Source organism: Caldimonas mangrovi, assembly GCF_023721835.1.
Lineage (GTDB): Bacteria > Pseudomonadota > Gammaproteobacteria > Burkholderiales > Burkholderiaceae_C > Caldimonas > Caldimonas mangrovi.
Genome location: NZ_JAMKFE010000020.1, coordinates 1 through 93,364 on the forward strand (window position 1 = coordinate 1; position 93,364 = coordinate 93,364).

90 protein-coding genes are annotated in these 93,364 nt (G+C 66.9%); 59 read left to right on the forward strand and 31 right to left on the reverse strand.

Annotated elements, in window-relative coordinates; translation table 11 throughout:
* Positions 1-200: 200 nt before the first annotated feature.
* The 24 genes from M8A51_RS23450 to M8A51_RS23565 all read left to right on the forward strand — a co-directional run bounded on the left by M8A51_RS23450 (position 201) and on the right by M8A51_RS23565 (position 19,792).
* Positions 201-779, forward strand: coding sequence for a hypothetical protein (locus tag M8A51_RS23450; protein ID WP_251780979.1), 579 nt, complete (start codon positions 201-203; stop codon positions 777-779).
* A 203-nt stretch (positions 780-982) separates the two neighbouring features.
* Positions 983-1,201, forward strand: coding sequence for a hypothetical protein (locus M8A51_RS23455; RefSeq protein WP_251780980.1), 219 nt, complete (start codon positions 983-985; stop codon positions 1,199-1,201).
* On the forward strand, positions 1,198-1,428 hold the full coding sequence (locus tag M8A51_RS23460; RefSeq protein WP_251780981.1) for a hypothetical protein: 231 nt from the start codon (positions 1,198-1,200) through the stop codon (positions 1,426-1,428). The genes M8A51_RS23455 and M8A51_RS23460 overlap by 4 nt, the downstream gene beginning before the upstream one ends.
* On the forward strand, positions 1,425-1,733 hold the full coding sequence (locus tag M8A51_RS23465; RefSeq protein ID WP_251780982.1) for a hypothetical protein: 309 nt from the start codon (positions 1,425-1,427) through the stop codon (positions 1,731-1,733). Before M8A51_RS23460 ends, M8A51_RS23465 begins: the two co-directional genes overlap by 4 nt.
* On the forward strand, positions 1,730-1,945 hold the full coding sequence (locus M8A51_RS23470) for a hypothetical protein (RefSeq protein WP_251780983.1): 216 nt from the start codon (positions 1,730-1,732) through the stop codon (positions 1,943-1,945). The genes M8A51_RS23465 and M8A51_RS23470 overlap by 4 nt, the downstream gene beginning before the upstream one ends.
* A gap of 2 nt (positions 1,946-1,947) precedes the next feature.
* On the forward strand, positions 1,948-2,418 hold the full coding sequence (locus tag M8A51_RS23475) for a hypothetical protein (RefSeq protein ID WP_251780984.1): 471 nt from the start codon (positions 1,948-1,950) through the stop codon (positions 2,416-2,418).
* 2 nt (positions 2,419-2,420) lie between these two features.
* Positions 2,421-2,918, forward strand: coding sequence for a hypothetical protein (locus M8A51_RS23480; RefSeq protein WP_251780985.1), 498 nt, complete (start codon positions 2,421-2,423; stop codon positions 2,916-2,918).
* Positions 2,918-3,376 (forward strand): terminase small subunit-like protein, encoded by a 459-nt coding sequence (locus tag M8A51_RS23485; RefSeq protein ID WP_251780986.1) that lies wholly within the window; start codon positions 2,918-2,920, stop codon positions 3,374-3,376. Before M8A51_RS23480 ends, M8A51_RS23485 begins: the two co-directional genes overlap by 1 nt.
* Positions 3,357-4,826, forward strand: coding sequence for a hypothetical protein (locus M8A51_RS23490; RefSeq protein ID WP_251780988.1), 1,470 nt, complete (start codon positions 3,357-3,359; stop codon positions 4,824-4,826). The genes M8A51_RS23485 and M8A51_RS23490 overlap by 20 nt, the downstream gene beginning before the upstream one ends.
* Positions 4,827-4,862: 36 nt before the next feature.
* Positions 4,863-5,312: a hypothetical protein gene (locus tag M8A51_RS23495; RefSeq protein ID WP_251780989.1), complete on the forward strand. Its 450-nt coding sequence runs from the start codon at positions 4,863-4,865 to the stop codon at positions 5,310-5,312.
* A 3-nt stretch (positions 5,313-5,315) separates the two neighbouring features.
* On the forward strand, positions 5,316-5,579 hold the full coding sequence (locus M8A51_RS23500; protein ID WP_251780990.1) for a hypothetical protein: 264 nt from the start codon (positions 5,316-5,318) through the stop codon (positions 5,577-5,579).
* Entirely contained in the window at positions 5,579-7,318 is a 1,740-nt protein-coding gene (locus tag M8A51_RS23505; RefSeq protein WP_251780991.1) for a portal protein, read from the forward strand. The genes M8A51_RS23500 and M8A51_RS23505 overlap by 1 nt, the downstream gene beginning before the upstream one ends.
* Positions 7,318-7,632 carry a Bbp19 family protein gene (locus M8A51_RS23510; protein ID WP_251780992.1) on the forward strand — a complete coding sequence of 105 codons (315 nt, stop codon included), beginning with the start codon at positions 7,318-7,320 and terminating at the stop codon, positions 7,630-7,632. The genes M8A51_RS23505 and M8A51_RS23510 overlap by 1 nt, the downstream gene beginning before the upstream one ends.
* A 100-nt stretch (positions 7,633-7,732) precedes the next feature.
* A complete protein-coding gene (locus tag M8A51_RS23515) occupies positions 7,733-8,401 on the forward strand; it encodes a hypothetical protein (protein WP_251780993.1) in 669 nt (222 codons plus the stop codon).
* 35 nt (positions 8,402-8,436) lie between these two features.
* Positions 8,437-9,468, forward strand: a complete 1,032-nt coding sequence (locus tag M8A51_RS23520) for a major capsid protein (RefSeq protein WP_251780995.1) — start codon at positions 8,437-8,439, stop codon at positions 9,466-9,468.
* 19 nt (positions 9,469-9,487) lie between these two features.
* Entirely contained in the window at positions 9,488-9,913 is a 426-nt protein-coding gene (locus M8A51_RS23525) for a Bbp16 family capsid cement protein (RefSeq protein ID WP_251780996.1), read from the forward strand.
* 34 nt (positions 9,914-9,947) lie between these two features.
* Positions 9,948-10,163: a hypothetical protein gene (locus M8A51_RS23530; protein ID WP_251780997.1), complete on the forward strand. Its 216-nt coding sequence runs from the start codon at positions 9,948-9,950 to the stop codon at positions 10,161-10,163.
* Positions 10,164-10,222: 59 nt separating this feature from the next.
* The gene (locus M8A51_RS23535) at positions 10,223-10,531 is read left to right on the forward strand and encodes a hypothetical protein (RefSeq protein ID WP_251780998.1); all 309 of its coding nucleotides are present in this window, start codon (positions 10,223-10,225) and stop codon (positions 10,529-10,531) included.
* 74 nt (positions 10,532-10,605) lie between these two features.
* On the forward strand, positions 10,606-12,282 hold the full coding sequence (locus M8A51_RS23540) for a hypothetical protein (protein WP_251781000.1): 1,677 nt from the start codon (positions 10,606-10,608) through the stop codon (positions 12,280-12,282).
* Positions 12,283-12,348: 66 nt separating this feature from the next.
* Complete coding sequence (locus tag M8A51_RS23545; RefSeq protein WP_251781001.1) at positions 12,349-12,918, forward strand: hypothetical protein; 570 nt, start codon at positions 12,349-12,351, stop codon at positions 12,916-12,918.
* Positions 12,918-15,347: a hypothetical protein gene (locus M8A51_RS23550; protein ID WP_251781003.1), complete on the forward strand. Its 2,430-nt coding sequence runs from the start codon at positions 12,918-12,920 to the stop codon at positions 15,345-15,347. Before M8A51_RS23545 ends, M8A51_RS23550 begins: the two co-directional genes overlap by 1 nt.
* A gap of 1 nt (position 15,348) precedes the next feature.
* Positions 15,349-15,810 (forward strand): hypothetical protein, encoded by a 462-nt coding sequence (locus tag M8A51_RS23555; protein ID WP_251781005.1) that lies wholly within the window; start codon positions 15,349-15,351, stop codon positions 15,808-15,810.
* A 3-nt stretch (positions 15,811-15,813) separates the two neighbouring features.
* Positions 15,814-17,844: a hypothetical protein gene (locus M8A51_RS23560; RefSeq protein ID WP_251781006.1), complete on the forward strand. Its 2,031-nt coding sequence runs from the start codon at positions 15,814-15,816 to the stop codon at positions 17,842-17,844.
* Positions 17,834-19,792: an ADP-ribosyltransferase-containing protein gene (locus M8A51_RS23565; protein WP_251781007.1), complete on the forward strand. Its 1,959-nt coding sequence runs from the start codon at positions 17,834-17,836 to the stop codon at positions 19,790-19,792. The genes M8A51_RS23560 and M8A51_RS23565 overlap by 11 nt, the downstream gene beginning before the upstream one ends.
* Here M8A51_RS23565 and M8A51_RS23570 read toward each other — a convergent pair.
* Positions 19,776-19,967: a hypothetical protein gene (locus M8A51_RS23570; RefSeq protein ID WP_251781008.1), complete on the reverse strand. Its 192-nt coding sequence runs from the start codon at positions 19,965-19,967 to the stop codon at positions 19,776-19,778. The genes M8A51_RS23565 and M8A51_RS23570 overlap by 17 nt on opposite strands.
* Positions 19,968-19,969: 2 nt before the next feature.
* Here M8A51_RS23570 and M8A51_RS23575 point away from each other — a divergent pair, with 2 nt between their 5' ends.
* The 9 genes from M8A51_RS23575 to M8A51_RS23610 all read left to right on the forward strand — a co-directional run bounded on the left by M8A51_RS23575 (position 19,970) and on the right by M8A51_RS23610 (position 27,865).
* The gene (locus tag M8A51_RS23575) at positions 19,970-22,444 is read left to right on the forward strand and encodes a hypothetical protein (protein WP_251781009.1); all 2,475 of its coding nucleotides are present in this window, start codon (positions 19,970-19,972) and stop codon (positions 22,442-22,444) included.
* 47 nt (positions 22,445-22,491) lie between these two features.
* Entirely contained in the window at positions 22,492-24,780 is a 2,289-nt protein-coding gene (locus tag M8A51_RS23580) for an exo-alpha-sialidase (protein ID WP_251781010.1), read from the forward strand.
* Positions 24,781-24,840: 60 nt separating this feature from the next.
* On the forward strand, positions 24,841-25,077 hold the full coding sequence (locus tag M8A51_RS23585; protein WP_251781011.1) for a holin: 237 nt from the start codon (positions 24,841-24,843) through the stop codon (positions 25,075-25,077).
* 58 nt (positions 25,078-25,135) lie between these two features.
* On the forward strand, positions 25,136-25,531 hold the full coding sequence (locus M8A51_RS23590; protein ID WP_368408592.1) for a lysozyme: 396 nt from the start codon (positions 25,136-25,138) through the stop codon (positions 25,529-25,531).
* Positions 25,524-25,700, forward strand: coding sequence for a hypothetical protein (locus M8A51_RS23595; RefSeq protein WP_251781013.1), 177 nt, complete (start codon positions 25,524-25,526; stop codon positions 25,698-25,700). Before M8A51_RS23590 ends, M8A51_RS23595 begins: the two co-directional genes overlap by 8 nt.
* Entirely contained in the window at positions 25,700-26,056 is a 357-nt protein-coding gene (locus M8A51_RS23600; protein WP_251781014.1) for a hypothetical protein, read from the forward strand. Before M8A51_RS23595 ends, M8A51_RS23600 begins: the two co-directional genes overlap by 1 nt.
* A 93-nt stretch (positions 26,057-26,149) precedes the next feature.
* Complete coding sequence (locus M8A51_RS23605; protein WP_251781016.1) at positions 26,150-26,344, forward strand: hypothetical protein; 195 nt, start codon at positions 26,150-26,152, stop codon at positions 26,342-26,344.
* A complete protein-coding gene (locus tag M8A51_RS26635) occupies positions 26,337-26,765 on the forward strand; it encodes a GNAT family N-acetyltransferase (RefSeq protein ID WP_368408593.1) in 429 nt (142 codons plus the stop codon). The genes M8A51_RS23605 and M8A51_RS26635 overlap by 8 nt, the downstream gene beginning before the upstream one ends.
* A gap of 53 nt (positions 26,766-26,818) precedes the next feature.
* A complete protein-coding gene (locus M8A51_RS23610) occupies positions 26,819-27,865 on the forward strand; it encodes a helix-turn-helix domain-containing protein (RefSeq protein ID WP_251781017.1) in 1,047 nt (348 codons plus the stop codon).
* 74 nt (positions 27,866-27,939) lie between these two features.
* On the opposite strand, the gene M8A51_RS23615 is transcribed toward M8A51_RS23610, so the two are convergent.
* From M8A51_RS23615 to M8A51_RS23630, 4 genes are all read right to left on the reverse strand, one after another.
* Positions 27,940-28,305, reverse strand: a complete 366-nt coding sequence (locus M8A51_RS23615; RefSeq protein WP_251781019.1) for a phage protein NinX family protein — start codon at positions 28,303-28,305, stop codon at positions 27,940-27,942.
* Between the two features lie 150 nt (positions 28,306-28,455).
* Positions 28,456-32,727: a translocation/assembly module TamB domain-containing protein gene (locus M8A51_RS23620; RefSeq protein ID WP_251781020.1), complete on the reverse strand. Its 4,272-nt coding sequence runs from the start codon at positions 32,725-32,727 to the stop codon at positions 28,456-28,458.
* Positions 32,727-34,649, reverse strand: coding sequence for an autotransporter assembly complex protein TamA (locus tag M8A51_RS23625; protein ID WP_251781021.1), 1,923 nt, complete (start codon positions 34,647-34,649; stop codon positions 32,727-32,729). The genes M8A51_RS23620 and M8A51_RS23625 overlap by 1 nt, the downstream gene beginning before the upstream one ends.
* The gene (locus M8A51_RS23630; protein ID WP_251781022.1) at positions 34,646-35,830 is read right to left on the reverse strand and encodes a vWA domain-containing protein; all 1,185 of its coding nucleotides are present in this window, start codon (positions 35,828-35,830) and stop codon (positions 34,646-34,648) included. The genes M8A51_RS23625 and M8A51_RS23630 overlap by 4 nt, the downstream gene beginning before the upstream one ends.
* 191 nt (positions 35,831-36,021) lie before the next feature.
* Here M8A51_RS23630 and M8A51_RS23635 point away from each other — a divergent pair, with 191 nt between their 5' ends.
* Positions 36,022-36,522: a hypothetical protein gene (locus M8A51_RS23635; RefSeq protein WP_251781023.1), complete on the forward strand. Its 501-nt coding sequence runs from the start codon at positions 36,022-36,024 to the stop codon at positions 36,520-36,522.
* Between the two features lie 14 nt (positions 36,523-36,536).
* On the opposite strand, the gene M8A51_RS23640 is transcribed toward M8A51_RS23635, so the two are convergent.
* Both M8A51_RS23640 and M8A51_RS23645 read right to left on the reverse strand, forming a co-directional pair.
* Positions 36,537-37,124, reverse strand: a complete 588-nt coding sequence (locus M8A51_RS23640; protein ID WP_251781025.1) for a GNAT family N-acetyltransferase — start codon at positions 37,122-37,124, stop codon at positions 36,537-36,539.
* Entirely contained in the window at positions 37,121-37,963 is an 843-nt protein-coding gene (locus M8A51_RS23645) for an AAA family ATPase (protein ID WP_251781026.1), read from the reverse strand. The genes M8A51_RS23640 and M8A51_RS23645 overlap by 4 nt, the downstream gene beginning before the upstream one ends.
* A 103-nt stretch (positions 37,964-38,066) precedes the next feature.
* Here M8A51_RS23645 and M8A51_RS23650 point away from each other — a divergent pair, with 103 nt between their 5' ends.
* A complete protein-coding gene (locus tag M8A51_RS23650) occupies positions 38,067-38,720 on the forward strand; it encodes a c-type cytochrome (protein ID WP_251781027.1) in 654 nt (217 codons plus the stop codon).
* An 82-nt stretch (positions 38,721-38,802) separates the two neighbouring features.
* Here the strand turns inward: M8A51_RS23650 and cueR are convergent, their stop codons facing one another.
* Genes cueR through M8A51_RS23665 form a run of 3 tightly spaced genes read right to left on the reverse strand, consistent with a single transcriptional unit; the run spans position 38,803 to position 42,126 of the window.
* Entirely contained in the window at positions 38,803-39,237 is a 435-nt protein-coding gene (gene cueR, locus M8A51_RS23655) for a Cu(I)-responsive transcriptional regulator (RefSeq protein WP_251781028.1), read from the reverse strand.
* Positions 39,234-41,636, reverse strand: a complete 2,403-nt coding sequence (locus M8A51_RS23660; protein WP_251781029.1) for a heavy metal translocating P-type ATPase — start codon at positions 41,634-41,636, stop codon at positions 39,234-39,236. Before M8A51_RS23660 ends, cueR begins: the two co-directional genes overlap by 4 nt.
* A gap of 58 nt (positions 41,637-41,694) precedes the next feature.
* Positions 41,695-42,126 carry a DUF1841 family protein gene (locus M8A51_RS23665; protein ID WP_251781030.1) on the reverse strand — a complete coding sequence of 144 codons (432 nt, stop codon included), beginning with the start codon at positions 42,124-42,126 and terminating at the stop codon, positions 41,695-41,697.
* Positions 42,127-42,165: 39 nt separating this feature from the next.
* Here M8A51_RS23665 and M8A51_RS23670 point away from each other — a divergent pair, with 39 nt between their 5' ends.
* The gene (locus tag M8A51_RS23670; protein ID WP_251781031.1) at positions 42,166-42,744 is read left to right on the forward strand and encodes a malonic semialdehyde reductase; all 579 of its coding nucleotides are present in this window, start codon (positions 42,166-42,168) and stop codon (positions 42,742-42,744) included.
* Positions 42,737-43,501: a sulfite exporter TauE/SafE family protein gene (locus tag M8A51_RS23675; protein ID WP_251781032.1), complete on the forward strand. Its 765-nt coding sequence runs from the start codon at positions 42,737-42,739 to the stop codon at positions 43,499-43,501. The genes M8A51_RS23670 and M8A51_RS23675 overlap by 8 nt, the downstream gene beginning before the upstream one ends.
* Before the next feature lie 650 nt (positions 43,502-44,151).
* Here the strand turns inward: M8A51_RS23675 and kefC are convergent.
* Positions 44,152-45,963 carry a glutathione-regulated potassium-efflux system protein KefC gene (gene kefC, locus M8A51_RS23680; RefSeq protein ID WP_251781033.1) on the reverse strand — a complete coding sequence of 604 codons (1,812 nt, stop codon included), beginning with the start codon at positions 45,961-45,963 and terminating at the stop codon, positions 44,152-44,154.
* Between the two features lie 26 nt (positions 45,964-45,989).
* Entirely contained in the window at positions 45,990-46,595 is a 606-nt protein-coding gene (gene kefF, locus M8A51_RS23685; RefSeq protein ID WP_251781034.1) for a glutathione-regulated potassium-efflux system oxidoreductase KefF, read from the reverse strand.
* A 122-nt stretch (positions 46,596-46,717) separates the two neighbouring features.
* On the opposite strand from kefF, the gene M8A51_RS23690 reads away from it, so the two are divergent.
* The 6 genes from M8A51_RS23690 to M8A51_RS23715 all read left to right on the forward strand — a co-directional run bounded on the left by M8A51_RS23690 (position 46,718) and on the right by M8A51_RS23715 (position 54,000).
* Entirely contained in the window at positions 46,718-47,338 is a 621-nt protein-coding gene (locus tag M8A51_RS23690; RefSeq protein ID WP_251781035.1) for a ParA family protein, read from the forward strand.
* A gap of 26 nt (positions 47,339-47,364) precedes the next feature.
* Positions 47,365-47,820, forward strand: coding sequence for a MaoC family dehydratase (locus tag M8A51_RS23695; RefSeq protein ID WP_251781037.1), 456 nt, complete (start codon positions 47,365-47,367; stop codon positions 47,818-47,820).
* A 116-nt stretch (positions 47,821-47,936) separates the two neighbouring features.
* Positions 47,937-48,671 (forward strand): response regulator, encoded by a 735-nt coding sequence (locus tag M8A51_RS23700; protein ID WP_251781038.1) that lies wholly within the window; start codon positions 47,937-47,939, stop codon positions 48,669-48,671.
* A 28-nt stretch (positions 48,672-48,699) separates the two neighbouring features.
* Positions 48,700-50,235 carry a B12-binding domain-containing radical SAM protein gene (locus tag M8A51_RS23705; RefSeq protein WP_251781039.1) on the forward strand — a complete coding sequence of 512 codons (1,536 nt, stop codon included), beginning with the start codon at positions 48,700-48,702 and terminating at the stop codon, positions 50,233-50,235.
* 1 nt (position 50,236) lies between these two features.
* Positions 50,237-52,060, forward strand: a complete 1,824-nt coding sequence (locus M8A51_RS23710; RefSeq protein WP_251781041.1) for an ATP-binding protein — start codon at positions 50,237-50,239, stop codon at positions 52,058-52,060.
* The gene (locus M8A51_RS23715) at positions 52,060-54,000 is read left to right on the forward strand and encodes a lipase family protein (RefSeq protein ID WP_251781043.1); all 1,941 of its coding nucleotides are present in this window, start codon (positions 52,060-52,062) and stop codon (positions 53,998-54,000) included. The genes M8A51_RS23710 and M8A51_RS23715 overlap by 1 nt, the downstream gene beginning before the upstream one ends.
* 3 nt (positions 54,001-54,003) lie before the next feature.
* On the opposite strand, the gene panC is transcribed toward M8A51_RS23715, so the two are convergent.
* The 4 genes from panC to M8A51_RS23735 all read right to left on the reverse strand — a co-directional run bounded on the left by panC (position 54,004) and on the right by M8A51_RS23735 (position 56,908).
* Positions 54,004-54,846, reverse strand: coding sequence for a pantoate--beta-alanine ligase (gene panC, locus M8A51_RS23720; RefSeq protein WP_251781045.1), 843 nt, complete (start codon positions 54,844-54,846; stop codon positions 54,004-54,006).
* A 10-nt stretch (positions 54,847-54,856) separates the two neighbouring features.
* Entirely contained in the window at positions 54,857-55,696 is an 840-nt protein-coding gene (gene panB, locus M8A51_RS23725) for a 3-methyl-2-oxobutanoate hydroxymethyltransferase (RefSeq protein ID WP_251781047.1), read from the reverse strand.
* 99 nt (positions 55,697-55,795) lie between these two features.
* Positions 55,796-56,638 carry a segregation and condensation protein A gene (locus M8A51_RS23730; RefSeq protein ID WP_251781106.1) on the reverse strand — a complete coding sequence of 281 codons (843 nt, stop codon included), beginning with the start codon at positions 56,636-56,638 and terminating at the stop codon, positions 55,796-55,798.
* Positions 56,639-56,698: 60 nt separating this feature from the next.
* Positions 56,699-56,908, reverse strand: a complete 210-nt coding sequence (locus M8A51_RS23735) for a DUF3460 family protein (protein ID WP_251781049.1) — start codon at positions 56,906-56,908, stop codon at positions 56,699-56,701.
* 164 nt (positions 56,909-57,072) lie between these two features.
* On the opposite strand from M8A51_RS23735, the gene M8A51_RS23740 reads away from it, so the two are divergent.
* The 3 genes from M8A51_RS23740 to M8A51_RS23750 are packed head-to-tail and all read left to right on the forward strand — an operon-like array spanning position 57,073 to position 59,038.
* Positions 57,073-57,849 (forward strand): acetoacetate decarboxylase family protein, encoded by a 777-nt coding sequence (locus M8A51_RS23740; protein WP_251781050.1) that lies wholly within the window; start codon positions 57,073-57,075, stop codon positions 57,847-57,849.
* The gene (locus tag M8A51_RS23745; protein ID WP_251781052.1) at positions 57,846-58,256 is read left to right on the forward strand and encodes a DUF2000 domain-containing protein; all 411 of its coding nucleotides are present in this window, start codon (positions 57,846-57,848) and stop codon (positions 58,254-58,256) included. The genes M8A51_RS23740 and M8A51_RS23745 overlap by 4 nt, the downstream gene beginning before the upstream one ends.
* Positions 58,253-59,038 (forward strand): AraC family transcriptional regulator, encoded by a 786-nt coding sequence (locus M8A51_RS23750; protein WP_251781054.1) that lies wholly within the window; start codon positions 58,253-58,255, stop codon positions 59,036-59,038. The genes M8A51_RS23745 and M8A51_RS23750 overlap by 4 nt, the downstream gene beginning before the upstream one ends.
* Before the next feature lie 15 nt (positions 59,039-59,053).
* Here the strand turns inward: M8A51_RS23750 and M8A51_RS23755 are convergent, their stop codons facing one another.
* Entirely contained in the window at positions 59,054-59,719 is a 666-nt protein-coding gene (locus tag M8A51_RS23755) for a hypothetical protein (RefSeq protein ID WP_251781057.1), read from the reverse strand.
* Positions 59,720-59,854: 135 nt separating this feature from the next.
* On the opposite strand from M8A51_RS23755, the gene M8A51_RS23760 reads away from it, so the two are divergent.
* Positions 59,855-61,306: a CYTH and CHAD domain-containing protein gene (locus M8A51_RS23760; RefSeq protein ID WP_251781058.1), complete on the forward strand. Its 1,452-nt coding sequence runs from the start codon at positions 59,855-59,857 to the stop codon at positions 61,304-61,306.
* A gap of 10 nt (positions 61,307-61,316) precedes the next feature.
* Here M8A51_RS23760 and M8A51_RS23765 read toward each other — a convergent pair whose 3' ends face one another.
* On the reverse strand, positions 61,317-63,038 hold the full coding sequence (locus tag M8A51_RS23765) for a SulP family inorganic anion transporter (RefSeq protein WP_251781060.1): 1,722 nt from the start codon (positions 63,036-63,038) through the stop codon (positions 61,317-61,319).
* Positions 63,039-63,197: 159 nt separating this feature from the next.
* Between M8A51_RS23765 and M8A51_RS23770 the strand changes: the two genes are divergently transcribed.
* Together M8A51_RS23770 and M8A51_RS23775 are read left to right on the forward strand one after the other, a co-directional pair.
* Positions 63,198-64,493, forward strand: coding sequence for a glycerate kinase type-2 family protein (locus tag M8A51_RS23770; protein WP_251781062.1), 1,296 nt, complete (start codon positions 63,198-63,200; stop codon positions 64,491-64,493).
* Between the two features lie 117 nt (positions 64,494-64,610).
* Positions 64,611-66,857 carry an ATP-binding protein gene (locus M8A51_RS23775; RefSeq protein ID WP_251781063.1) on the forward strand — a complete coding sequence of 749 codons (2,247 nt, stop codon included), beginning with the start codon at positions 64,611-64,613 and terminating at the stop codon, positions 66,855-66,857.
* Here M8A51_RS23775 and M8A51_RS23780 read toward each other — a convergent pair.
* On the reverse strand, positions 66,838-67,404 hold the full coding sequence (locus M8A51_RS23780; RefSeq protein ID WP_251781065.1) for a hemerythrin domain-containing protein: 567 nt from the start codon (positions 67,402-67,404) through the stop codon (positions 66,838-66,840). The genes M8A51_RS23775 and M8A51_RS23780 overlap by 20 nt on opposite strands.
* A 395-nt stretch (positions 67,405-67,799) precedes the next feature.
* Here M8A51_RS23780 and M8A51_RS23785 point away from each other — a divergent pair, with 395 nt between their 5' ends.
* A complete protein-coding gene (locus M8A51_RS23785) occupies positions 67,800-68,795 on the forward strand; it encodes a Bug family tripartite tricarboxylate transporter substrate binding protein (RefSeq protein ID WP_251781066.1) in 996 nt (331 codons plus the stop codon).
* A gap of 51 nt (positions 68,796-68,846) precedes the next feature.
* Here the strand turns inward: M8A51_RS23785 and M8A51_RS23790 are convergent, their stop codons facing one another.
* The 9 genes from M8A51_RS23790 to xdhA form a co-directional block, all read right to left on the reverse strand.
* Entirely contained in the window at positions 68,847-70,076 is a 1,230-nt protein-coding gene (locus M8A51_RS23790; protein WP_251781068.1) for a hybrid sensor histidine kinase/response regulator, read from the reverse strand.
* A 7-nt stretch (positions 70,077-70,083) separates the two neighbouring features.
* The gene (locus tag M8A51_RS23795; RefSeq protein WP_251781070.1) at positions 70,084-70,710 is read right to left on the reverse strand and encodes a chemotaxis protein CheB; all 627 of its coding nucleotides are present in this window, start codon (positions 70,708-70,710) and stop codon (positions 70,084-70,086) included.
* Positions 70,711-70,717: 7 nt separating this feature from the next.
* Positions 70,718-71,542, reverse strand: a complete 825-nt coding sequence (locus M8A51_RS23800; protein ID WP_251781072.1) for a CheR family methyltransferase — start codon at positions 71,540-71,542, stop codon at positions 70,718-70,720.
* Positions 71,543-71,548: 6 nt separating this feature from the next.
* A complete protein-coding gene (locus tag M8A51_RS23805) occupies positions 71,549-74,659 on the reverse strand; it encodes a response regulator (RefSeq protein ID WP_251781074.1) in 3,111 nt (1,036 codons plus the stop codon).
* Between the two features lie 199 nt (positions 74,660-74,858).
* Positions 74,859-75,767 (reverse strand): lytic transglycosylase domain-containing protein, encoded by a 909-nt coding sequence (locus M8A51_RS23810; RefSeq protein ID WP_251781076.1) that lies wholly within the window; start codon positions 75,765-75,767, stop codon positions 74,859-74,861.
* A 10-nt stretch (positions 75,768-75,777) separates the two neighbouring features.
* Complete coding sequence (locus M8A51_RS23815) at positions 75,778-76,413, reverse strand: DsbA family oxidoreductase (RefSeq protein WP_251781077.1); 636 nt, start codon at positions 76,411-76,413, stop codon at positions 75,778-75,780.
* A 54-nt stretch (positions 76,414-76,467) separates the two neighbouring features.
* Entirely contained in the window at positions 76,468-77,271 is an 804-nt protein-coding gene (xdhC, locus tag M8A51_RS23820) for a xanthine dehydrogenase accessory protein XdhC (RefSeq protein ID WP_251781079.1), read from the reverse strand.
* Positions 77,268-79,583 (reverse strand): xanthine dehydrogenase molybdopterin binding subunit, encoded by a 2,316-nt coding sequence (gene xdhB, locus M8A51_RS23825; RefSeq protein WP_251781081.1) that lies wholly within the window; start codon positions 79,581-79,583, stop codon positions 77,268-77,270. The genes xdhC and xdhB overlap by 4 nt, the downstream gene beginning before the upstream one ends.
* On the reverse strand, positions 79,580-81,061 hold the full coding sequence (xdhA, locus tag M8A51_RS23830) for a xanthine dehydrogenase small subunit (protein ID WP_251781083.1): 1,482 nt from the start codon (positions 81,059-81,061) through the stop codon (positions 79,580-79,582). The genes xdhB and xdhA overlap by 4 nt, the downstream gene beginning before the upstream one ends.
* Positions 81,062-81,157: 96 nt before the next feature.
* Between xdhA and M8A51_RS23835 the strand changes: the two genes are divergently transcribed.
* From M8A51_RS23835 to M8A51_RS23875, 9 genes are all read left to right on the forward strand, one after another.
* Positions 81,158-82,126 (forward strand): LysR family transcriptional regulator, encoded by a 969-nt coding sequence (locus tag M8A51_RS23835; RefSeq protein WP_251781085.1) that lies wholly within the window; start codon positions 81,158-81,160, stop codon positions 82,124-82,126.
* Entirely contained in the window at positions 82,123-83,430 is a 1,308-nt protein-coding gene (gene guaD, locus M8A51_RS23840) for a guanine deaminase (protein WP_251781086.1), read from the forward strand. The genes M8A51_RS23835 and guaD overlap by 4 nt, the downstream gene beginning before the upstream one ends.
* Before the next feature lie 8 nt (positions 83,431-83,438).
* Complete coding sequence (locus M8A51_RS23845) at positions 83,439-84,980, forward strand: ABC transporter ATP-binding protein (protein ID WP_251781088.1); 1,542 nt, start codon at positions 83,439-83,441, stop codon at positions 84,978-84,980.
* Complete coding sequence (locus M8A51_RS23850) at positions 84,967-86,061, forward strand: ABC transporter permease (RefSeq protein ID WP_251781090.1); 1,095 nt, start codon at positions 84,967-84,969, stop codon at positions 86,059-86,061. The genes M8A51_RS23845 and M8A51_RS23850 overlap by 14 nt, the downstream gene beginning before the upstream one ends.
* Before the next feature lie 2 nt (positions 86,062-86,063).
* On the forward strand, positions 86,064-86,984 hold the full coding sequence (locus M8A51_RS23855) for an ABC transporter permease (RefSeq protein ID WP_251781092.1): 921 nt from the start codon (positions 86,064-86,066) through the stop codon (positions 86,982-86,984).
* A 48-nt stretch (positions 86,985-87,032) separates the two neighbouring features.
* Positions 87,033-88,187: a BMP family ABC transporter substrate-binding protein gene (locus M8A51_RS23860; RefSeq protein ID WP_251781093.1), complete on the forward strand. Its 1,155-nt coding sequence runs from the start codon at positions 87,033-87,035 to the stop codon at positions 88,185-88,187.
* A gap of 71 nt (positions 88,188-88,258) precedes the next feature.
* On the forward strand, positions 88,259-89,218 hold the full coding sequence (locus M8A51_RS23865) for an aromatic ring-hydroxylating oxygenase subunit alpha (protein ID WP_251781095.1): 960 nt from the start codon (positions 88,259-88,261) through the stop codon (positions 89,216-89,218).
* A 2-nt stretch (positions 89,219-89,220) separates the two neighbouring features.
* Entirely contained in the window at positions 89,221-90,261 is a 1,041-nt protein-coding gene (locus M8A51_RS23870; RefSeq protein WP_251781097.1) for an adenosine deaminase, read from the forward strand.
* Positions 90,262-90,329: 68 nt separating this feature from the next.
* The gene (locus tag M8A51_RS23875) at positions 90,330-91,415 is read left to right on the forward strand and encodes a BMP family ABC transporter substrate-binding protein (RefSeq protein ID WP_251781099.1); all 1,086 of its coding nucleotides are present in this window, start codon (positions 90,330-90,332) and stop codon (positions 91,413-91,415) included.
* A 19-nt stretch (positions 91,416-91,434) separates the two neighbouring features.
* Here M8A51_RS23875 and M8A51_RS23880 read toward each other — a convergent pair whose 3' ends face one another.
* The 3 genes from M8A51_RS23880 to M8A51_RS23890 form a co-directional block, all read right to left on the reverse strand.
* Positions 91,435-92,040 (reverse strand): DUF938 domain-containing protein, encoded by a 606-nt coding sequence (locus M8A51_RS23880; RefSeq protein WP_251781101.1) that lies wholly within the window; start codon positions 92,038-92,040, stop codon positions 91,435-91,437.
* A gap of 99 nt (positions 92,041-92,139) precedes the next feature.
* Entirely contained in the window at positions 92,140-92,610 is a 471-nt protein-coding gene (locus M8A51_RS23885; protein WP_251781103.1) for a hypothetical protein, read from the reverse strand.
* Positions 92,610-92,834: a hypothetical protein gene (locus M8A51_RS23890; protein WP_251781104.1), complete on the reverse strand. Its 225-nt coding sequence runs from the start codon at positions 92,832-92,834 to the stop codon at positions 92,610-92,612. The genes M8A51_RS23885 and M8A51_RS23890 overlap by 1 nt, the downstream gene beginning before the upstream one ends.
* Positions 92,835-93,364: the final 530 nt, after the last annotated feature.

Consider the following 93,364-nt stretch of genomic DNA (forward strand, 5'->3'; position numbering starts at 1 on the left):
TCAAGGATCTAAGCTCGGACGAGAACTTGGCGGAGTTCAAGAGTGCCTTTTGGAAGTATGACCTTCCCGTCGAGTACATCGATCCAACGGACGTTGGCCTCATTGAAGATGTCTTTGATCGTCTTAAAGCCGAACGCCTGCTGCGATAGGTGGGGCGGCAAGGACGGCGCGGTTTTGACACGTGACTCAAAGGTGAAGTGATGGACGAAAAGCAGATGCTGCTGATGGCGGCGAGACGTGAGCGCCACGGGATGAACAAGTCGCCGGAGCACCGCGCATGGGTTCACATGAAGCAGCGGTGCACGAATCCGAAGAAGCGCGAGTACCCGCACTACGGCGGCCGGGGGATAAAGGTCTGCGATGAGTGGATGCACTCGTTCTTGGCGTTCTTCAACCACATCGGCCCAAGACCGAGCGACCGGCATTCCTTGGACCGGATAGATGTCAACGGGAACTATGAGCCCGGCAATGTTCGGTGGGCCACGCAGCAGGAGCAGGTTGAGAACACGACGGTTGCGAGGCATATCACCATCAACGGCCGGACACAAACCCTGTCCGCATGGGCGCGTGAGATGGGGCTGACTGCTGGGCAGGTCTGCCAGCGTGAGCGTTCTGGATGGTCTATCGAGGAGGCAATCCTGACTCCAAGCGTGCCAGGGCAGAAGCGACACATGCGCGTCAAGCGAGACTACTCGGGAAGGTCGCGTGACTGGCATGGGCGATACCAGCCGGAAAGCGTCCGCGCAGCCGCAGCCATAGGGGAGCAGAGCAATGGGTGAGTGGCAACCAATCGAGACGGCGCCGAAGGATGGCCGGGAGATGTTCGTGGTGCGCGCATTCAATGTGCAATTTGGCGGCGTGTCCTACACCTCTGATCCGTGGTGTGTTTGGCGGCACCGTGATGGCAGGCTCGCCCGCTGGCCGCACGAGTTGTTCCAGCCCACCCACTGGATGCCTCTCCCGCCCCCACCTGGAGAAGCCAATGGCTGAGACCTCAACCATCGGGATCAACCCAATGCACAAGCGCCCGGAGTCGGGGCGACGGATCGTTGTTGCCCTCAAAGACGGTCGGCAGATCGAGTGCAGGACGTGCATGGTTGTTTCGGCGCGCGGGTCCGGCATCGTGATCTATCACAAGCGCAATGCGCTGGACGAAAGCAAGGCCGTCGGCTGGTGGCCGGTGCGAAGGGGCCCCCAATGAGTGACATCAAGCTGCCGGAGTTGCCGAAGCGGTTCGACGCCATATGCGCCCTCAACGAGTGCGGCGATATTGAGGAGGTGCAGGTCTACACCGCCGAGCAAATGCAGGAGTACGCCAAGCAGGCCGCAGAGATGGAGCGGGAGCGTTTTGGCGAGGAGGCCGCCAAGATGGCGGAGGTATGGGACTGGAGCTTGGCGCAATCGATCCGGGCAAGGAGCCGTTCATGACCGATGAGCAAATCAAGCGGATGGCTGAAGCGGCAGGGTTCCATGTTGCCGGTGGCCTGATTATGTCGCCGTACGTTTTCGGGCACGACCACACGAAGGAGCTCCGCCGCTTCGCAGAACTCGCCCGCCAGGATGAGTGCAAGCGACTCGCAGAAGCATGTGGATTGTCAGCCGACGACATGACACAGATCCGGCACACCCTTGATGAGGGCGGCGAACTCGTCTACCGACAAACGCTGGCCATCGAGGGGCTGATGCATGAGCTTGCAGCGCAGCTTCGCCGCGCAAGAGGTAGCGACAAGTGAGCGACTTCATCGTGTGCGAAGAGATCAACGGCCGCCTGTACGTGCCCGTTGAACACCAAACAATCTCCAGCCTCATCCAGAAGCTGGAGCAGCGAGACCAGCAAATCGCCCGTCTAGAGGCGTTCATGAAAAGACTCCTAGACAGAGAAGATCTCCGCTGGGCAGTCTCAGACGAGGTAGCGAGGGGTGTTCGTGATGCTCTCAAGAGGTAGTGATGAAGAAGTTCTTCGTTCTCGCGGCCCTGCTATCGGTCGGTGCGCAGGCCCAAACGCTGGGGGTGCACCTGGTGAGTCACCACAACCCGGCAGCCGAGTTCAACAACGTCAATCCTGGGCTGTACTACCGCAGCGCTGACGGCTGGACTGGAGGCATCTACCGGAACAGTGAAAGCCGGTGGACGATTTACGGCGGCTACACGCTGCAGGCCGACCTGAGCGGCTGGAAACCGGCTCTCACCATCGGCGGCATGTACGGCTACCGCGAGGGCGACTGCCGTAGCGTCAAGCCGATGGCATGGGCCGGGCAGTCTCAACCTGAGAAATGCCGCACCCGGGTGCTGCCGATGCTGCTCCCAAGCCTTGGGACGCCGGATGTCGCCGGCTGGCGGCTGCGGCTGGCCTACATGCCGCGCATCAAAGATCGAGGCGCCGAAGTCTTACACCTGATGGTTGAGAAGGACCTGTGATCATGAAGCGCATCGACTTTCGCTCCCGGATACCAGCCCACAAGGTCGAGCAGTATCCGAAGATGGCAGACCACACCGTAGCGGTGTGGCTTGAAGTCGCCACCTCAAGCCTTGAGCGCGAGCCGAGTACCTGTGCCGGCGTGGCCGACAGGATTTCCATACAAACAAAGCTTGCCCGTCGTGTTTTGTACAACATGGAACGCGACGGATATGTGCGCGTAACAGCCAGCGGCAACAAGCGCAAGACAGGTCCGAAAGCATTTTTCTGGGTGACGACCGGCTGCAAGGTTCCCCCAGGGTGCGACGGAGCAGTCAAGAGCCTGACTGACGCTGAGCTGTTCGGCTTTAAGCGGCGCGAACCAGAGTTCAGAGACTACGAGCCGATGCCAGCGACCAAAGCTGTGGTCTGCCGTCCAGGTCAAGAGGACTGGAAAGAGCGCCCAAGCAGGCAAGGTGACTGGCTGGTCTATCGGGACGGACGACGGGAGAAGGTGGCGTAATGGCGCGCTCGAAGTACACGGAAGAGATGGCGGCCTTGATCTGCGAAGAGATCGCCAGCGGGAAGTCGCTGCGCGAGATCTGCAAGCAGGATGGGATGCCTGACAAGGTGACTGTCCTTCGGTGGTTGGATGCACACGAGTCATTCCGCACCCAATACGCCCGCGCGCGCGAAGCCCAGGCCGAAACGATCTTCGAGGAAATCTTGGAGATCGCCGACGACGCTCGGAACGACTGGATGGAGCAGCACGCCGACGACGCCCAAACGGCCGGTTGGAAGTTCAACGGCGAGAACGTCCAAAGATCGCGGCTCAGGGTCGATGCCCGCAAGTGGTTCCTTGGGAAGGTTGCCCCAAAGAAGTACGGCGACAAGCTGGATGTGGAGCACAGCGGCAAGCTGACCCTGGGCGATCTGGTGGCCGGCTCCATGAAACAGGACGATGAGCAGCCAAGTAGCTGAGGCGGCCGGCTCGAAGCTCAGGGCCTGGCGAGAGAACCCGGCGCAATTCGCGCACGAGTGCTTCGGGTTCAACCCCGACCCGTGGCAGCTAGACGTACTCCAGGCATTCCCGCATAACCAGCGGTTGGCGATGAAGGCGTGCAAGGGGCCGGGCAAAACCGGCCTGCTGTCAATCCTGATCTGGAACTTCCTCGCCACCCGCCCGCATCCTAAAGTCGCGTGTACGTCCATCACTGCCGACAACCTGGCGGATGGCCTGTGGACCGAGCTTGCGAAGTGGCGCAACAACTCGCCGTTCGTCAAGCAGGCGTTCGAGTGGACGAAGACGCGCATCTTCGCCAGGGATCACCCGGAAACGTGGTGGGCTTCGGCTCGGACCTGGAGCAAGGGTGCCGATTCCAATCAGCAGGCGGACACGCTGGCGGGCCTGCACGCTGACTACCTGCTGTTCGTGCTGGATGAGGTGGGGGGGATTCCTGACGCCGTGATGGCGGCGGCTGAAGCTGGCCTATCTACCGGCATCGAGACCAAGATCGTGATGGCCGGCAACCCGACACACCTTGAGGGGCCGCTGTACCGGGCATCAACGAACGAGCGCCACCTGTGGCACCTCACGGAGATCACCGGAGACCCGGACGACCCGAAGCGTTCGCCGCGCATCTCTGTGCAGTGGGCGCGTGAACAGATCGAGAAGTACGGCCGGGATAACCCATGGGTGCTGGTCAACGTCTTCGGCCGCTTCCCGCCCTCCAGCCTGAATGCGCTTCTCGGCCCAGACGAGGTGAGCGAGGCCATGCGCCGGCACCTCAGGGAGGATCAATACAGCTTCGCGGCCAAGTTGCTCGGGGTTGACGTGGCTCGGTTCGGGGACGACAGGAACGTGGTGTTCCCGCGCCAGGGTATGGCGGCATTTCGCCCCAAGATCCTGCGCAACGTGAGGACGAACGAGCTCGCCGATGTGGTGGCGCTTGCCTCGCAAACCTGGGGCGCGCATGGCATCTTCGTTGACGGCACGGGCGGCTATGGGGCCGGTGTGGTGGATTCGCTGCTGCTCAAGGGGCATGCCCCTATCGAGGTGAGCTTTGCCGGCAAGGCTATGAATCCGCGCTACTTCAACAAGCGCGCGGAGATGTATTTCGAGGCGGCTGAGTGGGTGAAGCGCGGCGGGGCGCTCCCGAACATCCCGGAGTTGCAGCGCGAGCTGTGCGCCATCACCTACACGTTCCAAGGCGACAAGCTCAGGGTGGAGGAGAAAGAGCACATCAAGGAGCGGCTGGGCTACTCGCCTGACTTGGCTGATGGGTTTGTCCTGACCTTCGCCGCCCCCATTGCTCCACCACCGCCCGGGCCCCCGGGACTGGTCCGCACAAACCGTGCCGCGACCGAGTACGACCCCATCCACCGGCAGGAAGAGGCCAACGCGGCGACGGAATACAACCCGTTCGCGTAGGTTTTCCATAGGCTCGCCGCAAACCGCGGAGCCTGCATGCCCACTGTCTACGCCACGGAAGATGTTCGTGACCTCTGGTCCGATCTGTGGCCGCTCGTAAAGGAGCACTACCAGCGCGTGGCGCACTACGAAGACATCCCGCTCAATCCCTCGGTGGAGCAATACAACGCTCTGCAAGAGGTAGGGATGCTCCGGTGCTACACGGCGCGGGAAGACGGAGAGTTGATCGGCTATGCGGTGTTCTTCGTGAGGCCGCACATCCACTACGCCGGCAGCCTGATGGCCGCTCAGGACGTGCTGTTTCACAAGCGTGGCGCATTGGGCCTTCGCGGTTTGGTCAGGTATGCAGACCAGCAACTGCGCTCGGAGGGCGTTCAAGTCGTGTCGCACCACATCAAGGCGGCGCATGACTTCGGCGCCATCTTGGAGCGGCAGGGGTACGAGCTGATGGACCTGATCTACGTGAAGCGGCTGGACAAGGAGTAGGTGATGGGGTTCTCTGCTGCGGCGCTGCTTGTTGCTGGTGTGGCCGGTACGGCGGTTGCCATGTCTCAAAAGCCGAAGATGAACATCCCGAAGCAGACCGCTCCGGACACGATGTCCAACCAGGAGATCGATCAGGCCAGCAAGGTCGCACGTGACCGTCAAAAGCAGCAGGCCATGGCGGCGAGTGGGCGCAGCGACACGCTGCTGACAGGGCCACAAGGTGTGGCGGCCACGCCCACGACCGGCAAGACCCTCCTGGGGCAGTGATGGTCGCATCGATTCAATACCAGCCCGGAACGCCTCTGTCCAAGCGGCAGAACCTGGAGCTTCTTTGGTCGCAGCTCAAGAACGAGCGCTCTACGTGGGAATCGCATTGGCGCGACCTAGCCGACTACATCCTGCCGCGCCGCATCCGGCTGCACACGACTGATCGGAACAAGGGCGACAAACGCAACCAGCGAATCATCGACAGCACGGCCACGTTTGCAGCGCGTTCGCTTCGATCTGGCCTGATGGCTGGCGTCACCAGCCCTGCCAGGCCGTGGAAGCAACTCACCACGCCCGACCCGACCTTGGCAGAGTTTGGCCCGGTCAAGACGTGGCTGGCCGACGTGAACCGGCTGATGGACACGCTGTTTCTCAAGTCCAACCTGTACAACGCGCTTCCGATCCTTTACGGGGACTTGGGCGTGTTTGGCACTGGCGCAATGGCCGCTTTGGAGGATGACCGCGACACCATGCGGTTCTACACCTTCCCGATTGGCTCCTACGCGGTGAGTTCCAATGAGCGACAGGTGATCGATACCTTCGTTCGAGAGGTTCCGATGACCGTGCGGCAGATCGTGCAGAAGTTCGGCCGGGTCAAGGAGAAGTCCGGTTCGGCAGACTGGTCCAACATCTCCCAGACGGTGCGCAACCTGTGGGACAACCGAAACCTTGAGGCGGTCGTCGACGTGATGCACGCCGTCTACCCGAACCAGGATTTCGACGATTCGATGGTCGATCCGAAGTTCAAGCGGTTCTCCTCGTGCTACTACGAACTTGGCTCGACTGAGAACAGGTTCCTGCGCGAATCCGGCTTCGACCAGTTCCCCATCCTCTGCCCGCGCTGGGACGTAATGAGCGAGGACATCTACGGCACCTCCCCGGCAATGGACGTGCTGGGCGACGTCAAGGCGCTGCAGCTTCTTCAGAAGCGCAAGAGCCAGGCCGTTGAGAAGATGGTGAACCCGCCGATGACTGGGCCGTCAAGCCTGCGGAACCAGAAGGCCAGCCTATTGCCGGGCGACATCACCTACGTAGACGTGCGTGAAGGACAGCAGGGTTTCCGCCCGGTACACGAGGTGCGCATGTCCATCGCCGAAGTGCTGGAGGACATCCAGGAGCACCAGGAGCGGATTCGCCGGGCGTTCTTCGAAGACCTGTTCCTGATGCTCACGCTGTCGGATCGCCGGGACATCACGGCAACCGAGATCGCGGAGCGCAAGGAAGAGAAGCTGCTAATGCTCGGCCCCGTGCTGGAGCGCCTGAACGATGAACTGCTGGACCCCTTGGTGGATCGGGCCTTCAACGTCATGGCTGGGATTCCGGGGATGCTGCCTGAGGCGCCCGAGGAGCTACAGGGCGTGGATCTCCGTGTCGAGTATGTCTCGATCATGGCCCAGGCTCAGAAGCTGGTGAGCACGTCAGGCATCCAGCGAACGATGACCTTCGTCGCCGAGCTGGCCGCAGCCTCTCAGAACCAAAGCATTTGGGACAAGGTGGACGTGGACCAGGCCATCGACGAGTTCGGGGACGCGGTGTCCGCTCCGGTGCGAATCATTCGTTCTGATGAGGATGTGGCCGCGATCCGTGAGCAACGCCAGCAGCGTGAGCAGATGGCGCAGAACGTGGCGCTGATGGAGCAGGCTGCATCCGGCATGCAGAAGCTGTCGCAGGCAAACACGGACGGCGACAACGCGCTGACCAATCTTGCAAACGCCATGGCTGGCGGGGGTGTGTCCTGATGGGCAAGCAAAAGAACGCGGCCGACGAATCCCAGGTTGCCGAAGCCGCCGGGTCTGAGCGGCGCGGCAGGGATCGAGAGCTGAACGACCTGCGCACTGTTATGTCCACCCCTGAAGGCCGGCGCTTCATCTGGCGCTGGCTTGGGATGTGCGGTCTATTCGCTCCGTCGTTTGAGACGAACGCGCGCATCTACTTCAATGAGGGGCGGCGAGACATTGGGTTGCGCCTCGTGGCAGAGATCACCGAGGCTGACGAGGCCCTGTATCTGCAAATGCAGCTCGAATCCTTCGAGAACGCCAAGCGCGGCGACTGATCAACAGCGCCCAAACACAAGCGGCCCCATGCGGGCCGTTTTGTTTTCCCCATAGGTTTTCCACAGCATCGCCAGGCATCTAGATACCGGAAGGAATCCGATGCCTGAAGACACGCTGATCACCGCGGCAGACACAACCGAAGCGGTATCGGGTGCGCAGGCTGGATCGCAAGAAGGCGACGCAGCAGTCACGACTGAAGCGAAGCCCGAAGGCGAGAAGGCTGCGGCAACCGATGCCGCTGCGACCCAGGGCCAAGAGGGCCAGAAGCAAGACGACGCATCGAAGCAAGGCGACAAGCCCGCTGCTCCGGAGAAGTACGAGCTGAAGGCCCCCGAGGGTTTTGACGCCTCCCGACTTGAGCAGATCACCTCCTTCGCAAAGGAGCTTGGTTTGACCAACGAGGCGGCTCAGAAGCTCCTGGACCGTGAAGCCAAAAGCGACACGGATCGTCATGAGGCGGCGCAACAGCAATTGCAGCAGCTACGGACCCGCTGGGTCGACGACGTGAAGGCTGACAAGGAACTTGGTGGCGAGCACTTCGATGTGACCGTCAAGCAAGCCCAGAAGGCCATCACGAAGTACGGCACGGACGAGTTCAAGAAAGCGCTGAACGAAAGCGGATACGGCAACCACCCGGAAGTCGTCCGTGTGTTCGCGCGCATCGGAAAGGCGATGGCTGAAGACAAGTTCGAGACCAACGGCAGCGATGCCAGCGGGAAGAAGTCTGTTGAAGACCTCTTCTACAGCGAGTCCACGAGCAAGTCCTGAAGTCGTCAATCAGCTACTGCAATTAGGAGTCTCAAATGGCAACTCTCTCCAGCAACGTGCTGACTCTGGCCGATTGGGCCAAGCGGCTTGATCCGGACGGCAAGGTTCCGCAAATCGTGGAAATGCTGTCGCAAACGAACGAAGTCCTCACGGACATGCTGTTTATGGAAGGCAACCTGCCGACCGGCCACCGCACCACGGTGCGCACTGGTCTGCCGACTGTTGCGTGGCGACTGCTGAACAACGGCGTCCAACCGAGCAAGTCCACCACCGCCCAGATCGACGAGGCCTGCGGCATGTTGGAGGCTTACAGCGAAGTGGACAAGGACCTCGCTGAACTGAACGGCAACGTCTCGGCGTTCCGTCTGTCGGAGGGCCAGGCGTTCATCGAAGCCATGAACCAGGAAATGGCGTCCACGCTGTTCTACGGCGCGTCCACTGCTCCTGAGGAGTTCGTCGGTCTGGCGACTCGCTACTCGGATGTCGGCTCCGGCGCCCCCGCGAACTCGGTGAACATCATCGACGGCGGCGGTACTGGCTCCGACAACACCTCGATTTGGCTGATCGTGTGGGGCGGGCAGACGGTTCACGGCATCTTCCCGAAGGGCTCGAAGGCTGGCCTCCAGCATGAAGACCTCGGCCTGGTGACGGTGGAAACCGCCAACGGCATCGGTGGCGCTCGCATGCGTGCCTACCGCGACCACTGGCAGTGGAAGACCGGCGTGGCCCTGCGTGACTGGCGCTATGCGGTTCGCATCTGCAACGTCGACGTGTCGAACCTGACCGGTGAGTCGAGCGCTGCGAACTTGATCAAGCTCATGATCAAGGCCATCCACCGCATCCACAAGCTGGGCATGGGCCGCGCCGCGTTCTACATGAACCGCACCGTCGCTCAGATGCTGGACATCCAGCGCTTCAACGTCATGACCGGTGGCGGTGGTGGCTCGACGCTGAACGGCGGTTCGATTCAGTACAGCCAGATCGACGGCGTGTGGACCCCGAGCTTCCGCGGCATCCCGATCCGCACCTGCGACGCGCTTCTGGAAACCGAAGCCCGCGTGGTCTGAACCTGAAAGGAGAACTGACATGTTCATCGATTCCCTCCTGTTGTTCTCCGATGCCCAGGCGCTGACCGCGACCGCGGCGTCGACGAACGTAATCGACCTGTCCGTCGACCGTGACATTGGCGTGGGTGAGCCCATGTCGGTGGTTGCGGTGCTGGACGTGGCCGCAGACGGCACGACTGGTGATGAGACCTACTCGGTTGCTATCCAGACGGACGACGCAGACTCGTTCGGCTCGGCGACGACCCTGGGCACGTTCACCATCACCCGCGGCACGGCTGCGGGGACGCTGTTCGAGTTCCCTCTGCCTGACACCAATGAGCGGTATTTGCGCCTGAACTACACGCTCGGCGGCACGACCCCCACCGTAACGGTGACGGCGTTCCTGCAGCCGAAGTCGATGGTTCAGCAGTCGCGCTACTACGCGCGTGGCTACACCGTTTCCTGATCGGGGCTGACCTATGCAAGTCGTTGCGATTCGCATGGGCTACTACGGCAAGAGGCGCATCCGCGAGGGCGAGAAGTTCAGCGCTCCCGAGGATGCCGTGCCGTCCTGGGCTCAGCCAGTGAAGGTCTACGAGGCCGAGCAGGCAGCCAAGGAAGCGGCGAAGCCGAAGAAGCCACAGCGCGGACAGTCGTTGAAAGAGGCGGCCGAGGAAACCCGGCCTCTCCCAACCGGCGACCGCGAGGTCATCTGATTTTCGGGGCCATGACTTGGGGCGGGGTGATTCCCGCCCCTTTTTTCTAGGAGCCGCAAATGGCTGGCATTGATTACGACCACGGGATGCAGGTCACGGACCACGTGGACATTGAGGGGCGTGCAGCGGCTACGCTGGCCGTCTCCGCTGCCGCAGCTCAGACGAGCACGCTCGACGAAGGCGTGTATGACATTTGGTGCGACGTCGACGTCTATGTCAAGGTTGGCGCTACAGCCAATGATGTGACGACCGCGACCGGATACCTCATTCGCGCAGATAGCACTGTTGCAGTTCTGGTGCGTCGTGGCTCCCGCATTGGAGCCATCGCGGGAGGCGCTGGCACGCTCAGCTATCACGTGGTGCGGTAATGAGAGGGCGAGCGCGTCACGGCAGTTTCGGGGTTGCGCTGCCATCCAGCGGTGCGGCAATTGAGGACGGCAAGTTGTGGCAGAAGGCCCGAGAAGCGGCGCTGCGACCAGTTCTTGCGACCCTCAACGCCGACTGCCATACGGTGGACGTGTCTCTCGGCCGTGCGGCAGTGCAGGCGGCGTGTGATGCTGCCGCCAGTGCTGGTAAGCCGCTGAAGCTGCTGCCGGGGTCGACTGGGTATCTGGACATCGGCAGCACGCAGTGGAGCCCAAAGGCTGCAGCTTCGGCAGTTCCTCTGACGCTGTTCTCTGATGGGAATGTGGAAATTCGAGGCACCGGGAACATCCTGCTGTCGGTAAGCCTGAGTCTGTACAACCTTAAGTTCAAGAACCGCACGCCCAGTGGTTCGCCGCCGACTTGCCTAGTTCTGCCGACCGTGAGCGGTCAGAAAGACATCACGGTCTTTGGTTGCGACATCAACACGCCTGGGGCCGCTGGCATCTACTGTGGTGGTGCCAACACCCCCCCGAACACGATGGGGCGCTGGAACTACTTCGAGGACTGCCTGTATGCAGCGCTGACGTTCAACCTGCACAACTCGGAGTTCTCGGACAACCGTTCTGTCATGGCGATTGGCGGCGGCGGTCGGCACTTCTTCAGGAACGGCGGGTATCGGTTCAAGTACCTGCGCAACTACTGCGAAGGTGGCGTGACTGGTATTACGGGCATGTTCAATCACGCCGTGTCTGGTTATGTGGCCGTGCCGTCGATGCAAAGCTTCATCGACGATGTGATCGACGGGAACGTGATCAAGCTGTGCTCCGAGGAGTACATCGGGTACGACGTGCAAACCAACACGTCGGCGTATCACCCAGGCTTGACCATGACGACGGTCACGGGGGTGGAGGGTACAGGCGCCAATGCCCCGACGCTTCTCTGCACGTGGGATGGGGTGACAAGCATCAGCCGGTTCCAGCCAGCCCCGTACCGGTTCGCCTATGTGGTTGGGCCAGCGGGGCACCCACACCTCGGCAAGTACGCCCAGATCTGGAGTCTGGCGAACGTGTCTGGTGTGATCAAGATGGGCCTACGTGGCCTTGATATCGGGCTTCATGCTCTAAAGCCGAGCACTGGGAGTGCGGCTGGCAGGCGTGCCGGCGATCAGCGAATGGGTGAGCTGTCGCAGGAAGATTTGGCGACGATGACCGGCGCAATCGTGATGGTCACGGACCTGGCGATTTCCCCGCGGATCACAAACAACGTTCTGATCTCCAAGGGCTTCGCAAGCCGGAACACGACGGTGATCAGCCTATGGGGCAACACGGTCGGCTTCACGATCTCCGGGAACCGAAACATCGACCTCGGCACCGAGCCGGGGAACATCAGCTATCACGGGATTCGGATCACCACAGTGTCGGGGGTGAACGCCAAGCCCAAGGCGCCTGACACCAGCGACTGCAATTGGGGCAACACCCAGATTGCAGGGAAGGACCTGCTGCAGTTCCCGAACGCTCATGGCGAGGTGTTCAACAACGACCTTGGCGGCCTGAAGATGCGCTGCAACAACATCACGTATGCGGGAGCCGGGGACAACATCCTCGCGCAGTACCCGGTGAGGATATTCAACAACCTGAACGTTCAAGGCCCAGGCGAGATCGTCTCCCCTTGGATCGGGGCCGGTGGGGTTGTCCATGTGTCGGGCGCCAAGTGCTACGACGACAGCGCGGCCTACGTCTACGCGAACACATAGGTTTTCCACAGCATGGCGGCTACTTGAAGGGGTTCCGCTGTGGCAAGCGATGTCCAAATCTGTAACATGGCGCTGGGCCATATTGGCATTGCGCGCTCCATTGCCAACCGCACAAGCGAGCGCAGCGAAGAGGCCATCCAGTGCAACCGGTTCTACGAGCAGGCCAGGGATGAAGTCCTGACGGCATTCCCGTGGCCCTTTGCCACGGAGTACGCAGAACTGGGTCTGGTCGAGGAGACCCCGAACAACGATTGGACGTACGCCTACCGATACCCGTCCGATTGCGTGTTCGCGCGTCGCCTGGTCACCGTGGCCGGCCGGCGCGATGGTAATCCGCCACCGTTCAAGGTCGGGCAGGACTCCCAAGGAAAGCTGATCTACACCGACGAAGCCGACGCGGTTCTCGAATACACGGTTGCCGTGACGGACGAGGGGCGGTTCGATGCCCTGTTCTCGAAGGCGCTTTCGTTCCTGCTGGGGCACTACATCGCCATGCCGCTGTCGCGTGTGAGCGGGGAGCGCGAGCGGTGCTACCAGTATTTTCAGGAGGCGATCAGCCAATCGAAAGCCACTTCGCTCAACGAAGGCCAGCAGACCGAGCCGCTTGAGTCCGAGTTCGTGAGGGCACGCGAGTAATGGCGTCCATCGCTCAGCGCTCATTCGCTGCAGGAGAGATCGCGCCCGCGGTCTACGGCAGAGCCGATGTCAGCAAGTACCAGAATGGGCTTCGGACCTGTCGGAACTTCTACGTCATGCGCCACGGTGGCGTGACCAATCGCCCCGGAACGCGGTTCATCTGCGAGGTGAAGGATTCGACCAAGCGGGTGCGGCTGCTGAAGTTCGTTTTCAACTCGGAGCAGTCCTACGTCCTTGAGTTTGGCGAGGGCTACATCCGCTTTATCCAGAACGCGGCGCAGCTTGAAGTGTCCGGCGTTGCGAACTGGAGCAACGTGACCGCGTACACGGTTGCGGACCTAGTGACCCAGGGCGGCGTTTTCTACTACTGCATTCAGGCGCATACCAACCAGGTGCCGCCCAACGCCACCTACTGGTATCCGCTGACGGGCACCATCTACGAGATTCCCTCCCCGTACCAGGAGGAGGACTTAGAGGGGTTGCAGTTCGTCCAGTCGGCGGACGTGATGACGATCGTTCACCCGAACCACTCACCGCGCGATCTGCGGCGGCAGGGGGCGTTAGAGTGGACGCTTGTTGCAAAGACGTTCGTTCCTGGCATTGATGCGCCAGTCAACCTCAACGCAACCACCGGGGCCGGGTCGGTCAACGTCTCCTACAAGGTGACTGCAGTTGCGGAGGAGACCTACGAAGAGAGTTTGCCGTCTGGTGAGTTGGTTGTTCTTGGGGGCGACTACCCTATCCAGCTCGATTGGGATGCCGTTTCTGGCGCGGTCGAATACAACATCTACCGCGACAATGACGACGGCGTGTTTGGATTCATCGGTATCTCACCGACGAATGCATTCACGGACGACAACATCGCCCGGGACACCAGCCAGACGCCCCCCGTAGCCAGGAACCCATTCAGCGGAACTGGAAATTACCCGTCCGCCGTCAACTACTACCAGCAGCGCCTGACCTTCGGCAACTCCGACAACCGACCGGAAACGGTGTGGATGTCCAAGAGCGGGGCATACAATAACTTCTCGATTTCGAGCCCGCTGCAAGAGGACGACTCGGTTACGTTCACGCTCGCCGGCAGGCAGGTGAACGAGATTCGCCACATCCTCGACATTGGAAGCATGGTCATCCTCACCAGCGGCGGGGAGTGGGTTGTTCGTGGCGACGGTGATGGGGTTGTCTCTCCCATCGCCATCAACGCCCGGCAGCAGGGCTACAGCGGGTCTGCAGAGGTTGCTCCGGTCCTGATCGGGAACAGCGCTCTGTTTGTGCAGGCTCGTGGGTCCATCGTGCGTGATCTTCGCTTCGAGCTGGAAAGCGACGCCTACGTCGGGAAGGACCTCACCGTTTTCTCGGCGCACATGTTCGACGGCTACCAGATCACCCGCTGGGACTTTCAGCAGGTTCCCCATTCCATCGTGTGGGCGGTTCGAGACGACGGAACTCTGCTCGGTTTGACTTACATGCGCGATCAGGACGTATGGGGCTGGCACCGGCACGACACGGATGGAGCCTTCGAGGATGTCGTTTGCATCCCGGAATCGAATGACGACGCCGTGTATACCGTGGTCAACCGGACCATTGGCGGCGTGACGCAGCGCTATATCGAACGATTCGCTGACCGTCGAATTGTTGACCTGCCTACTGATGCGTGGTTCGTCGATTCTGGCTTGAGCTATGACGGGCTGAACGCGGGGGCTACGACCATCACGCTATCGGGTGGGACGGATTGGGTATACACCGAGACCTTGACGGCGACCGCTAGTGCAACCCTATTTGCCCCCACCGACGTGGGCAACGAGATTGTTTTCGACCTGGGCGGGGAAAACCTGCGCTGCGAGATCACGGCGTACAGCACGAATCAGATCGTCTCTGTCCGCCCGAACAGGACGGTTCCTGTTGCCTTTCGTGGCGCGGCTACCGCAGATTGGGCTATGGCCGTCGACACGGTTGCCGGGCTTGATCATCTCGAAGGCAAGTCGGTTGGCATCCTGGCTGACGGGTACGTGGTGGCAAACGGGGTTGACGCACCGCTGTTCACTGTTGCCTCCGGGTCAGTCACGCTCCCCCGGCCATACGCTCAGATCATTGTTGGGCTACCCATCGAGTCGGATTTCGAGACGCTAGACCTTGATCCGCTCGGCGACTCGCTCCTAAGGGACAAGAGGAAGCTGATTCGCTCGGTCACTCTGGTAGTCGAATCGTCGCGCGGCATCTTCGCCGGGCCAGATGAAGACAACCTGCGCGAGTACAAGCAGCGCACGGATGACGAGGGTTACGACTCTCCAACTGAGCCGGTGACGGGGAACATCGAAATCAACATGAGCGGCACATGGAACGACAACGGCCGGGTATTCGTGCGCCAGCGTGACCCTTTGCCACTGACGATCCTTTCCGCAATCCCGGAAGGGCAGATCGGGGGCTGACATGGCATTCACGGCAGGAATGATGATGGTTGCTGGCGGGGCGATGAACGCAACATCGCAATACCAGGCCGGCAAGGCGCAAAGCCAGATCGCCGGATACAACGCGCGCGTCGCCGAGTCGCAGGCCGTCGATGCACTGGAGCGTGGCGAGCTTGAGGAATCGAGGCAACGCAGTTCTACCCGACAACTCATCGGCTCTCAGCGTGCCCGCCTCGCGGCGCAAGGGATTGAGATCGATTCCGGGTCGGCCTTGGACGTTCAGGAGGACACAGCCGCCCTTGGTGAGATGGACGCGCTGATGATCCGCAACAACGCCGCCCGTGAGGCCTGGGGCTACCGGACACAAGCGGTTGACGCCAGGAACCAGGGTGCCATCGCTAGATCCCAGGGCACCAGCCAAGCCATCGGGACGATTCTCGGCACTGCGGGGAACGTCTACCGCGGCGGCTATTTCAAGGGGTAATCGATGCCGCGTGTACCAACCTACGGCCAGCCCCAAGTTCAACAGCGTGCCATTCCGGGCGTTAGGCTCAATGCCGCGCCTTCCGGGAGGAACGGCATTGGCGAAGGGCTGCAGCAGCTTGGCGCTGATGTTGGAGCAGTCGCCAATGCCGAGCGTCAGGAGCGAGAACGCAAGGCCGCAGAACTTGCCGCGAAGGAGCGTCGCCGGGCTGATCAGGTGGCAGTGCTTTCTGCTGAACGCGAGTTGTCGGACTTCCAGCTCCAGCAGGAAACGCAGATCGGCAACACCAAGGGCAAGGACGCGGCTGGTCTACCTGACACTGTGGTTCCTGGGCTCGATTCCAAGATCCAGGAAATCGAGAGCCGCCTGTCAAACGATGATCAGAAATTCGCCTTTGCGAACATGGCAGCGAACCGGCGCGAGTCCCTGAATCGCTACCTGACCCGACATGTCGGCGAGCAGATCAGGAACTATGACAAGCAGGAGACGGACGCCTTCATCGCCAACGCAAGGGACGAGGCTGGCATCCACTACAAAGATCCCCAGAGGATCAAGGATGCCGTTATCCGCCAGCGTGGCGCGATCACCGACTTCGCCCGCGCACATGGGATGGGTGACGAGTTCATCCAGCAGGCTGTTTCGGATGCAGTCAGTAAGACCCACAAGACCGTGCTGGATCGCTACTTCGCCAACGGCGAGAGCGACGCTGCTGAAAAGTATTTCAAGACCAGCCGCGGAGAGATGCAGGCTGACGAGGCTACGAGGGTAGAACTGACGCTCGAAGGCCTACGAGTCGCCAAGGCACAAAAGGCGGAAGCTGAAGCAAGGCGGGCGGCAGCAGAGGCTGAGCGACGCATGCGCAACGCTCAAGCCCAGTTCGAGGCGGCGAACTCGATCATCTCCCAGGGAAAAACCCTGTCGCCTCAGTACGTTCAGCAGGTGGCAAACCAGGTTGCCGGAACCCCTTTCGCGGCAGCGTTCCAAGAGACGTTGCGGCAAGGCCCGGAGAACGCGGCTTTCGGTTCGCAACCAATCGCCGCTCAGGACGAGATCATCAACCGTCTCAAGGCGCAGTCGAACGCTCAGGGGACCGACCCGGCGCGAGAAAAGCAGATCAAGCAACTAGAGCAGATCCGCGACGCGGCAAAGCGCGACTATGAGGATGATCCGATGTCCGCCGCGGTGGAGCGTGGTGTTCTCCCGGATCTGGCGCAAGTGAACGTCGCAAGCCCTCAGGCGCTGGCCGGGACGATACAGGGGCGCGTCATGCAGGCGCAGTTGGTCCAGCAGCAGACCGGCAAGCCCGTATCTCCGTTGCTCAGGCAAGAGGCCGAGGCGCTTTCGCAGCAACTCTCTACGCTCCCGGTGAAGCAGAAGACGGAGGCCGTTGCTTTGCTGTCTCGCTCCATGCCCGGGCCGATGGCCGTTGCTCTTGCGCAGCAGATCGACGCCAAGGACAAATCGCTCGCCTTGGCTTTGACGATGGGCACTGCACAGACTTCTCAAGGGCGATTCACGTCCGAGTTGATCCTGTCCGGCGCCCAAGCCATCAAGGACAAGGCCGTGAAGGTGGAGCAGGGCGCAGAAGCTGGGTGGAAGGCGCAGATCGCCAAGGAGATCGGCGAGGCGTACACGAACCAGAAGGTGCGAGATAACGCCATCGAGGCGTCCTACTTCATCACGGCCGGGCTTGCAGCCGAGGGTGAAGTCGACCCGCGCCGAGCGGTGCGCCTTGCAACCGGTGGGATTGCCGAGTTCAACGGCTCGAAGATCCCTCTTCCGTACGGCGTGACTCAAGATCAGTTCGAGGACTCAGTACGTGCGGTGACTCCTGCGAACGTGATGAACGCGCAGGAGAAGGTCTACGTGAACGGCCAGGTGGTGACTATGGACGCTTTCATCAAGGCGATTCCGGATTCGCAACTTATCGACGCCGGGCAGGGCCGGTATGCAGTTCGGGCCGGTGGCGGTGTTGTCACGAACGACCAGGGGCGCGCTGTCGTGATCAAGATCGGGGCGCCGAATGCTCAATGAGATCGACCAGGAGGGGACCGACTTCGCTCTGCAGCAGGTTGCGAACTCTCCCCGTCGCGCCCCTCCGCCCGCCAAGTTCAGCGTGTGGGGGACGGCTTCCGCCGTTCCGCGTGGCGCCGCCGCCGCGACCAACGAATCCCTAGCCTTCGGCGCGGATGTCGTCGGTGCGCTGGGCACGTTCAACCTTGGGACCAATGTCCCCGAGGGCGCTTCGGTGCTGGCCGATGCCGCTGGTGGATTCGGCGCTCCCGAGGATGTCCGCCGCCAGGCTCAGCGCGAAATCCTTTCCGGCGAGGCTGCCAGTTCGGCAGTAGGCGACACGCTCCGGGACTATGGCCGCTGGTATCGCCCAGACCCGGTGACGGCAAGCACAGCGGAGAAAATGGTTTTCGACTTCTCCCGCTTCGCAACCAAGGCGGTCGGATATTCAGTCCTTGGCGGCCCGATGGCCGGCGCTGCGATGACTGGTGCGGACGAGGGCATCGCCGCATCGGACGAACTGCGCAGGGAGGGGGTCGACGCTGCTACCCGGGTGGCCGTGGGCGCCGTGACCGCCGCTACTGCAGCGGCCGGTGTTGCGCTTCCTGTGGCAGGCAAGACGGTAGCGGGGACGGTCGGCCTCACTGCGCTAGGCGGACCAATCTCGTTCGTCGGCCAGCAAGCCGCAACCAAGACCATTCTGAACAACGCCGGCTATGAAGATCTGGCGATGCAGTACGACCCGCTAGACCCGGTTGGGCTGTTTGTCTCGACGCTGGTCCCGGCTGGCTTCGGTGCGTTTGCGCTCCGCGGGGCCGCGCGCCGAGCGCGAGCAGCTCAGCCTGTTGCGGAGGCCGCTCCGATAGCCCCGGACGCCGCCCCCCAGCAAACCCAGGTTTCGCAGGCTGTATCGGAAGCCTTCCCCCGCGAGGCAGTGGATGCCGCTCGTGTCCGGCTCGCAATGGAGGAGCAGCAGTCCAAGAGTTTGGTAGACCCCACTGATACCCGCGGTGTTGCTGAAGAAGCCCGGGCGCTGGACAAGGCATCGGAGCAGCTGGCCCGCGGTGAGCGCGTGAATGTGACAGATGTCGCGCCAAAGTTTGACGTGCCCGTCACGGAATCTCCTGCCTTCCGTAACTGGTTCAGCGAATCCAAGGTTGTCGATGATGTCGGGCAGCCCTTGGTCGTCTATCACGGCACGAGGAAAGATATCCAGCAGTTCAGCCGGGAGGGCGAGTCGGTCTTTGACTACGGAGGAGCCCCAGACAGTGGGGGCATCTTCTTCACCAGCAGGCCAGCAGATGCCGAGTACTACGCCGGTCGGCAGTCTGGTGCAAATATTGTCCCCGCCTACCTGAGCATCGAGAACCCGAAACGCATCCCGGTGATGCGCTCACTGGAGGACCAGGCGAAGGCTTTGGAGCAGGCAAAGGCCGATGGGTACGACGGCGCCATCATCGGCGATGACGAATTCGTCGTCTTCAGTCCGGAGCAAATCAAGTCAGCCATCGGCAACTCCGGCCGATTCGACCCGACCTCCGGCAGCCTGACCGATCCACTGGCGGAGTTCGCCGGCCAGATCATGCGCGCCGTCGATGCAGTCAGGGAGGAGGCCAAGAGCGCTGGCCTTCTTCGTCAACCGCGCCCCGAACCGGTCAAGACGACGGAGCCAGAGGGCGACGCGGCAGTCACGGCGTCCACGAAGCCGGGTGAGACGACGGAAGCCGCGCCGAGCGGGACCGAAGCCGCGTCACCAGAAGCGGCAGCAGCTGAAACCAGCATGGCTGGTGCGCGCCTAGCAGAGATACAGCGCGACTTCCCTGACCTCGAAGTCATGATGGACGGGATGGAGAAGCCGATGCGGCTATCCCACTTCCTCCAGCAGGTGAAGGCCCAGGCCGACGAGGAACTAGCCGAAGCGCCTCTGTACGAGGTGGCAGTGCAGTGCGCCCTTACAAACGGGACGTGAGCCAGACAAAGAGGCCCAGCCCGCCGCCGACCACGACAAAGCCAATCATGATCTTCGCCCACTGCCACCAGCCGTATAAGGCCCCGCGCCAGTCTCCGGAGCCGCCCCAAACCATGAGCGGGATGATGAGTGACAGGCCGAAGATGATCCCGGCCGTTTTGAGAAAGGTCAGCACCCATGCATCCTAAGTGCCGGGCCGCCGTCAATCAAGCGGCTGGGAAAACCCTTACCGACGCGCAGATCCAAAAAATCGACGACCGGATGTCGGAGACGATGCGGCGGCTTGCGCGTGAAGATCCGAAGGCGTGGATGGCGACGCCCCCGGATCAGCGCATGGTCCAGGCCGCGCTGAAGGTGCAGGGGGACATTCAGGCCGAGGCGGCTAGGAAGGTCGATAACGCCCAGCGCCAAGCCTTGAAGACGGCAGAACTGGAAACCAGGCTGCAGAGCTACACCAAGCGCCAGGGCGGGAATCGTGCGAAGGCGCTGACGGAGGACATGAACCTCACGAACTCCTACATCGACGGCATCAAGCGCGACGCCTCGCGGCAGTTGATGGACCTAATCGAGGCGGCCAAGTCCATGCAAGACACGTCGCTCGGCCGGAAGGGGTTGATGGCCCTGTTCGACGCTCAGAACCCGAAGATGTCGCAGGACCTGGCGATGGAGGTATTCGCCCAAGGCAAAGGAGCAACTGGCAACAAGCTCGCGCAGGACGGTGCGAAGGCCTGGCTCGAAGTCATCGAAGGTCTGCGCCAGCGGTTCAATTCTGCCGGTGGTGATGTCCGCCAACTGGATTACGGCTATCTCCCTCAGGCGCACGACCAAGGACGCGTTAGGGCAACCGGGCAAGAGGCATGGGCCGGGCGGGTTCTGCCGCTGTTGGACCGCTCTCGATACCTGCGCGAGGACGGTTCCAGGATGACCGACGCGGAGGTATTGGATTTCCTCCGGGCATCGTGGGAGACCATTGCAACTGACGGGATGAACAAGACCGCGCCCGGTCAGTTCAAGGGTGTGGGGGCCAGGGCTAATGCCGGCAGCCAGTCTCGCGAAATCCACTTCAAGAACGGAGCGTCCTATCTGGAGTACCAGAAGCAATTCGGCATGGGGTCCATGTATGACGCCATGATCGGCCACATCGGCGGGATGTCGCGGAACATCGGACTTGTGGAGAGGTACGGGCCGAACCCAGAGAGCCAGATGCGGCTGCAGTTCGATCTAGCCGAGCGGGCTGACGGTGAGAAGAAGCGTGTATTCGGCAATCGGCCTGAGGCCTACTGGCGCGTGCTCAATGGGGCGTCTGGCATGGCCGAGTCAGCCAGGATTGCACAAGTCGCGCAGGACGTTCGGAACATCGAGGTGTTTGGCAAGCTGCAAGGCGCGGTCCTTTCCAGCCTGACCGATCTCCCTACGTACTTCGTCACCGCGGGATACAACAAGCTGGGCTATTGGGAATCGCTCAAGAGCATTGGCAAGGCGATGACCCCCGACACGCGCGAGTTCCTGAACATGCACGGCATGATTGCCGAGTCCATGATTTCGGACCTCAATCGCTGGTCTGGAGAGAACATCCGGCAAAACTGGTCTGGCCGTGTGGCGAACAGCACCATGAAGCTGTCGCTCATGAACGCTTGGACGGACACGCTTCGCAGGGCGTTCAGCCTGACCATGATGAATGGGGTGGCGAAGCTGTCTCGTGTTGAGTGGGGCAGGCTGTCCGAATACGACCGCTGGCGCATGGAGAACAAGGGGCTGACTGAGCAGGACTGGAACGTCATCCGCGCAGCACAGCTCGACAGGCACCGCGGCGCCGACATGCTGACCCCTGACGCGATCTACGCAACTGGAGATGCGCGAGCCGGGGAGATCGTTGCCAAGTACATCGGGCTTATTACGGACGAGTCAGAAGTCGCCATCCTGAACCCGGATCTCGCAACGCGCGCGATCACCTCTGGCGGGGCCGCATCGAAGGGCACGGTGATGGGCGAAACGGCTCGCGCTGTCGCTCAGTTCAAGAGCTTCCCGATTGCAATGATCTCGCGCCACTGGCGCCGCATGCTGGAAACGCCTCAGGGTTTGGAGGGTGCGCCAGTTCTTGCCAATCGTGCGGCGTACAGCGTCACGATGATGGTGACCCTGACAGCCCTTGGTGCGATGGCGTTCCAGACGAAGCAGATCGTCAGCGGCAAGGACCCCGTGGACATGACGCAATCGTCTTTCTGGGCGCGCGCTCTCGCTCAAGGTGGCGGGCTGGGCTTCTTCGGCGACTTGATCCTTGAGGACACTACCGATGCCATGAGTCGGACAGACCCGCTGTTTCGCTTGCTTGGGCCGTCGTTCGGAAGTCTTGCAGAGGTGTACTCGCTGACTAAGGGCAACATCGACGAAATGGTTGCCGGCGAAGACACGAACGCTGGCGCCGAGGCGATCCGATTCGCGCGCGGACACCTTCCTCTGATCAACCTCTGGTATGCGAAGCAGGCTGTTAACGGCATGGGGCTTCACGCGCTTCAGGAGGCTGCGAGCCCCGGCTATCTGGCGCGGATCAAGAACAAAGCCCGCAAGGATTGGGGCCAAGAGTACTGGTGGCAGCCTGGCGACTCTCTCCCTGACAGAGCCCCTGACTTCGGGGCTGCGCTGGGCGACTGAAAAACAGGTTTTCCACAGACTCCCGAGGCAGCCTTTAGGAGGTTGCCTTGACCGTTTCCAGCACCAACGACCGCAACGACTACATTGGTACGGGGGCGGTTGACACCTATTCCTATACCTTCCGGATCTTCTCCGCGACCGACCTCCGGGTCACGATCCGCGACACGGAGGGGACGGAGTCCACCCTTGCCTATCCAGACGACTACAGCGTCACAGGAGTAGGGGACGCAGGGGGCGGCAGCATCACTCTGGCTGCAGGCGATCTGACTGACGACTACAGCCTGAGCATTCGCCGGGTTCTTCCGCTCCTCCAGTCGACCGACATCCGGAACCAGGGCGCCTTCTTCCCTGAGATCCACGAGGACCAGTTCGATCGGTCGATCATGATCGACCAACAACAGCAGGACGAGATTGATCGTTCGCTGAAGGCCCCTGAGACCGATCCGGGTGAGTTGTCACTGCCCGGTGCTTCGGATCGGGCAAACAAGTTCCTGGCCTTCGATGATGAAGGGGCACCGTTCGCGGCCGACACCGTGGGCACTGGCGTGCCTGTCAGCGCCTTCGCCCTAACCCTCCTCGACGACACCACCGCAGCAGAAGCTAGGACGACGCTGGGCATTCCCGCGCAACTCGACAGAAAAGCCGCGCGGGTCATCCACAACGGCTGGGCCTACGACTACTCCACTGGCACCACCATCGTCTACGACGGCTCGACTGGCGACGGCCTGCATCGTCACTTCGGCCAGATCGCCGAGGGGCTGGACGGGCGGTTGCACCTTGTTTATGGGCGCAACAGTGTCCACGGGCTGACTGCCGGCGCTACGTCCGTACACCGCTACTCGGACGACGGTGGCGCGACGTGGAGCGCGGAGGGTGTCGTTATCCCGTCCGATGCGGGCGCCGACCAGCGCAGCCTGTCCATGTGCGTTACGCCAACCGGGCGGGTCGTCGTGATCTACGCCAAGGCGCTCGCCCCCTCTGCGGCCCCGACCGTTTTCCGCATGCGGTACTCCGACGACAACGGGGCAACGTGGACGCAAGGCGCAGATATTGTCTCGATCAACTACGCCTATGCACGTACATACGGGCGCATCAAGCTCATCCCCGGCGACAGCACCTGCACATATCGACTCGCGTTCACCCCGTACTACCAAAACTCGGCGACCCCCACCTACAAGGTGCCCGTGTGGTTGTCTGAGGACGATGGCCTAACGTGGGCAGAAGGACCGCAGATTGTGGATAGCGCAGCCGGGTACAACGAAACCGAGTTGGTTGCTGTCAACGCCAAAACATGGTTTGCAGTGTCTCGCAGCGGCAGCGGACTCTACCTATGGAAATCTACGGACGGCGGCGGCGCCTGGACGGGTGTCGGCGTGGTGCAACTGACGAGCACTGACCAGTATGTTGCCCCGACGCTCGACAAGTTCTGTTATCGCGGGCGCTGGTATCTCCTGCTGATGTATTGCAATCGCAACGATGACACCATGGTTGCACGCGTGATCGCGGTGTCGGATGCGCTTTCGTCAGCCGCCATGTTCAGCGGAGCGATGGTTACGGCTTCGGACATGGTGAACGCATCGGGATATCAATGCCCCATCGTTAAGCCAGACGGGACCGTATACATCGACGGCGGCACCGCCTTCATCGAGTTCAAGGAGTACGTCGGGTTCCCCTACACACAGGTTCGCTTTGTTCGCGCAAACATCTTCGAGTTGTGCGAATCAGCTGCTCGCAGCGTAACGGTCAGCAGCGGGGCTATCACTGTCTCGGCCTCGGACTTCGAGATGCGTCTTTCGCTCGACACTGAGGGTGCGGCCTCGACAGACGACCTAGACACAATAGACAGTGGGTTCGAGGGGCAGGTGTTGGTGCTCAGTAGTGGCACCTCGTCCCGCGATGTGATCCTGAAAAACGGCACAGGGAACCTCGACCTCGTTAGCGAGTTCCGTCTTAACACGACATCAAGCCGAATCGTGTTGCGCCGCGTGAATTCTCGCTGGCTGGAAGTCACTCGGTCCAACGACCACACCGATTCGTCCATCGTCATCGCATCCGACGCGATCACGGTCCCGTCATCGCGGGAGGTTCGGTATTTCATAGTCGATACAGAGGCGGCGGCGGCAACCGACAGCCTCATCACCATCAATGGTGGGTTTGACGGACAAGTAATCGTCCTCATGAGTGCCACCTCATCGCGCGACCCGACGATCGCGGAAGGCGGAAATATCAGTCTCGACGCTGCCGGCAGCTTCACGCTGTCGAACGTGGCCGACACGATCACCCTGCTTAAGCGTGGCTCGACTTGGTACGAGATTGCCCGCTCGGACAACGCCTGAGGCTGACATGAGCGACATCGATCCTCAAGAGTTCGGCCGCCTCACGGCCAAGGAGCAGTAATGGCAACCGAGCAAATCGAGGCGGCCATTGCCGCGGCTGGCAGTGGTGCGACGAAGGCGGGGGCGGGGACAACTGTGGTGGCGTGGTACTTCTCGAACGAGTTCCTTGGCGTCATGGGTCTGCTGATCGCGCTGGCGGGGATGGTCGTGAACGCGTACTACAAGCGCAAGGCGGACAGGCGCCACGAGGCCGAGCACCAAGAGCGCATGCGGCAGATGCGGGGCGAGGATGAGTAGGGCCCAGCTTGCCGCCAAGATAGGGGCGGCTGCGGCGGCCCTGCTTGTGCCGGTGGTCATGTACTACGAGGGCACGTTCCTCCGTGGCTATGTTGACCCTGTGGGCGTCGTCACGGCGTGCACGGGGCACACAGAAACCGCTCAGCTTCGCCCCTACACCAAGGCCGAGTGCGAGCACCTTCTGTACACCGATCTTCTCAAGCACGCCGACGATCTTCGGTGCGTGACGGTCCCACTCAAGGACCACGAGAAAGCGGCGTTCATCAGCTTCTCGTTCAACGTTGGGCGCAAGGCGTTCTGCGGGTCAACACTCGTTCGCAAGGTCAACGCGGGCGGGCTCCCCGGGGCCTGTGCAGAACTGTCCAGATGGACGTATGCGGGCGGGCGTCAGTTGCCCGGCCTGGTTAAGCGTCGCGCGGCGGAGCGTGCTTTGTGTGAGGGCCGTCATGGATAAGCGCTACGCATCACGCAAGTTCGTGCTCTCGGCTGCGGCGCTGCTCGGCGCCATCGGCCTGCGCTGCTTCGACCTTCTCGACGGCGGCCAGACGGTGCAACTGATCACGGCCGCTCTCGGCGCCTACATGCTGGGCAACGTCGGCGACACCTGGGCAGAGCGGAAATGATGAACCTGTACGTCATTGCAGGGGCCGCTGCGCTAGCCGTTGCCTACTCCGGGGCGCTTGTCTATGGCGGCCGGCAGTGGGGCCTCGACTCGTGCGAAGCGGCCAAGGCCCGCGAGGAACGTCTTGTGAAGGAGGCAACTGATGCCGCAAGCAAAGCAGCCGCCGAGGCAATCGCCGGCATCGAGATCAAACACACGACCATCAAGCAGACCTTGGAGAAGGAGGTGCGCGTGGTGCCTGACTACAGCCGCTGTCGCCATTCTCCAAATGGGCTGCGCTCACTTAACGACGCCCTCACGAACGGGGCCAAGCCCCCTGGTGATCGCGTCGTGCCCCGAGCTGACGCCCCTAAGTGATGACACGTTCGGAGCAACAGCCTTGAAGCTCGCGGAAGTCGCCAAGCAGTATTACCAGTGCCGCGAGGCGGCGCTTTCTCAGTAGGAGCCGACATGCGATCCCTCATCACAGCAGTTCTATTGATGGGGGGCGCGGTCAGTGCGCAGGCCCCTCCGCTGGTGTTCATGCCGTTGTGTGAAGACGGCCAGGTGGTCGGGCTGCAGATCGCCGTTGTCGGGGAAATCCCGGTCGGGACGGTTGGTGCCGTGCGGTGGGGTCCGAAGTTTTGCGAGGGAAAGGATGCCTGAGATTCGCCAAGTCAACGCCATCGCCCCGAAAACGGCAGCGCTACTTCATTGGCTTCAGCTCGAAATCCTGCCCGCGGACGAGCCTGCGCCGACATCTCTCGGTTGGTGGTGGGTCGCATCGGAAGGCGGCAACCCGGTGGGCTTTGCCGGGCTGTGGCCGTCGTCAAGGTGGAGCGATGCTGGCTATCTATCCCGCTCTGGCGTCTTGCCTTCGGCTCGGGGCCGTGGGCTTCAGAAGCGCCTGATCCGTGTGAGGGAGAAGAAAGCACGTGAGCTTGGTTGGCGCTGGCTCATCACAGACACCTACCGCAATCCGCCATCGGCGAACAGCCTGATTGCGTGCGGGTTTCGCATGTTCCATCCCTCGAAGCCTTGGGCCGCAGATGGCGCGTGCTACTGGCGCAAACAGATTTCGGAGTAGCGCATGAATACAGCCCCCGCTCAGTATCTGCCGAATACAAGCTTGGAGAAGTAATGGCGACGCCGACCTACTGGTTAGATCCCAAGCTGAAGGAGTACGCCACCGAGCGGCAATCGGAGTTGATCGACGCCGTGAACGAGCACCGCTCCATGCGCGCCGCTGCCAAGGTTCTCGGCATAGATCAGGCGTGCGTTGCAAGGCAGGTCGCATCAGTCAAGCGGAAGGCTGGGCTGTGTGGGTATGCGGCGGTCGAGCAGGTGGAAGACTCGCCGATTACGACTACCAAAACCATCATGGTGCTCCCTGACGCCCAGGCCAAGCCCGGCGTGGACTTCTCCTACCTCCGACGCATCGGCCTGTACATGGTCGAGAAGAAGCCAGACATCGTGGTGTGCATCGGGGACTTTGCCGACATGCCGTCGCTGTCGTCCTATGACAAGGGCAAAAAGGCATTCGAGGGGCGCCGGTACAAACGGGACGTAGAGGCGGCGCAGTTCGCCATGCAAGCGTTCCTCGGGCCGATGTGGGAGCACAACAAGACAGCGAAGGTCAAGTACACCCCCCGGATGGTCCTGACCCTCGGAAACCACGAGGAACGGATCAATCGGGCGATCAACGACGATGCCAAGCTAGACGGCGTGCTGTCCATCAAGGACTTGGCTTACGAGGAATACGGCTGGGAGGTCGTGCCGTTCCTTGAGGTCATCGTGATCGAGGGCATCGCCTTCTCTCACTACTTCACCACCGGGGTAATGGGCCGGCCGGCTGGAACCGCTCAGGCGCAGCTCAGGAAGGCCGGCATGTCCTGCATCGCCGGGCACCAGCAGGGCAAGCAGATTGCCTACTCAACCAGGGCGGACGGATCGACCGTGACCAGCATCATCGCAGGGTCCTGCTACGAGCATTTAGAGGATTTTTTGGGCGCCCAGGGAAACAAGCACTGGCGCGGGTTCCTCATGTGCCACGAGGTCAAGGACGGCGCTTTCGATGAAATGTGGGTCTCGCTGGGCTACATCAACCAGCGCTACTCGGCCGTCAAGGTTGACCCGCCGATCTACTCGATACCCACAGCGGACGAAATCGCGGCCGGCCGGTGCTGACGTTCACATCCATTCGCCGTTCACGAATCCCGAACATCATAAAAACTTGAACAACCCGGCCTGTCTGTTAAAGGTTATTTCTCCTCAGGCACTTCATCGCCGAACTTGTGCGCCACAAACGCACGCATGGCCGCGATCAGGGGTGTCGGGCCTGTTTCGGACCGCGGGCATTCGGGATCGCCATAAGACGCAATCCATGCCATGTCATCGCCGCGAAAGCGCTCCACGGCGTTCAGCTCCCGCTCGATGATCGGGCCGCCGTGCGCCCAACTGCGCGACGGACTGAAGACGCTATACGGGCTTTCTGGATGAGTTCGGCACTCACCATGAACGATTGCGGGGCCGTACCGGAGTCCTGGCAGCACCTCATCGCCGGAAGGCGCCAACGCCTTCGCCACCCAGTAATCCAGCTCCGCGCCGGACAGATCGGCCACCTTCATCACTCCTCCTTTGAGCGCTCAGGCTCGGTCGCGTCGATACGGGATTGATACGATGGCCTGGGATTACCTAGCAAATCCTCCCATTGAACTACGGGGAGAGCGAAAGCGCGCATTGTAGACGGGGGCGCAGCGGCTGCCGGGCCCGCCGGCTCAGTTCCAGCGGAACATCCACACCAGGTCGAGCGCCGAATCCTGCCCGGCCTGAGCGCGCAAGGTGAAGCGCTGCGCAATGCGGTAGATCACCTGCCACGAGCCGGCCGCCGCGCTCAGGCCGCGCTCGTAGCCGACGTAGATGCGGTCGGAGATCTGCTTGCCGATCGTCACCACGGTGTCGGGCACCGCGCCTTCGGTCTGGCGCACCGACAGCTCGTCCAGCGGCAGCATCTCCATGATGTTGCCGCCGCCTTCGCCGCTGCCGTCGCCGGCCAGCAGCGCGAGTGCAGCGCGCTGCAGCAGCAGGGTCTGGTTGCCGGCCAGCGTGTCGTAGCTGCGGCCGGTGATCAGCAGTGCAAGGGTCTCGGTGTCGGGCAGTGGCGGCTCCGAGAACAGCGTGACGCGCGGCGACAGGGCGCTGCCGCTGACGGTGACGCCGACACGGACGTCCATGTTGGGCCGGATCGCGACGATGTCGAGCCGGGGGTTGCTGACCTCGCCGACGAAGGTCAGCACGCCGCGCTCGATCTCGAGCTCCTGGCCGTAGGCCTCGTACTTGCCCCCCTCGGTGCGGATCTCGCCCTGCACCGCCAGGCGGTTGCGAGGCGACGCGAGCCGCAGCTGGCCTTCAAGCCGGGTGTCGATGCCGCGGCCGCGCAACCGGAAGCGTTCGCCCAGGTCGACGAGCAGGTTGAGTTCGAGGGCCCGAGAGGTGTCCGCGGCGGGTGCCGCCGGCTGCATCTCGTTGGTCAGCGGCGCGTCGCCGGCGCGGCGCACCACCACGTCATCGGACAGGCTGGGCGCGTCGGCGCGACTGATGTCGACCAGGCCCTCGTCAGCCCGGAAGCGCCCGTTCACCGCGATGCGCTCGCGCCCCAGCTGCACCGAGGCCTCGCCGCTGACGACCACGCGGCGGTCCACCCTCGACAGCAGCGCAAAACGCTGTGCCTGCAGCTGCAGCTCGGCCCGGGGGTTTTCGCCGAGCTGCGCCGTGCCCTGCAGCCCGGCGGTGCCTTCGCCGCCCGAGAAGCGGAAAGTTTCGATGCGGGCCGTCTCGCCTTCGAAGCTCAGGCGCACCGTGCCGTCGCGCAGATTGACCCCTTCGATGGCGTTGCGCGCGGTGAGCTGCCGGCCTTCGAGCCGGCCGACCAGGTCGGGCGAGCCGAAGTTGCCCGAGATGCCGAGCTGCGCCGTCAGCTGCCCCCCGAGGCGCCAGCCGGCCGGTACCCATACCCCCCATCCGGCCAGGTTCTCGACCCGCACTTCGAGCTGCCCGTCGACCGGCGCCTGCGGTTCGGGCCACAGTGCGGTCGGGCTGGTACGCACGGTCTGCTGCCCGGCGATGCGCCCCAGGTTGCTGCCGGCAATGCGCTGCGTGAAGTTCCAGACGCCACCGGCGGCGTCGAAACGCAGCAGCAGCTCGCTGAGCCCCAGCGACTGCACCACGCCGAACTCGTTGATGCGCAGGTCCCCCCCGGCGCGGGCGATCTCGACCCGGGCGGTGACGGTGGGTTCGGAATGCATCGAGATGCGGGCGCCGATGCGCAGGTCGCCTTCCCAGCCGAAGCCCGGCTGCACGCGGCGCAACAGCGGCGTGACAGCGACCGGCTCGACTTCGGCCTCCAGCGCCAGCTGTTGCTCGCCTTGCGTGCTGCGCCAGCGGGCCTCGCTCCAGCGCAGCACCTCGCCGAGCAGCCGCAGCTGCCCGGGCTCGACCTGCAGGCTCTGCACGCCGGGCTCGTGCGTCCAGGCCAGGCGAAGGTTTTCGGCGACCAGCAGCGGCAGCGGGTCGCGTCCGCGCAGTGCCGCAGGGGCCGCATCGGTGGGGCGCAGGGCCAGCTCCTCGATCACGCCGCGCCAGCCGCTCGGCGCCGCGCCGCCGCGCTGTTCGAAGCCGCCTTGCAGCCGCGCGCGCAAGGTCAGCGGCGCAGGTGCCGGTTGTGCGTTCGCCTGGGCGATGGCCTGCTGTTGCATCGCGGGCCGCAGTTCGGCGTCGAGCTGCACGCGGTGCGCGGTGGTGTTGCCGTCGGCCAGGACGGCCGCAGAGGGCAGGTGCAGGCCGGGCAGGCGCAGTTGCTCGGCTTTCACGTCAGCGGCAATGCGGGCGTCGCCTTCGGTGCTGGCGTCCCAGTGGCCGAGCAGGCGGTCCAGCCCCATGTCGTTGAAGCGCAGGTCGCGCACGTCGGCGCTGCCTTGCGTGCGGAAGGCCGGCAGCGCCGGCCGCACCGCGGTGCTGCCGGCAGGCGGACCGGCCGGTGGCGTGGCCGCCTGCGCGATCCAGCCGCCGAGCGGGCCCTGTGCGCTGGCGTCGAGCTGGGCACTGCCTTGCAGCCGCTCCAACCCCAGACCTTCAACCAGGCCGGCCAGCCGCTGCAATGAGGGGGCATCCAGCGTCAGGTGCAGGTTGTCGTCATCGCTTGCCGCGCGCGCGTCGGCCGGCACCCGCACCAGCGCTTCGAGCGCGGCCGAGTTGCCGGCCGCCTGCAGCTGCCCGCGGCTTTCCAGGCGGCCGGCACCGTCGGCGCTCAGTGTCAGCGACAAATTGGCGGGCTGCCCGGCCAGCACGCTGCCATCGAAGCGTGCGTCGAGCTTGCCGCGCAGTTGCCGCAGCATCTCGGCGGCATGCGGGGCGGCCGCCGGGACCTGGGCCTCGAGGTCGACGGTGCCGTTGAGTGCGTGGCGCTGACGGCGCCACGCACTGTCGGTGGTGCCGGGCAGCCACAGCGCCGGGTTGAAAGCCTGCAGCTGCAGCCCGGCTTGCACGGCCCAGCGCTCGCCGCTGCTGCTGCGTTCGGCACGGCCCTTGGCGGCGAGTCGTGCGTCGCCGGCGCGTGCGTCGAGCGACGCGATGCGGTAGCGCGTCGGCGTGGCGGTGGCCTCCAGCGACAGCTGCACCGGCTGGTTCTGCAAGGCGGCCGGTGCACCGGCCCGCCCGCGTTGGGTCAGGCCGCCTTGCAGCTTGGTGCTCACGCGCAGCTCGCCGAAGGCGGCTTCGGACGCTGTGGCGGGCTTCATGTCGAACTCGACCGGGCCGCTCAAGCGCATCGGCGGCAGGCGCTGGTCGAGCGCCTCGAGCACCAGCGTGTCGAGCGCGGCCTTCAACGTCAGCTCGCCCGCATTCCAGCTGCCTTCGGCCGTGACACGCCCGGCCGGGCTGCCGGCGCCGCCAGCAGCCTGCAACTCGGCGCGCTGCACGGTCCAGCGCTGGCCCTCTCCGCTGGCCCGCACGACGGCCCGGCTGAGCGGCAGTCGCAGCGCATTCCATGCACCCGGGTCGGCATTGGTCACGTCCACGTCCACGCCGAGGGGCTGGCCCGTGTCGCGCAGTGTCAGTACCGCGCTGCCGCTCAGTGATGTCGTCGGAGCCCGGGCGATGAAGGGCGCCAGCAGCCGCGCGAGATCGAGCTGTGCGAAGCGGGCGTCGAGCCGTGACAACGGCAGCGGCTCGAACGGCGTGACCACGGCGCCGGCCTGCAGCGTCTGGTCCTGCATGCGCAGCGACAGTTCGGCTGCCAGCTGTGCGAGCGGGCCGGCGGCCTTCAGTTCGGCTTGCACACTCTCGGCCCACTCGGGGACCAGCCGCTGCGATGCGGCAGCAGCGGCGGGGTCGCTGCGCACGCGCACCCCTGCGTCGACCGACATCGGCGCGTCCGCGCCGATCCGCGCCTGGCCTTCGGCACGCAGCCCGTTCCATGCTGCGGAAAAGGCTTCGACACGGTGGGCGTCGCCCAGGGTCACGCGAGCGCGCAGCCCGGTCACCGGTACGGCCTGGCCGGGCAGCAACAGTTCGTCGACCCGCAGCGCACCGATTTGCACACCGAGCGGCAGCCGCAGCGACGCCGGTGCGCCGGCGGGCTGCTGCTCGCCGCTCGGTGGGCCGGGTTGCACGGAGAGGCGGCCGATGGTCAGCTCGGCGATGCTGAGCTGCAGGTAGGGCGCGGTCCACTGCCATCCGTGAGGGCGCAAGCCGGTCCAACGCAGCCGCGAGATCTCGATGCGGCCGGTGCCGGCCGGCACGGTCAGTTGTGCGGCCTGGAAATCGCCGGCCAAGGTGCCGAGCGGCTCGCGCACCGTGAAGCCGGGCAGGCGAGCGGCGGCCTGCTCGAGCGCCCAGCGCGTGCCGGCCTCGCTGTAGAGCACCCATCGCAGGCCGGCATAGAGGCCCGCGGCGGCAGCGGCGGCGAGCAGCGCCACGACGGCCAGCGCCCACGGCCACCAGCGGCGGGTGCCGCGGGGCCGCACAGCCGGGGGCACGGGTGCATCGGCCATCAGAAGCTGACCCCCACGCTGAGATGCAGGCGGATGCTGCCGGTCGCCTCGCCGTATGCGACGTCGGCCTTCAACGGCCCGATCGGGCTGCGCCAGCGCACGCCCACGCCGTAGCCGTGCACCGGGTCGAAGCTGCGCCAGCTGCTGGCGGCATTGCCGGCGTCGATGAACACCGCGCCATACCAGTCGCGCAGCCGCTCGGTCAACGGCCACATCAGCTCGGCCGACGCCGTGGCGAGCACCGGCCCGCCGACCACCGAGCCGTCGCGCTCGGGGCCGAGGGTGCGATAGCCATAGCCGCGGATGGAGTCGTCGCCACCGGCGCGGAACAACAGCGAGTCCGGCACGCCGAGGCTGTCGCGCTTGAACACCTGGCCGGCTTCGCCGCGCAGTTGCAGCACGCGACGCTGGCCCAGCGGTTGATACCAGGTGGTGCGCAGATAGGCGCGCACGAAGGGGCCGCGGTCGCCGTCGGAATCCACCGAGCCGCCCGCGCCGCCATGCGCGGTGAGGATCATGCCGCGCGTGGGGAACAGCACGTTGTTGACGCCGCGCCGCGTCCACTCGTAGTTGGCCCAGAGCGCGCGGTCGATGCGGCGTGTGGTGTCGGTCTCGACGACGGTGCGGTTGAATTCGCCGTAGTACAGGCGGTCGATGCGCTCGGTGTCCTGAGTGCGGCCGTAGCGCAAGCGCTGGGTGTGCGTCCTGGCACCGCCGGCATCGAGATATTCGGCCGACAGGGTCGCCAGGTTGCGGTAGCCATCGGGCTTCGGGTAGGACAGCAGGTCGAGCGCCGCGACCCGTTCATCCCGGCCGTACAGCAAACGCGTGCTCGCCACCCACTCGTGGCCGAACGGGCGCCGATGCGTGAACTGCAGCCCGGTGCGGGGGCCGGTGTTGGTGCTGAAGCCGACGCTCACGGTCGCCGACTTCAGCTTGGCTTCACGCACCCGTACGACGATCGGCGCCGAATCGGCCCGGGTGACGTCGGGGTCCAGCTCGACCGCGACCCCTTCGTACAGCCCCGACTTCTGCAGGTTCTCCTGGTAGTCGAGCAGCATCTTCTCGGAGAACACCGTGCCGAGCTCGAAGGGCGCGAGGTGGCGCACCGCGTCTTCGGTGGTGTGCTCGATGCCTTCGACGCGGACTTCGCCGATCCTGAACTCGGGCCCGCTGTCGGCGACGACGAAGATGCGCACCTTGTGCGTCGTGGCGTCGACCTGCGCGACGGTACCGGCGTAGGTCGCCGCTGCATAGCCGCGCGAGCGCAGGCTGGCGAGCAGGCCGTTCTTGGCGGCGGCCCAGGCGCTCTGCGTGAAGACGGCGCCCGGCTGCAAGGGCCAGCGGTTGCGCAGGAAGCGCAAGCGTCGCGCGGCACGCGGGTCTCCGCCGTCGATGGTTTCCTGGAAGTCGCCCTGGATCTCGAGAGTCAGCCGGTCCACCGTCGCGCGTGGACCGGGCGTCACTTTCAACGCCACCACCGGCTGCCCGCCGGCCTCGGTCGGCGGCTGGCGTGAAATCTGCACTTCGGCGTCGAAATAGCCTTGCGTTTCCAGCAGGGAGCGCGCCTGCGCGGGGGCCGCACTCATGAGCCGGCCGACCTCGACCTCCGTGATGTCGCGCTCGCGGCGGAAGCGAGACAGGTCGAGGTGCCGGCTCAACAGCTCCCGCAACTCGCGCGGTGCTTCGATGCGCAACCGGTAGGCGGTGCCGCGGCCGTTGGTGTCCTCGGCGGCAGCATTTTCCTCGGCGGTGGGGCGGGTCGCGTCCGGGCTGGCGGGCTCCGAGGTCTGCTCGGACTCGTCGTCCTCGAGGGGTTGCGCCTGTGCCTGCCACGAGGCAACGGCCAGCACGGCGGCCAGCGTCCAGAGCCACAGCCCTGACAGCAGCCGGGTCCACGATGCACTCGCCGTGTGTGTCACTTCGTCAGCAGTCGCATGGCCCCTTCCAGGCCGTTGAGGGTCAACGGGAACATCCGCTGGTTCATGATCTGCTGGATGATCGACACCGACTGCCGATAGCCCCAAACCCCCTGCGGCTCGGGATTGATCCACGCGTACTTCGGGAAAGCGTGCGTGAGCCGTTGCAGCCATTCGGCGCCGGCCTCCTCGTTGTTGTACTCGACGCTGCCGCCGGGCTGCAGGATCTCGTACGGGCTCATCGTCGCGTCGCCGACGAAGATCAGCTTGTAGTCCTTGTTGTACTTGCGGATCACGTCCCAGGTCGGGAACTTCTCGCTGAAGCGGCGGCGGTTGTTCTTCCACATGTAGTCGTAGACACAGTTGTGGAAGTAATAGAACTCGAGGTGTTTGAACTCGGCCTTGGCGGCGCTGAACAGCTCTTCCACCCGGTGGATGTGCTCGTCCATCGTGCCGCCGACGTCCATCAGCAGCAGCACCTTCACGTGGTTGTGCCGCTCCGGCACCATCTTGATGTCGAGCCAGCCGGCGTTGGCGGCGGTCGAGCGTATCGTGTCGTCGAGGTCCAGCTCTTCGACCGAGCCCTCGCGTGCGAAGCGCCGCAGCCGGCGCAGCGCGACCTTGATGTTGCGCGTGCCGAGCTCAAGCGCGTCGTCGTAGTCCTTGTACTGGCGCTGGTCCCAGACCTTGATCGCGCTGCGATTGCGCGAGCGGTCCTGGCCGATGCGGATGCCTTCCGGGTTGTAGCCATAGGCGCCGAACGGCGAGGTGCCGCCGGTGCCGATGAACCGGTTGCCGCCTTCGTGGCGCTCCTTCTGCTGCTCGAACAGCTCGCGCAGCCGTTTCATCAGCTCATCCCAGCCGAGCTTCTCGATCTGAGCCTTCTCCTCCGGCGACAGGTCCAGCTCGAGGCGCTTTTGCAGCCATTCGAGCGGGATGTCTTTGGTGAAGTCGGTCAGCAGCTCGACACCCTTGAAGTAGGCGCCGAAGGCCCGGTCGAACTTGTCGAAGTTGGCCTCGTCCTTCACCAGCGCGGTGCGCGCCAGGTAATAGAACTTGTCCACCGTCGGGCCGCCGTCGTCGCTGATCACGCCGCTCCTGATCGCTTCGAGCAGCGTCAGGTATTCCTTGATCGACACCGGCAGCTTGGCGGTGCGCAGCGTGAAGAAGAAGTCGATCAGCATGGTTGGGCGTCCGGGAAGGAAGCTATTGTGGCCTGCCCGCCGGCGCCATGTGCAACCAGACCCTGCACACACCGCGGCGGTAAAGCTTGCGGCGGGCCCCGCAAAGCCTGCCGGCAGCCGCATGGGCCGGGGCCGGGCGGGCACGGCACGCGGCTTGCCCAAAGCTGCGCAGTCCCACTTCGATGCACATCATGAGCACACAGCGCACCAGCGACAGCGCCCTCGTCGACCGCGAGATGGCGCAACGGGCCATCGAGCTGGCCTTGCCGATCCTCGAAGCCTCGACGCGCGACGAGCGCATCAACCAGGGCGGCTTCATGCACGTCGTCGTGATGGACCCGGCACGAACGCCGATGAATGCGAGCTTCGAGGAGGCCATCCTTCACGAGCAATCGATCGGTGGCCGGCGTGAGGACTGGGACGCCGACTATGCCGGCTTCGCCCGCGCCAAGGCACGCATCAGCTGGCTGCATGGCCGTGACAGCTTCCACGTGCAGACCGCCGAACCCTACCGGCTGCGACCGGGCGACACCACGCTGTGGGGCAGCGTCTGCCTCGACGGCATCGTCGTGGCGGTCAGCGGCGGCGAGGCGGAGTTCGACGAGGCGTTCTCCGGCATGGTGGCGATGCTGCTGCGGGCGCTGGCGAAGCAGTCCTTGCGGCAGCGGCCGCGGGAGCTGTTCTTCTCGTGAGCCGGCCGGGCGGCTCAGCGCCCGAGCCGCGCCTGCAGTTGCTCGCGTACCGCAGGCCATTCGCTGCTCAGCAGGCTGTACATCACCGTGTCTCGCACCGTGCCGTCGCGCCGCAGCGCATGGTGACGCAGCACGCCGTCGCGCCGGGCGCCCAGCCGCTCGATGGCGCTCTGTGACCGGTGGTTCTCGATGTCGGTGCGCCACCCCACCACCCGGCAGCCCAGGCCTTCGAAGGCATGGCGCATCAGCAGCAGCTTGGCTGCCGTGTTGACGTGCGTGCGCTGCCAGCTGGCGGCGTACCAGGTGTAGCCGATCTCGACCCGGTCGACGGCGGCCACGATGTCGTGGTAGCGCGTCGAGCCGATCAGGCGGCCGGTGTTCAGCTCGCGCACCGCGAACGGCAGCATCGTGCCGGCGGCCTGACCCTGCAGGGCGGCCTCGATGTACGACGCGGTGCGGTCGGGCTCGGGCACCGAGGTGATGCGCAGCGTCCACAACTCTCCATCGGCGGCCGCTTCGCGCAGACCCGACTCGTGCTCGGGAGCGAGCGGCTCCAGCCGTACGCCTTGCCCTTCGAGGGTGACGGGCCGCACCTCGATCACCGGTTGTGCCTTTGCATGAACACCAGCTTCTCGAACAGCGTCACGTCCTGCTCGTTCTTCAGCAGCGCGCCGACCAGCGGCGGCACGCCAACCTTGTCGTCCTTGCTCTGCAGCGCCTCGAGCGGGATGTCCTCGGCCACCAGCAGCTTCAGCCAGTCGAGCAGCTCGCTGGTCGAGGGCTTCTTCTTCAGGCCAGGCAGGTTGCGCACGTCGTAGAAGTTCTTCAGTGCGGCGCTCAACAGTTCCTTCTTGAGCCCGGGGAAGTGCACCTGCACGATGTCCTTCATCGTTTCGGCGTCGGGGAAGCGGATGTAGTGGAAGAAGCAGCGCCGCAGGAAGGCGTCCGGCAGCTCCTTCTCGTTGTTCGACGTGATGAACACCAGCGGGCGGTGCTTCGCGGTGACCATCTGCCGCGTCTCGTAGACGTAGAACTCCATGCGATCGAGTTCTCGCAGCAGGTCGTTGGGGAACTCGATGTCGGCCTTGTCGATCTCGTCGATCAGCAGGGCGACCGGCTGCTCGGCCTCGAAGGCCTGCCACAGCACACCCTTGACGATGTAGTTGTGAATGTCCTTCACGCGTTCGTCGCCCAGCTGGCTGTCGCGCAGCCGGCTCACCGCGTCGTATTCGTACAGCCCCTGCTGCGCCTTGGTGGTCGACTTGATATGCCATTGCAGCAGCGGCATGCCCAGCGAGCGAGCCACCTCTTCGGCCAGCATCGTCTTGCCGGTGCCGGGTTCGCCCTTCACCAGCAGCGGGCGTTTCAGCGTGAGGGTCGCGTTCACCGCCAGCATCAGGTCGTCGGTCGCGACGTAGTTCTCGGAGCCTTGGAACTTCATGGAAGGTGAGGTGGGTCAACGGTTGGGAGGTGTCGGGCCAGTATAAGAGCCCGGCCTATAATGCGGGGTTGCTTTGAAATCCAGAACTTCCTTGCGCAACCCCATGAAAAAAGTGCTCTCCACGATGATGGTGCTGGCCGCAACGGCCGGTTTTGTAGGCGCTGCCCAGGCGCAGGACGCGAAGGCCGGTGCCGGCAAGGCAGCGATGTGCATCGGCTGCCACAGCATCCCCGGCTACCAGTCGAGCTTCCCGGAAGTGCACAAGGTGCCGATGATCGCCGGCCAGGGCTCGAAGTACATCGTGGCGGCGCTCAACGCCTACAAGAAGGGCGAGCGCAAGCACCCGACGATGCGCGGCATCGCCGAATCGCTGAGCGAGCAGGACATGGCCGACCTGGCCGCCTATTACGAGGCGCTGCCCCAGGACGTGCAGCCCGCGCCCGAGCAGCCGGCCCGGCAACCGAGCACCGAGGTGGCGGCCCTGCTGCAGAAGGGTGCCTGCGTGTCGTGCCACGGCGCCAACTTCAGCAAGCCGATCGACGGCACCTACCCCAAGATCGCCGGTCAACATTCTGACTACCTCTACGTTGCGCTGAAGTCCTACAAGAGCGACGGCAATCCCCATGTCGGCCGCGCCAACGCCATCATGGCCGGGCAGGTCAAGCAGTTCACCAATGCCGAACTGAAGGCGATGGCCCAGTACATCGGCTCGCTGCCGGGCGAAATGAGGGTCGTCGCGCAGGATCGCTTCCGCTGATCGCGCGCTGTTCGCACCCAGGACGGGGCCGCTGCTTGCAGCGGCCTTTTTGTCGCCTGCGCGAAGATGAAGGTAGCGGACTTCAGCGAAAGCGCGTGTCCGCTGGGTGACACGCGTGCGCCGAAGGGCCGGCCTCGGCCAGGTCCTCGAGGATCGGACAGTCCGGCCGGTCGTCCCCGTGGCAGTGCTCGGCCAGTTGCTCCAGCGTGCGCTTCATGGCTTGCATTTCGTCGATGCGGCGTTGCAGGTCGGCGGCGTGCTGCAACGCGATGCGCTTGACCTCGCCACTGGCCCGGCGGCGGTTGCGCCACAGCTGCAGCAGCGTGCGTATCTCTTCCATCCCGAAGCCCAGGTCGCGCGCACGCCGGATGAAGCGCAGCGTGTGCACCGCACCGTCGTCGTACTGCCGGTAGCCCGAGTCGGTGCGCCGGATGTCTGGCAGCAGCCCGAGCGATTCATAGTGACGGATCATCTTCGCGGAAACCCCCGAGACGTCCGCGGCCTGGCCGATGTTCATGTCTGCTCTCCTTCGCTTGCGGGGTGCCAGCGACGCAGCAGCAGCGCATTGGTCACGACGCTCACGCTGCTGAGCGCCATCGCGGCGCCGGCAATGACGGGGTTCAGCAGTCCGAAGGCTGCCAGCGGAATGCCGACGACGTTGTAGACGAAGGCCCAGAACAGGTTCTGGTGGATCTTGCGCGTGGTGCGGCGCGAGATGTCGATGGCGTCGGCCACCAGCGCGGGATCGCCTCGCATCAGCGTGATGCCTGCGGCGTGCATCGCGACGTCGGTGCCCGAACTCATCGCCATGCCGACGTCTGCCGCGGCCAGCGCCGGCGCGTCGTTGATGCCGTCGCCCACCATCGCGACACGCACACCGCCCTGCTTCAGCCGTGCCACCACGGTCGCCTTGTCGGCGGGCAGTACCTCGGCACGCACGTCATCGATGCCGAGCTGCGCGCCCACGGCCTGCGCACTGCCGCGGTTGTCGCCGCTGATCAGGGCGGTCCGCACGCCATGCGCCATGAGCCGCTCGATGGCGCGTGCGGCGCTCGGCTTGAGCGTGTCACCAAAGGCCAGCAACCCCAGCAGCCGGGGCTCGGGCGTCGTCTGCGCCAGCCAGGAAACCGTGCGGCCTTCGGCCTGCAGGGACTGAGCGAGCTCTGCGAGAGGCGCGTGCGGCATCTTCAACTCGTCCATCCAGCGGCCGCTGCCCAGTCGGAGCTCGCGTTCGCCGACGCGTCCGGCCACGCCGTGGCCGGCAACCGCTCGCACGTCATGCGCCTGCATCGGCTGCACGCCTCGGGCGGCCGCTTCCTGCAGCACCGCGTGGGCCAGCGGATGTTCGCTGCCCGACTGCAGCGCGGCCGCCAGCCGCAGCAACTCGTTGTCGTCGAGGCCGGCATCGGCGGCGGGACGGGCGGCGACCAGCGTCGGCTTGCCTTGTGTCAAGGTGCCGGTCTTGTCGAACGCAACGACCTGCACCGAATGCGCCACTTCCAGCGCCTGCGCATCCTTGATCAGGATGCCGTGGCGGGCTGCGACGCCGGTGCCGACCATGATGGCGGCAGGCGTCGCAAGGCCCAGCGCGCAGGGGCAGGCGATCACCAGCACCGCGACAGCCGGCAGCACGGCACCGGCCCAGTCGCCCGTGTAGAGACCCCAGCCGGCGAAGGTCAGCAGCGCGATCGCGATGACCACCGGGACGAAGACCGCGCTGACACGGTCGACCATGCGCTGGATCGGTGCCTTCTCGGCCTGCGCCGATTCCACCAGCCGCACGATGCGCGACAGCGCCGTCTCGCTGCCAACGGCGGTGGTGCGCATCTGTACCAGGCCTTCGCCATTGATCGCCCCACCGGTCACGCGGTCGCCCGGGTGTTTGGCAACCGGCAGGCTTTCGCCGGTGATCAGCGATTCGTCGAAATGCGTCTGGCCGCCGACCACCTCACCGTCCACCGGCGCCCGCTCGCCGGGGCGCACCACCACGATGTCGCCGACGACCACGTCGTCGAGCGGCACGCTCTGCTCGCTGCCATTGCGCAGCACGCGGGCGGTGTCGGGCCGCAGGGCCTGCAGGGCGCGGATCGCCTCGGTCGTCTGGCGCTTGGCGCGCGCTTCCAGCCACTTGCCGAGCAGCACCAGCGTGATCACGACGGCGGCCGACTCGAAGTACAAGTGCGCCATGCTGCCGTCTGCGTTCAGCAGCAGGTACAGGCTCAAGCCATAGGCGGCCGAGGTGCCCAGCGCGACCAGCAGGTCCATGTTGCCGGTGCCGGCCTTCAGCGCTTTCCAGGCGGCACGGTAGAAGCGCGCGCCGAGCCAGAACTGCACCGGCGTCGCCAGCGCGAGTTGCAGCCAGCCGTCCAGCATCCAGTGCCTGCCGATCAAATCGCCGGCCATCGGCACGGCGAGCGGCAGCGACAGCAGTGCGGCGATCAGCACCGCGCGGCCTTCGGTGAGCCAGCGCCGCGGCGCCGCGGTGGTCCCGTCGGCGTCCTTCGCCCGCGCCTCGTAGCCGGCGTCGCGTACGGCCGCGATCAGTGCGACGTCGGTCACGTCGCGCAGTACGTCGACCATGGCGGTTTCGGTCGCCAGGTTCACCGTGGCCGCGACGACGCCCGGTACACGCAGGAGCGCTTTCTCGACGCGGCCGACGCACGATGCGCAGGTCATGCCGCCGATGGCCAGCGACGCCTGCCGCCGAGGCACCTCGTAACCCGCATCGCGCACCGCCTTCATCAGGTCGGCCAGCGGCACGCCGAGGCTTTGCACGGTGGCGGTCTCGGTCGCGAGGTTGACGGTGGCGTCGTCGACGCCCGGCAGCCGCTTCAGGACGCGCTCGACACGGCTGACGCACGAGGCACAGGTCATGCCCTCGACGGGCACGGAAAGGGGGGCAGTGGTTGAGTTCATGTCGACAGGCTAGACATTGACATCATGTCAAAGTCAAGCACCTGCGACGTGACCGGGGTCAACGCATCGCGCGCCGTCTCACGCAATCGATGTAGGCCTCGCCGTCCGGCGGCAGGCCGCTGCGTTGCGAGGCCCAGATCATCTCGCCCAGGCATTCCATGATCTGGTGGTGCGCCTCGTGCCGAGAGCCGAGCCGGTGCGACAGCAACTCGCAGGCCTGCTTGATGCCCCGGGGCTGGTCGATGCCGATCTGCTCGCTGATCGACAGGTGCATCGCCAGGTGCAGAAAGGGGTTGGAGCGGCCTTCCTCGACCTGGTAGCTGGCGGCCTTCGCGGCCTCGGCGTCGGCCAGTTCGGCGTGGTATTCGGGGTGCTCCGCGATCCAGTCGGCGGCCACCGCCTCGATCGGCGTCAGCGGCTCGCCGGCGCGATGCTTGCGGTGCGCCTCGCAGAAGAAAAGCCGTACGTCGTGTTGGGAGGGGGCGAACATCCGACAATTCTCCCTCTTTCGGATTCCCGGGTAGCCCGCATGAACATCTCCACCGAGCAATTGTTCGACCACGCCCGCACCCACAACGTGTGGCTCGACCGGCCCGTGCCGGACGACCTGCTGCACCGTTTGTACGAGATGATGAAGTTCGGCCCGACTTCGGCCAACTGCAGCCCGGCGCGCATCGTCTTCGTCAGGTCGCCCGAGGCCAAGGCGCGGCTGGTGCCGTGCATGAGCGAAGGCAACCGGGCCAAGACCGCTGCCGCGCCGGTGACCGCGATCATCGGCATGGACTTGAAGTTCTACGAGAAGCTGCCGCAGTTGTTCCCGCACGACCCGGGCGCGCGCTCCTGGTTCGAGGGCAATGACGCGACGATCCAGTCGACCGCGTTTCGCAACTCCAGCCTGCAAGGCGGCTACTTCATCATCGCGGCCCGCGCACTCGGGCTCGACTGCGGCCCGATGAGCGGCTTCGATGCGCCGCGCGTGGACGCCGAGTTCTGGCGCGGCACGTCGGTCAAGACCAATTTCGTCTGCAGCCTCGGCTACGGCGACGCCACCCAGCTGTTCCCGCGCAGTCCGCGCCTGAGCTTCGACGAGGCGTGCCGGCTTGCCTGACGGGTTCACGTCCGCACTGATCGTCGACCCGTGGTTCTATGCCGCGGCGGTGCCGGCCGTGCTGTTGATGGGCCTGTCCAAGAGCGGCTTCGGCGCCGGATTCGGTTCGCTGGCGGTGCCGATCATGGCGCTCGTGATTCCTGTGCCGCAGGCCGCCGCCATCATGCTGCCGCTGCTCGCGGTGATGGACGCGCTGGGCGTCGCGGCCTATGTGAAGCACGTCGACAAGGCACTGATCCGGCTGCTGCTGCCCGCTGGCCTGGTCGGCACGGTGGTGGGTACGGTCCTGTTCGGCGTGCTGTCCCCGCAGGTGGTGGCCGGTGTGGTCGGGGCGCTGACGCTGCTGTTCCTGGCCCAGCGACTGTTCTTTCCGCCGCGTGCCGATGCACCGCCACCGCCCCGCTGGCTGGGCTGGACGCTGGGCGTGGCGTCGGGCTTCACCAGTTTCGTCGCGCATGCCGGCGCCCCGCCGGTGAACGCCTACGTGCTGCCGTTGCGGCTGCCGCCGTTGACGTTCGCCGCGACGATGGCCGTGTTCTTCGCGGTGGTCAATGCGTCGAAGTGGGTGCCGTATGCGTGGCTGGGGTTGATCGACCTGCGCAACATGGCGACCGCGCTGGTGCTGATGCCGTTGGCGCCGCTGGGCGTGTGGGTGGGCGTGAGGCTGGTGCACCGGGTGAGCACGGTCTGGTTCTACCGCTTGGTGTATGCCGGGATGTTGCTCACTGGAGTGAAGCTGCTTTGGGATGCGGTTTGACGGAGGGGGCAGCTTGGCTGACTTGCTGGGTGCGTGCTTTGCTTTGCTTTGCTTTGCTTTGCTGGGCGTGCTTCTTGTGGCGCTGTGCTCCATTGCGCTGCCGCGCCGGGAGCCCGCCCCGGCGGGCGGGTAACTTTCTTCTGTTGGCTCAGAAGAAAGTCACCAAAGAAGAGAGCCTGAATGCAACACCATGCACTCTGACCGTTGTGCTTCTTCCCCTCAGCCCAGCGGGCGGTCGATCCCCGCCCAATGGGCTAGAACCACCTGCTCGTCCAACACTACGGGTTCGCTGCGCGAGACCCTGGAGAAACTCAGGAACAGCCTGGGCTATGCGTAGCGAGCCCGTTCACGCCGGCGCCGTTCGTGTTGCTTGGGTTTTGTCTTCGGTCCCGGTCTTCGGTCCGCTTCGGACCGAAACAACAGGTGTGCGGCCTCTCTAGCCAGCACGGCATACACAGGCCGCCCGCCGGTCCGCCTTTAAGAAGCTCAACGGTCAGAGTGCATGGTGTTCTTCTTCAGGCCCTTTGCTTTGGTGACTTTCATTTGGGCCAGCCAAATGAAAGTTACCCGCCCGCCGGGGCGGACTCCCGGCACGGCAGTGCAATGAGGCACAGCGCCACAAGAAGCACGCCAAGCAAAGCAAAGCTGCATCACTGCCCCCATCCCTCCCGCTTGCGACTCTCCAGGCTTTGCCGCTCCTGCGCAAACAGCTCCTCCAGTTGCTGCCGCCCCTGCTTGGCGATCGCGATCAGCTTTGCCTGATCGCGATAGTGCGGCAACTGCGCCTCCAACTGCTCGACGGTGTGCCGCCGGAACCTCATCGCCAGCTGCCGTGCATGGTGGGGATGCCACCCCATCGCCTCCAGCACCGTGCGAGCACTCGTCAATGCCGAATCGAGCGTCTCGCGTTCGATGTCGGTGACGCCGCGCCGGCGCAGCTCGTACCAGTGCGTCACGTTGCGCGCGCGGGCGACGATGTGCAGGTGGGGAAAGTGCTCGCGTGCCAGGTCGGCGATCTGCAGGCTCTGCTCGATATCGTCGACGGCGATGACCAGCACGCGCGCCTGGTCTGCGCCGGCGATCCGCAGCAGGTCCAGCCGCGTGGCGTCGCCGTAGTGCACGCGCCAGCCGAAGCGGCGGATGGCCTCGACCTGGTCGGGATCGTGGTCGAGCACCGTCGCGCGGACACCATTCGCATAGAGCAGGCGGCCGATCACCTGGCCGTAGCGGCCGAAGCCGGCGATCAGCACCGGTGCTTCTTGCGGTTCGGTCAATTCGGCCACGGGCGGGGCGTCGTGCCCGGTGAGCCGGGGTGACAGCAGCTTGTCGACGACCACCAGCAGCAAGGGGGTCAGCAGCATCGACAAGGCGATGACCGCGACCAGGATGGAGGCGGTGGACGCGTCGAGCACGCCGCTCAGTGCACCGGCTTGCAGCACGACGAAACCGAACTCGCCGCCCTGGGCCAGCAGCAGCATGAAGACGGCCCGTTCCGGACGCGGGATCGGCATGCCGCGTGCGATGCCCCACATCACCAGCAGCTTGAGCGACAGGAAGCACACCAGCACCAACGCGATCACGCCGGCGTTGGCCAGCACCACCGAAAAGTCGATCGACATGCCGACGGCCATGAAAAACAGACCCATCAACAAGCCCTTGAACGGCTCGATATCGGTTTGCAGTTGGCGCCGATATTCGCTGTCGGCCAGCAGCACGCCGGCCAGGAAGGCGCCCAGCGCCATCGACATGCCGACGGCCTGCATCAGCGCGGCGATGGCGACGACCAGCAGCAGCGATGCGGCAGTGAAGATCTCGCGCGAGTCGCTCTTGGCGATCCAGTGCAACAGCGGCCGCAGCAGCAGGCGCCCGCCCAGCACGACGGCCGCCACCATCGCCACGGCCTTCAGTGCCGCGCCGGTGCCACCGGTGTCGCCGGCATGCGCGGCCGAGCCGAGCAGCGGCAGCAGGGCGAGAAAGGGGATGGAGGCGACGTCCTGGAACAACGAGATCGACAACACCGAACGGCCGGCCTCCCGCTGCAGCAGGTGGCGCTCGCCGAGCACGCCCAGCGCGATCGCGGTGGAAGACATGCTGAGCCCGAAGCCCGCGACCACGCTGACCTGCCACGACCACCCCGCGGCGTGCCCGAGCAGGGCGATCAGCAAGGTGCTCGTGAGCACCTGCACGCCGCCCCAGCCGAAGATGGGCTTGCGCAACGCCCAGAGACGGGACGGCTCGAGGTCCATGCCGACCAGGAACAGCATCAGCACCACGCCGAACTCCGAGAAGCTCAGGATCTGCTGTGCCTCGCTCAGGAGGCTCAGGCCCCAGGGCCCGATCGCCATGCCGGCCACGAGATAGCCGAGGATGGCGCCCAGGCCGAGGGCCTTGGCCAGCGGGACCGCGATCACTGCGGCGGCCAGATAGACGAGGGAATTGGTCAGCCAGGTGGAAGCTTCCATGCGCTGCTTTCTGCGGAAGTCGGGGCTTATGCTGCGGTGGGGCGGGCCGAGGGAGGCACGTCGCAGCTCGGGCAATCGGCCATCTGATCGATCTCGGGCCAGCGCGGGTAGCTGCGCAGCCGTTCGGTGAACAGCTGCACGTGCTGCTGCAGCACCGGCTCGGCCACGGTGTGCGCGCCGTGCAGCAGCAGCGGCGGCAGGAAGCGCAGCCCGCACAGCGCGGCGGTCTGCTCATAGGGCGGCAGGAAGGCGTCGAAGAAATAGCGGTTGTAGCTGGCCGGGTGGTATGACGATTCCGGCCCGCCGGTGGAGGCGACCAGCCACACGTCCTTGCCGTGCAAGGCGTCACCCGCACGGCCGTAGGCCCAGCCGTAGGTCAGCACCTCGTCGAGCCAGAGCTTCATCAGCGCGGGCATGCTGTACCACTGGATGGGGTGCATCCAGACGATCAGATCGGCCTCGCGCAATGCCTGCTGCTCGGCCCGCACGTCGATCAGGTAGTCGGGATACAGCGCATACAGGTCGCGCACCGCGACCTCGCCGCCCAGGCTGCGTGCGGCTTGCAGCAGCGACGTGTTGACGTGAGACAGGTGCAGTTGCGGGTGCGCAGCGAGAACCAGGAGACGGGGCATGTCGGACTTCGGAGGTGTCGCGCAGGCGACGGGCGGTCTACGCACCGTCGTGGTTTGTCTTGAGACCGCTCACGCCGGGCGCCGCTAACATTACCCGATTCCATAGACGGGCGGAGGATGCGATGCCGGTGATCGTGGTGGCCAATCCGAAGGGCGGTGTGGGCAAGTCGACGCTGTCGACCAACCTCGCTGGCTATCTCGCGTTGCAAGGGCACAAGGTGATGCTCGGCGACATCGACCGGCAGCAGTCCTCGCGCACCTGGCTGTCGCTGCGCCCGCAGGCGGCGCGCCCCATTGCCAGCTGGGACGCCACGCACGACGACGTCGTCAAGCCGCCGAAGGGCACCACGCACGTGGTGCTCGACACGCCCGCCGGCCTGCACGGCAAGCGCTTCGACGAGCTGATGAAGCTGGCCGACAAGATCGTGGTGCCGCTGCAGCCGAGCATCTTCGACATCTATGCCACCCGCACCTTCCTCGACCAAGTGCACGCGCATCGCAAGTCCGACAAGGTGCAGGTCGGCGTGGTCGGCATGCGCGTGAAGGACGGCACCATCGCGGCCGACCAGCTCAAGGCCTTCGTCGCCACGCTCGAAGTGCCGGTGATCGGCTACGTGCGCGACACGCAGAACTACATCCAGCTCGCCGCCCGCGGCCTGACGCTGTGGGACGTGGCCCCGAGCCGCGTCGAGCGCGACCTGGAACAATGGCAGCCGATCGTCCGCTGGGTCGACCACGGATGAGCGAGTCGTCTTTCCCCAAGGACCTCATGAAAACCTTCGAACACCTGCAAGACCTCGCGCCGCTGGTCGGCGAATCGCTCGGCGCCAGCGACTGGATCGCCGTCGACCAGGAACGCATCGACCGCTTCGCTGAAGCGACCGGCGATCACCAGTGGATCCATGTCGACCCTGAGCGCGCCCAGGCCGGGCCGTTCGGCACGACCGTTGCCCACGGGTTCCTGACGCTCAGCCTGCTGCCGGCGTTCTTTGCGACCGGCTTCGAGGTGAAGCACTCGCGCATGGGCATCAACTACGGCTTGAACAAGGTGCGTTTCCCGGCACCGGTGCCGGTGGGCAGCCGGCTGCGGGCGCATTTCAAGCTGCTGGGCTTCGAGCCGGTCGACAACAACGGCGTGCAGTTGACGATCGAGGTGAGCATCGAGCGCGAAGGGTCGGCCAAGCCCGTGTGCGTAGCGGAGTCCGTCTCCCGCCGCTACCCCTGAAAGGGTCGACAGGGGGTGAATCCCTCTTAATGGGGGACCCGATCGACCGGTTGCCGGGTTAGCATCCTTGCCGTCGTATGGCGACTGATGATGTTGACAGGCTGTTGGAGGAGCGCATGAAGGTACTGCTGGTCGATGACCATCCGCTGATTCTTTCCGCCCTCCAGAGCGTCATCCAGGGACTGGGCGACGACGTGCGGGTCGTCGGTGCCTCCAGCGGGCGCGCCGCGCGCGAGACGCTGCAACAGGACCCCGACTACGACCTGGTGCTGCTCGATCTGCACCTGGGCGATGCCAACGGCTTCGACCTGCTGGCCGAGATGCGCCAGACCTACCCGGCGCTGCCGGTGGTCGTCATCTCCGCTTCCGATCGCACCAGCGACGTGATCCGCGCGATCGACATGGGCGCCATGGGCTTTGTGCCGAAGCGGGCCTCGAACGAAACCCTGTTCGAGGCGCTGCGCATGGTGATGTCGGGCGGCGTCTACGTGCCGCCGATGAGCATGGGCATCGACAGCGGCGGCAGCGTGCCGGTCGAGCCACCGGCACCGCCGGGGTTCGCGCCGTCGGTCGGCGGGGTGGCGGCCCAGTCGGGCTACCAGACCCAGCCTTCGCTGGCGTCGCTGGGCCTGACACCGCGGCAGACCGACGTGCTGGCGCTGCTGCTGCAGGGCAAGCCCAACAAGCTGATCGCCCGCGAGCTGAACCTGTCGGTTGAAACCGTCAAGGACCACGTCGCGGCGGTGTTGCGCGCGCTCGGCGTCAACTCGCGCACGCAGGCGGTGCTGGCGGTGAGCCAGATGACACAGCAACACGGAGCTTTCTCGACCTGGCGCCCCACACAGCGCTGAGCCGCAACCGTCATCCCGCGGGGCTTGCATGCGCGTCGCCATCATTGCGGTCTTCACCGACTACCACCGCCGCGGCGCGCATCATCGCGGTGGCCTGCAGCCGCAGATCGGGCCGCTGGTGGCCGCGCTGCTGCCGGACTGGTGCGACGTCGAGATCGTCAACGACACCTGGGAAGATCCGGATTGGTCGCGCAGCTACGACCTGGTCTTTCTGTCGTGCGTCCATGCCGACTTCGACCGGGCGCGCCAGATCAGCCACTACTTCCGCCGCCGTGGCGCGCGGACCGTGCTCGGCGGCGGCATGGCCAGCAACTACCCGCACCTGTGCCGCCCCTACTTCGACGCTGTGGTGGTGGGCGACCCGGAGGACACCGTGCCCCGCATCGCGGCCGATGCCCGCGCCGGACGCCTGCAGCCGCTCTACCGGTCGGGCGGCTACGAGGCCGACAGCGTGCCGGTGCCTGCGATCGAGGGCGTCGCACACAAGCAGATTTTTCCCCTGTCGGTCGAGGCGACGCGCGGCTGCCCTTACGCGTGCGATTTCTGTGCGCTGACGGCATTGGGCACCCGTCACGAAGTGCGTCCAGTCAAGAACGTGGTGCGCGACATCCTCGCCGGCCAGGCCACGCTGCGACAACTCGGCGTGGCGAGCTGGAAACGGCGCCTGATCGTCTTCTACGACAACAACCTGGCCGGCAACCTGAAGTGGTTCCGGGAGCTGTGCCTGGCGCTCAAGCCGCTGGACGTGCGCTGGGGTGCCTGCCTGACCTTCAACGTCATCGCCAACCGGGACCTGCTCAAGCTGATGTACGACTGCGGCTGCCGCTCGGTCTTCGTCGGGCTGGAAACCTTCAATCCGGTCACGCTGAAAGACATCGACAAGCCGCAGAACAACATCGGCAAGATGGCCCAGGCGATCGCGCAGGCTCGCGACGAAGGAATACTGGTCATTGGCGGGCTGATCGTCAGTCCATTGCACGACGACGCCGCGTATATTCGCGCGTTGCCCGAGCACCTGGACCGGTGCGGCCTGCACGTCCCGAGCTTCGTGTCGTTCGAGACGCCGATCCCCGGGACGCCGTTCTTCACCCGCATGGCGGCCAGCGAGCAGCCCATGTTCCTGCCACATGCGAACCTGTACGACTTCAGTGCCTACACGCTCGTGCTGCAGCCTCAGAAGAATCCTCTGCATGAATTCCTCGGCGCCTATCGCGAGACGATGCGACGCATCTATTCGCCGGTGAATCGCCTCGCGAAACTGGCCGACGACCTGCCCCGCCTGTTGCGCAGAGGGTCCTGGACGGCCGCTGCGCTGGACGTAGGCGACATGCACGCCACCCGGTTCGATCCCGTGCCCGGGCGAACCTTCATGGCGGGGACGGATGCCCTGCCGCCGGAAGTGATCCCCTTCGCGGACGACGATTTCGATTCGGAGTCCCACCGTCTCGATATCTGCAGCCCGACGCTCGTCTCTGACGGCGAGGGGCGCGCGCTGCCGCACTGGCGCAGCTCGCAACAGGTCTTCAACCTCGAGAGCCCCACCCGAAGAAAGATGGCCGCCTGACATGCGCGACACCAAGATCCTGCCCAGTCCTCCGGAGGTCACCTTGCCGCTGGGGCAACGCGCCGATCTGCCGGATCACGTCCGCAACCTCTACGCATACACCGCCTCGAGCTTGCTGGGCAACTTGATCGGCAGCACGGTGGTCGTGATGCTGTACGCGACCTTCGCGCCGCCCGCGATGCTGGCGTCCTGGGCCGTCACGTTCGCTTTCGTGTGGGTATACCGCGCCTGGATCGCCCGGCGCTTCGCCGCCATCCAGCTCGACCCGAACACCGACTTCACGGTGTGGCAGAAGCGCTGGAATGCAGGCGTGCTGGCGTCAGGGGCCATGTGGGGCATGGCTGCCTGGCTCTTCTACAGCCAGGGCGACGCCATACAGCAGATCGGGCTCGTCATCACGATCTACAGCTTCTGCGTGGCGTCGGTGCCGGTCCTTGCCGAGCATCGCAAGCTGTTCCTCGCCTTTCTGGGCCTGTGCTTCGTGCCGACCATCGCGAGCATCGCGGCCGAGCGCACGCTGTACAGCTATGAGCTGGCCGGCGTGCTGCTGCTGACGATGGGCATGACAGCCGTGCTCGGCCGCAACTACCGCCAGGCCATGGAGCGCGTGATCGAACTGAAGCTGCGCACCGAGCAGCTGGCCGAGCAACTGCGCGTCGAGAAGGAAGCCGCCGAGGAGGCTCGCAACGCCGCCGAGGTCGCCAACCGCGCGAAGACGCAGTTCTTCGCCGCTGCCAGCCACGACCTGCGCCAGCCGCTGCACGCGGTGGGCCTGTTCGCCGAAGCCCTGCGCAACAAAAGCCGTGACGAAGAGGTGATCCAGCTGGTCAACAGCATCAACAGCTCGGTCGACGCACTGGAGGGGCTGTTCAGCGAGCTGCTCGACATCACGAAGATCGACACCGGCGCAGTGGAGAGCCGGCCGCAGAACTTCGGGCTGCGCGAGATCTTCGCGCGGCAGCGCCTGCACTACGAGCCGATCGCGTTCGAGAAAGGGCTGGAGCTGAAGTTCAGGGGCGAGCAGCACTTCGCGTTCGCCGACCCGGTGCTGGTCGACCGCATCGTGCGCAACCTGATCTCCAACGCGATCCGCTACACCGACGACGGCGGCGTGCTGGTGTCGTGCCGGCCGCGTGGCGACAAGCTGCTGCTGCAGGTGTGGGACTCGGGCATCGGCATCCGGGAGTCCGAGCAGGAGAAAATCTTCGAGGAGTTCTACCAGGTGCAGCCGGACCAGCCGCTGCCGCCGCACCAGCGCAAGGGGCTGGGGCTGGGGCTGGCGATCGTGCGGCGGCTGGCCGACCTGATGGACGCGCCGCTGACGCTGCGCTCGCGGCCTCGGCACGGCACGGTGTTCTCGCTGGTGGTGCCGATCGGAAAGGCGCAGCGCGCGGCCGAAATGGCGCCGAGCAAGGCCCCCCTGGGGCTGACGCTGGACCGACGGCTGATCGTCGTGGTGGAAGACGAACCGTCGGTGCGCGAAGGCCTGGAAGTGCTGCTCAAGGGGTGGGGCGCGACGGTGGCGGCGTTCGAGTCTCTGGGGGCGTGTCGTCAGTGGGCCGAGCAAGCGCACCAGCAGGGCCAGGAACCGGACCTGGCGATCGTGGACTATCGGCTCGACCACACCAGCAACGGCATCGACGCGCTGGTGATGCTGCGCGAGCAGTTCGGGCCGAAGCTGCCGGCGATCATGGTGACGGGCAGCACCACGGCGACGCTCGATGCCGAGGCACAGAAACATGACTTCCACCTGCTGATCAAGCCGGTGGTGCCGAACAAGCTGCGCTCGATGATCGCGTTCAAGCTCAATGTGAGGAGCCGCTGATGGCGACCCGTCCCTCCAGCGTGCGGCTCGAGTTCCTGCTCGACGATGAGCCGAGTCCCGGCGATTCGATGTTCGCTTACGCCGCTGCCTCGGCGATGCCCGGCATTGCGGCGCTGGCCGACACGGACGAACCGGGTCCCGAGTCCAGAGCCCGTCCGGCAAGACGCCGCGAGCCGCCGAAGATCGAGACGGTCGAGGCGTGCCTGTGCGCGCACGAGGTGCTCGAGCGCTTCGAGGCGAACCGTGCGCAATGGTATTCGCCCGAGCTGGCCCCCTACGTCGAAGGCATCGACTACCTGCTGCGCCAGGAAACGCGCATGAGCGAGCACATGCACGGATTGCCGTGCACCGACCACCAGGACGTCTGGAGCCACGAGATGGTCTCGGACAGCGTGGCGAAGGACCCGTCGGTGCAGCGGCTGCATGTGTGGCAGCCGCCGATCTGGTGGATGGCCCCCATCGTTCGCCGGCACGACAAGCCGTTGAACATGCGGCTGCCGCTGGCCGAGACGGCCGCCGAACTGGTGCAGGAGCTGTCCGAGCAGATTCCCGCCGCATGGCGCAACAAGCGTGTGGTCGTGCAGCTGGAGGTCGAAACCCGGCTGTACTGGGGTGGCTGCGCGCCGCGGGGATGGACACCGCCCGAACCGTCCGACGATGCCTCGGTCGACCGCACGCCATGGCAGCCGTGCAGCTACCGTGGCGACGGCGTCGGCTTCTCGGAGGATCTGCTCTACCTGAAGAAGGGCGAGCCCCTGTGGTTGCACGACGAGCGCTCCGCGCAGGCGCCGTTGGTGCGACGCACGCTGCGTCCCGGTGTCGGGCTGCTGGTCGCCGTGCCGGTGTTCACTTTCGAGCTGCAGGAAAGCACGGTGGCGTGGATCAAGCGCCAGGCGATGCGCATGTTGCGCTGGCTCGGCGTCAGGAAGACCATCGCCGACCGCGATCCGACCTTCGTGCACCGGCTCAAGGAGGACGAGACCTACTGGGCACGCACGTTCGACCAGCCAGAGCCGACCGTCGACCAGATGCGACTGGTCGAGAAGCTGGGGGCCCGGCTTGCACCCGCCTCGCGCCCCGCGCTGGCGCATCGGCCCGAGGCGGCCGTGGCGAACTGCCATGTGGTGCTGGTGCACGGTGGCCTGAGCTCGGTGCGCGGCGGCTTCGGAGCCTGGCTCAGCGCAGACCCCGCGCCTGAAGGGCCGTGGAAGAAGATGGCGCTGCTCAACGAACACTGCGCCTGGCGCTTCGAGCACGACAGCTTCCTGCGCGTGACGCGCAACATCAACCAGCTGGTCGACGCGATCGACCGCGACGTCATCGGCGACCAGCGTTCCGGCACGCTGGTGCTGCTGGCGCACTCGCGCGGCGGCAACGTCGCGCGCTTCGCGCTGCAGCGCTTGCGCCAGCGCTGGCCGCAGTGGCGCTTCTACGCGCTGACCGCCGGCGCCCCACACCAGGGTACCGGTGTGTTCCGCCGCATCGGCAGGCGTTGGTCAGGGGTGGCCGGGGTGGTGGGCTGGTTTCGCGATATCGCCTCCGGCGTGCTCGACAAGCAGCAGATGGTCGACCTGCTGATCCTCGAGCGCGCACTCGCCTACGACATCCCCCCCGGTTTCCGCGACGTGGAGCCGGCGGGCGTGGCCCGCATGGCGCGCGGCAAGGGCATGCCGGAGGGCATGTGGGTATGGGGTTCGGAATGGGGCCCCGGCGACGACAACCCGCTGGAAGAGCGGCTGTGGCGGCGCGTCATCGAGGACTGGGCAGGCTTCGAGGCCGACGGCGACGGCATCGTGCCCAAGCAGTCGGCGCTGGCCGGCCTGGTCGACGCGCTGGACGCGTCGCCGGCCTTCCATACGGCCTACTTCGAGCACCGTGCGACCGTCGAGCAGATCCGCTCGCGGCTGCAGTCGTTGCTGCAGTCGGCTCCGGGGGCCTGAGTCTCAGATCTCGAGGTTGTCGATCAACCGGGTCTTGCCCAGCCGCGCGGCCGCCAGCACCACCAGCGGTTCACCGGCCTCGCGTTGCACGGGCGTCGGCGGCTGCAGGTCGGCGCGGCAGCGAATCGCCACGTAGTCGGGCTGCCAGCCGCGGCTGCGCAGGCCGTCCATCGCTTCGCGTTCCAGCGCCGGCAGGTTGGCGGCGGTGCCGTTGCGCAGCGCGAGCTGTACGTGGCGCAGCGTCATCGACAGTTGCACCGCCTCGGCCCGCTCGGCCTCGCTCAGGTACATGTTGCGCGACGACAGCGCGAGCCCGTCCTCGGCCCGCGCGGTGTCGCCGGCGACGATGTCGGTCGGCAGCGCCAGTTGCTGCGCCATGCGGCGGACCACCATCAGCTGCTGGTAGTCCTTCTTGCCGAACACAGCGATGCGCGGCTGCACGCAGTTGAAGAGCTTGAGCACCACCGTGCACACGCCGGTGAAGAACCCGGGCCGGAACTCGCCTTCGAGGATGTCGGCCAGGGCCGGCGGCGGGATCACCTTGAAGACCTGCGGCTCCGGGTAGAGTTCTTCCTCGTTCGGCGCGAACACCACGTTGCACCCCACGCTGCGCAGCAGGTCGCAGTCGCGCTCGAAGGTGCGCGGATAGGTGTCGAAATCTTCATGCGGTGCGAACTGCAGCCGGTTCACGAAGATGCTCGCGACCACCGGGCCGCCGCGTTCCTTCGCGAGCTTGACCAGCGACAGGTGGCCCTCGTGCAGGTTGCCCATCGTCGGCACGAAGGCCGTCTTGGTGGCGCCGGCCAGGGCTTGCCTCAGCTCGGGGATGGTGTGGACGATGCGCATGACAGCGGTCTCAGTAACTGTGCCGTTCGGGGTCGGGGAAGCGGCCGTTCTTCACGTCCTGCACGTACAGGCGCACGGCTTCCTCGATCCCGGACGCGCCGGCCATGAAATTGCGAACGAAACGCGGCAACTTGCCGCGCGTGACGTTCAGCATGTCGTGCAGCACCAGCACCTGTCCAGCACATTGCGGGCCGGCCCCGATGCCGATGGTCATCAGGCCCGGGTTCAGCGCGCCGATCTCGGCGGCCAGCGCACCTGGCACCAGTTCGAGCACCAGCATCGTGGCTCCGGCATCGGCCAGCTCGGCGGCGTGGTGCTTGAGCGTCATCGCCTGCGATTCGCCGCGCCCCTGCACGCGGTAGCCGCCCAGCGCGTGCACGCTCTGGGGGGTGAGGCCGAGGTGGGCGCACACGGGGATGCCGCGCTCGACCAGGAAGCGCACTGTTTCGGCCGTCCAGCCGCCGCCCTCGATCTTGACCATCTGGGCACCTGCCTGCATCAGCGCGACGCTGCTGTGCAGCGCCTGCTCGCGCGAGCCCTGGTAGCTGCCGAAGGGCAGGTCGGCGATCAGCCATGCGCTGCGGTTGCCGCGTGTGACTGATTTCGTGTGGTACACCACCTCGTCGAGCGTGACCGGCAGTGTCGACGGCTGGCCCTGCAGCACCATGCCGAGCGAATCGCCGACCAGCAGGCAATCGACGCCGCAATCGTCCAGCAGCCGGGCGAAGCTGGCGTCATAGCAGGTCAGCATGGCGATCTTCTCGCCCGCGGCGTGCATTTCGCGCAGGCGGTGCAGCGTGACCGGCTTGCGGCCGGCGGCACCCGCTTCGGGCGTGGCGTGTGAACTCATGACACCGTGGAAGGGCAGCGAAGGTGGAGCGGATTCTAGCGAGCGCGCGTTGCGTTTGCTGCAACGCACAAGACAGTGCGTTGGAGTTGCGACCCTAACTCAGGCCGGCTGATAGGCCAGCCGCACGTAGATCGGTGCAAACGCCTCGGCCTGGGTCACCTCGATCAGCCGCTCGCGAGACAGTTCCAGCATGGCGATGAAAGTGACCACCAGCACCTGCGGCCCGCGGGTCGGTTCGAACAGGTCCTGGAACTCGACGAAACGCCGCCCCTGCAAGGTGCGCAGCACCATGCTCATGTGCTCGCGGACCGACAGCTCCTCACGGGTGATCTTGTGGTGCTGGGTCAGCTTGGCGCGCTTGAGAATGTCGAGCCAGGCCTCGCGCAGCTCATTGACGCTGACGTCCGGAAAGCGCGGCTTGAGCGACTGCTCGATGTAGACCTGCGCCCGCAGGAAGTCGCGGCCCAGCAGCGGCAGCTGGTCGAGCTTGGCCGCCGCCATCTTCATCTGCTCGTACTCGAGCAGGCGGCGCACCAGTTCGGCGCGCGGGTCTTCGGGTTCCTGGCCTTCCTCCGTCTTCTTCGGCGGCAGCAGCATCCGCGACTTGATCTCGATCAGCATGGCCGCCATCAACAGGTACTCGGAGGCGAGTTCCAGGTTGGTCGTGCGGATCTGGTCGACGTAGCTCAGGTACTGGCGCGTGACGTCGGCCAGCGGGATGTCGAGAATGTTGAAGTTCTGCTTGCGGATCAGGTAGAGCAGCAGGTCCAGCGGGCCTTCGAAAGCCTCGAGAAAGATCTCCAGTGCGTCCGGCGGGATGTACAGGTCCTGCGGCATCTGGAACAGCGGGGCGCCGTAGAGCCGGGCCACCGCAACGGTGTCCACCACCTCGGGCAACCCGGCCGCGGCGATGTCGCCGGGCCCGGTGTCGGGCGAGGTCAGCTCTGGCGCGCCGGGCGCCGGCAGGTCGGTCGTCACTTCACGGTGCCGGGCGGGCGTGTGTCAGCGCGAGGAGTTCTTCGTCTGGTAGACGTAAGGCTGCTGCGGCACGCGCGCGGACTGGTACTCCGACAGGGCGTCACGGTCGAGCTCGCGGTCCCACAGCAGCGAACGGCCCTTGCGCTGCTCGTCTTCCAGCTTGGGGTTCCTGCTCTTCAGTTCCTCGATGAACTGCGTGACTTCCGACTTGTAGGGTTTCCAGAACAGAGGCATGGCAGTGGGGGCGCGGCACCGTGCCGCTGCAGTGAAGCCGACGATTTTACCGGCCCGAGCCCCCGGGTGCGGCGAGCAGCGGTGCGCAGGATGTCACTGGCGTTCAAGACGCGGGGGGGCCGGCCGGCCTAGCCTCGGGGCGTCGTCCTTTCCGGAGCCGCTCGATGTACCGCAGTTTCACCGCCCCGTTTACCGCCAGCGGCCGCAGCGCGCTGGTGCCGCCGCCGCCATGGCACTATGCCGGTTGGCTGATCAATGTCGCGTTCACCTGCGACCCCGCCCAGGGCGCCCAGTTGCTGCCGCCGGCGCGCGGCCGCCTCACCGGGCGCGGCTGCGTGCACTTCGCCGACTGGCAGGCCTGCAGCGACGGCGGCATCGAACTGCTCGATCCGGTCTATGCGCAATACCGCGAGACCATCGTCGTGCTCGAGTCCGAGACACCGTCCGGCGAGCGTCTCAATTTTTGCCCCTTCATCTATGTCGACCAGGATGTCTCCCTGCTGCGCGGCCTGTTGCAGGGCTGGCCGAAGAAGATGGGCCGCACCTGGCTCACCCGCAGCCTGCCGCTCGACCACGCCGCCGCCGCGCCGCTGACGGCCGGCACAGCCCTCGGCGCCAGCCTGTGCGTCAAGGACCGCCGGTTGCTCGAGGCCCGGCTGGTGCTGACAGGCGAACCCGGGCCGGCGCTCGGTTTTTTTGCCGCGCCCACGCTCGGTGCCGTCGGCTGGCCGGACCTGCGCGATGCCCAGGCGCTGCCCGAGCCGCACTTCGTGCGCTCGCGCATCGACCGGCGCGTCGAGGCCGGCTGGCATGCCGCCACGGCGCAGCTGACGCTGACCGATCACCCCGTCGAGGAACTCGGCCTGCTCGGCCCCTTGCAGACGGGGGACGCCAGCGTGGGGTGGGCGGCGCTCACGGTCGTGGGCGCGGCCGACGCATGACGCGCGTTGCCATCGTCGTGGACGGCACGCTGCCTGCAGGGCAGGGCGCCAATGTGGCGGCCTGTCTGGCGGTCGGCCTGGGCGCCGGTGTCCCCGCACTGGCCGGGCAGCCGCTGTGCGACGCGACGGGGTTCGGCAGCTTGTCCAGCTCCCCGTTGCCCATCGCCGTGCTGTGTGGTGACGCGGCCAGCTTCGAGCGGCTGATGCTGCGGCTCGCGCAGCCGCGGCCGGCGGACGCGCACTGCGTGCTCTTTCCGCGCTACGCGCAGGCGATACACACGGCCGAGGAATACCGCCAGCGGCACGCCGGCAGTGCCCACGCCCGTGAGCCGATGCTGGGACTCGCGCTCGCGGGACCGTCGGCATGGGTCCGGCGCCTGACGGGCGCGTTACCCTTGCTCCGATGACAACCGTCCCGTCCCGCCTGAAACCCTTGCCGATGCCTGGTTGCGGGCGTGCCGAAGCCCTGATCGCGACCGAGCCCGATGCACGGTTCGCGCTGCATGCACATGCCGAATGGAGTGTCGGCGCGATCCTCGCCGGCGTCTGCCAATTCGCGTGCGAGGGCCGACCCCATGGGGCCGCTGCGGGCGACCTGGTCGTGATGGCGCCGCAGGCCCTGCATACGGCGGGCGCAAGCGCCGGGCGCTTCGAGATGGTGATGCTCTACGTGCCGCCGACATGGGTGGCATCGACGACAGGCTGGCCGGCCGATCCATTGCCGGCGCGGCAGGGGGCGGTGTGGCGTGACGCCGGTCTGGCGGACGCACTGGGGGCGGCCGTGGCCGGTGATGCGAGCCGCTTGCCGGCGTTGCTGCGGCGCATCCTGGCGGGCGCCGCCGAGCGAGCACCAGCGACCGCGCAGCGTCCGCGCGATCCGCGCGTGAACGCCTTGTGCACGCTGCTGCAGGATGACGATGCGGCTGCACCCGACCTGCCCGCGCTGGCACGCCGGCTGGGGATGTCGCGCGAGCATGCACATCGCCTGTTTCGTGCCGCGGTCGGGTTGACGCCGGCGCACTACGCGCGCCTGGCCCGCATCACGCGAGCCAAGGCCATGTTGAGAGACGGCGAGACGGCCGCCGAGGTGGCCGCCGCCTGCGGTTTCGCCGACCAGGCGCACTTCGCGCGGTGGTTCCGGCGCTGCTTCGGCGTCACGCCTTCGCGTTACGGACGAGAGGGGGTGTAGCCCGCGGCCGAGACATCAGCTGCGGCGCAGCAGCCGCCCGTGCTGTATGAAGCGGTTCGGTTGGCCCAGCACCAGCTTGGACAATTCGTCGAGCAGCACCTGGGACACTTCAAAGGCCGGCACCTCCAGCAGCAGGCTCTCGAAACCCTCGAAGTTGAAGACGTGGAACTGCACGACGCCGTGCTCGTGCACCGGCTGCAGCTTGACGCCCGCCATGAAATCCGCGGTGAACTCGAAGCGGGTGTGCAGGTAGCGCCCGGTCTCGGCGTCGCGCACGCTTTCGCTGTGGAAGTCGACGCCCGAGGTGCGCAGTCGGCCGGCCAGCTTGTCGATCTCGGTCGGAAAGTCCCGCGTCAACACGATCTGCCGGCCCGAACGCAGCAGGCACAGCAGTTGGACGTATTCATGGCATGGCTGGCCGTGCAGCGACTGGCGCCTCGCATCGACGCGAAAATCGGCCATGTTCAACTGCTCGAAGACGTTGCGGCCGTCGAGCACGTAGCGCACCGGCGAGGTCGGCTGCAGCACGTTGAGCTGCTTGGCGAGCTCGAGCCAGTACTGGAAGGCACTCTTGCAGGCCGCCTCGGCCAGTGCGGTGTTGCGCGCTCGCGCCGCAGTGTCGGTCTGCTGCTCGGATTGGCGTGCCTGCGCCTGGCGCTTGAGATCGTCGAGAAGTCCCACGGGTCGGCATCTGGATACGGAAGGCGGGCGTCAGGATAGCGCAGGAGCGGGCCGGATAATCCGGGCGCGCCCCCCCTGTTTCCAGGGCCGAACGACATTTTCCGGCGCACGACGCCAGGGCCTTCTGATACCGAGATGCAGGAATTCGAAATCAAGCTGCAGGTGCCGCCGGCAACACGTGCCGCGATCGATGCTGCGCTGGCCCGCGGGGGCACCGCCCGGCGGGAGAGGCTGAGGGCGGTGTACTTCGACACGCCGGGCGGCGATCTGGCCCGAGCGGGCATGGCCTTGCGGGTGCGCCAGGAAGGACGGCGCCGCGTGCAGACCCTGAAGGCGGCCGGCACCGACGTGCTGACCCGCTTCGAGCACAACGTCGCGTTGCGACCGGGCGAGACGATAGACCCCCGGCGCCATGCCGGCACGTCCGGCGGGCAACGCCTGCTGCAACTGCTGACCGATGCAGCGCAGCCGCTGCAGGAACGCTACCGCACCGACATCGTGCGGCGCACGCGTCTGCTGCGTGCCGGCCGGCAGCAGCTGGAACTGGCGCTGGACGTCGGCCAGATCATCGCGCACGAGCGGCGGTGGCCGGTGTGCGAACTGGAGATCGAGCTGGTCGACGGTTCGCCGCAAGCGGTGCTCGACGTGGCGCGACGCTGGGCCTTGCGGCATGGCTTGTGGATCGACATCCGCTCGAAGGCCGAGCGCGGCGCCCGGCTGGCGAACGGCGAGGTGACAGGCGATCCGGTCAAGGCGCCGGCCGTGCGGTTGCCGGGCGGCGCCACCGTGCCGCAGGCGTGGCAGTCCGTCGCGCGGGCTTCGCTGCAGCACCTGCTGGCCAACGCCAGCGAACTGGCCGGCGGGCAGGCCGCTGGAGCGGACGGCGCAGAACACCTGCATCAGCTGCGCGTCGGCCTGCGCCGGCTGCGCGCTGCCGTGCGCTTCTTCCGTGGCTGGGACGGTGCGCCGGAGCTGGCGCCGCTCGGCGCCGCGGCTGCCGACCTGTTCGCGCGTTTCGGCGCCGCGCGCGACTGCGACGTGATCGCCGCGCTGTTGCGGCCGGTATGGGCCGAGGCCGGGCTGCCGGCGGCTTCGATCGAGCAGACTCACGGGGCGCCGCCGGCCGACGTGCTGCGCGGCGCAAAGGCCCAGGCGCTCTGGCTGGATCTGCTCGGCTGGGCCTGCCGGACGCCGGGCGACGGCGCACCGTTCGCGCCGCCGGCGGCGCGGCGGCTGAAGCGCTGGCACCGGGGAATCGTCGCGGCGATCGACGGCTTCGATGCGATGGACGACGCGCAGCGCCACGTACTGCGCAAGCGCATCAAGCGGCTGCGCTATGCGGTCGACATCGCGGGGAGCGTGTTCCCTCGCAAGGCGGTGCGGCGCTACCAGGAGGCGCTGGCGCACGCGCAGGAGGCCTTCGGCGAGTTCAATGACGTCTGCATGGCGCGTGAACTGCTGCGAGGACGTGGCGACGCGTCCAGCCTCTACGCCCTGGGCTGGCTGGCCGCGCGGCGCGAGGCCTTGTTGCTGAGCTGTCGTGGCGCACTGGCGGCGTTGCGGCGCACTCCCGCGTTCTGGAAGTAGTGCCCCCGGCCTACACCGGCGGCGCAGCGGCCGCATCGGGAGGGTGCGCCCGCGCCAGCGCCTGGCCGAGATGGTCGACGATGTGGCGCTCGCCGATGCGTGCCGCGAAGCCGGAACGCTGCATCAGGCTTTTCGGCTGGTCGTTCAGTTCGCACAGCATCAGCTGCACGCCCTTGCGTTCCAGGTCGCGGTGCAACTGTTCCAGCGCGTCGAGCCCGGTGGTGTCGATCGAGATCAGACGGTGCATCTCGAGGATCAGCACGCGCGTGCCGGGCCGCAAATGCTCGGAGACTTCCTCGACCTTGGCGACCGCGCCGAAGAACAGCGAGCCGTACAGGCTGAGGCCCTGCACGTCGCGGCCGGCGGCGGGCAGGTGCAGCGGCGCGATGCGGAACAGCACGCTCATGCGGTAGATGAAGAACACGCAGGCCATCACCAGGCCGACCTCGACCGCAACGGTGAGGTCGAACACGACCGTGAGCACGAAGGTGCCGACCAGCGTGATGCGGTAGGGCAGCGTGAACTGCCGCAGGCGCGCGAATTCGCGCCATTCCCCCATGTTCCAGGCAACGAACAGCAAGATGCCGGCCAGCGCCGCCAGCGGCACATGTGAGGCGAGCGGTGCGGCGACCAGCACCACCAGCAGCAAAGTCAGCGAATGCACGATGCCGGCCACCGGCGTCGCGGCGCCCGATCGCACATTGGTCACGGTGCGGGCGATCGTGCCGGTGGCCGGAATGCCGCCGAAGAAAGGCGTGACGATGTTGGCCACGCCCTGTGCCATCAGTTCCTGGTTCGGGTCGTGGCGCGGCAGCTCGGTCAGGTTGTCCGCCACCCGCGCGCACAGCAGCGATTCGATGGCACCGAGCAGCGCGATCGTGATCGTCGGGATGAACAGCTGCTTCGCGCCCTCCCAGCTGAAGTCCGGGAACGCGAAGCTCGGCAGGCCCTGCGGAATGCCGCCGAAGCGCGAGCCGATGGTTTCGACCGGCAGCGACAGCCAGGCCGTTGCGGCGGTCGCCAGGCCGAGCGCGATGATGGTGCCGGGCAGGCGTGCGAGCCGGCGCAGCCACAGCTGACTGCGAGCAGAAAGCGCGATGGCCGACGGCAACGCATACAGCTTGGGCCAGGCCACCACGATGGCCAGGCAAGCCAGGCCGATCCCGACCGCGATGGGATTGACGCTGCCCAGGTGCCGCCCCAGCACCTGGATCTGTGTGAAGAAATCGGCCGGCAGCTTGTCGATATCCAGGCCGAGCAGGTCTTTGACCTGCGACAGTGCGATCAATACGGCGATGCCGTTGGTGAAGCCGATCACGATCGTCACCGGGATGTAGCGCACCAGCACGCCGAGCTTGAACAGCCCCATCAGGAACAGCAGGCCGCCCGCGAGCACGGTGGCGATCAGCAGGTTGCCCAGACCGTAGCGCTGCACGATGCCGTAGACGATCACGATGAAGGCGCCGGCGGGCCCGCCGATCTGCACGCTGGAGCCGCCGAGCGCCGAGATCAGGAAGCCGGCGATGATGGCGGTGAACACGCCCTGTTCGGGCTTCACGCCCGAGGCGATCGCGAAGGCCATCGCCAGCGGCAGTGCGACGATGCCGACCGTCAGGCCGGCGGAAACGTCCGAGGCCAGGCGCTGGCTGTCGTAGCCGCGCAGGGCGCTGAACAGGCGCGGGCGGAACTCGGCCATTTCGAGGCCCAGCGGTCCCGGCAGTTTGATGCTCATGCGGTCCTCGTGGGGAAGCGCGGCCATCATGGAGGGCCGGCGCTGTTCGGGTCAAGGCAGGGCGGGCCGCTGTCTGTCCTGCGTCACATCTTGACTGCGGGCATGGCGTGCGCGTCCGGCTCGCGGTAGGCTAGCGCGATTTCCTTCCTGCAAGCTTTCATGCAAGCCCCTCGCGACCTGCTGTTGCACCTGCTCGACGTTGCCGTGCGCCGTGCCTCGCCTGCCCACAATCTGGCAGCCTGCCTGCCGCCGCCGCCCAAGGGCCGCACGCTGGTGCTCGGTGCCGGCAAGGCCGCCGCCGCGATGGCCGCTGCCGTCGACGCGGCGTGGCCGAAGGATGCGCCACTGTCCGGGCTGGCCGTCACGCGCTACGGGCACGTGCCCGCGTCGGCGCGCCACGGCCGCATCGAGATCGTCGAAGCGGCGCACCCGGTGCCCGACGAAGCCGGCCGGCAGGCGGCCGGGCGCATCGCAGCGCTCGCGCAAGGGCTGACGGCCGACGATCTGGTGCTGTGCCTGATCTCCGGCGGTGGCTCCGCGCTGCTGTCGCTGCCGGCCGAGGGCATCAGCCTGGCCGACAAGCAGCGCATCAACCGGGCGCTGCTGCACAGCGGCGCGGCCATCGGCGAGATGAACTGCGTGCGCAAGCACCTCTCGGCGGTCAAGGGCGGGCGGCTCGCGGCACGTTGTGCGCCGGCCCGCGTCGTCACGCTGCTGATCTCCGACGTGCCGGGCGACGACCCCGCGGTCATCGCCAGCGGCCCGACGGTGCCCGACCCGAGCACCTGCGAGGACGCGCTGCGCATCCTCGACCGCTACGGCATCGACGTGCCGCCGGGCGTGCGCGAGGCCTTGCACGACGGGCGTCTGGAAACGCCGAAGCCGGGGGACCCGCGCTTCCACGGGCACGAGGTGCACCTCGTCGCGACACCGCAGCAGGCGCTGGAGGCAGCTGCCGAGGCTGCCCGTGCGGCGGGCTTCGAGGCGCACATCCTCGGCGACGAGATCGAAGGCGAGTCGCGCACCGTCGGCCAGGTGCACGCGGCGCTCGCGCGCCAGGTGGCGCGGCGCGGCCAGCCGTTCGCGGCGCCGTGCGTGATCCTTTCCGGCGGCGAGACCACCGTCACGGTGCGAGGCGAGGCCGGGCGCGGCGGGCGCGCGAGCGAGTTCCTGCTGGGGACGGTGCTGGCGCTGCAGGGCGAGCCGGGCGTGCATGTGCTGGCCGCCGACACCGACGGCATCGACGGTTCCGAAGACAACGCCGGCGCCATCGCCACGCCGGACACGCTGCGGCGCGCCGCCGAGCGCGGGCTGAACGCGCAGGACTTTCTCGACCGTCACGACGCCTATCGCTTCTTCGAGGCGTTGGACGACCTGGTGATGACCGGCCCCACGTTCACCAACGTCAACGACTTTCGCGCGATGCTCGTGCTCGGGCATGACACGCGCGATTGACACCTCTTTACCCCGGGATCGAAGGCTCGCGCCGACACCGGCGCACAGTGCGAGGCACAATGCCGGGGTCATGCATTTCGTGTATCGGGTGATCGACCTGTCTATGAGCGCACACGCATGAGTTGGGGGCCCTCGCTGCTGAGGCTGCTGAAAGGCGGCCTGGGGTTGAGCGACCCCTCCGAACTCGAGCAATGGTGCACTGCACTGGCGCACGCCGAACCGGCGCAGCGCGCGCGTGATTTTGCACGCCTGAAACGCTGGCTCGACCAGATCGACGCCTCCTACGTGCAGCTGGAGGCGCGCGCCGAGCAAGCCATGGAGGCGCTGCAGGCCGAGCGAGTGCGCCACGAGCGGCTCGAACTGGCGATGCACAGCGTGCAGGATGCGTTGTGGGACTGGGACCTCGCGAACGAGCGCGCCTACTTCAGCCTGCGCCTGAGCGAAATCCTCGGCTACGAGCCCGGCGAGATCGAGCTCGATCTCGCCGGCTGGCGCGAGCACATGCACCCGGACGATCGCAGCGACGCACGCGAGCGCCTGCAGGCCCATCTGCGCGGCGAAGTGCCGCACTACGAAGCCGAGTTCCGCGTGCGTGCCAAGGGCGGTCAGTGGCGCTGGGTGCGCTCGCGTGGGCGCGTCGTGAAGCGCGATGCCGACCAGCGCGCGCTGCGCATGGTCGGCACGCACAGCGACGTCACCGACCGTCGGGTGGCCGAAGAGGAGTCGCTGCACCAGCTGCGTTTCATCGAGGAGCTGGTCGAGATCATTCCCAACCCGGTCTACTTCAAGGACCGCCTCGGCCGTTACATCGGCTGCAACCGCGCCTGCGAAACGCTGTTCGGCCTGCGTCGCGAAGACTGGCTCGGCCGCACGGCAGCCGACCTGCGCCCCGACAACGCCGGTCGCGAAGAAGAAGCGCACGACGAGCTGTTGTATCGCAGCGGCGGCATCCAGACCTACGAGACGCGCCTGACGCTGCCCACCGGCGAGCTGCGCGACGTCATCTTCAGCAAGACGCTGTTCACCGGCACCAACGGGGCGATCGGTGGCGTGCTCGGCGTGATCACCGACATCACCCAGCAAAAGCGCGTCGAGACCGAACTGCGCGACGCGAAGACCGCGGCCGAAGCCGCCAGCCGCGCGAAGAGCGAGTTCCTCGCCAACATGAGCCACGAGATCCGCACGCCGATGAACGGCATCATGGGTCTTGTCGACCTGACGCTGGAAACGCCGCTGACCGACACCCAGCGCCGCTACCTGACGCTGGTGCGCTCGTCGTCGACCTCGCTGCTGAACATCATCAACGACATCCTCGATCTGTCGCGCATCGAAGCCGGCCGCATGAGCGTCGAGCACCTTGCCTTCGATGTGCGCACGCTGCTGCAGGAAGCGGTGGCGCCGCTCGAGCCGCGAGCACGCGAGAAAAGCCTGCAGTTGATCTGCCTGGTGGCCCCCGACGTGCCGTCGCAACTGGTGGCCGACCCGCTGCGGCTGCGGCAGATCCTGGTGAACCTGGTGGGCAACGCGATCAAGTTCACGCGCCAGGGCCGCGTCGACGTCTCGGCCTGGCCCGAGGGCCAGGGCGGCGCGGCGGTGCTGCACCTGCTGGTGGCAGACACCGGCGTCGGCATCGCGCCCGACAAGCTCGAGCGCATCTTCGAGTCCTTCACCCAGGCCGACAGCTCGACCACCCGTGAATTCGGCGGCACCGGGCTCGGGCTCACGATCTCGCGCCGGCTGGCCGAGGCGATGGGCGGGCGCCTGTGGGCCGAAAGCGAGGTCGGCAAGGGCAGCCGCTTCCACCTGACGCTGCCGCTGCTGCGGGTGCAGGCCGAGGACCCGGACGCACACTTCGGCCGCGACTGGGCCGCCATCGCGGCACAGAACCTGAACCTGTCACGTGACAAGGCGCGCACGCGTTTCGAGTCGACCGCCTACCGCGGGCTGGACGAGCTGGAGACCGACGGCGAACCCGACAGCGGCAGCGGGCTGCACGTGCTGCTGATCGACGACCATGCGGTCAACCGCTTCATCGCGACCAACCTGATCCGCCGCATGGGCCACCACGTGACGTGCGCGCTCAGCGCCGGCGAGGCGCTGGCACTGTGCGAGGCCGAGGACTTCGACCTGATCTTCATGGACATCCAGATCCCCGGCATGAGCGGGATCGAACTGACGCACCGCATCCGCGCGATGGAGGCCGCGCGCGGCTGGCGCTGTCCCATCGTGGCGCTCACCGCTCATGCGATGCCGCTGGACCGCGTGCGCTGCCTGGAAGCGGGCATGGACGACTACCTGACCAAACCGGTCGAGCAAGACCGGCTGCAAGGCGTGCTGCAGCTGGTCAGTCGCGTGCGCCGCTGACGCCGGCCGGGCGCGGGAACGCAGCGCCGCGGCGCTGTGCCATCTCTGCGCCGATCTGCGCCAGGCCGGGCGTGTCGAGGTGTTCCTTCGCGGCCGGGTAGACCTCTTCGTCCTCGATGCGCAGGTGATCACCGTACAGCGACACGAAGTGCCCGATGCGGCCCTCGTCGTCGGGCGCCAGCCCACCGGCCGTGCCGTCCGCGATGCGTTGCAACGCCGGGCGCAGCGCAGCCCAGGCGGTGCTCATCTCGGCATGGTCGTGCTGGAGCCGCTGCACCGCGGCCCGCAGTGGCGCGCTGCCGTGCGCCAGCAGCACCGGGAACAGGTGGCGTTCCTCGTCCTCGTGGTGATGGGGGGCAGCGATGTCGAAGTAGCGCAGCACATCGGTCGCGGCCTGGCGTGCCGGCTCGTCGCTGCCGTGCTCGCGCAGGTAGCCGGCCAACCGCTGCAGGCGCCGCAAGCTGCGCCGCACGCGGTCGTGGCAGGCGGCGAGCATTTCGAACGGCTGCTCGAAACTGGCGGCGGGGCTGGAAAAACCGGGCAGCATCACGACTCCTTGGAACCCGCCATTGTGGGATGCCGCCCATGGCCTCGCTCGAGCCAGGTCAAGTCGCATGCCCGCGAGCTGGAGGCAGGGGCCTGGGCCGGCGCCCCGGCAGCCGCCGGCGGATTCGGGCCGACCCCGGGATGTCCGGCCGCTCGATCGTGCCGCTTTCTTGAGGCAGCGCAACGTCTTTGCACCGGCTTCCCGCCAAAGTTCTCGCCAAGCCGAGGAGCCCCATCGTGATGAACATCGTCTCTGTCCGCCGCTGGCTGGCCCCGGTTGACAGCGGGACGACAGGTGGCCGAAAGCCCCGCGACAGCGGCTTGGGGGGAAACCCGTTCGGACCCGGGCGACGGCCTCCCTAGCATGAGCTCACACCCCCAACGGAGGAGAGGCCCATGCTGACCCGTCGCCACGCCGTACTCGGCACTGCGGCTTGCGCGCTCCACGCCGCGCTGCCCCGCGCTGTCGCGCAAACCACCCCTCGCACGACACCGCCGGTTGCGCCGCTGCCACGGGTGAAGCTCTACATTCCCGCCAATCCGGGCGGCGGCTGGGACCAGACCGGCCGCAGCCTGGGCCGTGCGCTCGAGGTGGGCGGCATGGCGCAGCAGGTCGACTACGAGAACAAGGGCGGCAAGGGCGGCACGCTCGGCCTGGCCGACTTCGTCGCCCGCTACGGCGAGGACCCGGGCGCGCTGCTGATCGGCGGCATGGTGATGGTCGGCGCCATCGCGGTGAACCGCAGCGAGGTGACGCTCAAGGCCGTGACGCCGATCGCGCGGCTGACCAGCGACTACATGGTGCTGGTCGTGCCGGCCTCCAGCCCGCTGCGCGACATGAAGGCGCTGGCGGCCGAGATGCGGCGCGACCTGGGGAGCGTAGGTTTTGTCGGCGGTTCGGCCGGCGGTGTCGACCACATGCTGGCCGGCATGATCGCGCGCACCTTGCGCACCGACCCGGCGGCATTGCGATACCACCCGACCAGCAGCGGGAAGGACGCGCTCGCGCTGCTGCATTCGGGCAAGGCCGCGGTCGCGATCTCCGGCTACAGCGAATTCAAGGCTGGCATCGACGACCGCTCGCTGATCCCGCTGGCGGTGTCGTCACGGCGCGGCTTGTTCGGCATCGCGTCGCTGCGCGAGCAGGGCATCGACACCGAACTGTCGAACTGGCGCGGCGTGTTTGCGCCCGGCCGGCTGAGTTCCGAGCAGAAGGACAAGCTGCGCCAGGCGGTGGTGCGTGCATCTGAGACGCCGCTGTGGCGCCAGGCACTGACCGACAACAACTGGCACGGCTCGCTGTTGCACGGCAAGGACTTCGCCGACTTCCTGGAGATCGAACAGGGCATCGCCAACGCCGTGACGCTGATGCTGAAGCTGAAGACAGGGTGAAGCCGAGCCGCAGCGCGCGATGGCCGGCTGCGCATGCGCGCGGACAGCCGGTCATCGAGCGTCGGGCTGCTGCCGCGGAGCCTGCATGCCGCTGCGCGGCGCGGGCCCCGGCCAGTCGCAATCGCGCGAGGTCTGAGGCGCGCCCGCCGGCGGTGTCATCTGCAGCGCAGGCGGCGCATCGCTCGGCACGCCGGCGCCCTGGCGCGGCAAGGTCACCTCGATCGACGTGCCGTGCTCGGCACTCGAATGCGCCACCGCCTGCCCCCCGTGCGCGGCGACGAAACGCTCGACGATGTAAAGCCCGAGTCCCAGCCCGCGCGGTTCGCCGCCCTCGCCGCGGTGATAGGGCTCGAACAGCCGCGCCATCACCGCGGCAGGGATGGTGCCCTTGTTGCGCACGCAGATCTTCAGCACGTCGGGCTGCGTGCCGTCCAGGTGCACCTGCACCATGCCGCGATCATCGCCGTGGTCGAGTGCATTGCCGATCAGGTTGGCGAGCACCTGCAGGACGCGGTCGACGTCGAAGTGGCCGGTCAGGTCGCCGTCTTCATGCACCTGCACGCGAGCCGACGCGCCGCCCAGGTCGAACTCGCTGCGGATCTGCTCGCACAGCACGCCCAGGTCGGCCGGCGCGTACTTCAGCCTCAGACCGCCGCTGCGCAACCGCGACACGTCCAGCAGTTGCTCCACCATCCGCGACATGCGCACGCTGCTTGACTTCAGTCGCTGGCCGATGGTCCGGGACATCTCGTCCTTGCCCTGCAGCAGCAACAGCTCGGAACTGAGCTTGACCACCGACAACGGCGTGCGCAGGTCGTGGCTGAGCACCGCGGTGAACATTTCGTTGAGTTGCAGTGCGCGCTGCAATGCTTCCATCTGCTGCGCGAGCTGGCGGCGCTGGCGGTGCATCTCGATGAACACGTTGAGCTTGCTGATCAGCACGTGCGGCTCGACCGGCTTGTGCAGGAAGTCGACCGCCCCGGCGTCGTAGCCGCGGAACGAGCGCTGCTGGTCGGCGGCTGCGGCGGTCAGGAAGATGATGGGGATGTGGCGCGTGCGCTGCGAACCGCGCACCAGTTCGGCCAGCTCGAAGCCGTCCATCCCCGGCATGTGCACGTCGAACAGTGCCGCAGCGACATCGTGTGCGAGCAGATTCTCGAGCGCCTCCATGCCCGAGCGCGCGCGCAGCACGCGCACACCGGGGCGTGCGAGCAGCGCATCCATGGCCACGAGGTTCTGCTCCACGTCGTCGACGACCAGCAAGTGTGTGTCCTGTTCCATGTTCGGCTCAGTTGAGTCGCCCGTGCGCGGGCGGGGCGGATTCGGCCAAGGTGGCAAGTAGCTTGCCCATCTCGGACAACGTGTAGGTGGCGTCGGCGCCGGCGGCACGCAAGGCCGCGGCCGGCATCACCGGGCTCGCCGCCGACGCTGGTTGCTGCACCCAGGCGGTGCCGCCCGCACGCCGCACGGCAGCGAGCCCGGCGGCGCCGTCGTGGCTCGCGCCGGTCAACACGATCGCGAGCAGGCCCTCGGCGTAGGCCGCGCTCGCCGATTCGAACAGCACGTCGATCGCCGGGCGCGAGTAGAGCACCGGCGGATCGACCGACAGCGCCAGCGTGAAGTCGGGCTCGACCAGCAGGTGGTAGTCCGGTGGCGCGAAATAGACGGTGCCGGGACGGATCGGCTCCTTGTCCTGCGCTTCGTGCACGTCGACCGCGCAACGTGCATTGAACATCGCCGCCAGCTGGCTCGGGCGCTGCGGCGGCAGGTGCAGCACCACCAGCACCGGCAGCGGGAAGCCCGCGGGCAGACCGGGCAACAAGGCCCCGAGCGCGTCCACGCCGCCGGCGGACGCGCCGATGGCAACCGCCCGGAGATGGGCCGCGGCGACGCAGGTCGGATCCTCAGGCGCCATGTCGTCCTCACTTGCTCCGGTAGATGCGGTGCTCGGGCACCACTTCCTCGAAGCCGTCTGCGTGGGCCGTGAAGCGCAGCGACTCACGGCTGCCAAGACCCAGAAACCCCCGCCGCACCAGCGCTTCCCGAAACAACCCGATGGCCCGGTCCTGCAAGCTGCGATTGAAGTAGATCAGCACGTTGCGGCACGAGACCAGGTGCACCTCGGAGAACACGCTGTCGGTGGCCAGGCTGTGGTCGGCGAACACGGCCTGGCGGCGCAGCCGGCGGTCGAACGCTGCGGCGTCGTAGGCGGCGACGTAGTAGTCCGACAGCGAGTGCCGCCCGCCCGCCTCGCGGTAATTGCTGCTGAACTGTGCGATGCGGTCGAGCGGGTAGATGCCGGCTTCTGCCGTGCGCAGTGCCTCAGGGTTGATGTCGGTGGCATAGAACACCGTGCGCTCCAGCAGGTCTTCCTCGTCGAACAGGATCGCCAGCGACCACAGTTCCTCGCCCGAACTGCAGCCCGCCACCCAGACCTTGACCGACGGATAGGTCTTGAGCACCGGCACCACTTCCTGCCGCAACGCGAGGAAATAGCCCGGATCGCGGTACAGCTCGCTCAACTGCACCGTGAAGTACTGCAGCATCTGCGCAAAGACGCGACGGTCGTGCAGCACCAGGTGCTGCAGCTCCGAGATGCTGAGGCAGGAAAAGCGTTCCATCGCCTGCCGCACGCGCCGGCGCAGCGAGGCGCTGGCGTAGTTGCGGAAGTCGTGCTGGTAGACGCGGAACACACCCTCCAGCAGCAGCTGGATCTCGACGTCGAAGAGCCGGGTGTCCTCGTCCATTTCGACCTACTTGCGCACCCACACCCGGCACAGCGACACCAGCCGCTCCACGTCGATGGGCTTGGCGATGTAATCGTCGGCGCCGGCTTCCAGGCAACGCAGGCGGTCGTCGGCCATCGCCTTGGCGGTGAGTGCGATCACCGGCAAGTGCTGCAGGGCCGGATTGGCGCGCAATTGCCGGATCGCGGTGAGGCCGTCCATCTCCGGCATCATCAGGTCCATCAGCACCAGGTCGATGCCGTCGAGCCGCTCGAGGTGTGTCAGCGCCTCGCGGCCGTTGCGCGCGATCTGCAGTTTCACGCCGAGCGGCTCCAGCACGCTCGACAGCGCGAACACGTTGCGCACGTCGTCTTCGACCAGCAGCACGGTGCGGCCGTCGAGCACCGAGTCGCGCTGGCGTGCCTGCTCCAGCAGGCGCCGCTGGTCGGGCGGCAGCGCCGACTCGACGCTGTGCAGGAACAGCGTCACTTCGTCGAGCAGGCGTTCGGGCGAGCGGGCGCCCTTGATGATGATCGAGCGCGAATAGCGACGCAGGCGCTGCTCCTCTTCCGGCATCAGGGCGCGGCCGGTGTAGACGATCACGGGCGGGAACGAGTAGTCGGTGCTGCGCGACATCGCCTCGAGGACGTCGTAGCCGCTGCCGTCGGGCAGTGCGAGGTCCATCACGACGCAGTCGAAGGTGCGCTGCGACAGTTGCGCCAAGGCGTCGCGCACGGTGCCTGCGGTCGTGATCTCGGCCTGGGTCGCGGCCAGCAGCGCGCGGATGCTGTCGCGCAGCGATGCATCGTCCTCGATCACCAGCACCGAGGGGCGCCGGCGCCCGAGACGGCCCTCGATCTTGCGCACGGCGCTCGCCAGTTCGCCGCGGTCGACCGGCTTGACGGCGTAGCCGATGGCGCCGAGTTCCAGCGCGGTTTGCGAGCGGTCGTGCAGCGAGACGACGTGCACGGGGATGTGCCGCGTCGACGGATCGCGCTTGAGCTGCTCCAGCACGCCCAGGCCGGACTGGTCCGGCAGGTTCATGTCGAGCAGGATGCCTGCGGGCTTGAGCGTCTGCGTCAGTTCCAATGCCTCGGCGCCGGTGGAGGCCACGACACAGTCGAAGTTCAGTTCACGCACCAGGCCGTAGAGCACCTCGGCGAAACGCGTGTCGTCCTCGACGGCCAGGATCAGTCGGTCTGGACGTGTCAGGCGGTCGCGGTCGTCCTGTACGGCCGGCTCCCGCGACGGGGCGGGGCGCGACGCCGCCGGTGCCGGTGCCGTGCGCAGCGACGGTCCGGCGGGCGGTTGCTGCATCGGCACAGCGGGCGGTACGGCGGCGGCGCCGGCACGCGGCTCCAGCACCACCGGCAGCTCGAGCATGAAAACGCTGCCCTGGCCCGGTGTGCTCTGCAGCCGAATCTCCCCGCCCAGCAGGTGCGCCAGCTCGCGTGAGATCGACAGGCCCAGCCCGGTGCCGCCGTACTTGCGGCTGGTGGATCCGTCGGCCTGGCGAAACGCTTCGAACACCACGTCGTGCTGCTCGGGTGCGATGCCGACCCCGGTGTCGTGCACCGAAAATGCGATGCGGCCCGGCGCCGGCACGCTGACCTGGAGCGCGACCTCGCCGCGCTCGGTGAACTTCAGCGCGTTCGACAGCAGGTTGCGCAGGACCTGTTGCAGGCGCTGCCCGTCGGTCAGCAGCGTCTCGGCGACGGCCGGTGCCACTGTGGTCGACCACACCAGGCCCTTCTGCTCGGCCATCGGTGCGAACACGTCGCGCAAGCGGTTGAGCACGTCGGCCACCGCGACGCGTTCGACGTTCACCTCGACGTGCCCGGCCTCGATCTTCGACAGGTCGAGGATGTCGTTGATCAGCGTGAGCAGGTCGTTGTTGGCCGAATGGATGGATTGCGCGAACTTCACCTGCTCGGCGGTCAGGTTGCCCGTGCGGTTGTCGGCCAACAGCTTGGACAGGATCAGCGAACTGTTCAGCGGTGTGCGCAGCTCGTGCGACATGTTGGCGAGGAACTCCGACTTGTGGCGGCTCGCGCTTTCCAGCTTCTCGGCGTTGAGCTGCAGCGCCTGCTGTGCGATCAACAAGTCCTGCCGCTGGCGCTCCAGCCGCTGCGTGTGCTCCTCCAGCCGCACGTTGGTCTGCTCGAGCTCGGACTGCTGCGCTTCGAGCCGGGCTTGCGAGTCCTGCAGCGCACGGCTCTGTTCCTCGAGTTCTTCATTGGAGACGCGCAGTTCCTCCTGCTGGGCCTGCAGTTCCTCGCTCTGGCGCTGGGTTTCTTCCAGCAGCTCGACCAGGCGCTGCCGGTAGGCCGCGGAGCGCAGCGCCACGCCGATCGTTTCGGCCACCTGGGCTGCCAGGTCTCGCACCGCCTGCGCGTGGACCGGGGTGCCGGTGAAGCCCAGCTCGATCACCCCGCAGGTCCTGCCGTCGACGCTGACCGGCGCTGCGAGCACCGCGACCGGCGCGGCGGAGCCGAGCGACGAACTGATGCGCAGGTAGTCGGGCGGCAGCCCCTGCAACCACTGGGGTTGGCCGTCGCGGGCGACCTGGCCTGCCACGCCGTCGCCCACGCGCAGCGGCGCCAGCCCTTCGGTGGCAGCCGCGAGCGAGTAAGAGCCGGTCGGGTGCAGCAACTGCCCTTCCAACCGGTGCAGCACGGCCACGGTAGCGCCGGCAAAGCGAGCCAGCGTCGCGCACACGGCCTGCCCGAGATCCATCAGCGTCTGTTCCCCGACCACGCTTTGCGACAAGGCCGCCTCTCCCTGCTGCAACCAGAGTTGGCGCTGCACTTGCAAGCGCCCGCGCAGCACCTGGCAGACCAGGATCGCGGTGGTCCAGATCGCGAACATGCCCATGGCACGGTTGACCATGACCTGAACGGAGCTGCCGCTCGGCGGCGAGAAGAAGAACCCGACCACGATCAGCAGCGACGCGGCGGTTGCGGCGACCAGCGGCACCGAGGGGCGCGACTGAAGCACGCACAGCCCGACAGGCAGCAGGTAGAGCACCCACTCCGCGAAGCCCAGCCGCGTGACGAGATCGACGGCGAAGATCAACACGGTCAGCGTGGCGATCAGCGTGTGGATGAGCAGGTGGGACGGAGTGTGTCGAGGAGGCATGCGTGGCGGCGCGGAACGTCAAGGGCATGGGTGGCGAGCCGGCGGCGACGCCACGGCTCCAGGGCTGGCGCCAGCTTGGCCGCAAGCCCTGGCAATTTTTCCAGGGGGTTGCCGGCGACCCTGTAACCGAAAGCATGTGTGCCGAACCCGGCCGGGCAGCCGACCCGGAGGCAATGAGCAATCGCCGTTCCCGCTGCGGTCAGCGGCTGCGGATCAGGCGCAGAGCCCGCGACGGCGTCGTCACCCGGGCGTCGTAGGCGTGCATGGCCAGCCCGGCGGTGTGCAGGATGCGGCGGACGTAGGCGCGCGTTTCCATGTAAGGTGGCACGCCGCGGTAGCGTTCCACGGTGCCTTCGCCCGCGTTGTACGCGGCGGCGACCAGGGTCACGTCGCCTTCGAAGTAGGCCAGCAGCCAGCGCAGGTAGGCCAGCCCCCCGCGTATGTTCTGCGCCGGGTCGTAGGGGTTGGCGACGTTGAAGCGCGCAGCGGTCTCGGGGATCAGTTGCATCAGCCCCTTTGCATTGCGCGGCGACAGCGCGACGGTGTCGTAGTTCGATTCGGCCTCGATGATGGCGAGCGCGAGCTGCGGCTGCACGCCATAGTCCGGCGCCATCTTCAGCACCAGGTCGGCGATGTCCTTGGGCGCATTCGCCAGGATGGGAAGCGCCGCAGCCCGCGCGGCCTGCCGCACCGGCGAGGGCGCAGGCGCGGGCGCTTCGCGCATGCAGTCGGGCACCTCGTTCGGCGGCCCGCCGACCCTGCGCAGCATGTGGGCCGCCTGCTGGTAGCCCTGCTCGGCTGCAGCATGGAAGAAGAAGGCGGCGGCCGAGTCGTTGCGCTCGACGCCGCGGCCGTTGGCATACATCCAGCCGAGGCTGAACTGCGATTCGGGGTCACCCAGGCGCGCGGCACGGCAATACAGCGCCGCGGCACGCGGCCCGTCCTGCGCAACGCCGTTGCCATGCTCGTAGCCGGCGGCTTCGGCTCGCAGCAGCGCGATCACGATGTTCTCGTCGTCGCCTTCGGGCTGCGTCTCGGGGCCCGACGCGCACGCCCACGCAGCCCCGGCGCACAGCGCCAGCGCGAGCAGGCCGCGGGGGGCGCGCACGCGCGACTCCTCAGCTGCCTGCGGCGAGCTGCCGCAGCGCCCGCTCGAAAACCTCGGGCGGCTGCCCGCCGGAGATCAGGTGCCGGTCATCGATGATCACGGCCGGCACCGCATGGATGCCTGCGTCCTGATAGAAGCGCTCGCGCTCGCGCACCTCGTCGGTGTAGCGGCCGCCGTCGAGCACCTCGCCGGCCTGCGACTCATCGAGGCCTACCGCGCCGGCACAGCGCAGCAGCACGTCACGCGCGCCGGGGTTGTCTCCCTCGGTGAAATAGGCGCTGAACAGCGCATGCTTCAGTTCGCGTTGCCGGCCCTGCAGCCCGGCCCAATGCAGCAGCCGGTGGGCATCGAAGGTGTTGTAGCTGCGCGTGCGCCGGTCCATGCGAAAGGTGAAGCCGACGGCCTCGCCGCGCTGGCGAATGGCTTCCTGGTTCTGTTCCACCTGCTGTGCGGTGAGCCCGTACTTCTTCGACAGGTAGTCGACCAGGTCCTGGCCCTCGGGCGCCATGCCGGGGTTCAGCTCGAACGGCTGGAAGTGCAGCTCGACCGGAAAGTCGGGGCCCAGGTGTTCGAGCGCGCGCTCCAGGGAGTGCAGGCCGATGGCGCACCAGGGGCAGGCCACGTCTGAAACGAAATCGATCTTCATGGGGGGCCATCGTAGGCGAATGCGCCGTCCTCTGCCTGCCCCCGGTCGAGGGGGTCAGCGTGGCCCGCCGCCGGTCTGCAGCAATTGGGCCACCACCGCCATCGCAATCACCTCCGGTGCCTTGCCCTCGATGCCCGGCACGCCGATCGGGCAGGTCATGCGGTCGATCGCCTGCTGCGCGACGCCCTGTGCCTGCAGCCGGTGAATGAAGCGCTCGCGCTTGGTCTTCGAGCCGATCAGCCCGAAGTAGCGGAAATCGCCACGCCGGAGGATGGCTTCGGTGATGCGCAGGTCGAGATCGTGGCGGTGCGTCAGGACCAGGTAGCACGCGCCCGACGGGGCGTTGGCCACCTCGGCCTCGACCGCGTCGACGCACAGCCGCTCCACCTGCGGCGGCCAGCCCTGGGGCCAGGACGACGGGAACTCGTGCTCCCGCTCGTCGATCCACTGCACGCTGCAGGGCAACGTAGAGAGCAGGCGCACGATGGCCCGGCCCACATGGCCGGCGCCGTAGAGCTGCAGGTGGAACAGCGGCGCCTGCTCCGGCCAGCGGGTCAGCACGGACTCGGTCAACGCAGCGAAGCGCAGCGTGACCACCCCGCCGCAGCACTGGCCCAGCGTGGGCCCGAGCGCATAGCGCTGCTCGAAGTCGTCGCCGGGGCCCATCGGCAGGCTGCGGCGCGCGAGGTCGATCGCCTCCAGCTCGAGGTGGCCGCCGCCGATGGTGCCGAGCGCGTGTGCAGCGCTGACCAGCATGCGGGTGCCCGCTTCGCGCGGCGCCGAGCCTTGCGTGGCGAGCACCTCGACCATCACGGCCGGCTCACCCCGGGCCAGCCACTCGCGGGCGGCGTGTTTCATGGCGCGCGTCGGGTCCGCACGGCGCTCAGCACCGACTCGGGTGTCGCCGGCGCGTGCAGCACCACCGGCTCGCGCCGCTCGGGCGCCACCGCAGCGACGGCATCGCGCAGCGCCTCGTAGACCGAGATCGCCAGCATGAAGGGCGGCTCGCCGACGGCCTTGGAGCCGAACACGTTGTCCTCGCGGTTGGGCTCGGGCCACAGCGCCACCTTGAAATGCCGCGGCACGTCGCCGGCGGTGGGGATCTTGTAGGTGCTCGGCGCATGCGTGGCGAGCTTGCCGTCGGCGTTCCACTTCAGCTCTTCGGTCGTCAACCAGCCCATGCCCTGCACGAAACCGCCCTCGATCTGACCGATGTCGATGGCCGGGTTCAGGCTGCGGCCCACGTCGTGCAGGATGTCGACGGCCAGCACCCTGTTCTCGCCGGTCAGCGTGTCGACGACCACCTCGGTGCACGCGGCGCCGTAGGCGAAGTAGTAGAACGGGCGGCCGCTCAGCGTGTGCTTGTCGTAGTGGATCTTGGGCGTGGCGTAGAAGCCGTCGGACCACAGCTGCACCCGCGCGATGTAGGCCGCGTGCACGACGTCGCCGAAGTCGCGCGCCTCCTGCGGCGTGACCACCTTGCCGCCGGCGAACACCACCGAGGCCGCGTCACAGCCCTGGTGCTGCGCGACGAACTCGGCCAGCCGCTGTCGTATCTGGCGCGCGGCGAACTGTGCCGCCCGGCCGTTGAGGTCGGTGCCGCTCGACGCCGCGGTCGCCGACGCGTTGGGCACCTTGCTGGTGTCGCTGGCGGTGATGCGCACGCGCTCGAACGGTACGCCCAGTTCGTCGGCCACGATCTGGCACACCTTGGTGTGCAGGCCCTGGCCCATCTCGGTGCCGCCGTGGTTCACCTGCACCGTGCCGTCGCCATAGACGTGGACCAGCGCGCCGGCCTGGTTGAAGAAGGTCGCGGTGAACGAGATGCCGAACTTGACCGGCGTGATCGCCAGCCCGCGCTTGAGCACCGGGTGCCGCGCGTTCCATTGCTCGATGCGCGCGCGCCGTTCCGGGTAGCGGCTGTCGGCGGCGAGTCGTGCCACCAGCTGCGGCGCGATGTTGTCCTCGACCGCCATGCCGTAGTGCGTGACATGGCGCCCGGGGGGGCCGTAGAAGTTGCGTTCGCGCACCATCAGCGGGTCGAGCCCCAGGTGGCGTGCGATGTCGCCCAGCACCGCCTCGGTGGCGATCATGCCCTGCGGGCCGCCGAAACCTCGGAAGGCGGTGTTGCTCTGCGTGTGCGTCTTGCAGCGGTAGGAGTCGATCTCGACGTGCTCGAGGAAGTAGGCATTGTCGACGTGGAACACCGCGCGGTCGTTGACCGGGCCGGACAGGTCGGCGGAGAAGCCGCATTGCGACGCCAGCATCAGCTGCAACCCGAGAATGCGGCCCCTGTCGTCGAAGCCCACGGTGTAGCGGTACAGGAAGTTGTGCCGCTTGCCCGTGACCATGAAGTCGTCGATGCGCTCCAGCCGCAGTTTCACCGGACGCAAGAACTTGCGTGCGGCCAGCGCAGCCCACACCGCCAGGTGCCCGGCCTGCGTTTCCTTGCCACCGAAGCCGCCGCCCATGCGCCGGCATTCGACGCGCACATGGTGGTGGTCCAGCCCCAACGCGTCGGCGACCCAATGCTGCACCTCGCCGGGGTGCTGCGTCGAGCTGTGGATCAGCCAGCCGTCCTGCTCCTGCGCAATGGCATAGGCGACCTGCCCTTCGAGATAGAAGTGCTCCTGGCCACCGACGGAGAACTCGCCGCTCAAGGTGTGCGGCGCGGCCGCGATGGCCGCCGGCGCATCGCCGCGCTTCAGGTGCACCGGCGGCAGCACGTAGCTCTGCGCCTGCAAGGCCTGCTCGATCGTCAGCACGGCCGGCAGCGCCGCGATGTCGCAACGCACCTGGCGGACCGCCCTGCGCGCACCATTCACGGTGGTGGCGACGACGAGCCCGATCACCTGGCCCACGTGCTCGACCGTGTCGATCGCGAAGATCGGCTCGTCGTGCGCCGTGACGGCGAAGCGCTGGTCGCCGGGGACGTCGGCCGCGGTGACGAGGCCGACCACCCCCGGCTGCTGCAGCGCCGCGGCCGCGTCGATGCCGCGCAGCCTGCCGTGGGCGACCGGGCTCAGGATGGGGGCCGCGTACAGCGTGCCTTTGAGTTCGGGGATGTCGTCGACGTATGTGGCGGTGCCGCCGACCTGCGCGCGCGCGCTTTCGTGCGGGTGCGGCTGGCCGCACGCCGCGGCGGGGGGGAACAGGTCGGGCGCGTTCATGGCGTGGCTCCGTCGAGGGCGGCGAGCGTCAGACCCTCGAGGTTCAGCGAGGTGGTGCCCTGGCTTTCCAGCCAGTAGCGCCACAGCAGGTTGCCGGCGGCTTCGCGCCGGTAGTCGGCGCTCGCGCGCATGTCGCTGATCGGCGAGAACTCTCGGCGCAGTGCCTGCATCGCCGCGCGTACCGTCGTTTCGTTCCAGGGCTGCCCCAGCAGTGCCGCTTCGGTCTGCAGCGCGCGTTGCGGCGTGGCGGCCAGGCCGCCGGCGCCAATGCTCGCGGCAGCCACGCGGCCCTGGTCGAACTCCAGCCGCAATGCCAGGCACACGGCCGAGATGTCGTCGTCGAAGCGCTTCGACAGCTTGTAGGCGCGCAGCAGCCCACGCGGCGGCAACGGCACCAGCACGTGCGTCAGTACTTCGTCGGCGGCGAGCACGTTGCGGCGATAGCCGGTGTAGAAGTCTTCCAGCGGCAGTTCGCGCATGCCGCGTGCGCTTTGCAGGCGCAACTGCGCGCCCAGCGCGATCAGCAGCGGCATCGAGTCGCCGATCGGCGAGCCGTTGGCGACGTTGCCGCCCAGCGTGCCCGACTCGCGCACCGGCAGCCCGGCGAAGCGGGCGGCGAACACCTGCAACCCGGGCCACTGCGCGACCAGCGCTGCGTAGGCGTCGCTCAAACGGGCGGCGGCGCCGATCTCGAGCCGGCCACCGGTGTCTTCGATGCGCTGCAACTCACGCACGCCGGTGACGTCCAGCGTGGTGTCGAAGTGCATGTGCAGCTTGGTGACCCACAGGCCGACATCGGTGCAGCCGGCGATGACCTGCGCATGCGGGTGCCGCGAGCGCAGCGCCAGCAACTCCGCCAGCGTCTGCGGGCGCAACGCGGGCCCTTCGAGCGCCGGCTGCGTGCGCAAGGACTTCAACTGCTCGACCAGCGCGGCTTCGTCGACCCGGCGCACCGGGTACTGCACCATCTGCTGCGTCGCGTCGATGATCGGCCGGTAGCCGGTGCAGCGGCACAGGTTGCCGGACAACGCCTCCTGCGCGGTTTCCCGCGTCACCGGCTGCGGGGTATCGCAGGCCACGCGCTGCTGGTAGAGCCCGAACATCGACATCGCGAACCCGGGGGTGCAATAGCCGCACTGCGAACCGTGGCAGTCGACCAGCGCCTGCTGCACCGGGTGCAGGCTGCCGTCGGGGCGCTGCAGGTCTTCGACCGTCCACAGCGCGCAGCCGTCGATCGATGCGACGAAGCGTATGCAGCTGTTGACGGCCCGGTAGCGCAGGCGCTCGGCACCCGGTGCACCCGTCAACTCGCCCAACACGACGGTGCAGGCACCGCAGTCGCCCTCGCCGCAGCCCTCCTTGGTGCCGGTCGCGCCCGCGTCGTCTCGCAGCCAGTCGAGCAGCGTTCGCGTGGGCTGCACGTCGGCCAGCGAGACGACCTGGCCTTGGCGGATGAAACGGACGGGGCGGTTGGGCATGGGAGCGGGCGCGCGTATCGGGAGATACCCGAAAGGTACATCGTCGTCACCCTCTGTCTATACGAGAATGCGCATACAGGGTATTTGCAAGGACGTATGGCCGAGCGCAACGAATTCGACAAGATCGAGCTCCATCTCGTCAGGGTCCTGCACACGTTGATCACCGAACGCAGCGTTTCGCGCGCCGCCATGAAGCTCGATCTCTCGCAGCCTGCCGTCAGCGCCCACCTGCGGCGGCTGCGGCAGGTCACGGGCGACGTGCTGCTGGTGCGTTCCGGCAACGGCATGGCGCCGACCCCGGTGGCGCTGGAACTCGCCGAGCCGGCCGCCGAACTGCTGCAGCAGGCCGACCGGCTGTTCGGCCGCCGGCAACGCAGCCGCAGCTTCGAGCCGGCCAACAGCGAGCAGGCCTTTCGGGTGGCGGCCAGCGACTACCTGGACCCGCTGTTCCTGCCCCAACTGGTCACCACGCTCAAGCGCGCGGCCCCGGGCGTGCGGCTCGACCTGCTGCCGCTGTCGGGCGAGTTCGACGTGCAGCGCCGGCTCTCCGGCGGCGACGTCGACCTGGTCGTCGGCAACTGGCTCGAGCCTCCCGAAGACCTGCACCTGGGCCGGCTGCTGACCGACGAGGTGGTATGCCTGGTGGCGCATGACCACCCCGCGGTGCGCAACCCGCGCGCGTGGACGGTCGAGAAGTACCTGGCCAGCGAGCACGTCGCCCCGACACCGCTGCACACCGGTCGCGGGGCGCGGGGCGTCATCGATGCCCACCTCGAGGCACAGGGCTTGGTGCGCCAGGTCACGGTGCGCAGTGCACACTTCGGGCAGATCCCGCAGATGGTGGCCGGCAGCCTGCTGGTGCTGACCACCGGGCGGCAGTTCTGCCAACGCTATGTCGACCAGCTGCCGGTGAAGGCCGTGCGCTGCCCGGTGGCCTTCCCGCCGATGAGCTACTACCAGCTGTGGCACGACCGCACCCACCCGTCGGCTGCGCACCGCTGGCTGCGCGAGCAGGTGCGCGACGTGGCCCGCAACCTGGTGGCCCGCAAAGAGACGACACGATGACCCAACGCCTGGCGGTACGCGCCGACCTGCTCGACTTTCCCGAAGACCCCGGTTGGCAGGTCGACGCAGGCGCGGCGGTTCGTTTCCGGGCGGACCACTGGCTGCTGGTCGAGGACGGCCGGATCACCGGTGCGCAGCCGGGCGACGAGCCCCCGGGCGAGGGCTGGGCGTGCGTCGACCAGCGCGGCCGGCTGGTCCTGCCCGGCTTCGTCGACACCCATGTGCACGCGCCGCAGCTCGACGTGATCGCCAGCTTCGGCACCGAGCTGCTGGAGTGGCTGAACACCTACACCTTCCCGGCCGAACGCAAGTACGCCGACGCCGGCGAAGCCGAGCGCGGCTCGGCGCTGTTCCTCGACTCGCTGCTGGCCTGCGGCACGACGGCCGCATCGGTGTTCCCGACCGTGCACAAGGTCTCGGCGGAGGCGCTGTTCCAGGCTGCCGGGCAGCGCGACATGCGCGTGCTGACCGGCAAGGTGCTGATGGACCGGCATGCCCCCGACGGGCTGCGCGACGACGTCGAGCAGGCCGAGCGCGACTGCACCGACCTGATCGAGCGCTGGCACGGCAAGGGCCGCGCCGCCTACTCGGTGACACCGCGCTTCGCAGCCACGTCGACCCGCGAGCAACTGCACATGGCGGGCCGGCTGTGCGCCACCCACCCGGGCCTCTACCTGCAGACGCACGTGGCCGAGAACCGCGCCGAGGTGCGCTGGATGGCCGAGCTGTTCCCCGAAGCGCGCAGCTATCTCGACATCTACGTGCAGCACGGCCTGATGACGCCACGCTCGGTGTTCGCGCACGGCATCTGGCTCGACGACACCGACCGCGAGGTGCTGCGCGAGGCCGGCGCCAGCATCGCGTTCTGCCCGTCGAGCAACATGTTCATCGGCTCCGGGCTGTTCGACTGGGGCAAGACCGAAGGGCAGGGCGTGCACGTCAACCTGGGCAGCGACGTCGGCGGCGGCACGGCGCTGTCGATGCTGCGCACGATGGCCGACGGCTACAAGGTGCTGGCGCTCCAGGGCCAGAAGCTCACCGCCTGGAAGGCGCTCTACAGCGCGACCCACGGCGCGGCGCGTCACTTGCGGCTATCGCACGAGATCGGCCACTTCGCGCCCGGTACACTGGCCGACTTCGTGGTGTGGGACTGGGCGCAGGGCCCTGTCGCCCGGCGGCGCATCGAAGTGGCGCGCGACTTGCATGAGCGCGTGTTCGCATGGATGACGCTGGGCGACGAGCGCAACGTCGTCTCCACCTGGGTGGCGGGCCGCGAGCTGTATCGCAGGCCGGACCTCGCATGAACAGCGCCATGCTCCGACTCGAACTCCGCGACATCAGCAAGCAGTACCCCGCGGTCAAGGCCAACGACGGCGTCAACCTGAAGGTCTCGCCCGGCGAGATCCACGCCGTGCTCGGCGAGAACGGCGCCGGCAAGTCGACGCTGATGAAGATCATCTACGGCGCGGTGCGGCCCGACGAAGGCGAGATCCTCTTCAACGGCCAGCCGGTCGCCGTGCGCAACCCGCATGAAGCACGCCAGCTGGGCATCAGCATGGTGTTCCAGCACTTCTCGCTGTTCGACACACTGACTGCCGCCGAGAACGTCTGGCTGGGCCTCGACAGGCGCATGAGCCTGGCGCAGGTCAGCGAGCGCATCCGCGCGGTTTCCGGCCAGTACGGGCTCGACGTCGACCCGCAGCGGCCGGTGCATACGCTCAGCGTCGGCGAACGCCAGCGCGTCGAGATCGTGCGCGCGCTGCTGACCGACCCGCAGTTGCTGATCCTCGACGAGCCGACCTCGGTGCTGACGCCGCAGGCGGTCGAGAAGCTGTTCGTCACGTTGCGCCAGTTGGCGGCCACCGGCTGCTCCATCCTCTACATCAGCCACAAGCTCGACGAGATCCGCGCGTTGTGCCATCACTGCACGGTCTTGCGCAGCGGCCGCGTCACCGGGGAGGTCGACCCCACGCAGGAAACCAACGCCAGCCTGTCGCGCCTGATGATCGGCGCCGAGCCGCCGCAGCTGGTGCACCGCGCCATGAAGAGCGGTGGCGTTGCGCTGAGCGTGCGCGACCTGTCGCTCGCCAGGTCGCACCCTTTCGGCACCGCGCTCGACGGCGTCGGCTTCGAGCTGCATGCCGGCGAAGTGCTGGGCATCGCCGGCGTATCGGGCAATGGTCAGCAGGAGCTGCTGGCGGCGCTGTCCGGCGAAGACCTGCGTGCACCCAGGGGCTCGGTGCAGCTGTTCGGTCGTGACATCGCGCGCCACTCGCCGCGCAGGCGCCGCCACGAAGGCCTGCATTTCGTTCCCGAGGAGCGGCTGGGCCGGGGGGCGGTGCCGACCATGTCGCTGGCCGAGAACACGCTGTTGACGCGCACCGAGGCGGTGAACGCGCGCACCGGCTGGGTCCGCGTGGGCGCGGTGCGCGCGCTGGCACAGCACCTGGTCACGCGCTTCAACGTCAAGGCCGGCGGGCCCGAGGCGCCGGCGCGCAGCCTGTCAGGCGGCAACCTGCAGAAGTTCATCGTCGGCCGCGAGATCGAGGCGGCACCGAAGGTGCTGATCGTCGCCCAGCCCACCTGGGGCGTCGACGTCGGCGCAGCCGCGCAGATCCGCAGCGAGCTGCTGAGCCTGCGCGATGCCGGCTGCGCGGTGCTGGTCGTCAGCGAGGAACTGGAAGAGCTGTTCGAGATCTGCGACCGCCTCGTGGTGATCGCGCAAGGGCGCATGTCGCCGCCGGTGGCGGCGTCGCAGGCGACCGTCGAGCAGATCGGCGCGTGGATGAGCGGGCTGTGGCCTCGCGAAACCGAACCGAAGGCAGACGCCGAGGTGGCCCATGCTCAAGCTTGAAGCTCGCCCGCAGGCTTCGAAGGCGATGTCCATCGCCTCGCCGCTGCTGGCGCTCGCGATCACCGTCGTGCTCGGGGTGCTGCTGTTCGCCGCGCTCGGCAAGGACCCGGTGCGCGGGCTGCAGGTGTTCTTCTACGAGCCCGTCAAGAGCGGCTATGCCTTGAGCGAGCTGGCGGTCAAGGCCACGCCGCTGATCCTGATCGCGCTGGGCCTGGCCCTGTGCTTCCGCTCCAACGTCTGGAACATCGGCGCCGAAGGGCAGTACATCCTGGGCGCCGTGTTCGCCGGCGGCGTGGCTATGCAGGCCGGGCCGGACACCGGCCGCTGGATCGTCGTGGCGATCCTGCTCGCCGGCATCGTCGGCGGCATGCTGTGGGCCGGCATCGTCGCGCTGCTGCGCGACCGCTTCAACGCCAACGAGATCCTCGTCAGCCTGATGCTGGTCTACGTCGCCGGCATGGTGCTGAGCTATCTGGTCTACGGGCCGTGGAAAGACCCGCAGGGCTACAACTTCCCGCAGACCATCACCTTCCTCGAGGCCACCAAGGTGCCCCGCCTGTTCCCCGGCCTGCGCGTGAACATCGGGCTGCTGATCGCGCTGGCGATGGTGGCAGCGTTCTGGGTGTTCCTGTTCCGCACCTACGCCGGCTTCCAGCTCCAGGTGGGCGGGCTGGCGCCCATGGCTGCGCGCTATGCCGGCTTCTCGTCACGCCGCTCGCTGTGGCTGGCGCTGCTGGCGTCCGGCGGCATGGCCGGGCTGGCCGGTGGCCTGGAGGCCGCCGGGCCGCTCGGGCAGCTCACGCCCTACGTGCCGGTCGGCTACGGCTTCGCGGCCATCATCGTGGCCTTCGTCGGGCGGTTGCACCCGGTCGGCATCGTGTTCTCGGCCCTGCTGATGAGCATGTTCTACATCGGCGGCGAACTCGCGCAGTCGCGCATGGGCTTGCCGAAGTCGATCACCGGCGTGTTCCAGGGGCTGCTGCTGTTCACGCTGCTGGCCTGCGACACCCTGATCCACTACCGCGTACGCTGGCAGGCCGGCTCCGCCAAGGCGCAACCGCTGGCCCCCGGAAAAGCCTGACCATGGAATCCATCGCACTGCTGATCGCCGCCACGCTGAATGCCGGCACCGTGCTGGCGCTGGCCGGGCTCGGCCTGCTGATCAACGAACGCGCCGGCATCGTCAACCTGGGCGCCGAAGGCATGATGCTGGTGGCCGCCATCGCCGGCTTCGCCACGGCCGTGCACACCGGCAGCGACGTGCTCGCGTTCGCCGCGGGCGCGGGGGCCGGCGCGCTGATGGCGGCGGCCTTCGGCGTGCTGGTGATCTGGTTCAACACCAACCAGTACGCCTCGGGGCTGGCGCTCAGCCTGTTCGGCGCCGGCTTCTCGGCCTTCGTCGGCATCGGCTACACACAGGCCCAGCTGTCCGAGCGCATGCGCTTCGAGATGCCGGTGCTGGCCGACATCCCGTTCGTGGGGCCCGCGTTGTTCAGGCAGCACCCCATGGTGTACCTGGCGATCGTGCTCGCGCTCGGCCTGGCGTGGTTCCTGTACCGCTCGCGCGACGGGCTGGTGCTGCGCGCGGTCGGCGAATCGCCCGAATCGGCGCATGCGCTGGGCTACCCGGTGCGCCGCCTGCGGCTGTTGGCGGTGACGACCGGCGGTGCGTTGTGCGGCGTCGCGGGGGCCTACGTCTCGGTCGTCTACACGCCGCTGTGGGTCGAAGGCATGATCGCCGGCAAAGGCTGGATCGCGCTGGCGCTCACCACCTTCGCCACCTGGCGACCGGCACGGGTGTTGCTTGGCGCCTACCTGTTCGGCGGCGTGACGATGCTGCAGTTCCATCTTCAGGGCCAGGGCGTGCAGGTCGCGAGCCAGGTGCTCACGGCGCTGCCCTACCTGGCGACGATCGTGGTGCTGGTGCTGATCTCGCGCAACCCGACGTGGATCCGGGTGAACATGCCGGCCTCGCTGGGCAAGCCCTTCTACCCGGGCAGTTGATTCCCCATAATCTTTGTTTTCCTTCCCGCTCTTTCGAAAGACACCGTCATGACCGACCTGAACAAACGTTCCCTGCTGAGGCTCGCGGGGCTGAGCTCGCTGGTGGCGGCCGCTGCCCTGGCAGGCTGCGGCAAGAAAGAAGAAGCGCCCGCGCCAGCGCCCACGCCGGTGAGCGAAGCGCCTGCGCCGGCGGCCGAGCCGCTGAAGATCGCGTTTGCCTACGTCGGGCCGGTGGGCGACGCCGGCTGGACCTTCGCCCACGACCGCGCGCGCAAGGAACTCGAGGCCGAGTTCGGCAACAAGATCGTCACCAGCTACGTCGAGAACGTGCCCGAGGCCGCCGACGCCGAGCGGGTGATCCGCGACATGGTCGGCCAGGGCAACAAGATGGTGTTCGGCACCACCTTCGGCTACATGGAGTCGATGCTCAAGGTGGCGGCCGACCACAAGGACGTGAAGTTCGAGCACGCCACCGGCTACAAGACGGCCGACAACATGCGCACCTACGACTCGCGCACCTATGAAGGCGCCTACATGGCCGGCGTCATCGCCGGCAAGATGACCCAGAGCAACACCCTCGGTGTCGTCGCGTCCATTCCCATCCCCGAGGTGATCCGCAACATCAACTCGTTCACGCTGGGCGCGCAGTCGGTCAACCCGGCCGTCAAGACCAAGGTGGTGTGGGTGAACACCTGGTACGACCCGGCCAAGGAAGGCGACGCGGCCCAGGCGCTGATCAACCAGGGCGCCGACGTGCTGATGCAGAACACCGACTCCTCGGCCGTGCTGAAGACGGCCGAGAAGGCCGGCAAGCTCGGCTTCGGCTGGGATTCCGACATGAGCGCCTTCGGCCCGAGCGCCCACCTGGGCTCGGCGGTCATCAACTGGGGCCCGTACTACAAGAAGGCGGTCGGCGACGTGCTCAACGGCACCTGGACCACCGGCGCGTCGTGGTGGGGCGTCAAGGAAGGCGCGATCGACCTGGTGTCCGTCTCCGACAAGGTGCCGGCCGACGTGAAGGCGCAGGTCGAGAAGATCAAGGCCGGCCTGAAGGACGGCAGCTTCGTGATCTGGAAGGGCCCGATCGCTGGCCAGGACGGCAAGGAGCTGCTGCCCAAGGACGCGGTCGCCGACGACAAGTTCCTGCACGGCATCAACTGGTACGTGAAGGGCGTCGAAGGCAAGCTGCCCTCCGGCAAGTAAGCCGCTCGCGAGCACCGACAGGCCGCCGCGGTGAGAACCCGGCGGCCTGTGTCTTTGCTGCACACGCACCCATGAAAGAGCACTTGCTGTGGCACCCGGTGTGCGGGGCCGACGAACTGAAGGGCGCACCGCTGCCGGTGCGCCTGCTCGAACGCGAGCTGGTGCTGTGGCGCGATGCGGCGGGCCAGGCGCGTGCCTTCACCGACCGCTGCCCGCATCGCGGCGCCAGGCTGTCGCTCGGCCGCGTGCAGCAGGGCGTGCTGGAGTGCCCGTACCACGGCTGGCAGTTCGACGCTGGCGGGCAATGCGTGAAAGTGCCCGCGCTGCCTGCGTTCCAGCCGCCAGCGGGGCACAAGGCCTGCACCCATGCGGTGGCCGAACAGGCCGGCCTGCTGTGGGTGCGGCTCGACGGCGACGCGCCGGTCCCGTCGCTCGACGGCGAGCACGACGCCCGCCTGCGCAAGCTCACGGTGGGCCCCTACGACGTGGCCAGCAGCGCACCGCGCATCGTCGAGAACTTCCTCGACCTGTCGCACTTCGGGCTGGTGCACGAGGGCTGGCTGGGCGACCGCGCCCACCTGGCGCAGCACGACTACCGCGTTGAAGCGAGCGCGGCCGGCCTGCTGGCGACCGGCTGCAAGGCCTGGCAACCGCGGAGCAACCGATTGTCGAGCGTGGGCAGCGAGGTGGAATACACCTATGCCGTTACCGCGCCGTACACCGCGGTGCTGACCAAGCTGCCCGCGCAGCAGGGCGGCTACCGCGACGTGATTTCGCTGCTGGTGTGCCCGACGGAGCTCGAGCGCAGCCGTGTTTGGTTCCGCCTGGCGGTGACCGACTTCGACTCGACCGACGACGAGCTGCGCGCCTTCCAGCACACCATCTTCACGCAGGACCAGCCCGTGCTGGAATCGCAGACACCGCGCCGCCTGCCGCTTTCAGGCGGTGAGCTGCACAGTGCCGCCGACCGCTTGAGCGCCGCCTACTGCCGCTACCTGCGCGAGCAGGGCATCACTTTTGGAGTGTGCTGACCATGTACGAGACCATCGCCCGACACCGCCTGCCCGAGTTGCTGCGCGCCATGCCCAAGGCCGAGCTGCACATCCACATCGAAGGCTCGCTGGAGCCCGAGCTGATCTTCGCGCTGGCGCAGCGCAACCACGTGGGGCTGGCCTACCCGAGCATCGAGGCGCTGCGTGCGGCCTATGCCTTCACCGACCTGCAGAGCTTTCTGGACATCTATTACGCCGGCGCCAGCGTGTTGCTCACACAGGAAGACTTCCACGACATGGCATGGGCCTACCTGACGAAGGCCGCCGCCGAGAACGTGCTGCACGCCGAGATCTTCTTCGACCCGCAGACCCACACCGCGCGCGGCGTGAGCATGGGCACCGTGATCCAGGGCTTGAAGCGTGCCGTCGACCGCGCACAGGCCGAACTGGGCATCAGTGCCGCGCTGATCCTTTGCTTCCTGCGCCACCTGAGCGAGGAAGACGCGCTGCAGACGCTGGAAGCGGCCGTGCCCTACCGCGGACACTTCATCGGCGTGGGCCTCGATTCGAGCGAGCGCGGCCACCCGCCCGAAAAGTTCGCGCGCGTGTACGCCCGCTGCCGCGAGCTGGGCCTGCGCCTGGTGGCACACGCCGGCGAAGAAGGCCCGCCCGAATACATCCGCAACGCGCTCGACGTGCTGAAGGTCGAACGCATCGACCATGGCGTGCGCTGCGTCGAAGACCCGGCCCTGGTGCAGCGCCTGGCGCGCGAGCGCGTGCCGCTGACGGTGTGCCCCTTGTCCAACGTCAAGCTGTGCGTGTTCGGCACGATGGCCGAGCACAACCTGGGACAATTGCTCGCCGCGGGCCTGGTGGCCACCGTCAATTCCGACGACCCGGCCTACTTCGGCGGATACCTCAACCAGAACTACCTCGACACCTTCGCGGCGCTGCCGCAGCTGGACGCCGGCCACGCCTACACCTTGGCGCGCAACAGCTTCGAGGCCAGTTTTGCGAGCGACGCCGACAAGGCCCGCTGGATCGCCCGGCTCGACGACACCTTCGCCCGCTTCCAGCCATAGAACACCGTGCCGGCGGCTCCGCGCCCCAGGAGCCGCCAGCCTTGCCCGGGGCCATGTAGAGGAACACCATGTACAAAAACCTCAGGCGCGCCATGCTGGCCGTCTCCGTGTTGGCCGCGCTCCTTCCCGCTGCTGCCGCGCAGCCGCCCGCTGCGCCGCTGAAAATCGGCTTCGTGTTCGTCAGCCCGGTCGGCGAAGCCGGCTGGACCTACCAGCACAACCTGGGCCGGCTCGAACTGGAAAAACAGCTCGGCCCCCGCGTGCAGACCACGTTCATCGAGAACGTTGCCGAAGGCGCCGACGCCGAACGCGTGATCCGCGACCTGGCACAGCAGGGCCACCGGCTGATCTTCACCACCAGCTTCGGCTACATGGACCCGACCCTCAAGGTGGCGGCCGACTTCCCGCAGGTGGCCTTCGAGCACATGGGCGGCTACAAGACCGCGGCCAACATGGCCACCTACAACGCCCGCTTCTACGAAGGCCGCTACCTGGCCGGCATGGTGGCCGGCCGCATGAGCAAGACGGGCCAAGCCGGCTATGTGGCCGGCTTCCCGGTGCCCGAGGTGGTGCAGGGTCTCAACGCCTTCACGCTCGGCATGCGTGCCGTCAACCCCAAGGCGCAGGTGAAGGTGGTGTGGCTGAACCACTGGTTCGACCCGGCGCGCGAACGCGAGGCCGCGATGACGCTGGTGAACCAGGGGGCCGACGTGATCACCCATCACAGCGCGTCGACGGCTGCCATCCAGGCCGCCGAAGCACGCGGCGCGATGAGCATCCCGTACCACAGCGACATGCGTGCGCTGGCGCCCCGGGGCCAGCTGACCGCGGTGACCCACCACTGGGGCGAGTTCTACACCCGCACCGCGCGCGAGGTGCTGGAAGGCCGCTGGAAGCCGCAGGCCTACACCGGCGGGCTGAAAGAAGGCGCGGTGCGGCTGGCGTCCTTCGGGGCCCAGGTGCCCAAGGCCGTGGCCGCCCAGGTGCGCGCGCGCGAGCACGCCATTGCCAGCGGCGTGTTCCACCCCTTCTCGGGCCGCATCGTCGACAACGAGGGCCAGGTGCGCCTGACCGGCGGCACCATGGACGAACAGGCGTTGGCGACGATGGACTATTTCGTAGAGGGCGTGGCGGGCAGCTTCCCGAAGCGCTGAGGGCACCGCCCCTGACCCGTCACGCGCGTGCGAACGCCAGCAACTGGTTGTTGGCCGGCATGGCCACCCGATCGCGCAGCACCAAACCACGCGTGCGCGCTTCGTCGGCCACCGCTTCCAGCTCGCGCACGCCCCAGCGCACATCGCGGCTGCGCAGGTCGGCATCGAAGGCCGCATTGCTCTCGGCGGTGTGTGCGCCGCCGATGCGGTAGGGCCCGTAAAGCACCAGCTGCCCGGTGGCTGCCAGGTGCCGCTGCGCGCCGTCGAGCAGGCCCAGGCAGGCCGCCCACGGCGCGATGTGGATCATGTTGGCGCAATAGATCAGGTCGTACTCGCCTTGCACCGGCCAGCTCGCGCTGGTGACGTCGAGCCGCACCGGCGATTCCACGTTGCTCAGCCCCGCATCACGTGTCCACGCCGCGATCGACGGAAAGGTGGCGACTTCGTGTTCGGTCGGCTGCCAGCGCCAGCCGGGCAGGGCGGCGGCGAAGTGCGCGGCGTGCTGCCCGGTGCCGCTGGCGACTTCGAGGGCGCGGCCTGTCGGGGGCAACCAGCGCAGCAGCTCGACAAGGATGGGCGGGCCGTTGCGCTCGGCGGCGGGGCTGTGAAGGCGGGTGGAAGACATCACGCCATTGTGCGCATCAAATCCGCAGCGTGCCGCCCCGGGGACCGGACACGCCTGCCCATGCAGGGGGGCGGGTGCTGCGCGGCCCCAGGCCAACACTCAGCGCGTTCTCTTGAACTCGAGCGAGTCGACGCGTTGCCGGCCGGTGACTTCGGTCGTCTGCTGCCAGTGGACGTGCTGCGCCCAACTGCTGCTGAGCTGCACCCGGTAGGTGGTGGCGCGGCGCAGGGTCATCGACGCCAGCGCCTTGCGCATTTCCTCAGCTGCTTCCGGGCGGCCGGCGGCCTGGATCATCGGCTGCAACAGCTCGCCGGTCACCTCTGCCAGCGCGGCGCGGTCGATCTCCTCGTCGACCTGCAGTTCCATTGCTGCACCAGCCGGCTCGGTGGCCCGCGTCGAGATGCTCATCGTCGACTGGATCGACCCGCCGCCGAACGGCGAAGGCATCGACGATGTCATCCGCACGGTCTCGCCTTCCGGGAAGCTGCCGCCAAGCGGCGAGTACAGCACGGCCGCGTCCCGCGCTGCCACCGAGAGCAGCCGTTCGTCGGTGCCGGTCAGCTGAGCCATCAGGGCCTGCATCGCGGCCGTGGCCTTCTCGTCGAACGGCACGGGGCCCGACGGCCCCCCAGCTTCTGCGCGAAGGCGTTGAGCCGTGCCCGGACCTCGGCGGCATTGACCAGCCGAACCGGCTGCGCCGATGCGTTGAACTCGATGTCCATGGTGAAGCGCGTCGCGTCACCGAGGGTGGCTTTCAAATCTGCCGGCAGGTTGCTCGTCACACCGTCGATCACCGTGTCGGTCTTTCAGCGCTGCAGCGAACCCCGTCTGTCAGCCCGCAGTACGTCGATCGTGAGCACGCCCTGCGTGCAGCCCTCCAGCGGCCGCGCAGGATGGCTGGATTTTCTGCAACGCGTGACGTCATAGGCCGCGCCATCGCCGGCCTACCAGTTCGGGTGCCAATCGATGTCGGCAGCGTGAGCGTGCAGGGCGGCGCACGCGAGCAGCAGGGCGGCGAGGGAGCGCATGACGAGGGGCGAGGGGAAGCGAGAAGAGGGAATGGTAACGATGCGGATGGGCGCAAAGTCACTTTCGACCCGATGCAGCCCTTCGTTTGTGAGCTATGCGCGAGCAAAGGGCGCCGGGTAGCCGACTCCGCTCATGTCCCCCGGGATGGGCTACGCCCATCCCTCCTCCTTACTTCGCTGCGTCGGCCACCCGGCACCCTTTGCCTGAGCGGCTCGCTGCCTTCGAAGTCGCGAACAACGTGCGGTGGTGGATCGGGCCGGCGGGGTGTTCTGCGCAGCGAAGTAAAGGAGGAGCG

Coding starts and splice junctions, on each gene's coding strand:
- M8A51_RS23805 (WP_251781074.1), bottom strand. CDS start 74,659: ATGCCTCCTCGACACACTCCGTCCCACCTGCTCATCCACACGCTGATC.
- M8A51_RS23860 (WP_251781093.1), top strand. CDS start 87,033: ATGACCGACCTGAACAAACGTTCCCTGCTGAGGCTCGCGGGGCTGAGC.
- M8A51_RS23590 (WP_368408592.1), top strand. CDS start 25,136: ATGTACTACGAGGGCACGTTCCTCCGTGGCTATGTTGACCCTGTGGGC.
- M8A51_RS23615 (WP_251781019.1), bottom strand. CDS start 28,305: ATGAAGGTGGCCGATCTGTCCGGCGCGGAGCTGGATTACTGGGTGGCG.
- xdhA (WP_251781083.1), bottom strand. CDS start 81,061: ATGCCCAACCGCCCCGTCCGTTTCATCCGCCAAGGCCAGGTCGTCTCG.
- M8A51_RS23880 (WP_251781101.1), bottom strand. CDS start 92,040: ATGTCTTCCACCCGCCTTCACAGCCCCGCCGCCGAGCGCAACGGCCCG.
- M8A51_RS23505 (WP_251780991.1), top strand. CDS start 5,579: ATGGTCGCATCGATTCAATACCAGCCCGGAACGCCTCTGTCCAAGCGG.
- M8A51_RS23700 (WP_251781038.1), top strand. CDS start 47,937: ATGAAGGTACTGCTGGTCGATGACCATCCGCTGATTCTTTCCGCCCTC.
- xdhC (WP_251781079.1), bottom strand. CDS start 77,271: ATGAAACACGCCGCCCGCGAGTGGCTGGCCCGGGGTGAGCCGGCCGTG.
- M8A51_RS23800 (WP_251781072.1), bottom strand. CDS start 71,542: ATGGACGAGGACACCCGGCTCTTCGACGTCGAGATCCAGCTGCTGCTG.
- M8A51_RS23630 (WP_251781022.1), bottom strand. CDS start 35,830: ATGCTGATCGACTTCTTCTTCACGCTGCGCACCGCCAAGCTGCCGGTG.
- M8A51_RS23600 (WP_251781014.1), top strand. CDS start 25,700: ATGAACCTGTACGTCATTGCAGGGGCCGCTGCGCTAGCCGTTGCCTAC.
- M8A51_RS23620 (WP_251781020.1), bottom strand. CDS start 32,727: ATGGCCGATGCACCCGTGCCCCCGGCTGTGCGGCCCCGCGGCACCCGC.
- guaD (WP_251781086.1), top strand. CDS start 82,123: ATGACCCAACGCCTGGCGGTACGCGCCGACCTGCTCGACTTTCCCGAA.
- M8A51_RS23845 (WP_251781088.1), top strand. CDS start 83,439: ATGCTCCGACTCGAACTCCGCGACATCAGCAAGCAGTACCCCGCGGTC.
- M8A51_RS23855 (WP_251781092.1), top strand. CDS start 86,064: ATGGAATCCATCGCACTGCTGATCGCCGCCACGCTGAATGCCGGCACC.
- M8A51_RS23520 (WP_251780995.1), top strand. CDS start 8,437: ATGGCAACTCTCTCCAGCAACGTGCTGACTCTGGCCGATTGGGCCAAG.
- M8A51_RS23660 (WP_251781029.1), bottom strand. CDS start 41,636: ATGAACTCAACCACTGCCCCCCTTTCCGTGCCCGTCGAGGGCATGACC.
- kefF (WP_251781034.1), bottom strand. CDS start 46,595: ATGCCCCGTCTCCTGGTTCTCGCTGCGCACCCGCAACTGCACCTGTCT.
- M8A51_RS23740 (WP_251781050.1), top strand. CDS start 57,073: ATGTACCGCAGTTTCACCGCCCCGTTTACCGCCAGCGGCCGCAGCGCG.
- M8A51_RS23690 (WP_251781035.1), top strand. CDS start 46,718: ATGCCGGTGATCGTGGTGGCCAATCCGAAGGGCGGTGTGGGCAAGTCG.
- M8A51_RS23665 (WP_251781030.1), bottom strand. CDS start 42,126: ATGTTCGCCCCCTCCCAACACGACGTACGGCTTTTCTTCTGCGAGGCG.
- M8A51_RS23765 (WP_251781060.1), bottom strand. CDS start 63,038: ATGAGCATCAAACTGCCGGGACCGCTGGGCCTCGAAATGGCCGAGTTC.
- M8A51_RS23645 (WP_251781026.1), bottom strand. CDS start 37,963: ATGAAGTTCCAAGGCTCCGAGAACTACGTCGCGACCGACGACCTGATG.
- M8A51_RS23475 (WP_251780984.1), top strand. CDS start 1,948: ATGAAGAAGTTCTTCGTTCTCGCGGCCCTGCTATCGGTCGGTGCGCAG.
- panC (WP_251781045.1), bottom strand. CDS start 54,846: ATGCGCATCGTCCACACCATCCCCGAGCTGAGGCAAGCCCTGGCCGGC.
- M8A51_RS23850 (WP_251781090.1), top strand. CDS start 84,967: ATGCTCAAGCTTGAAGCTCGCCCGCAGGCTTCGAAGGCGATGTCCATC.
- M8A51_RS23585 (WP_251781011.1), top strand. CDS start 24,841: ATGGCAACCGAGCAAATCGAGGCGGCCATTGCCGCGGCTGGCAGTGGT.
- M8A51_RS23485 (WP_251780986.1), top strand. CDS start 2,918: ATGGCGCGCTCGAAGTACACGGAAGAGATGGCGGCCTTGATCTGCGAA.
- M8A51_RS23815 (WP_251781077.1), bottom strand. CDS start 76,413: ATGAAGATCGATTTCGTTTCAGACGTGGCCTGCCCCTGGTGCGCCATC.
- panB (WP_251781047.1), bottom strand. CDS start 55,696: ATGAGTTCACACGCCACGCCCGAAGCGGGTGCCGCCGGCCGCAAGCCG.
- M8A51_RS23705 (WP_251781039.1), top strand. CDS start 48,700: ATGCGCGTCGCCATCATTGCGGTCTTCACCGACTACCACCGCCGCGGC.
- M8A51_RS23635 (WP_251781023.1), top strand. CDS start 36,022: ATGAGCACACAGCGCACCAGCGACAGCGCCCTCGTCGACCGCGAGATG.
- M8A51_RS23885 (WP_251781103.1), bottom strand. CDS start 92,610: ATGGCTCAGCTGACCGGCACCGACGAACGGCTGCTCTCGGTGGCAGCG.
- M8A51_RS23610 (WP_251781017.1), top strand. CDS start 26,819: ATGGCGACGCCGACCTACTGGTTAGATCCCAAGCTGAAGGAGTACGCC.
- M8A51_RS23735 (WP_251781049.1), bottom strand. CDS start 56,908: ATGCCTCTGTTCTGGAAACCCTACAAGTCGGAAGTCACGCAGTTCATC.
- M8A51_RS23535 (WP_251780998.1), top strand. CDS start 10,223: ATGGCTGGCATTGATTACGACCACGGGATGCAGGTCACGGACCACGTG.
- M8A51_RS23495 (WP_251780989.1), top strand. CDS start 4,863: ATGCCCACTGTCTACGCCACGGAAGATGTTCGTGACCTCTGGTCCGAT.
- cueR (WP_251781028.1), bottom strand. CDS start 39,237: ATGAACATCGGCCAGGCCGCGGACGTCTCGGGGGTTTCCGCGAAGATG.
- M8A51_RS23525 (WP_251780996.1), top strand. CDS start 9,488: ATGTTCATCGATTCCCTCCTGTTGTTCTCCGATGCCCAGGCGCTGACC.
- xdhB (WP_251781081.1), bottom strand. CDS start 79,583: ATGAACGCGCCCGACCTGTTCCCCCCCGCCGCGGCGTGCGGCCAGCCG.
- M8A51_RS23555 (WP_251781005.1), top strand. CDS start 15,349: ATGGCATTCACGGCAGGAATGATGATGGTTGCTGGCGGGGCGATGAAC.
- M8A51_RS23510 (WP_251780992.1), top strand. CDS start 7,318: ATGGGCAAGCAAAAGAACGCGGCCGACGAATCCCAGGTTGCCGAAGCC.
- M8A51_RS23450 (WP_251780979.1), top strand. CDS start 201: ATGGACGAAAAGCAGATGCTGCTGATGGCGGCGAGACGTGAGCGCCAC.
- kefC (WP_251781033.1), bottom strand. CDS start 45,963: ATGGAAGCTTCCACCTGGCTGACCAATTCCCTCGTCTATCTGGCCGCC.
- M8A51_RS23870 (WP_251781097.1), top strand. CDS start 89,221: ATGTACGAGACCATCGCCCGACACCGCCTGCCCGAGTTGCTGCGCGCC.
- M8A51_RS23775 (WP_251781063.1), top strand. CDS start 64,611: ATGAGTTGGGGGCCCTCGCTGCTGAGGCTGCTGAAAGGCGGCCTGGGG.
- M8A51_RS23835 (WP_251781085.1), top strand. CDS start 81,158: ATGGCCGAGCGCAACGAATTCGACAAGATCGAGCTCCATCTCGTCAGG.
- M8A51_RS23750 (WP_251781054.1), top strand. CDS start 58,253: ATGACAACCGTCCCGTCCCGCCTGAAACCCTTGCCGATGCCTGGTTGC.
- M8A51_RS23480 (WP_251780985.1), top strand. CDS start 2,421: ATGAAGCGCATCGACTTTCGCTCCCGGATACCAGCCCACAAGGTCGAG.
- M8A51_RS23710 (WP_251781041.1), top strand. CDS start 50,237: ATGCGCGACACCAAGATCCTGCCCAGTCCTCCGGAGGTCACCTTGCCG.
- M8A51_RS23575 (WP_251781009.1), top strand. CDS start 19,970: ATGCATCCTAAGTGCCGGGCCGCCGTCAATCAAGCGGCTGGGAAAACC.
- M8A51_RS23550 (WP_251781003.1), top strand. CDS start 12,918: ATGGCGTCCATCGCTCAGCGCTCATTCGCTGCAGGAGAGATCGCGCCC.
- M8A51_RS23770 (WP_251781062.1), top strand. CDS start 63,198: ATGCAAGCCCCTCGCGACCTGCTGTTGCACCTGCTCGACGTTGCCGTG.
- M8A51_RS23780 (WP_251781065.1), bottom strand. CDS start 67,404: ATGCTGCCCGGTTTTTCCAGCCCCGCCGCCAGTTTCGAGCAGCCGTTC.
- M8A51_RS23565 (WP_251781007.1), top strand. CDS start 17,834: ATGCTCAATGAGATCGACCAGGAGGGGACCGACTTCGCTCTGCAGCAG.
- M8A51_RS23670 (WP_251781031.1), top strand. CDS start 42,166: ATGAACATCTCCACCGAGCAATTGTTCGACCACGCCCGCACCCACAAC.
- M8A51_RS23460 (WP_251780981.1), top strand. CDS start 1,198: ATGAGTGACATCAAGCTGCCGGAGTTGCCGAAGCGGTTCGACGCCATA.
- M8A51_RS23760 (WP_251781058.1), top strand. CDS start 59,855: ATGCAGGAATTCGAAATCAAGCTGCAGGTGCCGCCGGCAACACGTGCC.
- M8A51_RS23875 (WP_251781099.1), top strand. CDS start 90,330: ATGTACAAAAACCTCAGGCGCGCCATGCTGGCCGTCTCCGTGTTGGCC.
- M8A51_RS23515 (WP_251780993.1), top strand. CDS start 7,733: ATGCCTGAAGACACGCTGATCACCGCGGCAGACACAACCGAAGCGGTA.
- M8A51_RS23745 (WP_251781052.1), top strand. CDS start 57,846: ATGACGCGCGTTGCCATCGTCGTGGACGGCACGCTGCCTGCAGGGCAG.
- M8A51_RS23650 (WP_251781027.1), top strand. CDS start 38,067: ATGAAAAAAGTGCTCTCCACGATGATGGTGCTGGCCGCAACGGCCGGT.
- M8A51_RS23545 (WP_251781001.1), top strand. CDS start 12,349: ATGGCGCTGGGCCATATTGGCATTGCGCGCTCCATTGCCAACCGCACA.
- M8A51_RS23595 (WP_251781013.1), top strand. CDS start 25,524: ATGGATAAGCGCTACGCATCACGCAAGTTCGTGCTCTCGGCTGCGGCG.
- M8A51_RS23865 (WP_251781095.1), top strand. CDS start 88,259: ATGAAAGAGCACTTGCTGTGGCACCCGGTGTGCGGGGCCGACGAACTG.
- M8A51_RS23790 (WP_251781068.1), bottom strand. CDS start 70,076: ATGGAACAGGACACACACTTGCTGGTCGTCGACGACGTGGAGCAGAAC.
- M8A51_RS23455 (WP_251780980.1), top strand. CDS start 983: ATGGCTGAGACCTCAACCATCGGGATCAACCCAATGCACAAGCGCCCG.
- M8A51_RS26635 (WP_368408593.1), top strand. CDS start 26,337: ATGCCTGAGATTCGCCAAGTCAACGCCATCGCCCCGAAAACGGCAGCG.
- M8A51_RS23715 (WP_251781043.1), top strand. CDS start 52,060: ATGGCGACCCGTCCCTCCAGCGTGCGGCTCGAGTTCCTGCTCGACGAT.
- M8A51_RS23560 (WP_251781006.1), top strand. CDS start 15,814: ATGCCGCGTGTACCAACCTACGGCCAGCCCCAAGTTCAACAGCGTGCC.
- M8A51_RS23605 (WP_251781016.1), top strand. CDS start 26,150: ATGCGATCCCTCATCACAGCAGTTCTATTGATGGGGGGCGCGGTCAGT.
- M8A51_RS23465 (WP_251780982.1), top strand. CDS start 1,425: ATGACCGATGAGCAAATCAAGCGGATGGCTGAAGCGGCAGGGTTCCAT.
- M8A51_RS23695 (WP_251781037.1), top strand. CDS start 47,365: ATGAAAACCTTCGAACACCTGCAAGACCTCGCGCCGCTGGTCGGCGAA.
- M8A51_RS23500 (WP_251780990.1), top strand. CDS start 5,316: ATGGGGTTCTCTGCTGCGGCGCTGCTTGTTGCTGGTGTGGCCGGTACG.
- M8A51_RS23490 (WP_251780988.1), top strand. CDS start 3,357: ATGAGCAGCCAAGTAGCTGAGGCGGCCGGCTCGAAGCTCAGGGCCTGG.
- M8A51_RS23530 (WP_251780997.1), top strand. CDS start 9,948: ATGGGCTACTACGGCAAGAGGCGCATCCGCGAGGGCGAGAAGTTCAGC.
- M8A51_RS23795 (WP_251781070.1), bottom strand. CDS start 70,710: ATGGCGCCTGAGGATCCGACCTGCGTCGCCGCGGCCCATCTCCGGGCG.
- M8A51_RS23785 (WP_251781066.1), top strand. CDS start 67,800: ATGCTGACCCGTCGCCACGCCGTACTCGGCACTGCGGCTTGCGCGCTC.